The sequence below is a fragment of the Pedobacter caeni genome, from assembly GCF_900129215.1.
GTDB classification, from domain to species: Bacteria; Bacteroidota; Bacteroidia; order Sphingobacteriales; family Sphingobacteriaceae; genus Pedobacter; species Pedobacter caeni.
On the sequence record NZ_FQUQ01000004.1, the window covers coordinates 807,399 to 922,741 of the forward strand.

At 41.6% G+C, this 115,343-nt stretch carries 100 protein-coding genes and 2 tRNA genes (2 of these 102 cut by a window edge); 52 read left to right on the plus strand and 50 right to left on the minus strand.

Annotated elements, in window-relative coordinates:
• The 12 genes from BUC20_RS22870 to BUC20_RS22925 form a co-directional block, all read right to left on the minus strand.
• On the minus strand, nucleotides 1–445 hold the 5' portion of the coding sequence (locus tag BUC20_RS22870) for a RagB/SusD family nutrient uptake outer membrane protein (protein ID WP_073233448.1). 1,049 nt of this gene lie to the left of the window's left edge; the window shows 445 of its 1,494 coding nt (coding positions 1–445); its start codon is at nucleotides 443–445; its stop codon lies beyond the left edge, outside the window.
• A gap of 12 nt (nucleotides 446–457) precedes the next feature.
• Entirely contained in the window at nucleotides 458–3,937 is a 3,480-nt protein-coding gene (locus BUC20_RS22875) for a TonB-dependent receptor (protein ID WP_159441150.1), read from the minus strand.
• Between the two features lie 214 nt (nucleotides 3,938–4,151).
• Complete coding sequence (locus BUC20_RS22880) at nucleotides 4,152–5,288, minus strand: FecR family protein (RefSeq protein ID WP_073233452.1); 1,137 nt, start codon at nucleotides 5,286–5,288, stop codon at nucleotides 4,152–4,154.
• Between the two features lie 97 nt (nucleotides 5,289–5,385).
• On the minus strand, nucleotides 5,386–5,961 hold the full coding sequence (locus tag BUC20_RS22885) for an RNA polymerase sigma factor (protein ID WP_073233454.1): 576 nt from the start codon (nucleotides 5,959–5,961) through the stop codon (nucleotides 5,386–5,388).
• 126 nt (nucleotides 5,962–6,087) lie between these two features.
• A complete protein-coding gene (locus BUC20_RS22890; RefSeq protein ID WP_234994579.1) occupies nucleotides 6,088–6,552 on the minus strand; it encodes a VOC family protein in 465 nt (154 codons plus the stop codon).
• Nucleotides 6,553–6,560: 8 nt separating this feature from the next.
• Nucleotides 6,561–7,010, minus strand: a complete 450-nt coding sequence (locus BUC20_RS22895) for a GNAT family N-acetyltransferase (RefSeq protein WP_084529230.1) — start codon at nucleotides 7,008–7,010, stop codon at nucleotides 6,561–6,563.
• Nucleotides 7,011–7,031: 21 nt separating this feature from the next.
• Nucleotides 7,032–7,811: a CPBP family intramembrane glutamic endopeptidase gene (locus tag BUC20_RS22900; RefSeq protein WP_073233458.1), complete on the minus strand. Its 780-nt coding sequence runs from the start codon at nucleotides 7,809–7,811 to the stop codon at nucleotides 7,032–7,034.
• A gap of 325 nt (nucleotides 7,812–8,136) precedes the next feature.
• A complete protein-coding gene (locus tag BUC20_RS22905) occupies nucleotides 8,137–8,502 on the minus strand; it encodes a winged helix-turn-helix transcriptional regulator (protein WP_073233460.1) in 366 nt (121 codons plus the stop codon).
• Nucleotides 8,503–8,621: 119 nt separating this feature from the next.
• Nucleotides 8,622–9,899, minus strand: coding sequence for a C1 family peptidase (locus tag BUC20_RS22910; protein ID WP_143166885.1), 1,278 nt, complete (start codon nucleotides 9,897–9,899; stop codon nucleotides 8,622–8,624).
• Nucleotide 9,900: 1 nt separating this feature from the next.
• Nucleotides 9,901–10,584, minus strand: coding sequence for a hypothetical protein (locus BUC20_RS22915; protein WP_143166886.1), 684 nt, complete (start codon nucleotides 10,582–10,584; stop codon nucleotides 9,901–9,903).
• A gap of 516 nt (nucleotides 10,585–11,100) precedes the next feature.
• Nucleotides 11,101–11,922 carry an NAD(P)H-binding protein gene (locus BUC20_RS22920; protein WP_073233466.1) on the minus strand — a complete coding sequence of 274 codons (822 nt, stop codon included), beginning with the start codon at nucleotides 11,920–11,922 and terminating at the stop codon, nucleotides 11,101–11,103.
• Between the two features lie 171 nt (nucleotides 11,923–12,093).
• Nucleotides 12,094–12,540 (minus strand): KTSC domain-containing protein, encoded by a 447-nt coding sequence (locus BUC20_RS22925; RefSeq protein WP_073233468.1) that lies wholly within the window; start codon nucleotides 12,538–12,540, stop codon nucleotides 12,094–12,096.
• Nucleotides 12,541–12,747: 207 nt separating this feature from the next.
• Between BUC20_RS22925 and BUC20_RS22930 the strand changes: the two genes are divergently transcribed.
• The 5 genes from BUC20_RS22930 to BUC20_RS22950 are packed head-to-tail and all read left to right on the plus strand — an operon-like array spanning nucleotide 12,748 to nucleotide 20,413.
• Nucleotides 12,748–13,431 carry a response regulator transcription factor gene (locus BUC20_RS22930; protein WP_073233470.1) on the plus strand — a complete coding sequence of 228 codons (684 nt, stop codon included), beginning with the start codon at nucleotides 12,748–12,750 and terminating at the stop codon, nucleotides 13,429–13,431.
• A gap of 32 nt (nucleotides 13,432–13,463) precedes the next feature.
• Complete coding sequence (locus BUC20_RS22935) at nucleotides 13,464–14,822, plus strand: sensor histidine kinase (protein ID WP_073233473.1); 1,359 nt, start codon at nucleotides 13,464–13,466, stop codon at nucleotides 14,820–14,822.
• A 58-nt stretch (nucleotides 14,823–14,880) separates the two neighbouring features.
• Nucleotides 14,881–16,149 carry a TolC family protein gene (locus tag BUC20_RS22940; protein ID WP_073233475.1) on the plus strand — a complete coding sequence of 423 codons (1,269 nt, stop codon included), beginning with the start codon at nucleotides 14,881–14,883 and terminating at the stop codon, nucleotides 16,147–16,149.
• A gap of 5 nt (nucleotides 16,150–16,154) precedes the next feature.
• Nucleotides 16,155–17,249, plus strand: a complete 1,095-nt coding sequence (locus BUC20_RS22945; RefSeq protein WP_073233477.1) for an efflux RND transporter periplasmic adaptor subunit — start codon at nucleotides 16,155–16,157, stop codon at nucleotides 17,247–17,249.
• A gap of 29 nt (nucleotides 17,250–17,278) precedes the next feature.
• The gene (locus BUC20_RS22950; protein WP_073233479.1) at nucleotides 17,279–20,413 is read left to right on the plus strand and encodes an efflux RND transporter permease subunit; all 3,135 of its coding nucleotides are present in this window, start codon (nucleotides 17,279–17,281) and stop codon (nucleotides 20,411–20,413) included.
• 60 nt (nucleotides 20,414–20,473) lie between these two features.
• On the opposite strand, the gene BUC20_RS22955 is transcribed toward BUC20_RS22950, so the two are convergent.
• A complete protein-coding gene (locus tag BUC20_RS22955; protein WP_073233481.1) occupies nucleotides 20,474–21,895 on the minus strand; it encodes an alpha-L-fucosidase in 1,422 nt (473 codons plus the stop codon).
• 174 nt (nucleotides 21,896–22,069) lie between these two features.
• Between BUC20_RS22955 and BUC20_RS22960 the strand changes: the two genes are divergently transcribed.
• Entirely contained in the window at nucleotides 22,070–22,321 is a 252-nt protein-coding gene (locus BUC20_RS22960) for a hypothetical protein (RefSeq protein ID WP_073233483.1), read from the plus strand.
• On the plus strand, nucleotides 22,318–23,007 hold the full coding sequence (locus BUC20_RS22965) for an SRPBCC family protein (RefSeq protein ID WP_073233485.1): 690 nt from the start codon (nucleotides 22,318–22,320) through the stop codon (nucleotides 23,005–23,007). The genes BUC20_RS22960 and BUC20_RS22965 overlap by 4 nt, the downstream gene beginning before the upstream one ends.
• A 6-nt stretch (nucleotides 23,008–23,013) precedes the next feature.
• Here BUC20_RS22965 and BUC20_RS22970 read toward each other — a convergent pair whose 3' ends face one another.
• Nucleotides 23,014–23,745: a LytR/AlgR family response regulator transcription factor gene (locus tag BUC20_RS22970; protein WP_073233486.1), complete on the minus strand. Its 732-nt coding sequence runs from the start codon at nucleotides 23,743–23,745 to the stop codon at nucleotides 23,014–23,016.
• Between the two features lie 44 nt (nucleotides 23,746–23,789).
• Entirely contained in the window at nucleotides 23,790–24,803 is a 1,014-nt protein-coding gene (locus BUC20_RS22975) for a sensor histidine kinase (protein ID WP_073233487.1), read from the minus strand.
• A gap of 201 nt (nucleotides 24,804–25,004) precedes the next feature.
• On the opposite strand from BUC20_RS22975, the gene BUC20_RS22980 reads away from it, so the two are divergent.
• A complete protein-coding gene (locus BUC20_RS22980) occupies nucleotides 25,005–27,422 on the plus strand; it encodes an outer membrane beta-barrel family protein (protein ID WP_073233488.1) in 2,418 nt (805 codons plus the stop codon).
• Between the two features lie 73 nt (nucleotides 27,423–27,495).
• On the opposite strand, the gene BUC20_RS22985 is transcribed toward BUC20_RS22980, so the two are convergent.
• Nucleotides 27,496–28,011, minus strand: a complete 516-nt coding sequence (locus BUC20_RS22985) for a DUF5362 family protein (RefSeq protein ID WP_234994580.1) — start codon at nucleotides 28,009–28,011, stop codon at nucleotides 27,496–27,498.
• 56 nt (nucleotides 28,012–28,067) lie between these two features.
• On the opposite strand from BUC20_RS22985, the gene ychF reads away from it, so the two are divergent.
• Nucleotides 28,068–29,162, plus strand: coding sequence for a redox-regulated ATPase YchF (gene ychF / locus BUC20_RS22990; RefSeq protein WP_073233489.1), 1,095 nt, complete (start codon nucleotides 28,068–28,070; stop codon nucleotides 29,160–29,162).
• A 64-nt stretch (nucleotides 29,163–29,226) separates the two neighbouring features.
• Here the strand turns inward: ychF and mgtE are convergent, their stop codons facing one another.
• Nucleotides 29,227–30,600 carry a magnesium transporter gene (gene mgtE, locus BUC20_RS22995; protein ID WP_073233491.1) on the minus strand — a complete coding sequence of 458 codons (1,374 nt, stop codon included), beginning with the start codon at nucleotides 30,598–30,600 and terminating at the stop codon, nucleotides 29,227–29,229.
• Between the two features lie 313 nt (nucleotides 30,601–30,913).
• On the opposite strand from mgtE, the gene BUC20_RS33770 reads away from it, so the two are divergent.
• Both BUC20_RS33770 and BUC20_RS23000 read left to right on the plus strand, forming a co-directional pair.
• Complete coding sequence (locus BUC20_RS33770) at nucleotides 30,914–31,063, plus strand: helix-turn-helix domain-containing protein (RefSeq protein WP_143166887.1); 150 nt, start codon at nucleotides 30,914–30,916, stop codon at nucleotides 31,061–31,063.
• A gap of 291 nt (nucleotides 31,064–31,354) precedes the next feature.
• Nucleotides 31,355–32,962, plus strand: a complete 1,608-nt coding sequence (locus tag BUC20_RS23000; RefSeq protein ID WP_159441151.1) for a sensor histidine kinase — start codon at nucleotides 31,355–31,357, stop codon at nucleotides 32,960–32,962.
• A gap of 263 nt (nucleotides 32,963–33,225) precedes the next feature.
• On the opposite strand, the gene BUC20_RS23005 is transcribed toward BUC20_RS23000, so the two are convergent.
• A tRNA-Arg gene (locus BUC20_RS23005) sits at nucleotides 33,226–33,297 on the minus strand.
• Nucleotides 33,298–33,506: 209 nt separating this feature from the next.
• Here BUC20_RS23005 and ccsA point away from each other — a divergent pair.
• Nucleotides 33,507–36,842, plus strand: coding sequence for a cytochrome c biogenesis protein (gene ccsA, locus BUC20_RS23010; protein WP_234994581.1), 3,336 nt, complete (start codon nucleotides 33,507–33,509; stop codon nucleotides 36,840–36,842).
• A 58-nt stretch (nucleotides 36,843–36,900) separates the two neighbouring features.
• On the opposite strand, the gene BUC20_RS23015 is transcribed toward ccsA, so the two are convergent.
• The 4 genes from BUC20_RS23015 to BUC20_RS23030 all read right to left on the minus strand — a co-directional run bounded on the left by BUC20_RS23015 (nucleotide 36,901) and on the right by BUC20_RS23030 (nucleotide 39,034).
• Nucleotides 36,901–37,386 carry an anthrone oxygenase family protein gene (locus BUC20_RS23015; protein WP_073233495.1) on the minus strand — a complete coding sequence of 162 codons (486 nt, stop codon included), beginning with the start codon at nucleotides 37,384–37,386 and terminating at the stop codon, nucleotides 36,901–36,903.
• Nucleotides 37,387–37,449: 63 nt separating this feature from the next.
• Nucleotides 37,450–37,743, minus strand: a complete 294-nt coding sequence (locus BUC20_RS23020) for a hypothetical protein (protein ID WP_073233497.1) — start codon at nucleotides 37,741–37,743, stop codon at nucleotides 37,450–37,452.
• 134 nt (nucleotides 37,744–37,877) lie between these two features.
• Nucleotides 37,878–38,315 carry an SRPBCC domain-containing protein gene (locus BUC20_RS23025; protein WP_073234050.1) on the minus strand — a complete coding sequence of 146 codons (438 nt, stop codon included), beginning with the start codon at nucleotides 38,313–38,315 and terminating at the stop codon, nucleotides 37,878–37,880.
• A 155-nt stretch (nucleotides 38,316–38,470) separates the two neighbouring features.
• Complete coding sequence (locus tag BUC20_RS23030) at nucleotides 38,471–39,034, minus strand: Crp/Fnr family transcriptional regulator (protein ID WP_084529190.1); 564 nt, start codon at nucleotides 39,032–39,034, stop codon at nucleotides 38,471–38,473.
• Between the two features lie 317 nt (nucleotides 39,035–39,351).
• Here BUC20_RS23030 and BUC20_RS23035 point away from each other — a divergent pair, with 317 nt between their 5' ends.
• From BUC20_RS23035 to BUC20_RS23060, 6 genes are all read left to right on the plus strand, one after another.
• Entirely contained in the window at nucleotides 39,352–39,747 is a 396-nt protein-coding gene (locus tag BUC20_RS23035; protein WP_143166888.1) for a hypothetical protein, read from the plus strand.
• A gap of 7 nt (nucleotides 39,748–39,754) precedes the next feature.
• The gene (locus BUC20_RS23040) at nucleotides 39,755–40,855 is read left to right on the plus strand and encodes a hypothetical protein (RefSeq protein WP_073233500.1); all 1,101 of its coding nucleotides are present in this window, start codon (nucleotides 39,755–39,757) and stop codon (nucleotides 40,853–40,855) included.
• Between the two features lie 35 nt (nucleotides 40,856–40,890).
• Complete coding sequence (locus BUC20_RS23045) at nucleotides 40,891–43,362, plus strand: YfhO family protein (RefSeq protein ID WP_073233502.1); 2,472 nt, start codon at nucleotides 40,891–40,893, stop codon at nucleotides 43,360–43,362.
• 7 nt (nucleotides 43,363–43,369) lie between these two features.
• Nucleotides 43,370–43,987 (plus strand): RNA polymerase sigma factor, encoded by a 618-nt coding sequence (locus BUC20_RS23050; protein ID WP_073233504.1) that lies wholly within the window; start codon nucleotides 43,370–43,372, stop codon nucleotides 43,985–43,987.
• Between the two features lie 86 nt (nucleotides 43,988–44,073).
• Nucleotides 44,074–45,102: a FecR family protein gene (locus tag BUC20_RS23055; protein WP_073233506.1), complete on the plus strand. Its 1,029-nt coding sequence runs from the start codon at nucleotides 44,074–44,076 to the stop codon at nucleotides 45,100–45,102.
• A gap of 13 nt (nucleotides 45,103–45,115) precedes the next feature.
• Nucleotides 45,116–47,785: an outer membrane beta-barrel family protein gene (locus BUC20_RS23060; RefSeq protein WP_073233508.1), complete on the plus strand. Its 2,670-nt coding sequence runs from the start codon at nucleotides 45,116–45,118 to the stop codon at nucleotides 47,783–47,785.
• On the opposite strand, the gene BUC20_RS23065 is transcribed toward BUC20_RS23060, so the two are convergent.
• On the minus strand, nucleotides 47,782–48,192 hold the full coding sequence (locus BUC20_RS23065; protein ID WP_073233510.1) for a hypothetical protein: 411 nt from the start codon (nucleotides 48,190–48,192) through the stop codon (nucleotides 47,782–47,784). The genes BUC20_RS23060 and BUC20_RS23065 overlap by 4 nt on opposite strands.
• A complete protein-coding gene (locus BUC20_RS23070; RefSeq protein ID WP_073233512.1) occupies nucleotides 48,189–48,746 on the minus strand; it encodes an RNA polymerase sigma factor in 558 nt (185 codons plus the stop codon). Before BUC20_RS23070 ends, BUC20_RS23065 begins: the two co-directional genes overlap by 4 nt.
• A 150-nt stretch (nucleotides 48,747–48,896) precedes the next feature.
• On the opposite strand from BUC20_RS23070, the gene BUC20_RS23075 reads away from it, so the two are divergent.
• The 5 genes from BUC20_RS23075 to BUC20_RS23095 all read left to right on the plus strand — a co-directional run bounded on the left by BUC20_RS23075 (nucleotide 48,897) and on the right by BUC20_RS23095 (nucleotide 57,143).
• Nucleotides 48,897–49,229, plus strand: coding sequence for a hypothetical protein (locus BUC20_RS23075; protein ID WP_073233514.1), 333 nt, complete (start codon nucleotides 48,897–48,899; stop codon nucleotides 49,227–49,229).
• A 115-nt stretch (nucleotides 49,230–49,344) separates the two neighbouring features.
• Nucleotides 49,345–51,726: an outer membrane beta-barrel protein gene (locus BUC20_RS23080; RefSeq protein ID WP_073233515.1), complete on the plus strand. Its 2,382-nt coding sequence runs from the start codon at nucleotides 49,345–49,347 to the stop codon at nucleotides 51,724–51,726.
• 132 nt (nucleotides 51,727–51,858) lie between these two features.
• A complete protein-coding gene (locus BUC20_RS23085; RefSeq protein WP_073233516.1) occupies nucleotides 51,859–54,234 on the plus strand; it encodes an ABC transporter permease in 2,376 nt (791 codons plus the stop codon).
• 122 nt (nucleotides 54,235–54,356) lie between these two features.
• Entirely contained in the window at nucleotides 54,357–55,985 is a 1,629-nt protein-coding gene (locus BUC20_RS23090; protein ID WP_073233517.1) for a dihydroxyacetone kinase subunit DhaK, read from the plus strand.
• A 90-nt stretch (nucleotides 55,986–56,075) separates the two neighbouring features.
• Nucleotides 56,076–57,143 carry a serine hydrolase domain-containing protein gene (locus BUC20_RS23095; protein ID WP_073233518.1) on the plus strand — a complete coding sequence of 356 codons (1,068 nt, stop codon included), beginning with the start codon at nucleotides 56,076–56,078 and terminating at the stop codon, nucleotides 57,141–57,143.
• Here BUC20_RS23095 and BUC20_RS23100 read toward each other — a convergent pair.
• Nucleotides 57,140–57,691 carry an AAA family ATPase gene (locus tag BUC20_RS23100; RefSeq protein ID WP_073233519.1) on the minus strand — a complete coding sequence of 184 codons (552 nt, stop codon included), beginning with the start codon at nucleotides 57,689–57,691 and terminating at the stop codon, nucleotides 57,140–57,142. The two genes, BUC20_RS23095 and BUC20_RS23100, sit on opposite strands and share 4 nt — an antisense overlap.
• Nucleotides 57,692–57,811: 120 nt before the next feature.
• On the opposite strand from BUC20_RS23100, the gene BUC20_RS23105 reads away from it, so the two are divergent.
• Both BUC20_RS23105 and BUC20_RS23110 read left to right on the plus strand, forming a co-directional pair.
• A complete protein-coding gene (locus BUC20_RS23105) occupies nucleotides 57,812–58,243 on the plus strand; it encodes a DoxX family membrane protein (RefSeq protein WP_073233521.1) in 432 nt (143 codons plus the stop codon).
• Nucleotides 58,244–58,305: 62 nt separating this feature from the next.
• Nucleotides 58,306–59,019: a siderophore-interacting protein gene (locus BUC20_RS23110; RefSeq protein ID WP_073233523.1), complete on the plus strand. Its 714-nt coding sequence runs from the start codon at nucleotides 58,306–58,308 to the stop codon at nucleotides 59,017–59,019.
• A gap of 5 nt (nucleotides 59,020–59,024) precedes the next feature.
• Here BUC20_RS23110 and BUC20_RS23115 read toward each other — a convergent pair whose 3' ends face one another.
• On the minus strand, nucleotides 59,025–59,444 hold the full coding sequence (locus BUC20_RS23115; RefSeq protein ID WP_234994582.1) for a VOC family protein: 420 nt from the start codon (nucleotides 59,442–59,444) through the stop codon (nucleotides 59,025–59,027).
• Nucleotides 59,445–59,571: 127 nt separating this feature from the next.
• Between BUC20_RS23115 and BUC20_RS23120 the strand changes: the two genes are divergently transcribed.
• From BUC20_RS23120 to BUC20_RS23130, 3 genes are all read left to right on the plus strand, one after another.
• Nucleotides 59,572–60,552 carry a GlxA family transcriptional regulator gene (locus tag BUC20_RS23120; RefSeq protein WP_073233527.1) on the plus strand — a complete coding sequence of 327 codons (981 nt, stop codon included), beginning with the start codon at nucleotides 59,572–59,574 and terminating at the stop codon, nucleotides 60,550–60,552.
• 10 nt (nucleotides 60,553–60,562) lie between these two features.
• Nucleotides 60,563–61,351: a helix-turn-helix transcriptional regulator gene (locus BUC20_RS23125; protein ID WP_084529194.1), complete on the plus strand. Its 789-nt coding sequence runs from the start codon at nucleotides 60,563–60,565 to the stop codon at nucleotides 61,349–61,351.
• A 123-nt stretch (nucleotides 61,352–61,474) separates the two neighbouring features.
• Entirely contained in the window at nucleotides 61,475–62,428 is a 954-nt protein-coding gene (locus BUC20_RS23130) for a nitrilase family protein (RefSeq protein WP_073233531.1), read from the plus strand.
• 63 nt (nucleotides 62,429–62,491) lie between these two features.
• Here the strand turns inward: BUC20_RS23130 and BUC20_RS23135 are convergent, their stop codons facing one another.
• The 3 genes from BUC20_RS23135 to BUC20_RS23145 form a co-directional block, all read right to left on the minus strand.
• A complete protein-coding gene (locus BUC20_RS23135; protein ID WP_073233533.1) occupies nucleotides 62,492–63,565 on the minus strand; it encodes an META domain-containing protein in 1,074 nt (357 codons plus the stop codon).
• 141 nt (nucleotides 63,566–63,706) lie between these two features.
• Nucleotides 63,707–64,414, minus strand: coding sequence for a DUF4198 domain-containing protein (locus BUC20_RS23140; RefSeq protein ID WP_073233535.1), 708 nt, complete (start codon nucleotides 64,412–64,414; stop codon nucleotides 63,707–63,709).
• Between the two features lie 14 nt (nucleotides 64,415–64,428).
• Nucleotides 64,429–65,679 carry a PepSY-associated TM helix domain-containing protein gene (locus BUC20_RS23145; protein WP_073233536.1) on the minus strand — a complete coding sequence of 417 codons (1,251 nt, stop codon included), beginning with the start codon at nucleotides 65,677–65,679 and terminating at the stop codon, nucleotides 64,429–64,431.
• Nucleotides 65,680–66,026: 347 nt separating this feature from the next.
• Here BUC20_RS23145 and BUC20_RS23150 point away from each other — a divergent pair, with 347 nt between their 5' ends.
• Nucleotides 66,027–66,449, plus strand: a complete 423-nt coding sequence (locus BUC20_RS23150) for an SRPBCC family protein (RefSeq protein ID WP_073233538.1) — start codon at nucleotides 66,027–66,029, stop codon at nucleotides 66,447–66,449.
• On the opposite strand, the gene BUC20_RS23155 is transcribed toward BUC20_RS23150, so the two are convergent.
• The 3 genes from BUC20_RS23155 to BUC20_RS23165 are packed head-to-tail and all read right to left on the minus strand — an operon-like array spanning nucleotide 66,450 to nucleotide 69,660.
• The gene (locus BUC20_RS23155) at nucleotides 66,450–67,613 is read right to left on the minus strand and encodes a TIGR03364 family FAD-dependent oxidoreductase (RefSeq protein ID WP_073233540.1); all 1,164 of its coding nucleotides are present in this window, start codon (nucleotides 67,611–67,613) and stop codon (nucleotides 66,450–66,452) included.
• Between the two features lie 21 nt (nucleotides 67,614–67,634).
• Nucleotides 67,635–68,972 (minus strand): DUF5690 family protein, encoded by a 1,338-nt coding sequence (locus BUC20_RS23160; RefSeq protein ID WP_073233543.1) that lies wholly within the window; start codon nucleotides 68,970–68,972, stop codon nucleotides 67,635–67,637.
• Nucleotides 68,973–68,979: 7 nt separating this feature from the next.
• Nucleotides 68,980–69,660: an HAD hydrolase-like protein gene (locus BUC20_RS23165; RefSeq protein ID WP_073233545.1), complete on the minus strand. Its 681-nt coding sequence runs from the start codon at nucleotides 69,658–69,660 to the stop codon at nucleotides 68,980–68,982.
• Between the two features lie 161 nt (nucleotides 69,661–69,821).
• Between BUC20_RS23165 and BUC20_RS23170 the strand changes: the two genes are divergently transcribed.
• Together BUC20_RS23170 and BUC20_RS23175 are read left to right on the plus strand one after the other, a co-directional pair.
• A complete protein-coding gene (locus BUC20_RS23170) occupies nucleotides 69,822–70,298 on the plus strand; it encodes a TspO/MBR family protein (RefSeq protein ID WP_073233547.1) in 477 nt (158 codons plus the stop codon).
• An 82-nt stretch (nucleotides 70,299–70,380) separates the two neighbouring features.
• Nucleotides 70,381–70,911 (plus strand): hypothetical protein, encoded by a 531-nt coding sequence (locus tag BUC20_RS23175; protein ID WP_073233549.1) that lies wholly within the window; start codon nucleotides 70,381–70,383, stop codon nucleotides 70,909–70,911.
• Here BUC20_RS23175 and tamL read toward each other — a convergent pair.
• Nucleotides 70,908–73,316 carry a translocation and assembly module lipoprotein TamL gene (gene tamL, locus BUC20_RS23180; protein ID WP_073233551.1) on the minus strand — a complete coding sequence of 803 codons (2,409 nt, stop codon included), beginning with the start codon at nucleotides 73,314–73,316 and terminating at the stop codon, nucleotides 70,908–70,910. The genes BUC20_RS23175 and tamL overlap by 4 nt on opposite strands.
• Between tamL and BUC20_RS23185 the strand changes: the two genes are divergently transcribed.
• The 3 genes from BUC20_RS23185 (at nucleotide 73,307) to BUC20_RS23195 (ending at nucleotide 74,390) form a co-directional block, all read left to right on the plus strand.
• Nucleotides 73,307–74,056, plus strand: coding sequence for a TrmH family RNA methyltransferase (locus BUC20_RS23185; protein ID WP_073233553.1), 750 nt, complete (start codon nucleotides 73,307–73,309; stop codon nucleotides 74,054–74,056). The two genes, tamL and BUC20_RS23185, sit on opposite strands and share 10 nt — an antisense overlap.
• Nucleotides 74,057–74,104: 48 nt before the next feature.
• A tRNA-Cys gene (locus BUC20_RS23190) sits at nucleotides 74,105–74,175 on the plus strand.
• A gap of 38 nt (nucleotides 74,176–74,213) precedes the next feature.
• Nucleotides 74,214–74,390 (plus strand): spore protein, encoded by a 177-nt coding sequence (locus BUC20_RS23195; protein ID WP_069377966.1) that lies wholly within the window; start codon nucleotides 74,214–74,216, stop codon nucleotides 74,388–74,390.
• Nucleotides 74,391–74,488: 98 nt separating this feature from the next.
• Here the strand turns inward: BUC20_RS23195 and BUC20_RS23200 are convergent, their stop codons facing one another.
• A complete protein-coding gene (locus BUC20_RS23200) occupies nucleotides 74,489–75,517 on the minus strand; it encodes a quinone-dependent dihydroorotate dehydrogenase (RefSeq protein WP_073233555.1) in 1,029 nt (342 codons plus the stop codon).
• A gap of 241 nt (nucleotides 75,518–75,758) precedes the next feature.
• Between BUC20_RS23200 and BUC20_RS23205 the strand changes: the two genes are divergently transcribed.
• Together BUC20_RS23205 and BUC20_RS23210 are read left to right on the plus strand one after the other, a co-directional pair.
• Nucleotides 75,759–77,675 carry an ABC-F family ATP-binding cassette domain-containing protein gene (locus BUC20_RS23205; RefSeq protein WP_073233557.1) on the plus strand — a complete coding sequence of 639 codons (1,917 nt, stop codon included), beginning with the start codon at nucleotides 75,759–75,761 and terminating at the stop codon, nucleotides 77,673–77,675.
• A complete protein-coding gene (locus BUC20_RS23210; RefSeq protein WP_234994583.1) occupies nucleotides 77,630–78,943 on the plus strand; it encodes a type IX secretion system plug protein in 1,314 nt (437 codons plus the stop codon). Before BUC20_RS23205 ends, BUC20_RS23210 begins: the two co-directional genes overlap by 46 nt.
• A gap of 2 nt (nucleotides 78,944–78,945) precedes the next feature.
• Here BUC20_RS23210 and BUC20_RS23215 read toward each other — a convergent pair whose 3' ends face one another.
• Entirely contained in the window at nucleotides 78,946–80,436 is a 1,491-nt protein-coding gene (locus BUC20_RS23215; RefSeq protein ID WP_073233559.1) for an alpha-amylase, read from the minus strand.
• A gap of 143 nt (nucleotides 80,437–80,579) precedes the next feature.
• Between BUC20_RS23215 and BUC20_RS23220 the strand changes: the two genes are divergently transcribed.
• From BUC20_RS23220 to BUC20_RS23230, 3 genes are read left to right on the plus strand one after another with little or no spacing between them, the layout of a single operon-like run.
• Nucleotides 80,580–81,971, plus strand: a complete 1,392-nt coding sequence (locus tag BUC20_RS23220) for a phosphatase PAP2 family protein (RefSeq protein ID WP_073233561.1) — start codon at nucleotides 80,580–80,582, stop codon at nucleotides 81,969–81,971.
• Nucleotides 81,972–81,999: 28 nt separating this feature from the next.
• Nucleotides 82,000–82,521 (plus strand): acyl-CoA thioesterase, encoded by a 522-nt coding sequence (locus BUC20_RS23225; RefSeq protein ID WP_073233563.1) that lies wholly within the window; start codon nucleotides 82,000–82,002, stop codon nucleotides 82,519–82,521.
• A gap of 41 nt (nucleotides 82,522–82,562) precedes the next feature.
• Nucleotides 82,563–83,759 (plus strand): cation:proton antiporter, encoded by a 1,197-nt coding sequence (locus tag BUC20_RS23230; protein ID WP_073233565.1) that lies wholly within the window; start codon nucleotides 82,563–82,565, stop codon nucleotides 83,757–83,759.
• Here BUC20_RS23230 and BUC20_RS23235 read toward each other — a convergent pair.
• The 3 genes from BUC20_RS23235 to BUC20_RS23245 form a co-directional block, all read right to left on the minus strand.
• Nucleotides 83,756–84,163 (minus strand): EVE domain-containing protein, encoded by a 408-nt coding sequence (locus BUC20_RS23235; RefSeq protein ID WP_069377973.1) that lies wholly within the window; start codon nucleotides 84,161–84,163, stop codon nucleotides 83,756–83,758. The genes BUC20_RS23230 and BUC20_RS23235 overlap by 4 nt on opposite strands.
• A gap of 125 nt (nucleotides 84,164–84,288) precedes the next feature.
• On the minus strand, nucleotides 84,289–84,789 hold the full coding sequence (locus BUC20_RS23240) for a DUF6141 family protein (protein WP_073233567.1): 501 nt from the start codon (nucleotides 84,787–84,789) through the stop codon (nucleotides 84,289–84,291).
• Between the two features lie 28 nt (nucleotides 84,790–84,817).
• Nucleotides 84,818–85,228 carry a DUF6266 family protein gene (locus BUC20_RS23245; protein ID WP_317042810.1) on the minus strand — a complete coding sequence of 137 codons (411 nt, stop codon included), beginning with the start codon at nucleotides 85,226–85,228 and terminating at the stop codon, nucleotides 84,818–84,820.
• 225 nt (nucleotides 85,229–85,453) lie between these two features.
• Here BUC20_RS23245 and BUC20_RS23250 point away from each other — a divergent pair, with 225 nt between their 5' ends.
• From BUC20_RS23250 to BUC20_RS23270, 5 genes are all read left to right on the plus strand, one after another.
• Nucleotides 85,454–86,620, plus strand: a complete 1,167-nt coding sequence (locus BUC20_RS23250) for an MFS transporter (RefSeq protein ID WP_073233572.1) — start codon at nucleotides 85,454–85,456, stop codon at nucleotides 86,618–86,620.
• A 5-nt stretch (nucleotides 86,621–86,625) separates the two neighbouring features.
• On the plus strand, nucleotides 86,626–87,291 hold the full coding sequence (locus BUC20_RS23255; protein ID WP_073233574.1) for a DAPG hydrolase family protein: 666 nt from the start codon (nucleotides 86,626–86,628) through the stop codon (nucleotides 87,289–87,291).
• Nucleotides 87,292–87,375: 84 nt separating this feature from the next.
• Complete coding sequence (locus BUC20_RS23260; protein ID WP_073233576.1) at nucleotides 87,376–88,194, plus strand: helix-turn-helix domain-containing protein; 819 nt, start codon at nucleotides 87,376–87,378, stop codon at nucleotides 88,192–88,194.
• Nucleotides 88,195–88,279: 85 nt separating this feature from the next.
• Nucleotides 88,280–88,846, plus strand: coding sequence for a Crp/Fnr family transcriptional regulator (locus BUC20_RS23265; RefSeq protein WP_073233578.1), 567 nt, complete (start codon nucleotides 88,280–88,282; stop codon nucleotides 88,844–88,846).
• Between the two features lie 70 nt (nucleotides 88,847–88,916).
• Nucleotides 88,917–89,246: a DMT family transporter gene (locus BUC20_RS23270; protein ID WP_073233580.1), complete on the plus strand. Its 330-nt coding sequence runs from the start codon at nucleotides 88,917–88,919 to the stop codon at nucleotides 89,244–89,246.
• Nucleotides 89,247–89,289: 43 nt separating this feature from the next.
• Here the strand turns inward: BUC20_RS23270 and holA are convergent, their stop codons facing one another.
• On the minus strand, nucleotides 89,290–90,315 hold the full coding sequence (holA, locus tag BUC20_RS23275; RefSeq protein WP_073233582.1) for a DNA polymerase III subunit delta: 1,026 nt from the start codon (nucleotides 90,313–90,315) through the stop codon (nucleotides 89,290–89,292).
• 56 nt (nucleotides 90,316–90,371) lie between these two features.
• Here holA and BUC20_RS23280 point away from each other — a divergent pair, with 56 nt between their 5' ends.
• Entirely contained in the window at nucleotides 90,372–90,833 is a 462-nt protein-coding gene (locus BUC20_RS23280; RefSeq protein WP_073233584.1) for a type I restriction enzyme HsdR N-terminal domain-containing protein, read from the plus strand.
• Nucleotides 90,834–90,924: 91 nt separating this feature from the next.
• Nucleotides 90,925–91,152: a DUF6965 family protein gene (locus BUC20_RS23285; RefSeq protein WP_073233586.1), complete on the plus strand. Its 228-nt coding sequence runs from the start codon at nucleotides 90,925–90,927 to the stop codon at nucleotides 91,150–91,152.
• Nucleotides 91,153–91,265: 113 nt separating this feature from the next.
• Here BUC20_RS23285 and BUC20_RS23290 read toward each other — a convergent pair whose 3' ends face one another.
• Nucleotides 91,266–93,935: a valine--tRNA ligase gene (locus BUC20_RS23290; RefSeq protein WP_073233588.1), complete on the minus strand. Its 2,670-nt coding sequence runs from the start codon at nucleotides 93,933–93,935 to the stop codon at nucleotides 91,266–91,268.
• A 481-nt stretch (nucleotides 93,936–94,416) separates the two neighbouring features.
• On the opposite strand from BUC20_RS23290, the gene BUC20_RS23295 reads away from it, so the two are divergent.
• From BUC20_RS23295 to BUC20_RS23305, 3 genes are all read left to right on the plus strand, one after another.
• Nucleotides 94,417–95,055, plus strand: coding sequence for a hypothetical protein (locus tag BUC20_RS23295; RefSeq protein ID WP_073233590.1), 639 nt, complete (start codon nucleotides 94,417–94,419; stop codon nucleotides 95,053–95,055).
• A 30-nt stretch (nucleotides 95,056–95,085) separates the two neighbouring features.
• A complete protein-coding gene (locus tag BUC20_RS23300; protein ID WP_073233592.1) occupies nucleotides 95,086–95,604 on the plus strand; it encodes an STM3941 family protein in 519 nt (172 codons plus the stop codon).
• A gap of 73 nt (nucleotides 95,605–95,677) precedes the next feature.
• Nucleotides 95,678–96,127 carry a putative immunity protein gene (locus tag BUC20_RS23305; RefSeq protein WP_073233594.1) on the plus strand — a complete coding sequence of 150 codons (450 nt, stop codon included), beginning with the start codon at nucleotides 95,678–95,680 and terminating at the stop codon, nucleotides 96,125–96,127.
• 265 nt (nucleotides 96,128–96,392) lie between these two features.
• Here BUC20_RS23305 and BUC20_RS23310 read toward each other — a convergent pair whose 3' ends face one another.
• From BUC20_RS23310 to BUC20_RS23355, 10 genes are all read right to left on the minus strand, one after another.
• Entirely contained in the window at nucleotides 96,393–98,546 is a 2,154-nt protein-coding gene (locus tag BUC20_RS23310) for a S9 family peptidase (RefSeq protein ID WP_073233596.1), read from the minus strand.
• 72 nt (nucleotides 98,547–98,618) lie between these two features.
• The gene (locus BUC20_RS34110) at nucleotides 98,619–99,650 is read right to left on the minus strand and encodes a putative DNA binding domain-containing protein (protein WP_200800986.1); all 1,032 of its coding nucleotides are present in this window, start codon (nucleotides 99,648–99,650) and stop codon (nucleotides 98,619–98,621) included.
• A complete protein-coding gene (locus BUC20_RS34115; protein WP_200800988.1) occupies nucleotides 99,647–100,210 on the minus strand; it encodes an AlbA family DNA-binding domain-containing protein in 564 nt (187 codons plus the stop codon). The genes BUC20_RS34110 and BUC20_RS34115 overlap by 4 nt, the downstream gene beginning before the upstream one ends.
• Before the next feature lie 60 nt (nucleotides 100,211–100,270).
• On the minus strand, nucleotides 100,271–102,676 hold the full coding sequence (locus BUC20_RS23325; protein ID WP_073233602.1) for an outer membrane protein assembly factor BamB family protein: 2,406 nt from the start codon (nucleotides 102,674–102,676) through the stop codon (nucleotides 100,271–100,273).
• A 91-nt stretch (nucleotides 102,677–102,767) separates the two neighbouring features.
• Complete coding sequence (locus BUC20_RS23330) at nucleotides 102,768–104,588, minus strand: RagB/SusD family nutrient uptake outer membrane protein (protein WP_073233604.1); 1,821 nt, start codon at nucleotides 104,586–104,588, stop codon at nucleotides 102,768–102,770.
• A 16-nt stretch (nucleotides 104,589–104,604) separates the two neighbouring features.
• Nucleotides 104,605–108,075: a TonB-dependent receptor gene (locus tag BUC20_RS23335; protein WP_200800989.1), complete on the minus strand. Its 3,471-nt coding sequence runs from the start codon at nucleotides 108,073–108,075 to the stop codon at nucleotides 104,605–104,607.
• Between the two features lie 138 nt (nucleotides 108,076–108,213).
• Nucleotides 108,214–109,131, minus strand: a complete 918-nt coding sequence (locus tag BUC20_RS23340; protein WP_073233605.1) for a FecR family protein — start codon at nucleotides 109,129–109,131, stop codon at nucleotides 108,214–108,216.
• A 102-nt stretch (nucleotides 109,132–109,233) separates the two neighbouring features.
• Nucleotides 109,234–110,748, minus strand: a complete 1,515-nt coding sequence (locus tag BUC20_RS23345; RefSeq protein ID WP_073233606.1) for a glycoside hydrolase — start codon at nucleotides 110,746–110,748, stop codon at nucleotides 109,234–109,236.
• A 214-nt stretch (nucleotides 110,749–110,962) separates the two neighbouring features.
• Entirely contained in the window at nucleotides 110,963–111,505 is a 543-nt protein-coding gene (locus tag BUC20_RS23350) for an RNA polymerase sigma factor (protein ID WP_073233607.1), read from the minus strand.
• 130 nt (nucleotides 111,506–111,635) lie between these two features.
• Complete coding sequence (locus BUC20_RS23355) at nucleotides 111,636–111,992, minus strand: winged helix-turn-helix transcriptional regulator (protein WP_073233608.1); 357 nt, start codon at nucleotides 111,990–111,992, stop codon at nucleotides 111,636–111,638.
• Nucleotides 111,993–112,148: 156 nt separating this feature from the next.
• Between BUC20_RS23355 and BUC20_RS23360 the strand changes: the two genes are divergently transcribed.
• From BUC20_RS23360 to BUC20_RS23370, 3 genes are all read left to right on the plus strand, one after another.
• Nucleotides 112,149–113,030, plus strand: a complete 882-nt coding sequence (locus BUC20_RS23360) for an NAD(P)-dependent oxidoreductase (protein WP_073233609.1) — start codon at nucleotides 112,149–112,151, stop codon at nucleotides 113,028–113,030.
• A gap of 84 nt (nucleotides 113,031–113,114) precedes the next feature.
• Nucleotides 113,115–114,011 carry a DMT family transporter gene (locus BUC20_RS23365; RefSeq protein ID WP_073233610.1) on the plus strand — a complete coding sequence of 299 codons (897 nt, stop codon included), beginning with the start codon at nucleotides 113,115–113,117 and terminating at the stop codon, nucleotides 114,009–114,011.
• A 250-nt stretch (nucleotides 114,012–114,261) separates the two neighbouring features.
• Nucleotides 114,262–115,343, plus strand: the 5' portion of a protein-coding gene (locus tag BUC20_RS23370) for a M13 family metallopeptidase (protein ID WP_073233611.1). It continues 952 nt past the right edge of the window; only the first 1,082 of its 2,034 coding nucleotides appear in the window; the start codon lies at nucleotides 114,262–114,264; its stop codon lies beyond the right edge, outside the window.

Below are 115,343 nucleotides of genomic sequence, written 5' to 3' on the forward strand. Positions count from 1 at the left end.
AAGCCAGCGCCTCGCCTTTAATCAGTTTTTTATCTGCATCAGGTCCTGTCGCACCATCGATATTGTCAATAATCATATTGGCATTCTGAATGATCCTGTAATAGAAAGTATAGATAAACTCATTGTTCAGGGTATTTGCACTTCTATGGGTGATCCATTTATGAACACCGAAGGTGGTTGTACTTACCGTATTGATCAGGTCATTACCCATATAATCAATGTTCAGGTTGACAGAGCCTTGTCCGCCTTCTTCCTGTCTTGAGTACTGGATATACAGTGAACGGTGCATTCCGTTTAAAGCAGTCATCGCATTTATAGTGGTGGTAAAAACAGCACCGTTGTCTATCAGACTGGTAGGGTCAGTATTCAGATACTCCTTTTTACAAGCACTCATTGACAAAACGAGTACTACCAATGGCAAATATATTTTGTGTAGATTTTTCATAATTGTCTTCTTTTAAAATGTTGCATTTACACCTAAACTCAGCACTCTTGACGGAGTATAGACATTCGAATTCGTACCACTAAAGTTTTGTCTTGGATCAAATCCTTTACGTTTAGAGAGCAGGAACAGATTTTCGCCGGTAGCGAAGACATTGAGCTTGCTCAGTCCAATACTTTTGATCCATACCGGCGGTACCGCGTAAGACAGGTTAACAGAACGCAAATCAAGATAAGATGCATCAATAAGAAAACGGCTTGAAGTCACATTATTTACCGAAGATCTGCCAACATCAAGTCTCGGAATACCAGACGGATCCCCGATTTGTTGCCAGCTTTTTAGCGCATCCACGTGTAAAGATCCTCCATAAGAGCTATAGGCCATCAGGCTCTGATAATTGGAATCCATTGATTTTCCTCCAACACCATAATTCATCTGTACAGCAAGTGTCAGGTTCTTATACCTGAACGTATTGGTAATACTTCCATCAAATTTTGGTATTGAGGTTCCGGAATAAGCAAAAAGCGCATTATTAACGTTTGTAGTATATTCTTGTCCATTGACAGTTCTGATATCTGCAGGTACAAATGGCTTTAATGGATCGCGCAGAAATAAACCTGCACCATCACTAGGATCTACTCCTGCCCATTGACGCAACCAGAATTCATAGCGGGAATATCCCTCAGACAATTGTTTTGTGCCATCGATAAATTTTGGCGTTTCAGTTGGCATCTTGGTGATTTTATTTCGGATCATTGTCCAGTTTACATTGATATCCCAATTAAAACCAGTGCCTTTTATAATATCTCCACCAAGCTGGATCTCTATCCCCTTATTGCTCATCTTTCCGATATTCCTGTTAATACGACTTCCATAGGTATTTCCGTTTCCAATACCGATACCATTAGACAGTGGCAAAGGAACACCAAACAACAAATCTGTAGAACGTCTGTTGAACAGCTCGAATGAACCTCTTAATCTATTTCCGAACAATCCAAACTCTACAGCCACATCCACCTGGGTATTGGTTTCCCAGCTCAGTTTCGCATCTGCTACGTTGGCTAACAAGGCACCCGGTTCTCCAGCATTATTATACCCTAAACTGTAAAACGGACGATACGGATAATAGTTTTGTGCACCAGTTTCAGTAGTTGCAAAGTCATTTCCCAATGAACCGTAAGAAGACCTTACTTTCAGATAATTTACCCATTTGATGTCTTTCATGAATTCTTCCTGACTGGCAATCCAGGCACCACCTAATGCGTAGAAACTACCCCATTTATGGCCTGGTCCCCATCTTGAAGAACCATCTCGTCTATAGGATCCGGATAAAAAGTATTTTGAATCGAAATCATAATTCAACCTTATAAATGCAGCCTCCTTTTTGTATTCATCAACGTAAGAAGAAAGATTCGTGGTTGTAGCAAAATTGACCAGTTCCTCATTACCATCCAGAATTTGTGTATTTCTGGCTCCGCTGAGGTATTTATATCCGTAACTATAATTGTTATGACCTAATAAAACACCAATATTATGTTTATCGAATTTTTTCGAATAATTTAACAACTGCTCAATTGTATACGCTGTTGTGGTGGTGGAAGTATTTCTGGCTCTTCCGTTTGGAGCCCCATCTCCCACAATTTTATTCTGATAGTCGGAGAAAAAATAATTAGTTACATCAACGCCCAGATTGGTGGTGAATTTGAAATCTTTCAGAAAAGTAATTTCCCCGTAAGTTCTGGCTCCCAGTACATTTCTTTTAGTCTGAGTTTTATTCAACAAAGTTTCCTGAAGGATGTGACGTCCAACACTGGCTCCTGAAGGTCGGTTAGGAATCCCCAGGGAAGAAAACAGGTTTCCGGTATCATAGATTTTTGCACCTTTTTCATCATAAAGAAGCTCTCCTGTTGAAGGATTATGAGCATACACCGGGTAGATTGGCCCCATGCCTCTGGAAAAATTAAAAGGGTTTACAAAACTGTTACTGTCATCTGCATCAGCCTGATTGGCTCTGGTCAGATTCCCTGTAATGTTCAGTCCGGTTTTAAACCAGCTCAATGGTTTGGAATTTACGTTGATCCTACCATTAATTCTGTTAAAATCCGAGCGGATGATGTATCCTTTTTCATCCAGGTAACCAAGAGAAACATAATAATCAGATTTATCGGAACCTCCGCTAACTGCCATTGTATAGTCCCCTCTTGAGCCTACTCTTTTTACCTCATCCAACCAATTCAGGTCATCAGCGTATTTCAGTTGTGCATTGGGATTTAGCAACCCATCCGTACCTACAATCGACTTGTCGTCTACATTGAAGGGATTATTCCCTAATAAGGTTTTAATTTCGTTGCTTGCCATGGTATTCGCCGCATCTAAAGAAAGTCCCGGGGCAGTCCCGGTAGGATATACCAGACTATTTCTGAAGGCCTGCCAGGCTAAAGGATAATATTGAGCAGCATTTACAGTTTCGTATTCCCGTACACCTCTGGAAGTTACCCCCTGCATTGCTCTTATGCTCAGTTGTTCTTTATTTGCCCGACCTTTTTTAGTGGTGATCAAAATCACCCCATTTGCAGCACTGGAACCATATAAGGCAGAAGAAGCCGCATCTTTCAATACACTGATACTTTCAATATCCTCTGTATTCAGGTTTCCGATATTTCCATCGTACTGAATACCGTCAACGACATACAAAGGATCATTGGAAGCATTGATGGAACCAGTCCCGCGTAATCTGATCGTAGGACCCGCTCCTGGTTGTCCGCTTCCTGCACTTACCTGTATCCCGGGAGCCGCACCAGCAAGGGCACTAAGCAAATTTGTAACCGGTCTTTTTGCTAAATCATCCTTCCCCACACTGGCGATTGCCCCTGTATAAGCCGCTTTCGTAGAAGTTCCATAAGCAACAGTTATCAGTACATCACCAAGGACTTTCGCATCCTGTTCCAGCTGAATATCACCCAGATTTTCGGCTGCTTTTACTTCTTTTGGAAGGTAACCAATATATGAGATGACCAGAACAGCACCTTTTTCTACATCTTTAAGCAGAAAATTTCCTGCCGCATCTGTACCTACTCCTTTGCTCCCTGATTTTAGTTTGACAGAAGCACCGCCAAGAGGGTAGCCCGCCTCATCGAGTATACGGCCACGCACATCAATTGCAGCAAATACAGCTGCAGCAGACCTCAATAACTCCGCTTCTGTTTTTTTTCTGATGACCACAATATTGTTATTTACAGAATAGGTCAGGTCCTGATTGGCAAAACAAATTTGCAACACTTGTTCAATAGTAGACCCCTGAACATTGATATCAATGGGTTTAGCATTACGGATTAACCTGGTATTACCCAGAAAATCATAACCACTTTGTGTTCTTATTTTATTGATGATTTTTTCAAGTGAGGCATTCGTCTCCGTCAGCGTAATGCGCTGAGCATATCCATTAGCACTTACATGTAGCATTCCTATGGACATTAAAATTAGAATCAGCTTCATAATCCTTAAGAATTGAATAGGTATCCACGCCAAAGGCCTGCACCTAAAAAGATGGTAAATAATCATATATTTGATTGTTTGGGTTAAATTGATTGAGTTGTTTAGTCGCAATAAGAATGGGTTTTCCCGAACAAGAGATATTTAAATATCAGAGCCGTTCGTGTTGGTAGCACAGCGGCTCTTTTTTTCAGGGCACCCTACATGATATGTAGAATTATTTCATCACAATGATCCTCCTTCCTTCGATCTTGAAATGCGCCTGTTCTGTTTGTTCAATGGCATTGAGTATAGCAGATATATTTTTTGAACGGGATACTTTACCGAGCAGGGAAATTTCTGATGGTTCCATTTCATAAACGATTTCCACATCATACCATCTGGCCACTTTTCGTAAAATGCTCTCCAGGTTTTCATCGTTAAAGACAAAGTTTCCATATCTCCAATCCAGGACATCTTCCGTATTCACCCTGGTCACTTTAATATTTTTTCCACTCGCCGCACTCTGTTCTCCCGGCTTAAGTATAATTTCAGGTCCCGATCCGGAGGAGACACGTACAGATCCTTCCATTAAGGTTGTTTTTACACTGGTTTCATCTTTATACGAATTAACGTTAAAATGAGTCCCCAGGACCTCTATTTCCTGACCCGAACTCTTTACGCGAAAAGGACGGGATGCATCTCTGGCCACTTCGAAATAGGCTTCGCCAATCAATGCTACCGTCCGGTCTTTATGCACAAAAGAAACCGGATAGGTTAGTTTCGATGCTGCGTTCAGCCAAACCTTTGTACCATCAGGTAGCAAAACCTGATATTGCCCTCCCCTTGGTGTTTCAATGGTATTTACCGCGCCGGCGCTTGCCGCTGCGTCACTTTTAGTGCTTTCTATCGTATAGACAATCTGTCCCTCTGCATTTTTACTGATCTTCATTCCGGACTCCTCTGCCAACTGACCGGTAGCGACATCAGTTAAGACAATCTTTTTCCCATTGGCCAATGTTAGATAAGCTTTATTGTATCCCGGGCTGATGTCATTCTTCACAAATTTATCCTGACCATTCTCTGAGCCGGCTTTTGTGTTCCCCTTAAAATAAAACAGAATGCCGACGGATAAGCTGATCAGTACGATAGCTGCTGCAGAAATTCTGGTCCATAAACGGCGTTGGTTGAAAACAGCATCAGGCTTCAGGTTCGTCCATACTTCATCCTTTATGTTCAGAAGCCGCTGTTCAGCAATGTCACAGTCCGGATGAGTATTTTGGGCATACCAGGTTTCCAGCAACGCAAGCTCTTCAGGACTGCAATTGTCATGATGATATTTATTCAGTAAATCATCTAAATCAATTTTTCGCATGGGATTTAAAAGGCCTTTAATGGCATGATAAAAGATAGACCTTTAAGTCCCATACCATGGGGGTAAAATATTTTCAACTTTTTTTAAAAAGCTAAACTCACCAAAAGATCATCAGCATATAATAGACCAGCCGAAATTTAATTTTCAGGATTTTAAGGGCATTTTTGATATGACTACGCACAGATTGTTCCGTAATATCCATCTGTTCCGCGATCTCTTTATGCGTATAGTTGTGCTTTCTGCTCAACTCAAATACAGCTTTCATCTTTGGTGGCAGGGATTGGACTTCTTTTTCAATAATAGCAGCCAGTTGGCGCTCCCTTACCCTGTGATCTGTAAGTCCCTCATCAGGTTTAAGAAAAGCAACTTGTTTTGCTGCATAGGCGGAGACCACATTTTGATGAGCAATCACTTTTAAAACTTTATTCCGGATTGCGGTATAAAGATAATTCGACAAGTTACTTTGAATAAAGAGGCTTGCTTTCTTACTCCATAAATCTTCAAACAATTCCTGAACAATATCTTTAGCCTGTTCTTCATCACGAAGACGGTTTAATGCATGTTTGTACAACACGACAAAAAAACGTTCATACACCTCTGCAAATGCAGCGCTGTCTCCTAAACGGAGTCGCTCCGTCAGATCGCTGTCGGGAAGATCATCGTAAGAGGTCATTAATTGATTAATAAATAAGGCTAGGAAAAGTTGTTCCCAATATTAATTATTTATAATCTAATTGTATTGTTTTATTTACAAATAATGCGATAAAAACCGATCATCAAACAACAAAACAGACGTTTTTCAATGATCATCGTTTACTTCCAACCAATGTCCGTCGGGATCCTGGAAATAAATCTGTTTGATTCCATCCACCCTCAATGTGACGGTTTGAGCGGCTCCGGCCCAATTTTCATAAGGAATATCTTCAGCTTTAATCTTTTCAATAAAGGTTTCGATTGAACCTACACTGAAACACAAGTGCTCATTTTTATCGAAGCTTCCCTTACCTTTCGCTCCCTGAATCAAATGCAGCTGTCCGGCAGGACCTAAGCTAAACCAGGTATGCCGGCCATCGTGAAAAGGTTCCGGAATCTGGGTAAATTCGAAAACGTTCTTATAAAACGCTGTGGATTTCTCCAGATCAGTTACGTATACCGCAATATGATTTAACATTGCAGCTCCTTGTTTTTTCTCTGTTTGTGCCATTGTTTTATGAAAGGAGCCGAGGCTAAGCGCGGCCGTAATGAGCAGGACTATTATTTTCATGATATTTTTTAAATTAAATTGACATCACGGTCTAAACGATATAGATCAAAACCCTTATCCCAGTAATCTTTTACGACTTCTCTAAGCTCAAGACCAAATTTTGCGTAGAACTGATGGGCAAGCTGCGAGGTTCGGACCGAAACTGTCTTTATTCCTTCTATTTCTTTAATTTTTTGAATCCTGAACTTCGTCAATGCAGATCCGAGGCCTTTACCCTGGCTTTCAGGATGAAAGAAATCCCAGGATAACTTTCCGGTTTCCCCGTCTTCTGATAAGTTAAAACCGCCACAGCCAAAAATAACGCCGTCCAGTTCAACTACATAATAATTGTCGGCATGGTGATCCAGGTAATCGATCAGGTCAGCTTCTTCATTAGGAGAAAAATAATCGGGTATGTTCAGTTTCAACAATTCCACGATTCTGCTGCGATCCGCAGCTTCGTGTTTTCTTATGATCATGTCATTCATTTTAAATATGCGCTATTTATCATTACCAAGGGGCATCTTCATCAACAAAGTTCTTTTATTTATTAATAATTGTGCGCCAATTTTTTTCTTATATAATACCGTGAGCATTATAGATAATGCGATGGTCAATATCCTAAATAAATTTGAATTAACAGTTCCCAAAGCATTATCGCTTACCGTAAAAATGTACCAGGATAAATTCATCAAAGTATGTAAAAAGATAGGGACCCACAGGTTATAATTCCATTCGACATACAGCCAGGCAAAGAATACAGACCCCATAAAAGTTGTGATAAATATACCAAACAAAACACCGGCGTCCTGGCTTTGGTATAAATGACCAGATGCAAAAATTATGGAACAGAAAAATATCGCAGGCAGAAAGCCGAGTTTAGTTTTCCGGAACAGTTGTCCGAAGAAAAATCCACGGAAATAGATTTCTTCAAACAATCCTGCAAACATGGTCCTGGCAATCAGATCAGGCACACTCATATTCTTCGCTATATTGGATTGAATCGCACTTCCAATAAACATTGGCAATGAAAAAATCAGTCCAACCAAGAGTCCTTTAAGGATATTCGATTGTAATCCAAGGATGCGAAAAAAATTGAGTTCTTTGTTTACGATGCAAATTGCAATAAAAACAGGTATCCCGATAAGTATATAAGTAAGAAAATAGCTTAGCAGCTTGTAATGTATGAACTTGTTCAGGTATAACATGATAGGTTCAAAATACTCAGATCCTATATGGTAGAGCATAAATCCCGCTAAAATCAGTAATGCATTTTTCATTCAGGTTGGTTCATTAATCACCTCTAATAAAGGTAAAATTTCATCAAAATTCAAAAGAACAAATTGATTCTTTACCCTGCGAACGGTTCAGGGTTTTCATATTGATGTCTCGTATCTGGTATCCTTCCGGAAGTCAACTCTGATACATCCTTTATACAAGCCTGATTTTTGCATGAAGTATACCGGGATCAAAAACAGGGTTGAAAAGGTTATAAGCCGAAGCAGGCCCTTTCAACCCCTATCGTTAGCCTGCTCTGGTCCATGGCAATCTAAGGCTTCCGCCAGCGATGTTACCTGATCAAATAGAAAGAGATAGCAGGAAAATCTAGTGCAAATTATCAATGACTTTCTTTCTGTGTAATCCACCCCAATGGATGAGTTCCATTACCAATGGCTTAAGTGATTTTCCATGATCACTGAGCTCATATTCGGCCTGATCCGTATACCCTACCGATTTCTTTTCTACCAAAAGATTACTTTCAAGTTTTTTAAGCTCAATGGATAACATTCTGTCTGTAATATTACCCACCTGCAAAGAGATATCTTTGAATCTTTTAGGTCCATCTAACAAAACAGCGATGATCTTAATTCTCCATTTCCCATTAATGGCATCCAGCGCGTCAGCAATAGACAACAATACTTTTGAAGATTGCAAAGGGCATTCTAAGTTCTCAATTGCTTTTTGTTTCATGGGTAGTGGTATTAAAATTCATTCAACCTGTTGCTATTAACAACAATTAACAATTATTGTTGGGCTACGGTTCCTACAAGATGCAAGCCATAACTAAGATTGATCTTGTACATACGTGATCAATTATCACATTGACCAGCATTAATTTTTTCAAGTTTCACTACCGAGGCAAAACGATTCAAAATATTAAATTGACTTCCGCGCTTCGCAATTTCAACCAATGTAATTTTGTAGGTATCTTCTCCAAATGAAAAACATCGGCTTCCTCCTCCGGCATTTAAATATATATCATCTTTTATTAGCTCGCCGGTTCCAAAATCACTTACCTTAAAAACAGCTTTTTTAGTCTCCTTATTTACATACCTGCAGGAAATGATTAACTTATCTTTAACAGTCTGATATCCTGATTTGATCCAAAAAGAAAAATCGCCTTTTCTATCAATGTCGGGAGCCCCCGTTCTGGCACCTGTCCTGGGATCAAGATATTCAGTACTATGTGACACAATATATGCATCAAAAACAACGGTTGGGTTTTCAATCAAACTATAATCCATCCAGATTACGCCTTGATCGCCAGAATTTTTGCCTTGCCAATCCAGTACCTTAAATGCATTCTTTACATTATCAAATCCAACAATGAGCATAGCATGAGCAGTCTTCCCATCACCTACTCCAGGTTTCACCCATTTCCCGGCCTTATCACTGGTTGCATCTTCATAAGCAGAAGTAAGATAAACCCCTACACAAATCGCATTAAAAGGTGTGTCTACCAAAAGGGTTTTAAAGACATCGATTTTACGAAATGGTCGCTGAAAATTCCCAATCTTCATATTGAGTGCTTCCTTATAGGCGCTCAATTTAGGGTAATAAGCAACATGACAGCCAATACCAGAAGGCTCGTAAGGACAGCTGGATAAAGAAGGAATACCTAAATCTCTGACGACCAGATAGGCGTCTATATAACTAATTCCTTCTTCACAAGCACTTTTAAATGGGTCTCTGTATTTACTTTTAGCTACATTAAAAATAAACGAAGGGCTATACTGAACAAGATTTCTATCTTTCTTTAGCAACCAATTATCAATATTTCTTTGAATAGAAATGCAGTTAGCAACCGCAAAAGATGTACAAGAACCCTGAAACCCCTGAACTTTGGTATTCCAGTCTTTTGTTAGAAACTGTTCGGACAAATCCCACCTGGAATATTTAGTCAGATCAATTTTCCTGCTCTTAGTCGATCCGGTAAGCGCCAAATACATATTTATCTTATCATCGCAATCCAGCACTAAACCTCCCACACTTCCAAACTTACCTTTTGTATTACTTTTCACCGGTGTTTGAGCAAATAAATGTATACTGGTTATCACCAGTATCAGCATTAATCTTAAGACTTTCATATTAATATACTGGAATTTTATTAACGGCCTGAAGCATTCCAATTACGTAACTTTCACCTGATGACTTCATATTCAGCTTTCCATTACTTCCCAACGAAAGCTGAACCTTAGCCTGATTTTTTGTTGAATCCGTTGAGTTACCACCACCATCAAGGGTAACTCCGTTTTTTAACTTCGCCGCCAACCCAACTTCTAATTTCTTCTCGGTCTCAACCTCCAAAGAAAAATTACCAATAACCAGGATCTTTGTAATGATATAGTTTTTAGGCAGATATTTTTTATAATCCTTAATTCCAGCAAAGGTTGAAGTATCCAAAAAAGTCTGAAAATCACCCAGCAAAAGCTCGTCTACCCGCCACTTCCCACTAATCATTTTAATACTTCTTCTGTTCTGAATAGCCGCCTTCAGATCACCTTCAACATTTTTAACCGCACCATCTAAAAGTACATTTAGATATCCGTTGAGTAGCAAATCATTGTCACAATTATCTGCAGGTTTATCACTTTTTTCAATGATTTTATCAAAATCGCCTTTTCGACCTTCCAACACCCGTTGCAGGCTTTTCCAGGTTATTTGCTCATTTTTGGATAATATTGCACCCAGATATTTCACATTAGTTGGTCCAAGATAAATTATATTCCGCTTAAAAGTCTCATCCTGATAGCAGTTTTTAAAGACTTTCATAAACGCATTCCAGGTTGTACCGGCAGCAGTTGTAGTAATACCATTCTGATCTTTTGTAGTTCTTAAAAGCATATTTACAGAATCCAGCGTTTCTGGAGGTGTACTCACAAATTCGTATTTTATGGAATCTTTTATCACTGTAGATTGGTGATCAGATTTTCTTTCTGAATTACATGCGGAAATCGCAAAACAAAAAATACAGGCGAGCAGAATTAATTTAGAGTTTTTCATAATTATTTTAGATTTTAATTGCCTATTTTAAAAAGATATAAAAGTAAAACTTCATTAAATCTAGCTCAGTTCTAATTGGCAACCAATACCTAAAAGTTTGTATTTTAAGACGTTTCATCAAACCCAGAAAAACAAAAACTGCCTTCCTGCCACAAAAAAATCGTCTAAAGCGTAGCTTTACCCACTCAAGTGATCCTGACGAGAATCGAACTCATATATAAAGTTTGGTAAACAACTTGTCCATAAAGTACGTTGCTTAATGGCTTTTAATAAAGTGGGTGTACTTTAAAATTGATTTGACCTGACAAAATCAATAAATTTCTTTGGGTTTCTTCCCAAAACCTGCTGAATGCCATCCCCGATATTCGCATTTCTACCATCCAGAATCTCGGCAAATGCATGAACCATATGATCAGCTACAGCTGCAGGAAGACCAGCATTCAGGAGTAAATATTTGTATTCATCTTTGGGATAGAATTTATACTTTATGTCGCAATCAAGATGTGAACCGATCATTATAACTGCCTCCTCAAAACTGAATAACTCAGGTCCGGTTACTTCATATATCTTCCCGTTATGTTTTTCATGAATTAAAGCTTCTACAACCACATCCGTCAGGTCATCCAGATCCACGAAAGGCTCTTTTACCGGACCGGCCATAAAAGCAAGTTCTCCGGACTTTATTCCATACCCGAAATGTCCTTCACTAAAGTTCTGGTTAAACCAGGCAGACCGAACGATTGTCCATTCCTGTGGAGAATTCATTAGCATTTCCTCACACTTCTCTACAGACTCCTGCCCTCTTCCTGAAAGCAATACGACCTTTGAGATGGGTTGTTGTACCAACTGGGCTACCAGTTCTTTAAGTTGCCCCTGTGCTTCGGGCATTGAAGTATCCGGGTGGACGATATACACTTTATTGATATTCTTTAACGCCGGAGCATAAGTACTGCTGTCATTCCAGTCAAAGTAACTCTCGTTTTCTTCAAGCCTTTCTTTCGAACGGGTGGTTGAGAACACATTATACAATTTAGCTCTTAACTTAGCTACAACCCTTCGTCCATTTTTCCCTTTCCCACCAATTACCAGTATATTCTTTTCTTCCATTTTATTAATTTCTTATGTTATGAAGCTCAAATTTACCAGCCTCATTGCACATTTCGAAGGTTACTATCATCAGGTATAGCAGCATATGCCATAAAAAAAGGGGTTGCAAAGCTCAACGCCTGCAACCCCTTTTAAGGAGATTTAAATATATAATGTCGCTAAAAACTGCGCTTATGCAGTTTGTAACTTAGCTATATTTCTGTATGGGAATGAAGTAAAGATGTGACGACGTGCAAACCTGCCCGGAGAATCTGCATTTACCAGTTTCACATAGATGGCTTTAGGAACACCGAAGTATTCATAAGCACTTCCATCAAGGAAATGAACGGTCAGAACTAATCCAGCCCAGGAATAATCAGCAATTCCGCAAGTAGCAGTAGTTTGAGTATATTCCTCAATAGAAAGCTCTAAAGTTTCAGGAGCGATACTTACCAAAAAATGATAAGCTTCGATGATTTCCTTACTTTTTACTTCCGCTTCTACTTTGGCCTCTTCACTATCCTGGAATTTATCCGGATGCCAATCTTTCATCAAATTCCTGTAAATGGTCTTCAATTCTTTTAATTCGGTATCCTTTTGTACACCCAATAGCTTTCTGTAGTCAACAATCTTCTTCATAAATGTGTTTAATGGCAATTATTGTCTTTGAAAAGCAGCATAATTTTTTGCGCTACGAGTGCTCCAGGGAAACAATTTTTGCAAAGGTACACTTTTTTAAACGAAAGAAAGATTAAGATTATATTAACAAAGTAATTGATACCCTGAGAGATAAGAACAACAACTTTTAAATTACCTTTGCAGCCTCAACAATAACCATTACCAGGTATGTTTAAAATTGGATTAGCAGAAGACGACCTTAAAATTGCCGGATTGATTAAAACCGGATTGGAAGAACAGGGATACCTGGTCAGCATTGTATCAAATGGGGAACAAGCCCTTCAAACCTTTAAAGAAGAAGATTTTCATTTGGTGATCCTCGACATCATGATGCCCGGACTCAATGGAATTGAAGTCTGTAAATCCCTTCGCGCTGAAAACAAAGCGTTGCCAATTCTGATGCTCACCGCACTCGGTTCTATAGACGATAAAGTAAGTGGCCTGAACTCCGGTGCTGACGATTACCTGGTAAAACCTTTCCATTTTAAAGAATTACTGGCCAGGATTGAAGCCTTATTAAGAAGACAACATGCTGCCATAGGAACCCCAAAGACAGATCATCTGCTGAGTTTTGACGACATCAGCCTGAACACCTATAGCAAAGAAGTAAAAAGGGCGGGAACCCTTATTGAACTCACCGCTAAAGAACATACCCTGCTGGAATTGTTTCTGCGCAATCCAAACCGCCTCCTCTCCCGTCAGTATATTGCTGAAAATGCCTGGGACATCAGCTTTGATACCGGCACCAATGTGATCGATGTATATGTCAACTTCCTGAGAAATAAAATCGAAAAGGGATTTGCAAGAAAACTGATCCATACTAAAATCGGTATGGGTTATATTTTGAAATAGCCATATCCGGAGATCAGTAGCCCTATCCAGAGATGAAACTTAAAGACCGCCTTTCCTTATACTTTACGCTAATCAGTACCTTAACCCTGCTTGGGGTATTGTGTGCCGTATACTTTACCTTTATCAAGTTTCTGGAAGCAGACTTTTTTGACCGCCTCACCGACCGGACAATGGTAACGGCCAAACTTTATCTGGAAGCAGATGAGATCTCGGCAGACTCCCTCAATACGGTGAGGGATCAATACCTGGAAACGCTAAACGGCGAAGTGATCAGGATTTACAACGCAAAGAACAGCGCCACCTTTATTGGTGATGATCAGCAATACTGGAGCAGTGAAACCATCAATAAAGTAAGAAAGCAGAAAAAAATCCAGTTTATTGATGGCGAGCGGCAAGTAGTCGGTATCTTCTATAAAGACAATCAGGGGGATTTCGTGATCCTGGCCTCAGCCATAGACCAGAGTACCTATTCCAGAATAGACAAATTAAGGAAAGTGATGGTGATGATTTTCGTTGTCATCTTTATCGGGCTGTTGCTTTCCGGCAGATGGATTGCTAAAAGAATTTTAAAACCCCTGGACCTTTTCATTGAAGAAGTAAAACAGATCAAATCCAACAACCTTCATTTCAGGGTTCAGGAGGGAAAAAACAAAGATGAAATCAATTTGCTTGCCCAGAACTTCAATAACCTGATGGAGCATCTTGAACAGGCTTTTGTATTGCAAAAAACATTTATTGCCAATGCCTCTCATGAGCTGAGAACGCCGATCACCAGAATGATGATTGGGGCAGAAATCGCTTTATCTCAGGAAAGGCAGGTCTCAGATTATCAGAAAGCCCTGACTTCAGTAATGGAAGATTCGGAAAAGATGGACAAGATCATCACCGGATTACTGAACCTTGCCCAGGCAGACCTTGAATTCGGTGCACCACAGTTACAGGACATCAGGATAGATGAAAGCCTTTGGCTCCTGTCTGAGGAATGGAACCTGAAACCTGCAGGTAAACTCATTGTAGACATCCGTAACATGCCTGAAGATCCTGCTCAACTGACCATACAGGCCAACCCTACCCTACTCAGCATCGCGCTGAACAATATCATTTCCAATGCCTTTAAGTTTTCGGATGATCAGGATGTACATTGTTTACTGGACATTCAGACACAAGCGATCGAAATCACCATTACGGATAAAGGCCCGGGCATCCCGAAAGCAGAACAGGAGCACATCTTCAAACCCTTTTACAGCTCGGCCATCGAAAGCAGACATCAGGGCAATGGAATGGGCCTGTATATGGCCAATAAAATCATCGCTCTTTTTAAGGGAACGCTCAGCGTAACGTCGAAAAAAGGAGAAGGAAGTATCTTCAAAATCAGCTTTCCTAAATTTTAATCCCATTTTAATTCCCCTTTAATTTGGGTTTAATTCCCTCCGGATAGCTTTGCCGGGGATGAAAAGACAATTAATTCTGACCAGCTTTCTTTTACTTTGCTTTATCTTAAAGGGTAAAGCTCAGGACAGCCTCAAACTCAGTCTCCCGGAAGCAGAGAAAATGTTTATAGCCGGGAACTATGAGCTGATCGCTCAGCAATACCAAACGGAACAAGCAAAAGCAGACATCATTACCGCAAAACTTTTCGACAATCCGGAGATCAGTTATGAAAATCAGCTTTACAACCGGGAAACTAAAAAATTCTTTCAGCGGTCATTGCCTTCAGGACAATACAACGTACAGATTTCCCAACTGATCAAATTAGCGGGCAAGAGAAACAAGAACATAAAACTAGCCACTACAGGCGTGAAACTTGCGGAATATGCCTATTTCGACCTCATGAGAACCTTGCGCTATAACCTGAGGAGCAATTTTTATAAAGCTTATTATTCACAGCAATCTGCCATTGTTTATCAGCAACAGATCAAATCTCTGGAGCAACTGCTGGCGGCCTCAGAACAACAACTCAAAATGGGCAATGTTGCGCTAAAAGACATCATCAGAATTAAATCACTGGTCTACAATCTAAAAGGAGAATACACCACGCTGCTCAATGAAATTGAGGATGTGCAAACAACCCTGAAGATGATGACCAATATAAAAGCAAACACGCCCTTGTCTTTAGTTGCCCCTACTGAAGAGGAACAGGATTATTCCCTGCAAAAACAGCCTTTGATCCAGTTACTGGAAAGTGCAAGGGCCAACCGCGCGGATCTTCAACTCGCACAGACCGGCATTACTCAAGCCGAAAACAACCTTAGCCTGCAAAAAGCAATGGCCATTCCAGACGTGGAGCTTTCCCTCGTGTATGACCTTCAGGGTAGTGCCCCAAATCATTATACCGGCTTAGGCATCAAAGTCCCTCTTCCCCTTTTTAACAGAAACCAGGGAGAGATCAAAAAAGCAAAAATTGCGATAACTGCAGGAAACATGAACCTTAAACAACAGGAAGCCACACTGGAAAATGAAGTCTATAACAGTTATAAGTCAGCCTTGAGAACCGAAACCCTTTACCAGGGCATGGACCGGAATTTTGGTTCAGATTTCAGCAAGCTCATTGGCGAGGTGACCAAAAATTTCCGCAGCAGGAACATCAGTCTCGTTGAGTTTATTGATTTCTACGATTCCTATAAGGAAAGTACCCTGCAACTCAATCAGCTGAAATATGAGCGGATGAATGCCAAAGAAGAAATCAATTACGTAACCGGTTCCAACATTTTTAAATAAGCCATATGCAAACCCTTCTAAAAAATATCTATGCACTCTCCCTGATCGGGCTTGTGATCACCAGCCAAAGCTGCACCAGTTCAAAGGAAGCACCAGTGGCGGATAAATTTGCCGTTACCGATTCCCTGATCAACAGGCTATTAATTGATACCGTGCAACAGGCCAATAACAGAACAGACCTTAGCTTCTCCGCAAAAATTACCGCAGATGAAGAACGGAAGGCAGAGATCTTCCCTATGGTAAGCGGTACCGTCCGCAATGTTCCGGTAAAACTTGGAGATAAAGTAAGTGCCGGACAGGTGCTCGCCACCATGGGTAGCGCAGAAATGGCCGGATTTGATAAAGAAGTGATCAGCTCCGGAGCAGAACTCCGGAATGCGCAACGCCATGTGACACAACTTCAGGAATTGTACAAAAGTGGCCTTTCCTCTGCCAGGGAGCTGGAAGAAGCAAAGAACGACCTCCTGATCAAACAGGCGGAAGATAAACGTGCCAGGGCCACTTTAAAACTGAATGGTGGAAACAACAACGGCAATTATACCATCAAATCCCCACTGACCGGTTTTATTATTGAAAAGAATGTGACCTCCAATATGCAACTCCGTCCGGACAACAATAAAAACGTGTTTACAGTCGCTGATCTTTCTTCAGTATGGGCGATGATCAACATCTATGAATCAGACATTTCCAGGATAAAAGAAGGTGATGAAGTCAATATTTCTATCCTCTCTTACCCGGAAAAAACCTTTAAAGGAAAGATCGATAAGATGTACAATATGATCGATAGTGAAAGCAAAGTGATGAATGCGAGGGTAACGATTGCTAACCCCGGTTACCTGTTGAAGCCTGGAATGATGGCTACTGTATTGGTCTCAGCCACCTCAGGCATGAATCTCCCTATCGTAAAATCCAGAGGCATCATCTTCGATGAAAACAAGAACTATGCACTGGTGGTAGATGCTGCAAAAAAAGTCCGCATTCAGGAAATTGAGGTTGCCCGTAAAACAGGCGACAAAGCCTATATCAGCAAAGGACTAAATGCCGGCGACCGTATTGTGGCTTCCAAACAGGTATTCTTATATGAAAGCCTTAAAAATTAACCTGTTCATTTTCACAAAAAACAGCTGTAATGAATAAATTCATTAAGACCGTCATCGGCTTTGCGCTAAAAAATAAATACTTCATTTTCTTTGCCACTTTTATTTTGATTCTGGCAGGATACCTCAGTTTCAAGCATACCACTATCGAGGCTTTTCCGGATGTCACGAACACCAATATTACCATCATTACTCAATGGCCGGGAAGAAGTGCCGAGGAAGTAGAGAAGTTTGTGAGCCGGCCATTGGAAATTGCCATGAACCCTACCGAGAAAAGGACCAGCATCCGTTCTTCCTCTTTATTTGGGCTATCTATTGTAAAGATCACTTTTGAGGACGATGTCGACTATGCAACGGCAAGGGTCCAGGTGAACAACCATATTGACGAAGCAGATTTACCTGAGGGCCTAAAGCCGGAGGTACAGCCACCCTATGGGCCCACAGGGGAAATCTTCCGTTATACCTTGAGCAGCGACAAGAAGTCGGTAAGGGAGTTGAAAACCCTGCAGGACTGGGTGATCCAGCGGGAATTGCTCTCTGTACCCGGCATTGCCGATGTGGTGAGTTTCGGCGGAGAGGTGAAAACTTATCAGATTACTGTAGACCCGCAGAAAGCCATACAATATGGCGTAAGTGCAGCCGAATTATTTGAGGCAGTTTCAAAAAGCAATATCAATGTTGGAGGAGATGTAATCGTACAAAGCGGACAGGCCTATGTGGTCCGTGGAATCGGGATACTGAACAATATTGATGAAATCAGAAATGTGGTAGTGGATAACTTTAACGGCACGCCGGTATACGTTAAAACCATTGCAGATGTCGCAGAATCGGCGTTACCCAGGTTAGGACAGGTAGGCCGTGATCACGATCCCGACGTGGTGGAAGGGATCGTGGTCATGCGAAAAGGAGGAAATCCAAGCGAGGTGATCAGTAAGTTAAAGGAGAAGATAAAGGAGGTAAATGAGACGATTTTACCACCGGATGTAAAGATCAATCCTTTTTACGACCGGGAAGATCTGGTCAATTACGCAACCCATACCGTAATGGGCAATATGATGGAAGGGATCATCTTTGTGACCCTGATCGTCTTTCTTTTTATGGCCGATTGGCGCACGACATTAATAGTATCCATCATTATTCCATTGGCATTGCTCTTTGCCTTCATCTGCCTAAAACTGAAGGGCATGTCAGCCAATCTGCTTTCCATGGGGGCGATTGATTTTGGAATTATCATCGATGGGGCGGTGGTCATGGTCGAGGGTATCTTTGTCGCCCTTGACCATAAAGCCAAAAAGATCGGCATGGAGAAATTCAATGGGCTCAGTAAGCTGGGCATGATCAAGAAAGCCTGTTTGGAAAATGGGAAGGGAATATTCTTTGCAAAACTGATCATCATCACCGGATTGCTACCTATTTTTACTTTCGAAAAGGTAGAAGGAAAGATGTTTTCTCCCCTTGCATGGACCTTAAGTTTTGCCTTATTAGGCGCGCTCCTCCTCACCTTTACACTGGTACCCGCCATGGCAAGCGTCTTGCTAAGGAAAAATGTAAAAGAGAAACACAATATTTTCCTGGAATTCCTGACCAAACATGTGACACGTTTCTTCGATGCCTGTTTCAAATTCAGAAAAATGGCTTTTGGTATCTCGATGGTGGTTCTTGTGACCGGTCTTTTCAGCTTTAAATTTCTGGGAACGGAGTTCCTCCCTACCCTGGACGAAGGATCCATCTATGTACGTGCAACCGGCCCTTTGAGCATCTCTCTGGATGAAACAAAAAAGCTTTCCAATGAGATCAGAAAGATCTTTTTAAGCTTTGAAGAAGTAAAACAGGTCATGTCACAAACCGGAAGGCCCAATGATGGAACCGATGCCACTGGTTTTTATAATATGGAATTCCATGTAGACATCTATCCGAAAAAAGAATGGAAAAGGAAAGAGAGCAAAGAACAGCTCATTGAACGCATGCAGGAAAAACTGAAGAGTTTCCCCGGCATCAGTCTGAACTTCTCTCAGCCCATTTCTGATAACGTAGAAGAAGCGGTTTCCGGAGTGAAGGGCTCGATTGTCGTAAAGCTATTCGGGAACGATTTTAACTTCATAGAACAGCAGGAAGAAAAGATAGAGAAAATCCTGAAAACAGTAGAAGGTATAGAAGATTTAGGGATCCTGAGAAACATGGGGCAACCCGAACTACAGATCAACCTGGATCAGAAAAAAATGGCACTATATGGGGTCAGTACTGCAGATGCCAATGCCGTGATTGAAATGGCCATTGGTGGAAAAGCAGCAACACAGATCTATGAAGGAGAGCGGAAGTTCGACCTCATCATCCGTTATCCTGAAGATTTCAGAAAGGACGAACGTACCATTGCCAAGCTTCGGATCCCAACCCTTGCCGGCTCAAAAGTTCCATTGGGAGAGATTGCCACGATCAGAAAAATTACTGGTCCGAGTATGATTTACCGGGACAAACACAAGAGATATGGCGCAATAAAATTCTCCATCAGGGGAAGAGATATGGGAAGTGTGATTGCGGAGGCCCAGGCCAAGGTGAAAGCGGAGATCAAGCTGCCCCAGGAATATAAAATGGAATGGGCAGGAGATTTCGAAAATCAGCAAAGGGCAACCAGCAGGTTATCACAAGCCGTTCCAATCAGCTTATTGCTCATCTTTTTCATCTTGTTTGTATTGTTTGGAAACATTAAAGATTCCTTACTGGTATTGAACAATGTACCTTTTGCAATGGTTGGTGGAATTTTAGCTATCCTGGCCACAGGGATCAATTTCAATATTTCTGCAGGGATTGGATTCATTGCTTTATTTGGGATCTGCGTACAGAATGGGGTGATTCTGATTACGAAATTTAAAAGCAATATTACGGAGTTAAAACACCGGCCGGACTGGTCTTTTGCCGACGCCATAAAAGATGGTGTAGTGAGTAGAATGCGTCCGGTGATCATGACGGCATTAATGGCTGCAATTGGTCTGATGCCTGCCGCTTTATCTACAGGGATCGGGTCTGAAGCTTCAAAACCGCTGGCAATTGTCGTGATCGGAGGATTGATTACCAATACACTGTTTAACCTTTTTGTTTATCCGATTGTGTTCTATTGGGCTTACCAGAAGAAAGTAAACCATTTACAGGCAGCGATACCAGAAGCCTAAAGATGTTTTGATACATAGATACATCAACATCTTGATATATCTATGTATTTGTTCCAATGCCTATAAGTCCGGTGCTTTATATACCGCTATTTCCGACAGCACCGGACAGGCATTTGCCTCCAGTACATTGATTCTGATCTTAGTCGTTTTTATCGTGGCAAAAGAAAGGATTCTTTTATGGCCTATAGTGCTTTGCTGTAATAAAGGTTTAAACTCTTTTCCATCCAGGTATTCCACAGAGAAGGATTTGATACGTTGCCCAAGAGCAATATATTCCTGAAGAACGATACGGTTGAGTTCAGTAGCTTTTCCGAGATCGATCGTTAAGGTAGCTGTTTTTACCTGATCATTTGTTGCCCAGTACGTCTTGTTGTTCCCATCTGTAAGATTTTGCGCAAGGAACTGTTTTCCTGTTCTGCTATTGCTGGCCAACACTTTCGTTCCTTTTGCCAGATTTGTTTTAAAGCTCGCATCAATGGCTCTCCTAAGCTCCATTAAGCGCGTTGAATCGGTTGGATGAATCAAGCCTTCCCTGTTTACCGGAACATTGAGCAATAAATTACCGTTGCGGCCAACAGAACTTTCATAAATAGACATCAGCTCTTCCAGGGTTTTCACTTTATTGTCTGTGGAAGCACTGTAAAACCATCCCGGTCTGATGGATACGTCGACCTCTGCAGGAATCCAGTATTTGCCATTTTCATCGCCTGTATTTAAGACTGCTGCTGCTGGTGCCGCAGCGCCAACACCAAAGCCATCTGTGTTCAGGGTAGCCCAGTTTGTTTCTCCTGCAATTCCTCTCTCATTTCCCATCCATCTTACATCAGGACCAATATCACTAAAAATTACCGCTTGTGGGTTATGGGTACGAACCACACTGTTGAACAATTTAAAATCATAATCCTGGTTCTTTTCATTGGCTCCTTTTGCGCCATCAAACCATTGTTCGAAGACAGGACCGTATTGGGTATGAACCTCTTTTAACGTATTCGCAAAAATCTGATTGTATTCAGGAGTACCATATTTAGGGTGATTGCGGTCCCATGGCGATAAATACACGCCAAACTTCAACCCATACTCTTTACAGGCTGCGGAAAGCTCTTTCAACACATCCCCTTTCCCATCCTTCCAGGCACTCTCTCTTACTGTATGTGTACTGTATTTACTTGGGAACAGGCAAAAACCATCGTGATGTTTTGCAGTAATGATGATCGCTTTCATCCCCGCAGCTTTAGCCGTTCTCGCCCACTGACGGGCATCCAGCTTTGTCGGGTTAAAAATCTTAGGGTCCTCATCCCCATGTCCCCATTCCTTATCCGTAAAAGTATTGGGCCCGAAATGGATAAACATATAGTACTCCATGTCCTGCCAGGCCAACTGGTTTTTATTTGGAATTGCTCCATAAGGTACAGGAGCCTTTTGTGCAAAGCCATTTGTGGCCAGCAAAAAGGAAAACAATAAAGGCATTGATAACTTCTTCATACAATATCAGGTTCGTTTGTGGTTAGCATTTGAGCTTTAAAATTGCAATATATTAGCGGTTGTAAATTCATCTTTTTTGTCATTAAGCTAAATGATTTTGGCCTGATACTGATTTAAACACAAACACAATAGGATTTAGTTTGTTATACTACCTGCAAACTAAACCAGCCAAAGATGAAACGTCAAAATCCACATCCGGAAGAATTTGAAATACTGGTCAATTTAGATGGAACAGATACCACCATTACGGTACAACCAGATGAAACCAGCGATGGTTCCCCTTATTTTATTTGCGATGTATCGGGAAATACCATCACCCAGCTGAGAGAGGAAGCAGATGGTAGCTGGGAACAGCTCTGGGGAAAATTAGACCATCATGCGGTCACGCTGATTGGGAAAGCAATTAAATACAACCTAACGATATGAGCACACATCTGAAACTACGATCTGGCAGGTTCTCTATTGAGAAGCACCAGTATGAAAACATTGGATGGTCGGAACGGATGGTCTCCATGTTTTTGAGTGGGGCATTAATTAGCTGGGGATTGCGAAGGCCCTCCAAAGTTAAATTTTTATATGGTGCCTATATGGCCTACCGCGCAGCAACAGGAAGGTGCCTGCTGTACGAACAACTGGGCATAGATGCCAAAAGACCGCGTGCAGTAAACATAAGAGGTGAGTTTGTGATCGAGAAACCCGCATCAGAAGTATATACTTACTGGCGAAACCTGAATAACCTTCCGGGCAGCATCAAACATTTGCTGGATGTGAAAGTGATCGATGAAAATCTTTCTCACTGGAAGAGTAATGTGATGGGAAACTTATTCTCTGTTGATTGGGATGCAGAAATTGTAAAGGATGAACCGGGGCATTTAATTGGCTGGCAATCCTCAGCAGGCGCATTGATCCATCATGTAGGGAAGGTAGAATTTGCACCTAGTGTTGATGGACAATCCACGATTTTAAAGGTGATTTTATCCTATCGTCCTCCGGCAGGTGGTGTAGGGATCGGTCTTGCAAAGCTGATGAATCCTTATCTGGAAGGTTTGTTAAAAAAAGAAATCAGGAACTTTAAGCATACCATCGAAAACAGGACGCCGGTATATACCTAACAGTCCTTACTTTGTTTCACGGATAATTTTAAAGAATTCTTCTCTATAGGTTTCTCCTACAGGAATGACATTTTCATTGATAAAGATGGAATTGCCATCGATCATCCTGATTTTATCTATGGCCACAATGTAAGATTTATGCACACGAAGGAACCTGTTTTTGGGCAGATATAGTTCCATTTCTCTCAACGTCAGGTAGGTGATGATCCTTTCTTTTGCTGTAAAAACGGAAATATAATTCTTCAATCCTTCAACATACAGAATATCATCATAGTTGACTTTGATAAACTTATTTTTACTTTCCCCTTTGATAAACATATAGTCTGTTCCGGGAGCCGGAAGGGCTATCGTTTCTATCGTTTCGTTTACCACCGGAGCCGGAGGATGGAATAAAAGCTCTGCTTTCTGAACAGCTTTATAAAAACGTTCAAAAGATATTGGTTTCAGGAGGTAATCAATCACATCATGTTCAAATCCTTCAAGGGCATATTCCGGATAGGCAGTGGTCAGGATGACTTTACATTTCTGCCCGCAAATCTTCAGAAACTGAATCCCTGTAAGCTCTGGCATTTGTATGTCCAGAAAAACCAGGTCCACCTTTCCCTCCTGCACCATAGCCAATGCTTCAAAGGCATTGGTCGTTGTACCTACCAATTCCAAAGATGGTAGTTTACGGATATGTGTGGCTAATATTTCTGAAGCATATGCTTCATCGTCAACGGCAATACAACGGATCATTGGTTATTTTTTTGTAATATTAAATATCAATCGTTAAATATAAATTAAAGTTCAATCCTCAGACTAACCTGATAAGATTTTCCATCATTTTCTATTTCCAGATTGTGCTTATCGGGATAAATCAGCTGGAGTCTTCTTTGTACATTGACTAAGCCTACCCCACTGGAATGGTCTTTCTGGCTTTGGTTTATATGGTTCCGAAGGGTCACATTCAGCTGATTCCTTAGTACCTTAACCTCCATCTTTACGGGACGCTGTGGATCATTCAGCACTCCATGCTTAAAGGCATTCTCTAAAAAAGGAATGAGTAGCAATGGGGCCACCCGCTGCTGATCATTCACTCCTTCAACTTCAAAATTAACATAAAACTCAGGCTCAAACCGCATTCGAAATAACTCCACATAACTTTCAAGGTAACCAACTTCTTTAAGCAGACTAACTTTTCCGTCCACACTTTCACTCAGGGTATAACGCATCAGGTCGGAAAGCCTGAGCACTGCCTGTGCCATCTTATCGGAAACGGGAAGTGCCAGGGAGTAGATATAATTCAGGGTATTGTATAGAAAATGAGGATTGATTTGTGATTTGAGAAATGACAACTCTGCCTTTTCGGCTTCTACCCTAAGCTGATGATTCACTTTCTCATTTTTCAAGATATTTGAAGTACTCCAAATGGCCGCAGCAATGAGTATATAAGGACTACCGAAATAGAGGTTATCCCGGATATAGTATCCGAGGGTTGTACTTTTAGAATAATTGCCAAATCCAAAAAAATATGGATTGAGCACTTCTTCCAGCAGGTAACGTGAGGAAATAAAAACAGCCATGATCAGTATTACACCACCGATGAGCTGCAACACTTTTCTTTTTTTAACAAACCGGGGATATACCCAAAGGTAACACATGTAAAATTCTACAATATGTAAAAAGTTCATGGTGATGTCAAAATGCCACATCTTATCCTGCCAATCACCCCGGATCAGATTGCCGATGTAGAAATAACCAAACAATAGGATCCAGCACGATACATGGATGAGTATTTCCTTTTTAGTTGTCATGGCATAAAACTAATAAAAGTTGCCCCTTCTTTTCTTTTTCTTATCCCAAACCCATCCTTAATTACGCGAACGCCTCCTTTTGGCAGATGATTACCTGTTTAGCGATTTCCCCGGCTTCGCATAATATTTCAAAGGGTTGAGATCATTTAATTTAAGAATCAGGATGGATTGATTCCATTTGGAGAAACAATCTAAACCACCATGCATACTTATTTTAAAGTGTTTACTCCCCTCCTGTTTTTGTCACTGATTACCATCAGTGCATTTAGTCAATCCACGAAATTAAGCGGCAGCATTCTCGATTTAAAAGATGGTAAAGCGATAGAATTTGCTTCTGTAGCCCTGATCCATTTACCCGATTCCGTAAAGGCGGGACTGGGCATGACTAATGACAAAGGTCTGTTTGCTTTCGAAAACATCAAAGCGGGCAGTTATCTGATCAAAGTGATTGCTGTAGGTTATGAAAGAGCAGAGAGCCCGGGATTTGAACTTGGCCAGACCGCTTTTGTGGTACCTGCACTAAAATTAAAAAGTCTGACGAAGACTTTAAAAGAAGTAAATATCATTTCCAAAACACCACTCATTCAGCAGCAGGCAGACCGTACCGTGTTGGATGTGGAACAGATGAATACCGCAGGAGACAATGCGCTTGATGTATTGAAAAGAGCACCGGGAATTAAACTCGACAAAGACGAGAACATTATCATGAAGGGTAAAACCGGGGTAAATGTCATGATAGACGGAAAAATGAGTTATATGTCTGGTCTGGAACTCAGCACCTATCTGAAATCTTTACCTGGCGCTGTGATGAGCAAGGTCGAATTCATTTCTAACCCACCTTCTTCTTTTGATGCTGCCGGTTCCGCAGGCATCATCAATATCAAGTTAAAAAGAAACAAACTCCAGGGTTTTAACGGGAATGCCAGTATTGGTGGTGGATATGGTGAATATGCGAAAGGATATGGCAGCACGAATTTAAATTATAATATCGGAAAGATAAGCACCTATGCAAGGCTCAGTTACGGTTATTACAATTCATTTAACCGGCTAACCATGAACCGTAATATTGGCGGGGAGCTGTTTAACCAGCTCAATTTCTGGCATCCGATTACCAAAGCCAGCAACTATGCTGTAGGAGCAGATTATTTTATCGACGACAAACATACGATCGGTATTTTGTGGAAAGGGTCTTCCGCTCCATATACGACCAATAGCGAAAGCAATTCTGTCAATTACAATGTTGCTCAGCAAAAGATGGGAAGTGTAAACTCTAAGAACCCACAGGACAATACCTCCGGAAACAATGCTTATAACCTGAATTACCGTTTTAAAATCGACACTAATGGCAGAGAACTGGGTATTGACCTCGACAAAGTCGGGTACGACAATTCTAAAACGGAACAATATTTAAACAGTTATTTTGATGCTGCGGACAACAGAATCGGAGATGTGATCAACCTGAGAAATAAAGGATTTGGCGATGTTTCTATCTATGCGGTTAAGGTGGATTATGTGCAGCCATTTTCAAAAACGCTTAAAGCAGAAGCCGGCTATAAGAGCAGTTGGGTAAACACCAGCAGTGATGTCAGGTTTGATTCTTTAAAAACAGCCGGATGGATCAATGATCCTAAGCGTACCAACCGTTTCAACTATAAGGAAAACATCAATGCGCTTTACCTTTCTTTTAGTCAATCTTTCAAGCAACTGGAGTTAAAAGCAGGCTTGAGAGCAGAACAGACGCTGGGAAATGGATTTTCTTCTGGTACTGAGGAAAAGATAAACCGCAAATACTGGCAGCTTTTCCCTACCTTTTTCGCCTCCTGGAAGGTCAGCGAAAACCATCAGATTCAGGGGAGTTACGCGCGTCGTATCAACAGGCCATCCTATACCAGTCTGAATCCTTTTGCTTTCTACTCAGATCCTTATACCGCATTAAAAGGAAACCCTTTATTACTTCCTTCTTTCTCCAATAATTTCGAAATCAATTACAACATTAAGAATTTCAGAGTGCTCAGCCTGAGTTATGCCAAAAGCACCGATGAGATCTCCGAAGTCATCTATCAAAATGACCAGAGCAAGGAAAGCATTAGTGTGGAAGAAAACCTTGGCCGTGCGCAAAATATATACATCGCTACCGGAAGTCCTTTCGATATCACTAAATGGTGGAACAACAATACGGAACTTTCCGTTGCCTATGATGAGGTAAAATCGCCCCTGCAAGGTGGAAACTATAATAGCCATAAATTTAGCTGGTCGGTAAATTCCGTACAGACTTTTAACCTTCCTAAAGACTTTCAGCTGGCCTATACCTTTTACTACAGCTCCCCTTCTGTATCCGGATTGTTCAGGTCACTGGAAGCTTATGGAATGAATTTTTCGGCCAGAAAAACTTTCATGAATAAGAAAGCAACCATCAGTTTAAAGCTGGATGATATTTTTGACACGAATAAGTTCCGGGCAAATCTGGTTTATAACAATGTAAATACTTATTGGCAAAACCAGTGGGAAAGCCGTAAGATTAACCTGAGCCTGAATTATAAATTTGGCAACATGAAGGTTAAGAATGCGAGGTCAAGAAAAACAGGTACTGCTGATGAGGAAAAAAGGGTAAAGAATTAGGCCTTACTATTGTTAAAACAAAACAGCCGGTCAATGACCGGCTGTTTTGTTTGATCTGAACCATAAATGATCTTTAGCTCACACCGATACTCGCCACTACAGCAAATAGAATTCCGACCGCATAAAAGCCAATGATGATCACCGTTAATACTCCCCAGAATTTGAAGAAGGATTTCATTTTGCTCATTGCTTCTCCTAAACTCTGCTGGTCAAGGAACAAAGTTGCCTTTTGTGCAGCTGTCGCATATTTAAATAACATTAAACTTGGATAAAAATACAAGAGACCAATCAGCAGGTAAATAATGGTAATTGCTGCAGAACCGACCCCCGCTAAAGGATTTGGCCTTCCCATTGAGGCCATTGAGGAAAGAACGGCTGGCACAAAAAATGCACATATAACAATCAAAACGCAAAAAACAAACCCAACAATGGACAGAAATTTGGCCCATTTAGCAGTTTCATAAATATAACTGCGGATATCCTCAGTAATTACAAGGGTTTCATTTTCCGGTTGTTCGGTTTCTTTTTCTTCAAAATCTTCCATATTGATCGTGTTAATCTTTAAATCCTTTTTAGATACCCTAAACATAAAGATTATTTTTAAAAAATTGGTAGCTTTGCGCCAAAACTATAAAAATATCATTCATGGCATTACAATGTGGTATAGTTGGTTTACCAAATGTTGGAAAATCCACCTTATTTAACTGTTTATCGAACGCAAAAGCTCAAGCGGCTAACTTCCCTTTCTGTACAATCGAACCTAATATCGGCGTAATTACTGTACCTGATGACAGGTTGACTAAATTGGCGGAACTGGTACAACCAAACCGTATTGTTCCCAATACTATTGAGATTGTGGACATTGCAGGATTGGTAAAAGGCGCTTCCAAAGGTGAAGGCTTAGGAAACCAGTTTTTGGGTAATATCAGGGCTACAAATGCCGTTATCCATGTATTGCGTTGTTTTGACGATGGAAATGTGATCCATGTTGATGGTTCAGTTGATCCGATCCGCGATAAAGAAATTATTGATACAGAATTACAGCTTAAAGATCTGGATACGGTTACAAAACGCATTCAGAAGGTAGAGAAAATGGCAAAGACCGATAAGGATGCCAAGAGAACTTTTGATATCTTAAGCGTAATCAAAACACATATTGAAGAAGGTAAATCCGTTCGCTCTGCAGCTGTTGCAGCGGAAGATTTCGAATTCATTCAGGACCTGGGCCTGTTGACTCAAAAACCGGTAATGTATGTATGTAACGTAGATGAAAATTCTGTCATCAACGGAAACGCCTATGTAGACCGCGTTAAAGAAGCAGTAAAAGACGAAAATGCGGAAGTATTGGTGATCTCAGCGAAAATCGAATCAGAGATTGCAGAACTGGAAAGTTATGAAGAACGTCAGGAGTTTTTAGCTGACCTTGGTCTTACTGAATCTGGTGTAAACAAACTGATCGTAGCTGCTTACCGTTTATTAGACCTTTACACGTACTTTACTGCAGGTGTTCAGGAAGTAAGGGCATGGACAATTACCAAAGGATTCACAGCTCCACAAGCTGCGGGTGTGATCCATACTGACTTCGAGAAAGGATTTATCCGTGCTGAAGTGATTAAATACAATGACTTTGTAACCCTTGGTTCAGAGGCTGCCTGTAAAGATGCCGGTAAATTAGGTGTTGAAGGTAAAACATATGTAGTAGAAGATGGAGACATCATGCATTTCCGTTTCAACGTATAATTGCATTAACTTATAAAAAAGAAAGGCCGGATGAATCATCCGGCCTTTCTTTTTTATGTTTTTTTTAGAGCAGTACTCCTGTCAGGAACATGACTGCAACAGAGAAGTAAATGATCAGCCCGGTTACGTCAACCAGTGTTGCCACAAAAGGTGCAGATGAGGTTGCAGGGTCGGCTCCTAGTTTTTTTAAGATTAAAGGAAGCATAGAACCTGCCAGTGAGCCCCATAGAACTACACCAACCAATGCAATGCCAACGGTAACACCAATCAGTGCCCAATGCGGTCCATACATATCTGTAAAGAAGGTCCAGACAAAGATTCTAAGGAAGCCAATAGACCCCAATACAATTCCGAGCATTAATCCTGAAATGAGCTCCCTGCGCATGACTCTCCACCAATCGTTCACCGTAATTTCTCCTAAAGCCATCGCCTGAATAATCAGGGTGGAAGCCTGGGAACCACTGTTTCCTCCACTGGAAATAATCAGTGGAACAAACATGGCCAATATCACTGCTTTGGCAATGTCGGCCTCAAAATGCCCCATGGCAGTGGCCGTTAACATTTCTCCAAGAAAGAGCACCACCAGCCAGCCTATTCTTCGTTTAAACAGGCCAAAAATCGGCATATCCAAATAGGGCTCATCCAGGGCCTGGGTACCCCCTATCTTGTGCATATCTTCTGTATATTCTTCGTTTGCAATCCATAGGATATCATCTACAGTTACAATCCCAAGCAATACATTATAATCATCTACTACGGGCAATGCCACGCGGTTATTCATTCTGAAAATATTGATGGCCTCTTCCTGATGGTCGTTCGCTTTTAAGGCAATTAAACGCTGATCAGTAAGGTCTCCTATTTTAGCTTCCGGATCCGCCAGGAGAATTTCCCTGATCCTGATGTCATCCAGCAATACGCCATCTTTGTCGATCACATAAATGACATCAATTGTTTCGGAGTTTTTCCCGTAGCGCCTGATGTGCGCCAATACCCTGGATACCGTCCAGTCTTTTTTAACGGCAACGTAATCCGGCGTCATCAGCCTTCCCACACTGTCCTCTTCATAACCCAATAAAGAAAGGGCTTCTACCCTGTCTTTAGCAGGTAACAAAATGATCAGTTTCTTTACAGCATCACCTTTCAGCTCGCTGAATAAGGAAGTACGGTCATCGGGAGGCAGGAGGTTGATCAGCTCTGCCAGTTTATTTCCGGGAAGTTTTTTGATGATTCTTTCCTGAGTAGGAAAGTCTAGAATTCTAAAAACATTTACTGCCCTTTTGATAGACAGCGTATCAATAAATGTAACTGCGTATTGGGGAAGTTCGTCAATTAAATGCTCAACATCAGAAATATTCAGGTCATCCAAATAGATCTTCAATTGTGCATTGTCTTCCTGCTCTAAGAGCTTTACGATTTCTTCAACAATCATTTCTTCCATATACGCCTTTTCTTTACATGATTTTCATCACCATTACAATTGTTATTTACCCTTATGAAGCCATTTGTCTGCTATGGTTTCATTTTTGCAAAAGTGCTTTTTTATTTTTGAAAAACGGCCTGAATAAGGGAATATAATTGCCTTTAATAAAAGTAACAACATTACCCTTCTTTAATACCATGGCTTATAGAAAACCAGGTCTACTCATTTATTCCTTAAAACACAGAAATGAAAATTACAGACAAACAGGGCGACTTGCCCGATAATCAGCAAATTTGTTGCAAATACAAATCAGATAAGTAAAATACCATTTATGGCTGGAGAACTGGAAATTTTGCATTATTTTGCAAAAGGATTATCCATTACCTACAGTGCTGAGCAGGTGCACATTAGCAAACATACGATTGTGGCGCATTGGTGCAAAATGACGGGGAAGCCAGATGTAAATCCGATTACGGAATGATTAGTGTATGCGCGTGTAAAGGAATTAATCTAACCATAATTTGCAAAAAGATAAGTTTTTATATCCATTATGTATCGCCTCAAATCCACCCACTGCTTGCTCCTAATTTTATTATTTTGCCTTTGTAATAACTTTGCACAGGGCCAAATCCGCCAGATTGGTCAGGAGCTACAGAGACTTCCCCTTATCAAGGATAGTGTTAGCATGGTCAACAGTTTAAACCGATTGGGAACACTTTACCGAAGTAGAAATGCAGACAGCTGCTTTTATTATGGTATGAAGGCAAAGCGTATGGCTATTAACATAGATTATAAGAAGGGGCAGACAGAGGCAGACCATGTGATTGCTTTTGCTTTATTTAAGAAAGGATTATACGCGCAATCGCTGGAGCTGCTCGGCAAAATATTACCGGAGTATCAGCAGTACAATGATATAGAAAAGATTGTCCGGGTATATTTAGATATGGTCGAAGTGGAGAACAAGGGTATCTCCAACATGACAAAGATTAAATCGTTATTGCAAAAAGCCATTCAAACTGGGAAAAAGCTACAAAAGGACAGTATCATGTCCGATGTATATGCGGCCTATTACAATCGGAACTCGAGTCTTTCAAAGGACTCTGATAGTTACTACCTGGGCAAATCCAGAGAAATCGCAAGCCGCTATAATGATGAACGTATGCTGGTTTTTATTCGGCTGGGGCAGGCACGTGTATTAGATTTAAGTGGTCAATTGCAGAGAGGATTGCCCCTTGCAAGACAGTTATTGTCAGATGCGCAGCGTATTGGTAACACAAATTTGCAGACCAATGCATTCTTCCTAATGACTAGTATTTGTGAAAACAACCCTAAAATGGCACTTAAACACCTTTATCAGGCCTATGCAGTGGCACAGAAAAGTGGAGACAAGAGCTTAGAAATCTATATTTTAAATAATGCTTTAGAAGTTGCTAACAAACTGAATGACAAAGACGAAATCATTAAAATCTATCTTAAATTGGAAAAGGCTATTACGGCAGATTGGGAAAACTCAAAAAAATTTTTCGGAGATTACGTCAGGTATAATGATATCCAGAATGACAACAAGCTATTAAGTGAGAAAAGTGCACAACGAACCCTATGGTTACTAGTCATTTCAATTTCCTCAGCCCTTATTGTCTTAACCACCTATTTGTTCATGCTCCGCCTGAGCAGGAAAGCAAAAGCCCGAATAGAAAGCCTCAACACCGTGACCAATTTGCAGATCATCGCCATGGAGGAAGCTAAACATCAAGCAGTAAGGGAAGAACAACAACGACTTGGCCAAGACCTTCATGATGGTCTTTCCTCGTCCATTGCCGCAATCAAACACCAATTGGAGGCACTATTTATGGACACCAATGATGTTGCCTTAAAAAACAAATTAAGTGGGCTACAAGCAGACACAGAGAATGCTTACGCGGCGGCCCGAAACAAAAGCCATGAATGGTTCAGTGCTGCTGACAACCAACAAGAACAGTCTTTTGAAAAGCAGATCAAACTACTTACTGACAGTTCCCTTCCTGATAGCCGCTACGATAAGGATATTCACATTGACAATAGCTCATTAATAGGTGTCGACATGGATACGCGAATCGCATTACTCCGTATCATCCAGGAGGCGATCACCAATATTATCAAACATGCCAGGGCTAAAAATGTAGGTATCTTAATTTATGAGGAAGAAGATAGCCTTATATTGACTATCAATGATGACGGAATAGGCTTAGATGAAAAGAGATCCGGCAATGGAAAATCAACTATGGGCCTGCAATCCATCAGACGCCGGGTTCAATCCCTAAACGGTCAGACTAAAATACATTCAGACTCGAAAGGCACCGAAATAACCGTATCCATCCCGTTAGCGTTATCCTTATCGTAATCAGCTGTTTTTTGTGCCTTCCTAATTTCTTATTGTAAAATCCATATAACGCCATCGCTCTTGTCTTGACCATTGTACTGCCTGTCAGGAGCAACTTTAAGCTTTTCAGGATGGATATACATTTATATCCATTCAGGATGATTTAGCAATAAACTTAAGGGTTCTTACACTACTAAACATCAATCTTTCCCCGACATCAATCGTCAGGAACTGTAAAAAATTCAAAACAAAAAAACCTTAGATTTCTCTAAGGTTTCTCTCTGTGCACTCGAAGGGATTCGAACCCCCATCATCAGAACCGGAATCTGACATTCTATCCATTGAACTACGAATGCATGGATTTTCAAGATTGCAAATCTAAGAAACTATTTCGGATTACAAAATGAGTATTCTCACCTCAGTTTCGTCTTATTTTTGCCATAAATTCAGTTCTTCTTATTTTTCTGGCCGATCAAGACCATCTTTGCCGAAGTTTAGAAAAAATGCACCGCTTTGCAAATGATGCCTGTCCGCCAAGCGCTGAAAATGAATAAGAAAAATAAGAATGATTAAAAGTTTAGGAAAAATACTCTTTTCTACCCGTACGATGGGTGCCATGCTCTTGTTATATGCTTTTTCCATGGCCATGGCCACATTTGTGGAAAACGATTATGGAACGGCCGTAGCCAAAGCATTGATTTATAACTGCTGGTGGTTTGAACTGGTGATGGTGATCCTGGTGCTGAACTTCATTGGCAATATAGGAAGGTATCAACTTACTCAACGCAAAAAATGGCCGTTATTGGTATTTCACCTTGCCTTTATTGTCATTTTTATTGGCGGATACATCACCCGGTATATCAGCTTTGAAGGCTCGATGCACATTCGTGAAGGTGAAGCCAGCAAAGAAATCATTTCAGATGCGACCTTTTTTAAGGTACAGATTGGAAAAGACGATCAGGCATTGGCCTATGACGATGTTCCGGCGATCTTAATTTCCAACAACATCCCTACCTATCTGAAACCATTTAAAAAAACTTTTAAAGCCGAATACGACTATAACGGAGAACGGGTAAAAATGAAAGTCATCGACTTTTATGCAAGGGCTCAGGATTCACTGGTTCGTGAAGCTTCCGGCAGGCCTACCCTACACCTGGTGGTGTTGGAAAATGGAAAAAGAGTGAATAAATATGTTCCCTCAGGAAGTGTGCAGCTGATGCAGAACATGTTGGTCAGTTATAATAAACCAACTCCGGGCACCATCAATATTGAAGATGCCAATGGCGGCTTGCAAATCACTTCTCCTTATCCGGGAAATTACATGGTGATGGCCACACAGGAAAAGAAAAACGTAGAAGGAAACACAACTCCACAACCCTTTAATTTAAGAAGTTTATACACCATTGGTGCTTTATCTTTTGTTGTTCCTGAAGGGCCTATCCCCGGACGTATCACTTATTTTGAAGGCGATAAAAAGAACCATGAACATGATCCTGATCTTGTAAAACTGGAAATTACCACTTCAAATGCGAAGGATACCGTATCCTTTTATGGTGGAAAAGGAATGACCAATTTCCAGCATCAAAGTGAAATCGGAGGACTAAGAATCTCTTTGGCTTACGGATCAAAAATATACAATGCTCCATTTGCGCTTAAGCTGGTCGACTTCAAAATGGAAAAATATCCGGGAAGTAACAGCCCTGCAGCTTACTCTTCGGATGTCATGATTCAGGAAGAAGGAGGCGACCGCCCTTATAAAATCTTTATGAACCATGTGTTAGATCACTCCGGATACCGCTTCTTTCAGGCGAGTTTTGATGATGATGAAAAGGGAACTGTGCTTTCTGTAAATCATGATTATTGGGGCACAAACGTTACTTACATTGGTTATACTTTACTTTTCCTTGGCATGTTTGTTACTTTATTCTGGAAGGGAACACATTTCTCTAAATTAAATGAGCAGTTGAAAGGGATTTCTAAATCCAAGACCCTGGTGCTCCTGCTTTTATTTTTACCCTTAGGTGCAGCTTTTAGTCAGAAGACAGATCAGAAGATCGACATGCACGGTACCAACGGAAAAACAAGTATGCCGGCGGCCGGAATGCCACAGGCAGAACATGACCATGTACATACCGAAGGTGATGGCCATAATCATGACCAGCCCGGCCCTGCTGATCCCGCTGCAAAACATGTGCACGATCAGGATTACATGGCAGATGTTCAAAAACTTTTAAACGCTAAAAACGCAAATGCACAGGAATTTGCTGCTTCCATTAAAATTGACAAAGCCCATGCAGATAGTTTCGGATACCTGCTGGTACAAAATATAGATGGACGAATTGAGCCCATCAATACCATGGCATTGGAAATCCTGAGAAAACTACACCGCAAAGATCATTTATACAACCTGACGGCAAACCAGTTCTTTCTTTCAGCTTCCAGTTCGCCATTTATCTGGATGAATGTTCCTTTCATTAAAGTAGGTTCCAAAGGCGGTCCTGAATTGCTGAAAGCAGTGAAGGCGAATGCCGAAGGGTATACCTCCATGATCAACTTATTGACCATTAGTCCTGAAGGTGCGTTACAGTTTGTTCTAAAAGATCAGTACCTGAAATCTTTTGCCAAGAAACCAGCTGAGCAAGGGAGTTATGATAAGGATGTCATCGATCTTAACGATAAATTGCAGGCCATGCAACAACTGATTGACGGTCAGTACCTGCGCATTTTCCCTATCGCTGGCGATACCAATAATACCTGGATTGCCATGCCCCCATCAGACCCCTCGAACAAATCAATCGTATCCAGTGCCCTGGATCCTTATGTGAAAAGCATTAAAACTGCAGAACAATCAGGAAACTGGGATGGCGCAGATATCGCCTTAAATGTCATCAAAGATATCCAGCTTAAATTCGGTAAAGATGTCGTACCATCTCAGTCGAAAATTAACTGGGAAGTGAGCTACAATTCATGGAACATCTTCCTGAACCTTATGATTACTTATGCCTTGTTAGGCACGGTAATTCTGACACTGGCATTTTTTAAACTCTTCAAATCCTCCAAAATGCTGGACAGGCTGGTTACCTTTACCCTGATCCTGATCAGCATTGCAGCGATACTTCAGGCCGTTGGTCTTGGTGCACGCTGGTATATTTCCGGACATGAACCCTGGAGTAATGGTTATGAAGCCGTATTGTTTATCAGCTGGATCGGTGTCTTATCAGGTTTGTTGATGTACAGAAACAGCAATGCATTCATTCCTGCTGCAGGCTGTCTTATCGCCGTTATTCTAATGGGATTCGCCCATGGAGGATCGCAAATGAATCCTCAGATTACCCCATTGGTTCCTGTACTTAAATCTTACTGGCTGATGATCCATGTGGCCATCATCACTTCAAGCTATGGTTTCTTTGGCCTCAGCGCCCTGCTGGGAACAGTGGTATTGGTGTTATATATTATTGACAGTAAAAAGATCAGTGCCAAAGTAAAAGCTTCGGTAACTGAACTCAGCATCGTAAATGAAATGTCCTTAACAGTGGGATTGTTCCTTTTGACTGTGGGAACCTTTTTAGGAGGTATATGGGCAAATGAAAGCTGGGGACGCTACTGGAGCTGGGATCCAAAGGAAACCTGGGCCTTCATTTCGGTCATCATCTATGCTTTTGTACTGCATGTCCGTTTGATTCCTAAGTTAAAGAGCAAATACCTGTTTAACCTGTTGTCATTGCTGAGCTTCTCGACCATCATCATGACCTATTTCGGGGTAAATTATTACCTGACCGGTTTACATTCTTATGCACAGGGTGATCCTGTTCCCATCCCATCGTGGGTATACATTACTGTTGGGGTAGTTTTCCTTTTGGCCTTCGTTTCTTATAAACGATACCAGGTTCGAACCAAATAAATTTAACACGCCTATGCAGCCCCTGCATAGGCGTTGCTTTTACCAGCTGATCTTAGCCTTACCACAAACAGGCCGCAAGGACAAGAACCACCGCTAAAACTGAAGCAATTGTACGAATCCGGTGGAATCTGTTCCAGGGAATTTCAAATTGTTTTCTTTGCATCGCCATTTGTTCAGGAGATGCCAGCGATAGATTAAACCGATCCAGGGACTGATTTAAGGGAACATTTCCAAACATGGTGAGCCCGAATACACCAATCGCATAAACGAAAGTTCCACTGAGCAATAGCCAAAAGCGCTCCATTGAACCTGCTTCATAAGCAAACCAGCTTGATATCGGCAAGAGCAAAAGCGTTCCCATAAAACTGGCAAGGAAGAACATATTCAAAATCTCCCGGTTAATGGATTGCATGGCCGCCAGGTATTTTTCGTCGGATAGTTTTCCCAGGCCGGGATTTACTGCGCAGGAAAAAGCGTAGAAAAGCCCACCGATAAGGGCCGTTAATGTTGCCGTTAACAGGAGGATTAAATCTGATGTAGCCATTTCATTTTATCTTTAATTGAAGTTAACCATCTTCAGCAAGATAAAATAGAATAAAACCGACATTTAGTTTTTGGCTTTTTCGTATTTGTAAGCAAACATTCTACCGCTTGCCTTGTAAATGCTATCCTGTTGTACGTTCTTTTGGCGCTCCGTTAGAAAAACATAATCTGTACTTACATAGACTGCATTATTGCCAATTACCACTTCCGAAGAGCCCACCAATGCAGGCCCGTCCTTTGTAAGAGCTCCTCTGTAGAGTTCTCTTTTCCAATTGTAAACCGTAGTGTCATCACCTTTGTCCTTTTTGCAACCTAGTGCAAAAACGGCCAATAATACCAATAAAAAATTCCGTTTCATGTTGTGTGTGTTTCCCAAAAATATCCAGAGAGAACCAAACAAACAACTTTCAGCCGCTGATTTAACATAACTTAACTTACTTTAACACAACAGGCCTATGTGAAATCCTGATTAGCCTATCACATTTAAAGACATCAGTTCTTTTCTGCCAAAGCTTTCAGCTGTTCATTCATCTCTATAAATCCCCGTTTGGTATTGTTGTCCAGCTGTTTCGCAAAAAGTGAAACCAGGATCCCTTTAAAGTTTTCGCTTTGAATAAAAGTGGTTGTGCCATTTCCATGGTCAATGAGTTCGAATTTATGCTCCCCATCAAAAAGTCCGGAGAACAACAAATGGCCGATCCACCTGAATTCCTTATTGGGCTCAAAAGCAAGAACCGTTGGTTTAAAAGTCATACCATTCGCTTCCGGTGGTGCGATCCTTACCATTAGCCGCTGACCAACAATAGCTGCTCCGCTGATTGATTTTATGAATGGGTTCCAATCCGGATACTGGTCAAATGTGGTCAATATCGACCAGATCTTTTCTGGTCTTGCATGGATTAAAATTTCTGTCTTGATTTCCTTTTTCATCAGAATATAATTGTTTTTCAGCGGGTATGAAGCGATCATAAGCATCTTATTGCTGTTTGTAAGCGGTATGCTTATGATGGTTTCATCTCTCTGATTAAATAATGGTAAAGGTCAGGAGCTAGTCCCCGATTCTACTTGACAAAAATCAAGAACATTTATTTTTTTCTGATCCGGCTGAGTGTTTCCGGTGTCATGCCCAGCATAGACGCGATGTATTGCAAAGGGACTTGATTGAAAAGGCTTTTATTATGCTCAAAAAAAAGTGTGTACCGTTCTTCTGCCGACATCGAAAGATGGCTAAAGATCCGATCCTCCAGTGTGGTGAAGCACCTTGCGATGAATAACTTTTCCAGTTCATGCCATTTGGACATTAAGGTTCCTATCTTTTTATAATCTTCTCTTTTGATGGTAAACAGTTCAGTGTCTGCTAATGCCTGAATCGTCCAGCGGGCGGGTTGTTCAAAAATGAAACCGGAGAGATCGGTTACAAAATATCCTTTCGTAGAGATCCACTGTGTGACCTCCTTATTTTCTGTCGCCAGAAAGACCCTTAAAAGTCCTGTTTGTATAAAACTTAATTTATCAGCAGCTTTACCCGTCAACAGAAAGTAATCACCTTTTTTTATCGTTTCAGGCTTAAAGAAAGAACTGATGATCTCTAATTCTTCAGGTTCTGCGACTCCGAAATAAGAGGTTACATATTGTTCGAGCTCTGTCATAGTTGTCGTCTGCCAGGGGATTAAAACCGGGAGTTACTAAAATACAACATTCTGGCAAGATCCCTTGGAATTCTGACAAGGTCCCTGTGGCAAATGGCCATTTCTATGCAAATGTTGCAAACTTATCCTTATAAGAATGATATATATTTTAAAACAGGTTGGCAAAATTGGAGTTCCCTCTTTTTTTCTTAACTTTTGAGGATATTTATTTATTAAAACAACAAACCATGAAACCCTCAATGCTATTCATATGTGTTTTGGCACTCTTATTCACTAATTGTAAAAAGCGCGATTCGGATAATGATTCTTCCTCGTTAATGAATGTAAGAAAAAACGGAGTACAGTGGTCTGAAAGCAAAGCAACAGGTACGTTTAACACCAGAGATAGTGTAATTTCGATTGTCGGGGTTGAAGATAAGGAAACCTTTACCATACGGTTTAAAAAACCGGTTTCCGGTTCCAGAATTGAAAAGTTCGAGGCTGCTTCCATACTTGCACCTGCCCGCGGATCTGCTGTTATTTCTGACAGGTATCAATTGGACACCACTAAATCGAACAAACTTCAAATACTGGTGATCGAAAACACAAAAAAGCGCATTTTGGGAGACTTTTATCTGCATTTAAAAAGAAAAGAAGAAGCTGGTGGTAAAGCTGCTGAAACCTATATCTACCAGGGTCGGTTTGATGTATATTATGAAGAAATATCTCTCTAGAACTAAAATGAGATTTTTATACTTTCTTACGATCCTTGCCTTGGCTCAGATCCAATCCAAAGCCCAGCTGTATGTTCCCGTTAAAATAGATACCAGTCAGGCGAAGATAAAGAGCCTCTATTTATTCATCAATGATTATATGAAAAAGGATACCATCAGCAATGAAATGTGGCATCCTAAATATAAACACAAAAAGCTTCCGGACAACAACATGGACTGGATCTGGGGCCAGTATACGCCAAAAAAAATTGCCCGTACATTTAATCTCGAGCTCGCCGAATTACAAAAAGTGAATGATACCCTTTCTTATTTCAAAATCTCGGCCAAGAGTAAACCCGACAAGGAAAACTACAGCTATACCAATATCTATAAATACTATATCGTAGAAAAAGAAGGCAAATATTACATGGATAACTGTAAGCCATACGACACTGACAGATTCAGAAAACATGAAACAAAAAACATTCACTTTTATGTTTCCCCTTTTTATACTATCGACAAGAGAAAAATGGAGGATGCTAGCAAAACCCTGGATGCCCTCTATCTCAAATTTAAAAAACCACATTTAAAAAAGCCGATAGACTATTTTATGTGCGCAACCGAGGAAGAGTTGAATAACCTTTCGAACATTGTCATCTGGGATGGCGGACTGGCAGGCTTTACTAATATTCCTGAAGCTTACATTGTTGGCATAAACAAAAATCCAGAATACAAGCATGAATTTATTCATGCCATTCTGGGCCTGGGTGCGAACTGTTTTTTCCTACAGGAAGGAATAGCCAGCTTATATGGAGGAATAGACGCAGGGAAAACCAGTAATGAAGAAGCACTAAAGGAGCTCCGGGCATGTTATCAGGCAGGGAAATGTAATTTTGACAATTTATACCTCAGACAGGTTCAGCAACAATATAGCAGCAGTCTGACCTATACTTTTGCCGCAGTATTTTGCAAATACCTGATTGATAATTATGGCATGGACTATTTTTATGAATTGTATTACGATAAAGAAATCACCAGTGATAATTTCCTGGAAACCCTGATCAAAAAAACAGGAAAAAGTAAAGCAGAAATCAAAAAAGAAATAGAAAAACTAATCGGACTTCCATGATGAAACCATCATAACCGATAAAAAAACATATACTAATGAAAAACTGGCTACAAAAAAATTATCTGCACCTGATCATCATGGCATTCTTTCTTACCATCAGCCTGATTTACCTCAGTCCGGTTTTACAGCATAAGGTCCTTTATCAGGGAGATGTAGTAGAGGCCCAGGCCATGTCAAAAGAAATCATGGAGGTGAAAGCAGAGACTGGTAAAGGTCCATTATGGACAAACTCCATGTTCGGGGGAATGCCTGCTTTCCAGATTTGGGTTCAATACCCATCAAATGTCAGCAGTTATGTCGTTTCCTTTTTTAAAACCGTTTTCCCGAATCCGGTAGATACCGTCTTTTTGTATTTAGCCGGTGCTTATCTCCTGTTTTCTGTTTTAGGGCTAAGGCCATGGCTGGCAGCAGGGGCTGCAATCGCCTTTTCGTTCTCTTCCTTTAACTTTATTTTGATACAGGCCGGACACAGCAACCAGGCATTTGCCATTGCATTCTTTGCCCCTATCCTTGCAGGAATCATCCTCACGTTAAGAGGAAAACACCTCTTAGGCGCATCGCTGACGGCCCTTTTCCTGGCTGTAGAAATCCGGGCAAACCATATCCAGATGACCTATTACCTCTTCATCGCCATATTGATTCTGGTGGGTTTCGAACTGTACCATGCCATTCAGTCGAAAACCACTCAAAGTTTTTTCAAGTCCATTTCTTATTTAGCGGCAGCAGCAATCGTAGCGATTGGGGTAAATGCCGGAACCTTGTGGACCACCTACGAATATGGTAAAGAATCCATCCGCGGAAAAGCCAACCTCAGCAAAGCCAATCAACCGGTACAGGATGGCCTTGATAAAGAATATGCTTATTACTGGAGCCAGGGCGTAGGTGAAATGATCACCTTTTTAATTCCTGATGCTTATGGAGGTTCTACCTCCACACAGATTCCTGTTAAAGGTTCTGAAGTGGTGAAAACATTGGTAGAAAACGGACAACCACAGGATCGGGCAGAAGATTTTGTAAAACAAATGCCGAGCTACTGGGGGGAGAAATCGACAACATCCGGACCATGGTATATTGGTGCCATTGTCTGTTTTCTTGCTGTCTTTGGATTGTTTATGATTGACGATAAAATAAAATGGTGGGTACTTTCTGCGTCATTCCTCTTTATGTTTTTATCATTCGGAAAACACTTCCCACTCATTTCAGACCTCTTCTTTGACTATTTCCCCTTATACAATAAGTTCCGGTCAGTAGAATTCACCTTGATTATTCCTTGCCTGCTCCTTCCGATCCTGGGATTTCTGGCCTTGAAGAAAGCCACAGATGGAGCCGAAGATGTACAGAAAACACAGAAGAAACTATTGAACTCGCTATATATTACAGGAGGCTTTTTAGTGTTGTTCCTGGCCCTTCCTACTTTATTCTATAGTTTTACCGCCTCTTCCCATCCTCAGCTGATCCAGAAGCTGAATGAGGTTACCGGAAATGCCACTTTTGCAGAGCAAATTGGAAACGCACTTGTCAAAGACCGTATTTCGGTGGCCCGGGCAGATGCTTTCCGTTCTCTTGCTTTCGTGTTGATTGCTGCAGGGTTAATCTGGCTGATCCTCAAAAAGAAAATCGGCCAGACCATCGGTTTTATGGTGCTCAGTCTGGTGATCCTGATTGATGTCTGGGGGATTGATAAACGATACCTGAACGACAACAGTTTTGTCGATGCAGAACTGATCGCTACGCAGTTTAGCCCGAGAGCTGCAGACAAACTGATCAAAGCCGATAAAAGTTTAGATTACCGGGTGCTTGACCTTTCCCGGGATAATCCATTGGGTGATGCAAGCCCTTCCATTTTTCATAAATCTATAGGAGGTCGTCATTCTGCCCGACTTCAGCGCTACCAGGAAATGCTGGACAGACAGTTCAATAAGACCATTAACGAGCCCATCCTGGATATGCTCAACACCAAATACCTGATCGTCCCTGACACTGCCCAGGGCATCTCGGAAAAAGTTGTTCAGAGGCCAACTGCCAATGGAAATGCCTGGTTTGTTCCCCAGATAAATTTCGTTAGAAATGCGGAAGAGGAAATGAATGCAATTACCAGCTTCGACCCTAAAAAGGATGCTTTTATTCATCAGGATTTCCAGTCCCGGGTGAATCAGCAAAAGCCTGGTTTTGACCCTCAATCGGAAATTAAACTGATCAGCTACCACCCGGACAATTTGGTGTACCGTTATCAAACTGACAAGGCAGCGATGGCTGTATTTGCAGAAATATGGTATAGTAAAGGTTGGAAAGCTTATGTGGATCAGCAGGAAATACCCTACTTTAGGGCGAACTATATTTTAAGGGCAGCTGTTTTGCCTGCAGGAAAACATGAGCTCGTCTTTAAATTCGAACCAAACTCTTACTATTGGGGAGAACGTATTTCGCTTATTGCCTCCATCCTGCTAATCGGTTCCTTAATTGCGGCACTCGTTTTAAGTATCAAAAAAACAACACCAACAGCCTAAAAAATCTATGACCCCAATACGATCTAATACTGAAACGATACCGCTACACTGGTCATTATTAAAACAAGGAGAGGCATCTGCTTTGGAATCACTATACAGACTATATGCTAATGCTTTGTATAATTATGGATCCAAATTCTCTGCAGATCAGGATTTAATTAAAGAATGTATTCAGGAAGTATTCGTTGCAATATGGACGAGAAGAGCTCAGCTTGGAGATCCTCAAAACGTAAAAAACTACCTCTTTAAGGCTTTCCGCCTTTCCGTTTTTAAAAAAGCTAATCTTTTGCAGAAGCAGGTCAGTTATGAAGAAACTGAACATTACCCATTCCAGGCCAGTTTAAACATAGAAGAAGAAATGATCACGGCTGAAAATAATGCCGCATTAAAAGAGCGCCTGGAAATCACCCTGAATAAATTGAGTGCCAGACAGCGTGAAGCGATCTTTCTTAAATTCTATGAGGCACAGAGCTATGAAGAAATTGCAGAAATCATGAATATCACCGTAAAAGGAGCTTACAAAGTAATGGGCAGGGCAATAGATGCCTTACGCGATTTGCTGAGCAAAGAAGATTTCTTCCTGATTTTAATGCTTTTTTCTATAAAAACAGATCATTTTTCCTAGCTCCTGAAAAATAATTAAAAAATAAATGAGCAGCGATGGGGTAAAAAATGAATTTGCCGGATAATAGGAATTGAAAAAGAACAATTATGAAAAAACATGATACTGATTTCAATTCCTACAGCCTTCTCGATTTTTTGGACGATCCGGATTTTATGGCATGGGTATTAACGCCAACATTAGAGACAGACCTCCATTGGGAAACTGTCCTGAACAATTATCCAGCCTCAGCTGAAAACATTTCCGCAGCTAAAAAACTGATCCTTTCCTTAAGCTTTTCTGTCGATGAAATGGATGCGAAAGAGTTGGAGGAGGTATGGGAGAACATTACAGAAGAAACCAGAGTAAATAAACCCAAAACAAGGATTTTACCTTTATGGCTCAAGGCAGCTTCGGCCGCTGTGCTTGCCGGAATATTATTAACTGCAGGGCTTTATTTTTATACCCACAGACAAATTGAGGTGAGTACCCAATATGGACAGGTAAAAACCATACAGTTGCCAGATGGTTCTGAGGTTACTTTGAATGCCAATAGTACGCTGCAATACGCCGGAAACTGGGATAAGAAAGAGATCAGGGAAGTATGGATCAAAGGGGAAGCACAATTTAATGTAAATCACCTGCACCTAAGGGGTCCGGTTAAAACCGGCGACCGCTTCGTTGTGCATTCTCAGAAAGTCAACATCGAAGTATTGGGCACCAGTTTTAACGTAAATAACCGAAGGGGATTAGAGCAGGTATCCTTGCTGAGCGGAAAAATCAGCCTGACTGGTACTTCCGGGAACAAACCAGTCATCATCATGAAACCCGGAGAGATCGTACAATACATGAACAATGAAATCACGCTGTTCAAAGCCGCAGATCAAGTCTCCGAGTACATTTCATGGAGTAAAGGCAAGCTTTTTTTCCAAAATACAACACTCAGCAAAGTATTTCAATACCTGGAAGATGTCCATGGTTATCAGGTGATCCTTAAAGATCCTGAGATAGGGAATAAAAAGATAAGTGGTGCTTTCGACAGCAATAACATAAGAATTATGTTTAGTGCACTCTCGATGGCATTGAATATCAACATTAAGGAAGATACGTCCTTACATCAGTTAACCGTAAGCTATTAATCTCCCTTATCACATGAAAAAAATCATCAGCTTTTTAGCACTATTGCTATTCTTTAGCTCCGGAATTTACGCTTTCTCCCTAAAAAAAACCAGTCCTGTTCCACTGGCTGAAGCCTTAAAGAAGATCAGTGAGCATTATAAAATCAACTTTTTATACGAAGAGATTAATGTCAGCAAAAAAACAGTGGAGTTTAACCCTCAACTGTTAAAAGAAGAGAAATTAACCAAAGTTCTGGAGCAGTTGTTAGGTCCTCTATCCCTCTCCTGGTATGCAATTGATGCCAGGAATTACGCCATCTATCCTACAAAAATCGGGAAAGCTGTCGCAACTCCTTTTAAGCCGGACTCCCTCACAACCGGAAAAATAAAAGGAAGGGTACAGGATCAACAATACCTGCCACTTCAATTCTCGACGATCAGTTTGCTTCATGCAAAAGATTCAACAGTTTCCGCAAGCACTTTAACGGATACTGCGGGAGTATATGTATTTCCGGCAATAGAAGCAGGCCGTTATCTTGTCAGAACAGATTTAATGGGCTATCGTCCTGCCTATTCTAAATCATTTCAATTGAATAAAAATGAAGAAGCAATTGTCGAAACCCTCTTGATGGGAACTTATTCCCAGACCTTAAAAGAAGTAAAGATCACTGCCGGCAAGGCACTGATAGAAATGAAAACTGATCGTCTGGTCATGAATGTAGAGAACAGCGCATTGGCTTCAGGGAATTCGGTGCAGTTACTCAGATCCGCCCCATTTGTACGGGTAGGCTCTGATAACAGCGTTAGCCTGCAAGGGAAGAAAACAATGATCATGATCGACAACAGACCTGTTCCGGAAAACACGGTCACTTTTATCCTTCAATCTCTTCCGGCAGGAAACATTTCCAAAGTAGAGCTCATCACCAGTCCTTCCGCAAAATATGATGCCGCTTATGGTGCAGTCATCAACATTACCACCAAAAAGAGTGAGGTGGAAGGACTAACCGGCAATATTAATCTGGATGGATCTACCGGAAAGTATAGTCAGGCTGTAACGAATGGCATGCTCACTTATAAAAACAAAGGTTTAACTGTGTATGGAGCTGCCGGCGAAACTATTGAACAAAATTTCTTCTCGAATAACGCAGAGCGAATCCTCAGGGCAAACGAAACTCCTGAAGTACTGGGCTACAACTGGCATAGAATCTCCAACAATAAAATCACTACATTTCAGGGAGGGACAGAACTGGCAATAGGTAAAGATCAAACCATTGGCGCATTGGCAGAAGGAATCATCTACGACTCCAAAGGCCCATGGCCAACGATCAATACATTTAAAAAACTTGGCGGGCCAGTAGATTCTATCCTGTATACCAATGCCAACTTTAACTTAGACCTTTCTACTTACAATTATCATCTCAATTATCATTTGCTTGCAGACTCGGGTAAAAATGAATTGAGCATACTGGGTACTTATACCCCATTTCAACGGAAGCTGTTTCAATCCTTTCCTTCTCAATTAAACAGACCTGACGGAACGGCAATAAACACTCCTCAGACCTATGAAATGACCAATACTACAGCACTCAATTTTTACCTGGGGCAAGTCGACTACACCCATACTTTCGATAAACAACTAAAGCTGGAAACCGGGATAAAATACCAGCATGTAAATTCCAGAAGTACCATTGACTACCAGCTGGAAACAAACGGACAAATGCACAACGTTCCTGAATATTCCAGTAAGAACAAGCTTAAGGAGTCCATAGCCGGAGCTTATGGAATTTTATCGAAAGACTGGGAAAAGGATAAACTGCAATTGGGCATTCGGGTAGAAAACACACAAGCAACCTTTGCAGATAACGTTTCACAGGAATACTTCAATATCTTTCCAACTTTACTTTACCAGCATACGATCAATACACAGCATAATTTCTCTTTGTCTTATAAGAGAACCATCAGCAGGGCACCTTATAACGAACTCGTTCCTTATACCGTTTATTTAAACAAGTACACCATTGAACAGGGGAACCCGGCATTAAAACCCGAATTTGATGACATTTATACCCTGAGTACAAATATCAAAAAACTGAACATTGCACTCAGTTATACCTCTGCAAAGAACATGTCGGCGTTATTACCCACAAAGCAGGACTATATCACTAAAGTTAACTATGCCTCCCGTCAAAACCTGGATCCTTCATACGATCTGTCGATGTATGTTTATTTTCCTTTACGCATCAATTCCTGGTGGGAGATCCAGAACAGCGGAACCCCTATCGGCTATAATAAAGTCCACGGCAAGGTATTCAATGAACCTTATCACCTTTCCGCTTTTCATTCTGACTTTAAATCTTCTCATATTTTTAAATTATCAGAAATTATAAAGCTACAGGTAGATGCTTATTACTGGACCCCTTATGTACAGGTTCTCGCTAATTTCAGTGGATACAAAAATGTGGATGCCGCGCTGATGCTGGATTTGTTCGGAGGGAAGGGACAATTGCGGATTGCCGGAAATCAACTGATCTTCAAGAGAAATGATTTTCGCCAACGCAGTGATTTCGGGAATTACAGTCAGCGGGACATGATCAACACCGATAGCAAAAGAGTCAGTATCGGATTTAACTATAAATTCGGGAAAACAAAAATCAAATCTCCCGACAAAAAGCTGGGTAATGACGAAAGCATGAGGAGACTTTAAACGCCTTTCTTTACCAGCTTCTGGTCAAAATGCTGAATGGCCAGTAAACAAGCCAGCCCAAAAACAAAAGCCCATTTATAGCTCCATAACACCATAAAAAGCCCGCTATGGTACCGCTGATCGATGAGTACCATAGCGAGGCAAATGGCCGCCATACTTCCCAGCGTAACCAACGCTACAGACCAGTAAAAGGGGAAACTTCTTTCCTTACTCATAGAAATCCGCCGGCTTAACTTTGCAGAAAACTGATAGGACAAGCCGGCCTCCGGTTCTTCCCCAAGCACAGCAAACAACTGCTTGTAGGTATCAAAATCCTTTTGATCACTGATGGTCATGTTCATTTCAGGTTCAGAGATCCCCTCTTCCAGCATTTTCTGAAGGTATTCGTCTTTATGATCTTGTTTCATGATATTTCATTTTTAAGGTAAAGTTCCAGCTTCTCTTTCAATAGTTTCCTGGCCCTGAAAAGGTGGCTCTTTACAGTTCCTTCAGGCATTCCCGTAATGTCTTCGATCTCCTGATAAGAGAATTCATTGAGATGATAGAGTGTCAATACCGTTCTGTAATGGTCGGGCATTAAGGAAATCAAATGATTGACATATCTGGCCACATCTTTTTCAACAAGTACATTTTCAGGGTTCTTATCTGTAAAATGATAATTCTCTAAATCATCAACAGCCATTGTTAAAGATGCCCTTTTATTCTTTTTAAGATGATTAACAGCACTGAGGTAAGCAATCCTGGCAATCCAGGTGGACAATTTCGATTGAAAAGCAAAGCTTTTCAGGCTTTTATAAATTTTGATAAACACTTCCTGACAAATGTCTTCGGCATCCTCTTTTTCGTTCACAAGCCGGTAAACGACATGAAATACCAGCTTTTCATATTGTTTCACCAATCTGTCAAAAGCTTTTAAATCACCATGAAGTACCTTAGGAATTTCTTCCTTCTCATCGAACATACCACAATAGACAAGACTCAACCGATAAAAGTTGCAGCAACCTGATCATATTTTTGCATTTTTCAAAAAATTAAAAAATATATGCTTAATGCTGCAACATTCTAAATGCAATGCTTGTCTACTGGGCAAAATCATTAAATAATTGAAAACATGAAAGACATCATATTTCTTACGCCAATAGTTCTTGCAGTCATGATCTCGGTCCTTGTGATTGCTTTATATAATTACAGACTTAAAAAAAGAATTATAGATTCCGGCCCGATAGATGAGAACGCATTGAAGTTCTTAAACAGTCTTTCAGGCACTGGATCGGAAGGATTAAAATGGGGCTTTATCCTCTTATTTGGTGGTGTTGGCCTGGTCATTCTGGAATTCATTCCCTTTAAGGCCAATTCCTCTCCTCTACCCTATGGAATTGAAGCCATCTTCCTTGCTCTGGGATTTTTATGCTATTACTACTTCGTAAAAAAAGAGAAATCTTAGATTTCGTCTGATCCGGAAGCCTTCTTTTCTATTTCATGAGTTCATTTTTTTTTAAGCGCGATGCGCCCAGGGGAGAACTCATGCCCTTTTCAAAAACATTAAGCCCGAAACCAACATGAAAACCATACCCATTTACCTATGTCTGTCGCTCTTCTGCTTCCTTTTTAACCAAACCGGAACTAAAGCACAAATAAAAGAAAAGACCCTTGCAATCAGAGGAAACTTAACAGACTCGATCAGTGGAAAACCACTCTCCTCTTTTAGTGTCCATCTAAGTTCCAAAACAGCAGTACTCCTAAAAACGAGCTTAACCGATACGAATGGCAGGTTTATGTTTTCAGAGCTTCCACTTTCCGAATACTTCATTTCGGCGGTTTCCATTGGGTATCAATCCAGGAGAATTGCAGTTCCGCTTCAAAAAGAGCAAAATGCCGATCTGGACATGGGCAACATACGGATGCTTCCTGCTACTCAACACCTGGCAGAAGTCCGGATCAATAGCACAAAGCCTTTAATTAAACAGGAGATAGATAGGATCAGTTATGATTTACAGGCCGATCCGGATAGTAAAGCCTATAGTGTGTTAGAGATGATGCGGAAAGTGCCACTCCTTTCGCTGGATGCTGAGGATCACATCCAGCTCAAAGGCAGTTCCAATTACAAGATATTGATCAACGGAAAACCTTCCGGTATGGTAGATAGAAGTCCGAGGGAAATCTTACGCAGCATGCCTGCTTCCAGCATCCAGAAAATAGAAGTCATTACTATTCCTCCGGCAAAATACGATGCAGAAGGGCTGGCAGGGATCATCAATATCATTACCAATAGAAAAACGGATAATGGTTACAATGGTAACCTGAATATAAATGAAAGCGGCCCAAGGGGAGGTCCCGGGTTTGGAGGTTCATTTGGAATTAAACAAGGGAAGATAGGGCTTTCCGCATTTTTTGGAGGCAGCATTTATGATACTCCTGAAACAGAGAGCTTTAATGAAAGAACCTCCTTTGGCAGCAGTGCCGGAAACCTCCGCCAACAAAACAAAGAGCTATCCAATAGCCGGAACGGATACCTCGGACTGGAACTGAGTTATGAGATAGACAGCCTTCAATTGATTTCTGCTCAATTCAACAGAAATTTAAACCGGTCAGATCTTCATAATCAGCAATTGATCATCCTCAATGGTGAGCAAAAAAATTCAAGAGCTTATGATCTGACCAATGATAACAAAGGAAAAGGACTCGATTTATCACTCAATTATCAGTTGGGTTTTAAAAGAGATAAAAGCAGATTGCTAACCTTTTCCTACCGGTATTCCGGTTCCGATGAGGAGCAGCAAAGTAAAACCAGCTCTTCCCCTGATGAAGGTTACCTACAGCAAAATGGAAAACAATTTTCTGAAAACACCCTCCAGCTTGATTATATACAGCGCATCTCTAAAATCGATATGGAAGCCGGGATAAAAAGTATATTCCGTAGTCCTGAAAGCGATTTTCAATACCATTCTTTTGACAACAACAATGGTAATTTTGAACTGAAGCCTTTGCTTAGCGATCATTTCCAGCAATCACAAAAAATATTTGCTGCATACAATACCTGGCAGTTCCGGCTAAAAGACTGGGGTTTTAAGGCAGGAATCCGGCTCGAGCAAACCCGCTCAGCGCAGAACCACTTCTTCCTGGCGCCTGCCCTTGCCATCAGTAAAAAAGTAAAAATAAATGGGAGTCTGAATTTCGGATTTACCCAACGGATACAAAGACCGGGAATCTATCAGTTAAACCCTTTTGTTGACCGCTCCAATCCTAATTTCGAATCCACAGGAAATCCAGACCTGAAGCCCATTATCGGGAATGTCTTCCAGCTCAGTTACAGCATCCAGGGGAAAGCATTTTTAAACTTCGGACTGGACTATAATTACTTCAGCAGCCTGATCAATCAGGTTTCGGTTTTTGATCCGCTCAGCAATATTACACGCGCAACCTATCAAAATACAGGGCATGCCAGTTTATCCGGAGCCAACTTTAGCGTCAACTACCCCATCAGTCCGCGCTGGAACATCAGCAGCAATAGCAAACTTGCTTATGCCATTGTAGAAGGGATGAGCAATGGAGGCTTGCTCCGGACAGAGGGCCTCATGTATGTGGTTTCAGGCTCCACAGGTTACAGCCTGGAAACAGGCTGGCGTTTTCAGGGAAATTTTAGCATGAATGGAGGGAAAATCTCTTTGCAAAGAAAGACAAATGCCTATTTTAACTCTTCATTCAGCATCAGCAAAGACCTCATCAAAAAGAAGCTCTCTTTCTCTGCAGTTTGCAGCAATCCATTTCAAAAATACAGAAATAACCGATCTGAAATCTCAGGTCCGGACTTCCTGCAAATTACCGAAACAGAAACTTACTTCAGAAATTATAGCTTGCGCTTAAACTATACTTTTGGGAAATTGAAAGAAGTATTGAAAAAGAACAAACGAGGAATTAAAAATGATGACATTTCCAATTAAGATGTGCGTTTATGCACAACTGCTGTTCATTTCCGAACACAAAAAACCGCACCAAATGCGATAACGACTAATAAAACAAATCAATATAAAGATGGCATACTATTCGCCAATTCTGAAAAAAATTGGAATAACATGTTCAGGACAAACTTAAAGATTGCATTGAGAAACCTTTGGAGAAGCAAAGGTTTTACATTAATTAATGTTGGTGGCCTCGCGATTGGGCTGGCCTGTACGCTGATGTTACTCCTGTTTGTAAATTATGAATGGAGCTATAATAAACAGTTTGCGGATGTAGACAGAACCTATTTCGCAATGATCAATTTAAAGATTAACGGGGAGCTGGTGACCACAATGGCAAGTCCCAATAAACTGGGGCCATCAGCATTACAGTCTATTCCAGGAGTTGAAAATGCAACAAGAATTGCGATGGGTACTCCCGACAAACTCTTTAGTTACCGCGATAACAACTTCAAATTAAAAGGACTTACTGTTGATCCCTCTTTTCTGAAGATATTTGATTACCGCTACATTTATGGAGATGCAAACACCGCTTTAAAAGACCCCAATTCCATTCTTTTAACCGCTTCAATGGCAAAGAAGCTCTTTGGAAATGAAAATCCTGTAGGGAAAATTATCAAATGGGATAACCGTAAGTTCCTGAACGTTGCAGCCGTGATTGAGGACCTTCCTAAAAATCAAAGTATTCAGTTTGATGCCTTGCAAACCTGGGCGCTTTTCGAACAGGAAAATCCTTCAGAAAAAGAAAATGGATGGGGAGCAATCACCTGTATGACCATTATCAAACTAAAGGACAAACAGACTTACGCGGCTACAGATCTGGCGATCAGAAAGTTGATCCCTTCAAAAGACAAAGAAACGAGTCTGGAAGCTTTTTTATTCCCCTATTCCGAACTCCATCTTTATAATGAATTTAAAGATGGAAAATCTATTGGCGGAAGGATAAAACAAGTTAAACTCTTTGTTTTTCTTGCTTTTTGTGTATTGTTAATTGCCAGTATCAATTATATGAACCTATCCACTGCACGTTCTGAAAAACGGGCCAGGGAAGTTGGAATCCGCAAAGCAATGGGGTCCTCCAGGATTAGCCTGATGGGACAATTTATTCTGGAATCTCTCTTGTTGTCTTTCATCGCTACATCGATTGCATTTGTTCTTCTCGAAATATCACTTCCCTATTTTAATCATCTGCTCGACATTGAAGTCCAGGTCAATTACCAATCCTATCTCTTCTGGACCACACTCGTTGCCCTTGTTTGCATTACCGGATTCCTGGCAGGGAGTTATCCTGCTTTTTATTTATCCTCTTTTAGTCCGATAAGGGTTTTAAAAGGTTTTAAAGGAAATAATAGTTCTTCCTTGTCCATCCGAAAAGTCCTGGTCGTGGTACAGTTTAGCCTATCTGTTGGCATGATCATTTGCGCAATTATAATTTATTCCCAGATTCAATTTATGAAAAATAAACCTCTTGGCTTTGAACGCGACGGTCTGGTACAACTTGACATTGAGGGCGAATGGATCAAACCAGGAAAACTGGAACTTTTTAAAACAGAATTAAAGAAAGCTGGTGCAGTTGTATATGCAACCGAATTTGCCTCCACTTTTACTCAGGGAGGAACCATCACGGGAGGAATCAGCTGGCCAGGAAAAGCTGCAAATGACAATTCTGTCATCGATTATAGAAGCATAGGTTATGATTTTATAAAGACGATAGGTGCAAAGCTTGTTGCCGGCCGGGACCTCAATCCTAAATTTTCGGCAGATACCTCAACCTCTGTACTTATAAATGAGCAGTCCGTAAAAACGATGGGGCTAAAAAATCCTGTCGGGACAACAATTACCTGGGGAGACAACCCGCCTCTAACTATAATCGGAGTGGTAAAAGATTACTCCAATGAAGCTATCGGACGGAAAACCAAGCCAACCCTATTTTATTTCAACCCTGCAAAAAGCCGGATATTACTGTTGAGGCTGAACCCTTCGCAGCCTTTGAATAAATCTGCAGAGCTCATCAACATGATCAGCAAGCGTCTGAATCCGGAATACCCGGCAGCACTAAGGTTCGTGAATCAGGGCATGGAAGAACAACTCCGGAATGAAAAACTACTCAGTACCTTATCTAATCTTTTCGGGGGCTTTGCGATTCTGATCTCCTGCCTTGGCTTGCTCGGTCTTGCCTTATATATGGCTGAACAACGAAATAAAGAAATCAGCATCAGAAAGGTGTTGGGAGCAGACCTGAGAAACATCCTGATCCTGTTGAATAAAGATTTTATAAAACTCGTTTTGTTCTCCAATATGATCGCTTTTCCCATTGCCTATATGTTAGCAAAAAACTGGCTCAGCAAATATGATTATAAGATAGACATTGCCCTGTGGCCCTTCCTCATTGCAGGCCTCATCTCTCTATTTATCTCGGTACTCACGGTGAGCTTACAAACCTTCAAAGTGGCAAAAGCAAATGCAGTGGATGCTTTAAAATATGAATAGTCCCGATACTTGACAAGGCACTAACTATAAAAAATCATTTGTTTTTCACAAAACAGGAGAATGCTTTAATCTTTATCGTAATCGGCTCTTGAATTCCTATCTTGAGAAAAAAAAATTAAAGCATGAAATTCTTCATAAATGAAACCGATCAGATTGTAAACGAAGCGATAGAAGGATTATTAACCAATCCTAAATTAGCCAGACTGGACTCCTTTCCTGAAGTAAGGGTGGTGATCCGTAAAGATTGGGATAAGTCAAAAGTGGCCATCATCTCTGGTGGTGGTTCAGGGCACGAGCCTGCCCATGCAGGTTTTGTAGGGAAAGGCATGTTAACCGCAGCGGTATGTGGAGATATCTTTGCCTCCCCAACAGTGGATGCCGTATTGTCGGCTATCCTCGCTGCTACCGGACCAAAGGGCTGCTTATTAATTATAAAGAACTATACCGGTGACCGCCTAAATTTCGGTCTGGCAGCAGAACAGGCACGTGCCCTGGGATATGAAGTCAGGACCGTTACCGTAGATGATGATATTGCTCTGGGCAAAGACGTAAAAAAAAGAGGACTGGCAGGAACATTGTTTGTACATAAGATCGCCGGACAGCTTGCTGAAGAAGGAAAATCACTGGAAGAAATCGCTGCGGTTGCGCAACAGGTGATTGACCAGACCGCTTCTATTGGTCTTTCTTTAACAGAATGTCAGCATTTAGGACAGGAAACCAGTTCCCGATTAAATGACGAACAGGTAGAACTTGGATTGGGGATTCATGGAGAACCAGGCATAGAAGTGATTCCTTATGCCAAGGCAGATCATCTGATGGCGCTGGCCATTGAAAAACTCGAAGCAAATCTATCCAATGAAAATGGCCGGTATGCCATGATCTTTAACAATATGGGAAGTGTCAGCCCAATTGAAATGAGCCTATTGGTCAATTCTTTCCGCAAAACAAAACTCGCTTCCAAAATAGCGTATATGGTTGGCCCGGCAGCACTGATGTCTTCTATCAATATGAGTGGATTCTCTGTCTCCGTACTATTGCTTAACGAAGCAATAGAAAAAGCTTTACTGGCTGAAGCGGAGCCCACTGCATGGCAGTTACAACCTTTTGAAAAACCAGTGGAAATCAGCAGTCCAAAACTTCCGGACACCATTCCCTATGATGCTTCGGCGAATGAAAAGGTTTATCAATTGATCAATGAAATCGCACAGTTGCTCGTGTCCATCGAAAAGGAAATCAACAGTCTGGATGCTAAAGTTGGGGATGGTGATGCAGGATCAACCTTTGCCCTGACCGGCAGGAGATTATTAACCGTTATAGACCGTCTTCCTTTGAATGATACCGGAAAATTACTACTCAGCATTGGCCGGATTCTGGCCAGAGAAGCCGGTGGATCAAGTGGGGTCTTGCTATCGATCTTATTTACCGCAGCAGGAACTGCTTATACCAAATCTCCTGAACTGGGAAAAGCATTATTGGAGGGGCTACAAAGAGTAAAAGATTATGGTGGTGCACAAATTGGAGACCGCACCATGATCGATGCCTTACAACCTGCTTTTGAATCGCTTGCAAATGGGGAAACAACAAGCCTTGTTGCTCAGCATGCCCGTAAAGGAGCAGAACATACCAAGACCATTATCAATACCAAATTTGGCCGTTCCTCTTACCTTTCAGAAGAGGTGTTGAGAAATGTTCCTGATCCTGGAGCCGAAGTCATTGCCAGGGTCTTTGAAAAGATTGCCACACTAAATTAAATAAGAGACCATCATGATCTTGCAGATCACAGTCAATGAATAATACCAAGATCATGATGGATTCATCTCCTCTAAAAAACATACTCTTCAATGAAAATTAAACTGATCGTTTTCGCCTTATTGATATCAGGCAGTTTCAAATCTGTTGCTCAGGTAAAACATAAGGAGCTTTTATCGCAACTGACAGATTCTGTTAAGCACCCGGCTTTTAACGGCCTGCACAGCATCCTGATTGCCAAAGGCAACGATCTGCTTTATGAGCAATATTTCAACGGATATGGCAAAGATTCACTCCACGACACCCGTTCCTCTTTTAAATCTATCGCCAGTTTACTGGTCGGCATTGCGATAGACAAGGGCATGATCAAATCCACGCAACAGAAAATGCTGGATTTTTTTCCTGAATACCCTGCCTTGAAAGATGATCCCTTAAAAAGAGAAATCACGATTCAGCAATTGTTGGATATGCAGGCTGGCTTTGATTGTGAAGAATTTAATGGTACAAAAGATTGCGAAGAACAGATGGAGCAAACGAAGAATTGGGTAAAATACTCACTGGAACTTCCAATGAAAGATGCCCCTGGAACAGTATGGTCTTACACCTCTATTGAACCGGTGATTATAGGTGGAATTATCCGTAAAGCGGCTAATATGCCGGTAATGGACTTCGCAAAAAAATATCTTTTTGACCCGCTGCAGATCAGCAATTACAGGTGGACCCTTGATGCTACCGGAAATCCAAACACAGCCGGTTCCTTTTTTATCCGCCCGATTGATATGATAAAGATCGGACAAATGGTTCGTGACCAGGGTAAGTGGAAAGGCAAACAGATCATTTCTAAAGAATGGATCAAAAAGTCCACCGTCTGCAACATTCCTATTCCTGATTTTTCTAATATGAAATTTAGTAAAAGTAAAACGGGTATTCCGCAGCCTACCTTTTATGGTAGTTACTGGTACCGGGAAAAGCTTAAAACAAAAAATCTGGAGGAAGAAGTCCTGTTTGCCTCTGGTAATGGCGGACAATTTATGTTCATCTTAAAAAAGCTGGATCTCGTCGTCATGTTTAACCAGGGCTATTATGGCAATGCTAAAGCAAAAAGAGCATTCGACCTCATGGTGCAATACATCATACCTGCTTTTACGGATAAAAATTAAATCATCTTTAATAAAGACAATTGATCTAAAATCAAATCCATCCGCGCTGCCGTACTCAGGTCAGTGCGGATTTCCAAAATCGGGTATTCCATCTTCTTCATCCATTGCTCATGAACATTTAAGGTCCTGGAGGCAATTCCGGTATTCGCATCATAGTCTGAAGCCCAGCGGATAAATGCATCAGATTGCATTTTTCTTTCCGGATCCGACAGGATTTGCTCCCCATACCTTTCCATTTCTCTTTTTCTGATCCTTTCCATTCTTATCTCCGGTGGGATCCATAAAAACACCACCAGATCAAAGTAAGGATATACACCTTCTCCCCAATTGTACATCGAACCTCCCAGAATCCAGTCATCCTGCCTGTTCAATGCCATACGCATGTGATCATTCCGCTCCTGCGGATCTCTTTTTAGTGTATATGGAGGGTCTGATGGCACCCAAAAGTATTCATCACTATCGAAATAAGGAATGTTCAATCGCTTTGACAATGCGGCTCCCAGAGTGGTGACACCAGAACCCGAAGCACCAAAAATATGAAGTTTCATTTCGTATGTATTATTTTTTTAAAACCGCATAAACTCCTGATTTAGTAAAAATAAATCCTGAATTGATAAACACCGGCGGCCCTGTCTCCTGTACTTTTACAAAAATCGCATAATGAATTCATGGAAACAAGAACCCGTATCATTACCATCTTCACTTATATCGTAAGGGCCTTACTGGCTTATGTTTATATTCCCCATGGACTGGAAAAGCTCTATACCAAAATCAATGTTCAGGAGTACATTGATTTCAAGCTTGGCCAGGACTTCATCGACTTTTATTTAATCTGGGAAAAAAGCGGTTACATCTGGGTGATTGGGATTGCGCAATTTCTTGGCGGATTGCTCCTGCTATTCAAAAGGACCTATCTTTTCGGAGCGGTCTGTCTACTTCCCGTTTCCATTGGTATGTTTTTCTGCCATATATTTATCTCTCATGCCCAGGACTTCCTGATCTTCGACGCCCTGGTCCTTATCCTTAATCTTTATCTCATTTTACTGCATTTCAAATCCTTAAAAAGCACCTTCTTTAAACCACAAAACAGCTGGATATAAGACCCCCCGGATTAGAAAACACCTTTGTTTAACCTTATAAAATACATTTAGACATGCCCCGAATGCCCAAATGGTTAGCTGATTTTTCAGAGCAGGCTTTTAAAGGTGCTTACAAGCAAACAGTAATCACTGAGATTGAATATTATGCTCCTAAATTAAAAAGGGTAAGGTACCAGGGCGACGCACTCAGGACCGTCCAATGGAAACCGGCACAGGAAGTCGAATTCCGGGTCAGTGACACGGAATACCGGCATTATACCCCCATGTACTGGAATCAGGAAGCTGGTTATACCGACGTATTGTTTTACCTGCATGGCAAAGGTCCCGGAAGCGACTGGGCGTCACAATTACAGATAAACGACGAACTGCTGCTGATTGGCCCGGGAGGAAAATTTATCATTCCCGAGGGCAGCTCTAAAATTGTCATGATGGGTGATGAAACAACATTAAGCACCTTTTATGGCATGCAGCAACAGCTGCCTAAAGGAGCGGCAGATGTCCATTGCCTCATCGAATGTGAGCCTGAGGCCATGGACTGGCCGGAAAAGATCGGCATGAAGGCAGTGCCACTGCAAAGAATTCCTTCCTTCACTGGCCGCGTACAGGAAGAATGGCTTCGGCAGCACCTGAAAACCGCTGCTACAGCCACGGCTTACTTCTTAAGCGGAAATGCAGATACCATAAAAAACCTGCGCAGGTTACTAGTATCCACCGGGGTTCCCGGAGCACAAATCAAGATGAAACCTTATTGGCTGGAAGGAAAAAAGGGATTGTAACTACGCTACTTCTGGTTTTCATCAAAATGTAACAACCAGTAGTTTCCGTATTTATCCTTCAGGTCACCAAACAAGGCACCCCAGAAACTATTCTCCAAAGGATGGGTTGCCGTACCACCTTCCACAAGCCGGTTGTAACAAGTCCTCGCCTCTTCTTCCGAGCTGCAATTGAGCATCAGGGAAACCGCATTCCCTCTCAGCAGACCTTCGTTTCCTACCATATCAGAGGCCATGATCCTCAGCATTCCTTTACAAAGTGTGGCATGTAAAATATAATTCTTCATCTGCGCCGGCATTTTTTCGGATAAGGGGGATTCTCCAATCGTTTGAAAATTCAGATCCCCGCCAAGACAGTGCTGATAGAATGTCATTGCCTCGCGGCAATTGCCGGCAAAAGTTAAATAAGAGTGGATAGATGTCATCATGACGATAATAAATTACAAGGTAAACTTAGCAGGAAGTCCCTAAAAAAATCTTGTGTAAAAGCGACAATTAAAGGGGTTGTTTGCGACAATAAAACACGATATATTTGATATCAAATTGAATCCACAGATGAAACACATTTCCATCTTAGTTCCTGAAACAGCAGTAATTGAAGCCATTGCTGATCCTGGCTACCTCTTCAGAATGGTCAACGAGTTCCTGGAATCTTCAGGAAAACCTGCCTTATTTCAGGTCCAGCTTGTTGGCTTATCAAAAGAAGTCCGGTTAAACAACAGCCTGTTTTCAGTCCATACAGATCAACTGATTCATGAAGTCAAAAAAACAGACCTGATCTTTATTCCTGCAATTAGTGGTCATATCAAAACGGCACTGGAGCTAAACAAGGAATTCCTTCCCTGGATCATTGACCATTATCATAAAGGTGCTGAGGTTGCTTCCTTATGTATCGGAGCGTTCCTGCTGGCCTCTACAGGCCTGCTCAAGGGAAAACAATGCTCCACACACTGGCTGCACGCCACAGAGTTCCGTGAAATGTTTCCGGATGTGGAACTTGTGGATGGCAGCATCATCACTGAAGAACAACGGCTCTACTCCAGTGGGGGTGCCAATTCCTATTGGAATTTACTGCTTTACCTGGTGGAGAAATATACAGACAGGGATACTGCAATCCTTGCTTCCAAATTTTTCGCGATTGATATCGACAGGGAAAGTCAGGCTGCCTTTATGATGTTTCAAGGTCAGAAAGATCATGAAGATCTGGAGATCAGAAAAGTTCAGGAATTTATAGAGAACAACTACCAGGATAAAATTACGGTAGATCAGCTTGCTGCCATGTCTTCCCTTGGCAGGAGGAGCTTTGAACGCCGGTTTAGGAAAGCCACCAATAATACCGTAATTGAATACACCCAAAGGGTGAAAATTGAAGCCGCAAAGAGGAGTTTTGAAAGCAGCAGAAAGAACATCACCGAAGTGATGTTTGATGTCGGTTATACCGATACCAAAGCCTTCCGTGATGTGTTTAAAAAGATTACAGGTTTAACACCTATAGAATATCGGAATAAGTACAATAAACAGGCGGTAATGGCTTAATCGGAAACACATGCAGGTCTTACCATCTCCCCATCTGTCGCATCTCATCAGGCACTTTCTCGTTCTTGAAAGTGACCATGTGGAATTGATGGACCATCATTTTTTTCCAGATGGAAATTCGGGAATGGTTTTTCATTATGGAAGCCCTTTTAAGCAACATCCCGACAGCTTTATTTATGGTCAGGTCAGTAAGTTCCGCCACATTCAGTCTACAGGTAAAATAGGAATGCTGATTGTCGTATTCCAGCCTTACGGAAGCCACCTGCTGCTCGGAATTCCCGCACATGAGCTCAGTGATGAGCTGATTCCTTTGTCTGAACTCTGGAAGACAGCAGCCAGGGATCTGGAAGAACAGGTCATCAGCGCTCCGGACAATGGCAAACGGATCCAAATTCTGGAAAACTTCCTCAGTAAAAAATCAGGACTCTGTTTAGAGGCAGATCCAATCATTACGCAAAGTCTGTCTATGATCTATGCCGATCATGGGCTCAGTCCCATCCATGAACTGAATAAAACACTTCAGGTCAGTGAAAGGCAACTGGAAAGAAAGTTCAAAGCACACATTGGGGTTTCTCCTAAAAACTTTTCCAATATCATCCGCTTACAATTCTTTCTAAAGCTGTTCCGCACTACCTCATCTGAAAAAAACCTGACCGAAATTGCCTATGAAAGTGGCTATTATGACCAGGCTCACCTGATCCGGGAATTCCGGAAAAACGTAGGGCTCAGTCCCGGCCAGTATATCTTTAAAACAAACCGGCTGGCAGTTAACCTTGTTCAGCTCCCCCCTCTTTTATAAGCCATTTGGAAATAGCTGCTGCATGTCGGCTTTGTACAATTTTCTCCTTATATTTTCTGATAGGTTTGCTTCCACATCTTTTCCTGTCCGCAGTGCAGGCAAAGCAACATAAAAATTGAAACCATGAAAGCACTAAAAATCGCAACCGCACAATTTGAAAACCGCAGTGGAGACAAAGACTATAACCTCAGCCGCATCAATGAGCTTTCTGCCCAGGCAGCAGCTTCAGGTGCAGAAGTCATCGCTTTTCACGAATGCAGCATTACCGGATATACCTTTGCAAGAGGCCTGACCGAAGCACAAATGCTGGAGATTGCAGAATATATCCCTGATGGTTCTTCCATTCAGAAACTCCAGGAAATCGCGAGGGCACACAACATCGTAGTGCTGGCAGGTTTATTTGAAAAAGACCGCAATGATGATCTGTTTAAGGCTTATGTAGCCGTAGACAAGAATGGCTTAATTGCCAAATACAGGAAACTTCATCCCTTCATTAATCCGCACTTAAAGCCCGGAAATGAATACGTCATCTTTGACTTGTACGGATGGAAATGCAGCATATTGATCTGTTATGACAACAACATCATTGAAAATGTAAGGGCAACGACTTTGCTTGGTGCACAAATTATTTTCATGCCACATGTCACGATGTGTACCCCATCTACCCGTCCTGGAGCAGGATTTGTAGCCCCTGAATTGTGGGAAAACAAAGAAAAGGATCCAACCAGCCTACGCGCAGAATTTGACGGATTGAAAGGAAGGGCCTGGCTAATGAAATGGCTTCCTGCCAGGGCTTACGACAATGCCGTTTATGCCGTATTCTCTAACCCCATAGGAATGGATGATGATCAGCTCAAGAACGGTTGTTCCATGATTGTTGATCCATATGGGGATATTATTGCGGAATGCCGTAAACTGGATGATGACATTGCCATTGCCCTCATCAGTCCGGAGAAACTGGAAAAAGCCGGAGGATCGCGATATATAAATGCCCGCAGACCCGATCTTTACCGGGACATCATCGGACAGGCACATGAATCCAGACAGCAGGTCGTCTGGCTAAACGAGCAGAAATAACCGTTAAACAAAAAATGGGCCGGATGAGGAATCATCCAGCCCATTTTCGCTATAAAAATTGCTTTATTTAGTGAGCCCGAACATCAATACCAGACGATCATTCTGATACAGGTTCAGCGTCTGATCAGCCACATCAAAACGGAATTCTTTAGTTCCAAGCATGCCCAAAAATTTACTTTCCAATGCACTTAAATTCTGATCCAGACAAGCACGTCGTGTACTTGCTGCAGGACCAAAAGTAATGGTTTCTTTTCCGGACTGGTAAGTACCAAAATAGTTGTTGCATCCGGAATTACCACTGAAGCGCTGCTCAGCAGGACTGAAATTGATCGTTACAGGTGATTCTGTTTGTGTTTCTCCGTTCATCTGGATCAGTCTCCATTTGTAACTTGCAATAAATTTCCAGATGTCATTACCACCTTCCTCAGTTCCTCCTTTTCCATTGGAAAATTCTAATACGCTTTCATCTCCTTTATAAAAGGTCATGGTGTTGGCTGTGTGCGCTACCCTGAATCTTTTATCGTTTAATGCCTGGGTATATTCGTATTCCAGTTTCATGACTTTATCATCAGAACAAGCCATTAATGTAGAAGCTACATTTCCCATTTTAATCTCTCTGTTTTTCTGATCATAACTGAAACCACCAAAGATGGTGTTACAACCTGCTGAACCTGAAAACTTGTTGCCTTTTGCATCTAAAGTCAAATGAATTTTACTGATGCCAACCTCTTTTCCATTCATTCTTACCAGGCTCCATTTTTGTCCTGCTACAGCAGTCAGGTCGCTTTTTGATAAGTTAGCCACCGCAATTTTCTCCTTTTTGATGACCTTTTTCAGTTTGTACGTATAAATAGACGCATCAGCAGGAACATTCTTTCTTTTAGTACGGATCACAGAAAGGGTATAACGGTAACCTTCCTGGTGTTTAAAGCCCTGAATTTCGCTATAAAAAAACTCCCAGTTTTTACTATTCTTATATTTTACCTGCAGACAATTCATTGGACCCACTCCGGTACAGGCTGCCCTGTCTTCCTTTACTATCAGCCTGATAACTTCAGCAGCCATAGTACTTGAAATACTTCCCAGAACGATTAACAGGGACAAAATTCCCTTTTTTGTAATGATACTTTTTAACATTGTGTGTGTATTTATAATGTGTTTTAACCTTTGTCTGTTTAAGCAGACGTTATTATACATACAATTCTCACACCAAGTTCAAAAAACAAAACGGCGGCCACCCAGGGTGACCGCCGTTTTTAAAACCATCTCATGGACGAATTAATTCACTGCAATATTCAATGTAGCGATGCGCTCAATACTTTCAAATTCAGCTCCGCTTACTTTTTCATTGTGGCCAGCTTCGAGGATATAACTTCCAGTCCATTCAGGAACAAAAACAGTTTTTCCATCAGCGCCTGTTTTTACCTGTTTCATCCATCCTGCAGGAGAAAATACGGATACATAAACATCGGCTGCCGGTACTGCTTTAAAATGACTGCTTAAGCTAATTTCTTTTCCTTTTTTCAGGGCTGCCAATGCATCTACAAAAACACCAAGCTCAGCTTTGTTGGCCAATGCGGTATTACCTGTATTTGCTTTACCTACGCTTACCAATGCCGCAGCATTGAACTGATATTGTTTTTTACCAGCGATCTGTTTTACCGTATGGCTGATGCTCAGGGTATACACCCCATCTGCTGCCGGAGTAAAGCTCGTTACAAAATGATCCTCTTTTGGTGTCACTTTCAATTGTTCTTTTTCTCCCTGAGGATTGATCAGCCAAAGGCTGAATTCTTTGGTATCCGACCACCAGTCGGCCAGTTTCTCCGGATGATTCTCGCCAGGTTCACCATAGAAGATTTTTACTTCCTGAGCTGTTCCTTTTTTGCCATTTGCTACAGTTTTAATGTACAGGGCATGCGCAAATAATTGGTTTACGCTGAACATCAGGATCAGCGATAGGGCAAGTGTCTTTAATTTATTCATGGTTATTTTTGTAATTAGGTAATACTTTCTTCAACTACAGCAGTCTTTTTAACGATAGGTTTAGCCTTGGCCACCTTGGTATTTTTTGGTTTCTTTTTCCGTTTACCCCACCAGATGATAAATCCGGTAATGGGTAACGAAGCACCGATCAGTGAGGCAAAAAAAGCAAGGAATTTACCCGGCAAACCCAATATGGAACCCACATGAATATCGTAATTCATTTTTCGGAGCTTTGTTGGAAAAGAGGCTTCAGAGAACTTTACATCATACACCGGATGTGCGGGAAATTCTTTTAAAGTATGACGGTCAAAACTAAAGCTCATGTTGTCATAATACCGGCCTGCAGTAGGATAGATATAAATGTTGATTGCAGATTTCGCATCTGCAGTATCGGGATAACCATAATAGAAACCCTGTGCTTCGGGCACCTGTGTGATGACCTTTTTCCAGGCGAGGTCCATCGCTGTGCGGGAAGTATAAAACTTGTTCGCCTGCAAAGAATCAGATTTTACATCCTTGTAGTCAGGTAGCGTCTGTCCGGCTGAAGTTACCCAATACAGACCTTTGCTGTACCATTCAATCCCATATACCATCCCTGTCAGTCCTATTGCCAGGACAATGAACAAAGAATAAAATCCGAGCACATTATGAAAATCATAGTTTACCCTTTTAAATGAAGCACCCCATTTGATCTGGAAGCTCCGTTCCCGGGTACTTTTGGTCCATTTCTTTGGCCACCACAAAACAATTCCGGTAATTAACGTGATCACAAAGATCAGGGTGCTATAATTAACGATAGGCCTTCCGATCTTGTAAGGCAACCATAAAAAACGATGTCCGCTAAGCACAAAACTAAAGAAATCTGTTTGTCCTTTTTCTTTCACTTCCTTCTTAACGAGTGCTCCGGTATAAGGATTGAGGTAAAGGGAAATGTTCCCTCTTCTTCCTTCTCCCAGCCCGACGGTAACCACTTTACCTTGTTGATAAGTCGCATAGCTCACCTTTTTATCCGGAAAGATTTTAGCAGCTGCATCTGATAACTGGGAAGGTGTCAGGACAGGTTTATCCTGTCTGGCAATATTAAATTCAGGGTTTACGAAAGATTTGATCTCGTCTATAAATACGTAAAGGCATCCCGTTACGCAAACGATCACCATGATGATTCCTGTAACCAGACCGAGCCAAAGGTGAAGCCAGGCAGAGATCCGGTAAAATAAGGAACGTGGGTGTTTTTTCTTCTTAGGGCTTGTCGTGTTGCTTGTCATCGGGCTCAGGCTAAAAATGTATCTGCAATAAAATAATTGCACGCTTGCCCCTCAACAAAAAATCTCTAAATTGCATTACTTTTAATTGTTCAAGGTTAAGAGTTCTTCACCCTCAGGTGATTCGCCGTACAGTTAGCGCTGTACGGCTATTTTTTTTCGCCATGTAATTGGCATGGGCAAATATAACCTTATTTAGAATAGTTACAAATAAACCTGAGCTTTTTTATTTTAAAACTTTATGGCCAAAAAATTAAGGGAACTGATAATTGTCCTGAATGCCCCTTAAATAATTCTCTTTTGCCCTTTGTTGACGTTCAGATTAGGCTTACCTTGAACAGAAAAAAGAGATGGCTAACATAGAACATATCAACGTAATAAAGGCTCCTATAGCTAAAGTATACGAAGCACTGACCACAGAAGAAGGCCTTGCTGCAGTATGGACCAGTGAATTGAAAGTAAAACAAGAAGTCGGTTTTATCAATGAGTTCAGCTTTGGTGCTGAAACGGATTATTTTGAGATTAAGGCACTTGTTCCTAACCAGGGAGTGTTGTGGTATTGCATAAATTCCGATCCCCAATGGATAGGAACAAGTGTTTCTTTTGATCTGGAAGAAAAGAGAGGAAAAACGCATGTGACCCTGAAACAGACGGACTGGGCAGAGGTAACCGAGTTTTACCGGCATTGCAACTATAACTGGGCTTTTTTCCTCTATAGTCTTCAGCAGTATTGTGAAAACGGAAAAGGCATCAATTATCAGCAGCGCTACTGATTAAATTCCCAGGATCTTCTTCATGCTGGCTTCGGTATAACCTGCACTTGCGGTCATACCTTTACCACCGATACAGGTACGGATATGGATACAATCCTCGATATCATACTCCAGAATATGCTCGGTAGGATGTTGCGGATAAAATCCCGCCCAGGTAGTAGCCATATCACGGAGGTTGAAATTCACAATCCGTTCCCCTTCTTTCATCATGAGCTCATTGATGTGTTGTTTCACATTAAAACCAAGCTCATCAAAATGATTCACATCAGCATATTCATGGGAATCACCGATGATAAAACTGCCGTCTTCTGCTTTTTTAAACAGGAGGTGAATTCCCCATTCTTTCAATTCCCTGTAATGTTCCGGGATGCTTAAATTCTTAAAGGAAGGACAATATTCTTCGAAACTCTCATACCTTCTGATGGTTAAACCAGTTAAAATATTGCCTTCAAGTTCCACTTTCGGCATAGGAACAGTACGCATCATCTGAAGTTTACTGATCACTTGCCCACTCTTTTCAAATAAGACAGGAAACAACAGTTTAAATTCATAGCCATTGCAAAGCACCGCTTTATCTGCACTATAAATATCTCCTCTGCTTAAACGAACTTCTGCTCCCTTTCCATTAGCTACGCAATCCACAACCGGCGAATTGCACAGCAAGGTATACCCTTCAAATTTCCCGCGCATGAACTCCTGCAAGCGATAAATCATCGCAGTAGGGTCTACACTGATCTCCTGATCAAAAAGTAAAGCTTCTTTTGCATAGCTGCTTCTTATAGCAGGGTATCTAGTCAGAACCTGTTCTTTTCCCAGCAGTTGCTGAGTATAACCCAAAGTATCATAATGTGCTTTAAGTTCATGAATCAGATTTTGTTCTTCCTCATCTGAGGCAATGTATACACTTCCGTTTTTTCTTACAGAGATGTCAAATTCCTGTTGAATTTCCTGATAGATCTCCAGACCACGAACCCCATAATCAAACCATACACCCGTCATTCCGGAAGGAATCACCTGACCAAAATTCCTTACCGTAGCACCTACCGGATAGTTGTCCTTTTCCAGTTGTAAAACTTTCTTTCCGTTTTTTAAGGCATGGTAAGCATGAAAAGTGCCTAATATTCCACCTCCAATTACAATCAGGTCATAATGTTTTGTATTCATTTTTAAAATTTTAATGGTGATTTATTCTGCGCCCCTTTTCACCTCCAGGCTCAATCCGGAGAGGGTAATATTACTTTCTTTTTTTTTATTCTTTAAACTTTTCTGGCGGAAATACAGCAGAGAGAACATGCTGCAGGTTACCCCTACCACAGCCGCGATGACCGCACTCTGTCTGAAAAAATGACCCCAGCTGATTTCCGCATCTCCAAACTCTTTGAACAACAGAATGCTCACACTACCCAGGTATCCGATAGAATCCGCCACATACATCACGAAACCAATATTGCTTTTGTAATGGAAAGCAGCAATCATCCGCTCAAAGAAGATGGCATTGTAAGGAATATAAGCCATGTATAAGCCCATCCCCACCATGACCATCCATACCACCGGGCTGATGTAATGTGCATCAAAAAGTAAGGTTCCGATTCCGGTTAAGGCGCATCCGGCGATGATCATTCCGTGAATGATGATGAAGGCTTTCATGTTGTTCTTTACCAGGATCAGCATGCTCACCAGGAACAAGACTACCAGGGCAATGAAACCATCTATTTTGGTATAGATATGGTTGTCTGTTACGCCCAAGTCATGCCAGATCTCGACTTCAAAATTATCCCTCAGGTCGCGGATTACGGTCAGCACCACATAGATGATCACCGTGAGGATAATCCCCGGCAGGAAGTTCAGGAGGAACTTTTTGCGTTGTGCCGCATCCATCGGTGCCCTTTTGGTTCTTAACAACTGATCTTCCTTCGTGGGTGGCGGCATGAGTTCCAGAAAGCCTACAAACAGCAATAATGGAATCACAAACAACAAACCGGTACAAAAAGGCATCCAGTATTCATTTACGGGAAAAATATCCATGATTGTCCTTGCTACTGTTTTAATAAATCCCGAAGCAAAGATCAGGCTGACCGACAGAATGGCGCCCATGAACTCTGTATTGCGCCTTCCTTCCAGGTAGCTGAACACCAGCCCCCAGATCATTCCTAAAGGAAAACCATTGATCAACAGGAAAGCAATGTTCCAGGGAGCAGGAACCAGGGCAAAACCGAGCAGGGCTAACCAGGAGATCCCAATCAGCTTAAGGATACTTCTTCCCCTGTTCTTTCCTGAAGATTCTGCGATAAAACGAATGCCATAAAATTTGCTGAACGTATAACCCAATACCTGGGCAATCACCAGCCATACTTTATAATCAATCCCCAGATAGCTATGCTCATCAAAGGTGCCCGCCGTAAATGCTTTACGAAAAGCATACATACTCGTATAACAACCAAAGGCTGCTAAGCCAGCCAATATCGAGATATGACTATACGACCATCCGGCAACTTTGTTCCGGCAATGCTGTAAGAGGCTCATCCTGAAATTATTGACTAATGATTGCTAACACTTCAGAGATATCATCAATGATATGTGTAGGATGATATGGCAGCAATTCATCATGGGTAAATGCCCCGGTGGTAATGCCGATGGTATATTTACAACCTGAATTTAAGCCCTCATTTACATCCACCTCGGTGTCTCCTACTTTGGCCACTTCCATTGGGTCTGTGATGTTTAACTCTGCCATGATCTTTCTGATCATATCAGGATATGGTCTTCCATTGGCTACCTCATCACTTGCAACCATATAATCTACAGTATCCTCCCATTTCAGGCGGGAAATGATGATGTCGGCGATATCTCTTGAAAACCCGGTATCCAGGCCTATTTTAATGCCTAGTTTTTTCAATTGAATAAAAGTGTTTTCTACGTTAGGAAGGGGAACCACATCGGCAGAGGTCTGGTAGAAGTTGATCATGAAGGCCACAAAATCAGTATGGATATCAGCAATCAGTTCTGCAGTAATCTTCGTTTGATCTGGTTCTTCTTTCTGAAGGATCATTTCTATGGCAATAGGTTTCTCATAACCCATTATTGGATTGATCACCTCAATATTTACTTCATAACCATGAGCTTTCATGGCTTGCTGGAAAGCCAGACCTACGTAATTTTTATCTTTTACGGTGGTACCGGCCATGTCGAACACTACTAATTTTATAGACATCTTAGAACATTTATTTGTTCTGCAATACTAAACTTTGTTTATTAAAACTAAACAAAGTTAAAGTTAAGGAATTGTTAGTTTTCTTTATCTTCGCCCAGTGACCTGGCAAACATCTTTGCTCTTGCCTTGTTAAGCAGATTAGAAATTAAAAAAAGAAACAGATGAAGTTCAATCCTATTGCCTTTGTTGTGAACCTGGCCATTCCTTTAGCTGCCGGTGCTTTGGGCAGCATATTAACCCTTACCTCCGTAAAAACATGGTATCCGACTTTAGCGAAACCTTCTTTTAATCCGCCCGACTGGCTTTTCCCTCCGGTATGGACTTCTCTATTTATCCTGATGGGATTTTCGGCTTATCTGGTATGGCAAAAGAGGGCACAGGTAGCTCATTTCCCAAGAACCATTGCGGTTTATTTTATACAGATTGTCTTAAATATATTGTGGTCTTTCCTGTTTTTCTATGCCCATTCTATCGGTGCAGCTTTGTTTGAAATCTTTGCTTTACTGATCGCCATTGTGATCAATGCCAGGGTATTTTATAAGATCGACAAAACCGCAGGCCTGCTTTTCATTCCTTACTTTCTTTGGGTATGTTTTGCAACACTGCTGACTTACAACATTTTCAGCCTGAACGGATAATTTATTGGACAAGACCTAAAAACATAAGTGCTTTTGTTACATTTGGGATATTTTTTAATCATCTTAAATGATTTGTAGCATAATGAAACCAGTATCCTTATTGTTTTTTCTATTCCTGGCCTATACATCTGTCTTTGCACAAAATGCAGACATCAATAATTTTATCGTTAAGGAAAGCCTGCTTAAAAACAGTAAACTGGCCATTATCGCTGCAGATTCACTGGACCATCCCATAGAAAAGATCAATGGGGTATATACCTTTACGGTAAGTGGATTTACGCAGTCCATTACTTTCAATGATGGAGTTGCCGTATTGCCTTTACAATTAGAAAGGTCTGCATTTGTCTACCTGAAACATCAAAATGATAAGGGTACACACAGCAAGCTCCTGTATGTCTACAAAAAGGATGGCACCTTAAATCCATACACGATCAACAGCATGTGGCTGATCCTGTTTCCGGTGATCCTGGTATTTCTGGCCTTTGCCTTCAGAAAGTTCATCATCATCGCTGTGATCCTGTTACTGATTTTCTTTTACTTCAACCATAGCAACGGACTAAATGTATCAACTTTCTTTGAGACGGTCTTTGACGGCCTGAAGAAAATGTTCTAGAAAGGCATCCCTATCCCGAAATTGTATTGTACAAACCGATAGCCATCAGGGGCATTTTTCAGCCTATAGGCATCTTTAAAGGCCTTGCCTCCGCTAAAGAATTTGCTGATGACCCATTGGTCAGATCCTGTAAATTGTGGGTCTTTAAGTTTTAGTCCGATGTCAAAACGGAATACAAAATATTGTACATCATAACGGAAGCCCATACCGGTACCGATGGCGATCTGTTTACCCAGATTTTTAAGTTCAAAACGGGTTTCCGGCTTACCTTTAGACGCACTATCTGAAATATTCCACACATTACCAAAATCCAGAAACACCGCACCTTTTAGTTTACCGCCAAAAAATTTATCCAATAGTTTATACCGGTATTCCAGGTTCGCTTCCAGGTGCATCTCTCCCAACTGGTCAATTCCATAAAGTGCTTTACGTTCTTCTTGACTAGTGAGGGTCTCTCCTCTGTTGTAATTACCAGGACCCAGTGTTCTGGCCTGCCAGGCTCTCACCCCTGCGGAACCTCCGGCAAAGAAAGATTTCTCAAAGGGCATCTGTACAGAGTTCCCATAGGCATAACCTATTCCCGCATTCAGCCTGCTCACAAACTGTCGCTCTCCTCCTAAACTTTTATACCAGCGGATGTCAATTTCCGGCCGGATATACTGATTAAATGGCAATCCAAGAATTTCTGCAGGATTATCGTTTTTAGCATCACTTTTGCTTCCGGTAAGCTTAGATATTCCCTGCAACAAGTTACCGGCAACATCGAGGTTTCCACGGAAATAAATAAAACTTTTATTGCTCAAAAGCTTGTCCGCATTTAAAGAGTAGGTATATTTTATTCCTAAGGTGATGTCTTTTCTGGCCAGTAGTCTTAATGAATAAAGATTGTTTAAGATCAGGTGTTCAAAGTTCCCTGTCGAGTCATTGGCGTTGAAAAGTAAACTACCAAACCTATATTCGAAATTTAAAGGAGTGAGCGAGTGTAACTTCGATTTTGTCTCAATAAATTCATAGGTAAGAGAGGCCAGGTATACCCTTCTGGTGAAGAGGTCCTTTTGTAAGGAATAAACATAACTGGTAGAAAACACGGTATGTGGCATCCCCCCTTTTCCTGTCACATATTTTGAGAAAAACGGGGCCATCAGGCGGGGAACAGATAAACTGGCGCTGACCGAAAAGTCGCGTTGGTAGATGTCGCCAAAAAGGCCTCCACCCTGTCCTACTCTGGATTGCAATCCACCCTTTATCTGAAATTCAAATCGTTCAGCACCCCGCAGAAAATTATTATTGGTATAGGTATTACTCAAGTTAAACCCAACTGTTCCACCATTAAAAGGCACCTCCCCCTCCACTCTGTTGCTCATAATTTTCTGAGGGATCAACTGGATAAAAGGGTTCACTTTATTGGAGCTGTCTTTCGCTTTCTGGTATTCAATTTTTACATTCTTAAACACATTCAGCTCATACAAACGGTCAAAAGTGGTGGTCTCGTTACGAACATCATATTCTTCGCCCTGACGTAGGAAATTATACCTGACTATCGGGTTTCTTCTAAACTTTTTTGAAAGGTCGGTATACCTCAACCCTTTAAAAATCCTTTTGTTTAAGACCACTGTATCCGGATATCCCTCTGAGTTGGGGGCAATCAATACATTGGCTTCTCCGATGGTGTATTTCACATGATGAGGTTTATCCAATGGGTTATCAATCTGCAGTGTTACTTTTGCCTTACTGGCATTGCTGTTGGAATCGACCAGATATTTCACATAAGGTTTTGAAAAATCATAATATCCGTTCTCTCTCATCAGCTGGTAAATCTGATCCCGCTCATGTCCAAGTGAATCATCATCGTAACGCATTCCTTTTTTAAGGTGGGAAAACAGCTCTTTCTTTGACAGGTACAAGCTTTTAACCGCGGAATCCGGGATTTCATATTTGATGTCACTAATCGAGAACTCAGGGCCCATTTTTGTAGAAAAAAGAACTTCTGCTTTTTGATTTTTAACCTTAATATCTGATTTCACCTTTGCCATAAAATAGCCTTTGGAAACCAGGTATTTTTCAATCTGGTTGCGGGAGATTTCTACCAGGGCGCTATCCAGAATCGGAGGCGGACTTCCAATAGACTTGATGTTGCTCGTCTTATAGCGGCCGTTTTTGGTATTGAAAATATTATATAGAAATACATTCACCCCGATTGTTGAAGTGGGACGGATGTCTTTTTGAATATAGTTGTAAGCTTCTTCTTCGAAAGTTTTGCTGAGGCTGTCGATTTTTACCTTTTTAACAACAGATTGATAGTCTTCAATGTATTTTGTTGAGGAACATCCTGTGACAAAAACAATAATAAGTAGTAATATTGCACGAAACCCGACATTCTTTTTATAATTATAGTATGCTTTCAAAATCTCAAATAAGTTTTATTAAATCGTTACATCAAAAAAAGTACCGTAAAGAAAATGGGATATTTATTATTGAAGGTATAAAATCTATTGCAGAGTTTATTCAATCTTCATACCAGATTCACAGCATCTATTATCTGGCTCAATATCAGCCGCTACTTCCAGCTTTACCGGCAAATATAAAGTTATTTGAAGTAAACAACGCGGAACTCGATAAGATTAGTACATTGCAGACTCCACAAGGGATTCTTGCCCTTGTTCGTATCCCTGAAAATCCGGTATTGGACGTTAAACAACTAAGAGATGCCTTTTCCTTAGTACTGGATGATGTACAGGATCCGGGAAATCTGGGCACGATTATCCGCACTGCAGATTGGTTTGGCTTTAAACAGATCATTTGCTCCAATCATACAGTAGAAGTCTATAACCCGAAAACGGTACAGGCAACCATGGGTTCCTTAAGCAGGGTAAATATTTTCTATCAGGACCTGGCTCCTCTTTTATCGGCAAAGACAGTTCCGGTATTTGGGGCAGTATTTAATGGCAAAAGTATGTATGATATGGACTGGGGAAAGGAAGGATTGGTTGTTTTGGGGAATGAAGGGCAGGGAATTTCCCCGGAAATCCTCGAATTGATTAGCGATCCGGTGACCATTCCGAGGATTGGAGGAGCAGAATCTTTAAACGTAGCTGTTTGTGCTGCAATACTATGCGCAGATATTAGCAGAAATTTTCAGAAATAAATTGCATACTAAGTTATAATTACTATTTTTGCATCCTGAATTTCAACAGGTCGAGTGGCCGAGTGGCTAGGCAGAGGTCTGCAAAACCTCCTACAGCGGTTCGAATCCGCTCTCGACCTCAGATTTATAATAAATTAAAAAATTAAAGGTTCACACCATGGCAGTAACGAGATTAAAAAGAAAAGACAGAAGAAATAAGACTTTCGCTAAATTAGACGTGAAAAACTTAAAGTTAGCTACGAACATCGAATTGGGTAGCCGTTCTAAACAATCTACTAAAGACCAATTGGCTAAAAACAATGCGGTTCTTGATAAACTTACTGCAAAAGCATAAGTTTCTGTTTTAACAACACAAAAAAGACCTTAGGATATCCTAAGGTCTTTTTTTATGCCTGTTATTTTCCTTGAAGGCCTTCAACTGAAAGAACCCGCCTAAACGAGTTCTTTACAAATTCTTTTCACTATTCCAGGTCCTTCATAAATGAAGCCTGTATAAAGCTGTACCAGAGCTGCACCAGCCTCCAGCTTATCTTTAGCATCCTGCGGAGAATGAATTCCTCCCACCCCTATGATCGGGAATGCTTTATTTGATTTGTCGGACAGGTACCTGATCACCTCTGTAGACCGAAGGGTCAATGGCTTTCCACTTAATCCTCCCGCTTCATTCAGCACTTTCTCCGTCGTACGTAAACCAGACCTGTCAATGGTCGTATTGGTGGCAATCACACCTGCGATTCCGGTCTCCATTACAATTTCCACGATATCGTCCAGTTGCTCATTAGTCAGGTCAGGAGCGATCTTTAACAAAATCGGCCTGCAAACCTCATGCGTCTGATTTCTTTGCTGCAGCGTATTCAACAAGTGCATCAGCGGTTCTTTCTCTTGCAGCTCCCTTAATCCTGGTGTATTCGGGGAACTGACATTGACCACAAAGTAATCCACCACATCAAACAGGCGGTCAAAACATTTGATATAATCATTTACCGCATCCTCATTGGGGGTGCTTTTATTTTTACCGATGTTTCCACCGATCACAATGCTCTTATCTTTATCTTTCAGCAGTCTTAAACGTTCTGCCAGCGTATCTACTCCTTTATTGTTGAAGCCCATCCTGTTGATGATCGCCCCATCTTCCGGCAGGCGGAACATACGCGGCTTATCATTTCCCGGCTGAGGCAATGGTGTAACCGTGCCCACTTCTATAAATCCAAAACCGAGATTGCTCAGCGCCTCTATGTATTCTCCGTTTTTATCAAATCCTGCGGCAAGTCCTACGGGATTTCTAAACTTTATTCCAAAAACTTCCCTTTCCAGCCCTTTAATGTTCACATCAAAGCTGCTGCGTAAAATTGTTCTCCCAAGTGGGAAATGATTATGGAACCAATTCAGCTGTTTCACCACAAAATGGTGCACTTTTTCTGGATCAAACTGGAAAAACAGGGGTTTAATTAGACGATACATTTAACGAATATAGAAAGGGTTTAGACAAGGCGCAAAAATACGCAGTAATGTTAAGAAAACATCAACACTACGCATAAAATTACTGCCAGTGCAGAGCCGAAGCCAGGTTCAGCCTTCATGATAAACGCAGAAACACGCAAAAAACAGGGATTTAAAGGTCGTAAAAGGGATAAAATAAATTACAAAACGATCAGAATAATATACTGATGAAAAGCAAACAAAGTTGTATTTTTGCAGCCAAATGATTTCAATAAACGACTTAACATTCCTGATAGGCTCCAGAGCTTTATACGACGAGGCAAACTGGCACATTAAACCAGGCGAGAGAATTGGATTAATCGGAGCCAACGGAACCGGTAAATCTACCCTTCTAAAAATAATCGTTGGAGAGTATGGCCCCTCAGCAGGTACTATTTCTATGTCGAAAGACCTGAAAATAGGTTACCTGAACCAGGATTTACTTTCTTACGACTCACACCATAGCATTTTACACGTAGCGATGGAGGCCTTTGAGCGCCAAAATCAACTTCATGATGAAATTGATGTCCTCCTAAAAAAGATTGAAACTGATTATTCTGAGGAAGTTTTAAATAAACTGAGCGATAAGCAACAGGAGTTTGAAGCTTTAGATGGATATAGCATAGAATACCGGGCAAATGAGATCCTTGCAGGTCTTGGTTTTAGCACTGCAGATCAGCACAGGCCGTTAAACACTTTCTCCGGAGGATGGAGGATGAGGGTAATGCTTGCAAAAATCCTTTTGCAAACGCCGGATATCCTGTTACTGGATGAGCCTACCAACCACATGGATTTACCTTCCATCAAATGGCTGGAAACTTACTTATTGAGCTTCGAAGGGGCGATTGTGATTGTTTCTCACGATAGGTACTTCTTAGACAAAGTGGTGAACCGTATTGTAGAGTCCCGTAAAGGAAAACTAACACCTTATGCAGGTAACTATACCTTCTATCTGGAAGAAAAATCCCTTCGCGGAGAGATCCAGAAAGGAGAATTTAAAAACCAGCAGGCGAAGATCAAACAGGAAGAAAGATTGATCGAGCGTTTCCGTGCCAAAGCTTCCAAAGCGAAAATGGCACAGTCCAGAATGAAAGCCCTGGATAAAATGGAGCGTGTGGAAGATGTGGATGATGACAATCCAACAGTAAACTTCCAGTTCAAATTCTCTAAACCATCCGGCCGTCACGTGATCCGCGTAGAGGAAGCTTACAAAAGCTACCCTAATGTAGAGATCCTTGAAAATGCGGAAGGCTTAATCGAAAAAGGAGATAAAATCGCTTTAATCGGTGCCAACGGTAAGGGTAAATCCACTTTATTGCGGATCATCGCAGGTGCAGAAACGTTTGATGGTAAATGCGAAACCGGTCATAATGTAACGACCACCTTCTTTGCACAGCATCAGCTGGAGTCTTTACACCTGGACAACACCATTCTGGAGGAACTTCAGGCCTTTGCGCCTAAGCATACCGATACGGAACTGCGTGGCATCCTGGGCTGTTTCCTTTTCACAGGCGACGATGTGTTCAAAAAGATCCGCGTCCTGTCAGGAGGAGAAAAATCAAGGGTAGCATTGGCGAAATCATTAACTACAGATTCAAACTTCCTGATTCTGGATGAGCCTACGAATCACCTGGACATCCAATCGGTAAACATCCTGATTCAGGCATTGACACAATATGAAGGAACCTTTATCGCAGTATCTCACGATAGGTATTTCCTGGATAATGTTGCCAATAAAATCTGGTTCATCGAAGACAAAGACATTAAAGAGTATCCTGGCACTTATGCAGAATACGAAGAATGGAATGCCAAAAGACCACCTGCAGCACCTTCCAGCGTTCCGGTAAGACCAGATAAAGAGGTAAAACCAAAGGTAGCAGAACAGAAAGCGGCCCCAAGCAATCAGCAGCAGTTAAAAAAGCTGAATGAGCAATTGAAAAAGATTGAAACTGAGATTGCCGGGTTCGAACAAAATGTAAAAAGTATTGAGGCAGAAATCGCAGATGAAGCGGTCTATTCAAATAGCGCTAAATTAGCAGAAGCCAACAAAAATTATATCAATGCGAAGCACCAGCTGGACAATGCCCAGAACAAATGGGAAGAGCTGGCATCGGACATTATGGAAATGGAAGAAAAATGATAAAATCAGGCGGATTCTTTTTCCTGCTGTTATTAAGTATGCAAATTGCTGTGGCTCAGGACCGGCAATTTGTATACGACAATAAGGTTTACCTGCCCGAAATCCGGACGGTACAATGTTACAACATGCAGAAAGAGCAGTCCTTACCTGTTATCGCGCTCAATTCCAATGAACAACTCTATTTCTCTTTCGACGACCTGAGCGGCGGAAGTAAGCTCTTTTCTTATACCATAGAGCAATGTACTTCAGACTGGAAACCTTCCCGTCTTTCACCTCTGGACTATCTCGAAGGGCTTTCGGAAGACCGGATTACGGAATATAAATATTCTTTCAGCACTTTACAGAAATACACCAATTACTCGCTGATCTTACCCAATTCCCAGATTAAACCGAAAATCTCCGGCAATTACTTATTGAAAGTATACGAGGAAGGAAATCCTCAGCAGGCGGTACTTTCTCAAAGATTTTATGTGGTCAATAAACAGGTAGATGCAGGCGTCAACATTACGGCAAGTCAGCAGGTCTCGCTACGTCAGACGAACCAAAAGATCGACCTGACCATTGCACACCGCACACCGATTCAGAATCCGTCCCTTGACTTAAAAGCGGTGATCATGCAAAATGGCATTCCTCAGACGGCCATCCTGAATACCAACCCTACTTTTATCCGGCCAGGCGCACTTGTATACAACGACCTGAATGGCAATGATTTTCAGGCAGGAAATGAGTTCAGAAAATTTGACATCCGCAGCTTCCGTTATAAAGCAGAAAATGTACAGGAAATCATCAGGGAAGATACGGCCATCAATGTGACACTATTTACCGATATCAATGGCAATGCCACAAAATTTACCAACAGGTTTGATGAGAATGGCAACTTCTTTATCAGGAATAGCGAAGGCCGTGATCCGAATACAGACAGTGATTATGCCAATGTTCAGTTTAGTTTAAACGCAACCCCACCAAATGCAGGAGGAGAAGCTTATGTAGTTGGCCGCTTCAACAATTATGTATTGAACGAAGCCAGCAAACTAAGTTACGAACCCAGCCGTCGGCGGTTTTACAAAAACATCAAACTAAAACAAGGTTTATACGATTACAAATACGTATGGCTGGATAAAAAAACCGGAAAGACAGATGAGTCTGTTTTTGAAGGCTCTTTCTTTGAAACGGAAAATACCTACCAGGTTTTCGTTTATTACCGCAGACCAGGTTCCCGCTGGGAAGAACTCATCGGTTTTTCAAATGTGAATACCACCAAGCGATAAGCCTATCCGGGCTTAAACACCCACACTGAAAGGCTTTCTGCGTTGCAGAAAAATTCTGCCCAACCATTTTCATCCACCTTTACCTCTTCTTCTCTAACCCCTATTGCGTCGATCATCAGCTTGCCTTGATGTTCGCTTCCCATTTCCATCGCTTTAAAGCCTTCTGTTCCATTGCTCATCAGGACCGCCAGGCCAGAATCCGGCTGATCCGGTATGCCCGCTCTTGTCCAGCCGATGCAATTGTGAAAATCCAGATAATCACGCTGTAAACCATAAGCAAGGGTTTTCCTTATGTTGATTAGCCCCGCTAAAGGAGACAATATGGGGAGTTCTATTGCAACTTCCACCCCTGCTTTATCCTTATCTGTATATTTTGCCCCGTAAAGGTCAGGATAGAAGACACAGGGAATGCCCTGCTCCCTGAGCAGAATCAAAGCATAAGCAAGCGGACGGAACCAGAATTCCACATAAGATTCCAGGGCCTGTAAAGGCTGAGAATCATGGTTATCTACAAAAGTGACCGTCAATAAAGGATGACTTTGAACAAGACTCCCCTCAAATATTTTAGTTAGATCGTAATTTTCTTTTTCTACGGCTGCACGGTGAAAATTCCGGTGAAGCAGAGAATCAAACAGCTGCATTCTTCCCTCTGTGATTTCCAGGTAATGCTGCAGCTCTTCCAGGCTTTCAATGTTCCAGTTTTCGGCCACCACAAAAAAACCTTCCGCAAAGGTATTTTTCATATGGTCCAGCCAGTCGATAAGAAAATCGGTAGAAATGTGTTTCACGGCATCCAGACGAAAGCCTCTCATTCCACAGGTATTTACATACCATTCTCCCCATTGTTTCAGGTCTGCACGGACTTCAGGATTCCTGAATTCGACATCATTGTACATCAGGTAGTCATAATTCCCCAATTCCGTTGAAGGCACTTCTTCCCAGCCTTCCCCATATTGGTTTTGAATAGAATAGATTCCCGTTTCTTTACGGTCCTCCGCCCAGTCGATTCCGCTAAAGCAGTCTTTATTCCATATAAATCCGGAGTACTGTCCTGCCCTTCCGGGAAAGTTAAATATGGTCCATGCTTCAATCTCATAAGCTTCAGAGGTAAATTCGTCCCTGTTTTCAGGATTCACCTCCCTTACCATTATCTTTTCAAGCTCATCACCACCTGCTTTATGGTTAAAAACCAGATCCGCGATTACAGCAATTCCTTTTCCCTGCAGGACTTTTATCGCTTCCTGGTATTCCTGTTTAGTACCATACCTCGTTGCTACCGTATTCTTCTGATCAAATTCACCGAGATCGTAAAGGTCGTAGGGATCATAACCTACAGAAGTATTTCCCGAATTGGCTTTATAGGCCGGAGGGAACCAAAGTCCCGTAATCCCTGTTTCTGCAAGCGCGACAGCGTCTTTCCTGGCTTTATTCCATAATTTTTCTTCTTCATTATAATACCAGTGAAAGTACTGCAACAGCGTTTGATTGTCCATGTTAAACAACAACAGCAATACCTATAATTTTGTTTATCAGGCTTTAGAGAATTCCGCTATCTTTGAAGAATTTTATTTTTACTTGTTAATGACAACAATTTAAGGCTTCATTAATTCGTTAAAGTTTTTTTTTACATATACAAATGCAGTTCAAATCTTCTTTTTATCCGCTCTTACTTACCACAGCAATCAGTTTCATTAGTTTTATTGGAAAGGCGCAATATGCAGACAGCACTTTAAAAAAAGCGCCGGTCAATAATTTTTGGAAAAGTTCTTTTGTAAAGAAAACCAGTGTCCCCCTGCTCATGTTTGGGGCTACCGCACTCACCTGGCCACACCGCAAAGAGATCAGGGAAATCAGGAACCGGTTCATCCCGACATTCAGGTATAAATACGATGATTACCTCCAATATGCACCCGCAGCAGCAGTAGTTGCATTAAATATGGCTGGTATAAAGGGCAAGCACAGTCCGAAAAGGGCATTGGTATCCTATGCCTTCTCTCTTGGAATTATGGGAGCTGTAGTAAACGGGGTAAAACATACTGCCAACATTCAGCGTCCGGATGCCAGTGCCAGGAATTCCTTTCCTTCAGGGCATACCGCAATGGCTTTTATGAACGCAGCAGTGCTGGATAAGGAATACGGAGAATACAGACATCCGCTATATGGTGTGGCAGGGTATGCGATGGCTACAGCAACAGCTTTGGGTCGAGGCTTAAACAACAGACATTGGGTGACTGATGTACTTGCCGGTGCAGGTGTAGGAATTCTCTCCACAGAGGTGGGTTATCTCATTACCGATCAGATTTTCAAAAACAGAGGCATGAATGAACCTGTAAAAAGAAATCCGGTTCCGATTCAAGCCAGGCCAAGTTTCCTGGAGATGCACCTTGGCTATGCTACCGCTACGAGCAGAGACCTGAAGGCAGTACCTGGAGAGGAAGGTATTTACAGCAAGGGTGGCTTTAATTATGGACTGGAAGGTGCCTGGTTTCTGAGCAGGAACTTTGGTATAGGTGGAGAATTTGCCTTTACCAGCTTCCCTTTAAACTCAGACCGGGTAGATCTTGGACCAGACATTAACGAGGTCAGCAACGGCTTATATACACAGGCATTAGGCGTCCGGTATTTAAATATCGGTCCTTATTTCAGCCTGCCTTTGGCGAACAACTGGTTTGTCACCGCAAAACTGAATGCTGGTGTTTCTACCGGAAGTGCAGGAAACTTTATCCTGAACATCAAAAAGGAATTTCAGGAAGAGTATGGCACAGCAGAACTCCCTTACCTGAAGTATAAACCTAAACCAGCGGCCAGCTGGTCTGCCGGTGTTGGTATTCAAAAAAGAATTGGCAGGAACACAGCTATCAAGGCTTACACCACCTATTTCGGATCTGCACACGAGTTTGACATGCAGGTGCTTCAGGATATTGATGCAGACGGACATTACGTTTATGAACGCCAGCCTGATGACCATGAAAAAACCCGGTTTAACCACCTGACTTTCGGCATAGGCATCACGGCTTTTCTCTGGTAACTCATTTTTACTTACTTTTGCAGCAGCTATGAGCACAAAAATAAAAAGCCCGAAAGAATCTTTCACCATCATGAATGAATTGGTATTGCCAAATGATACCAATACACTTAACAATTTAATGGGAGGCAGGTTGCTTCACTGGATGGACATTGCCGCTGCTATTTCAGCTCAGAAACATTGCAACAGAATTGTAGTTACTGCATCTGTTGACAACGTGTCGTTTAAACAACCGATCAAACTGGGTGATGTGATCACGATTGAAGCAAAGGTAACCCGTGCCTTCAATACTTCTGTAGAAGTAAGGCTTGATGTATGGGCAGAAAATATCCCATCGGGAAGCCGCGTGAAATCCAATGAGGCTTATTATACTTTTGTGGCTGTAGACCAAAGCGGAAGAACCATTCCGGTTCCGGAATTAAGCCCTGAAACTGCAGAAGAAACTGAACTATTTGCAGGTGCACTGAGGAGGAGACAACTTCGTTTGATCCTGGGCGGAAAAATGAAAGCCAATGATGCTAAAGAACTTAAGGCCCTGTTTTTCGAAGATTAAAACCATATTCCCTATAATCCGTTATTAAATAAAAAGGAAATATGACGACATACACTACACTGATTATTTTAAGCGGACTTGTCATCTTTTCCTATTTATTTGATCTTGTTGCCAGTAAGACCAAACTACCTTCTGTACTGCTGCTCCTGCTTTTGGGCATTGGCTTACGTGTACTGGTAGACAATCTTCAGCTGCATACCTTTAATTTTCTGACGATCCTGCCTACCTTAGGCACTGTGGGACTGATCCTGATCGTTTTTGAAGGCTCCCTGGAACTCAAATATGAACGGGAGAAAAACAAACTGATCAAAGGAGCGTTCCTGTCGGCTTTTTTTATTTTAATAGCCACAGTATCGATCATTACCTTTATCATCTATCAGATCACCGGAAAAGAGCTGTACGTATGTTTTACCAACGCCATCCCTTTCAGTGTGATCAGTTCGGCAATTGCCATCCCTTCTGCCGCAGCTTTAAGCAATAAAGGGAAGGAATTTATCATTTACGAATCTTCCTTTTCCGATATATTAGGGATTATCCTTTTCAATTTCGCCATTTCCAACCCGCATATCTCCGTTTCTTCATTTGCAGGATTAGGCCTGAATACAATATTAATCCTCATTCTTTCTGCCGTTTCCGGGATTACCTTGTTGTACCTGATGGGCAGGATTTCTCACCATATCAAATTCTTCCTGATCATTTCGATCCTGATCCTGGTGTATGCCATCGGACAATCTTACCATTTATCGTCATTGGTACTCATCCTCTCATTTGGCCTTTTCCTGAACAATGCAGATACCATCAAACATGCTTATTTCAGGAGCGTATTTATCTATAAGAATTTATCAAATGACCTGACGCAATTGTATCAGCTATCCGCAGAAAGTGCTTTTATTATCCGCACGTTTTTCTTCGTGATCTTCGGATTCACTATGAATATCTACGCGCTGAATGATGGAATTGTGATTGCAAACGGACTGATTATCCTGGCTACGATCTTTGTCATCCGCTTTGTTTACCTGAAACTTTTCAGAAAGGAAAACAGTGGTACAGAATCTTTTATTGCCCCCAGAGGGCTGATCAGTATCTTATTGTATTTTAACCTGCCTCCGGCATTAAAAATACCAGAGGTAGGCACGGCTTTTCTCTTCATGGTGGTACTGGGATCAAGCCTGATTATGAGTATTGGTTTGCTATCTGCAAAGAAAACAGTGCAAACGGCAGCACCTGCAGAACATTAAACGGAGCCCATTTCCAGGATCTTATCAAATTCCTCTGCTTTAAGCTGCATGACAGACAAACGTCCCTGTCTAACCAGGGAAATATCTTTTAAGCTTTCTTCTGCTTTGATTTGCTCTAAGCTAACCGGAGTTTTTAAAGCTTCCAGCGGGGCAAGATCAACCACTACCCAGTTGGCATCTTCTGTAGTCGGATCCTGATAGAACTCTTTTACCACTTTGGCAATTCCAACCACATTTTTACCTTCATTACTATGGTAAAATAAAACAAGGTCCCCTTCTTTCATCAATTTCAGGTTATTGCGTGCCTGATAATTTCTTACACCATCCCAGAAGGTCCTTCCATCCTGGTTAAACTTTTCCCAACTGTATTTAAAGGGTTCACTTTTTACGAGCCAATGATTCATGGTATTCTTTAGTTAAATGTATCCGGAGATTTCAGCTATTTCTCCGGTTGTATGATTCAGACGTCAAAACTAACAAATCAGAACGGAATAGAAAACAGATAGACAAGAAAGGCGGTATTCAGGTATTATTTACCTCGGATTTCATCTAAAACTGCCGCGAGTTCTTTGGCCTTATTTGTCCCGATAAGCAATCTGTCGTGGTTGTTAAATTCCAATTGTAGCCCCTGATTCCCTGAAATATTCAATGCGTTTCCTTTATTTCCTGTCCTGATTCCCCAGCCCCCATACTCCCCTATTGGACGATAGCTCCGGAGATAGCACCGATCAATCACCTCCCAGGAATAATACTTAAAAGACCTGTGAAAAGGAAAAAATCTCACATAAACCCCATCAGTTTGAACGCGGGTTTCCAGTCGGAAGTTGAAGAACAGGATACTCAGTAAAAAAACAAATCCGGTAATGAATAAAAGTGTCGTATCCGTTGCCGGTTGATCTCCAAACTTTTCTCCACCTATTACCTGCTTAGAAACACCAAAAATAAGCAGTCCGTTTAAGCCGATCAAGATCAACCACAACCACCATTGTTTAAACTTTTGCGTTTCAGAAAATACAATCTTATCGGTCATTTTTTTCTATAGGCAACAAGATATCTAATTATTCTTTCAATATCTCCTTATCATACAAAGGATTTGCAAATGCCCGGATATTCACAGTTACATCGTCCTTTTCTGTTGGTCTTTTCATCTCATCTCTATAGATACTATGGAACTCATCCACTGCCCGTTCAGGAATTGCCTCAGCTGTTGCTGCTGCTTCTTTTAATACCGGCTCCAACCCCAGCAATTTCAACCTTCCCAAATACTGGCTCTCCGATTGGCTACATCTGTCTTTAGCCACTACAGCAACATAAATATCGACTTCCTTTCCTATCAAATTTTCTGATAGCGTCAACACATCTGTTCCGGCACTTCTGAAATTACCCGTGCTTTGATAAGAAGCTGATCTACCCTGCATATCTATAGCCAGTGTCAGCCTAAAACTTGTTACCTGCAAGATACAAAGCAAATTCCTTGCTTTGTGTTGGACAGGATTTGCTAATTGATAGTGGACACCTGCCCAGTTGAGCCGAAGTCGTCATGCTAATGTAATTTCCAGGAAGAGGTTGCTTCAAAACTATTTTTTTCTATAAAAACCGCTGGTTCCAAAAAGTACAATACCATTAGCCAATAGTACAAGATTCCGACTTCGTCATTCCAGACTTTTGTCCTGTTGATCCTAAATATCTCAGCAATGAAAAGTTTATCAAACACAGGAATATTTGCCTTATTACTTTGCAGTAGCCTTACCATTATGGTGGGTACCGTAATTGCCCCGTCTTTAACAGAAGTTTCCATGCAGCTGGGCTTTACCCGCAATCCGGGCTGGTTAATTACCTTACCCGCACTTGGCGTGGTACTGTTCGCTCCTATTGCAGGAAAACTGATGGACCGAAAAGGACCATATACTCTGATGTGCTGGGGATTGATACCATATGCTTTATTTGGCGTCATCGGAATATGGTTGAGCCATCCCATCCTCTTAATTGCAGACCGCATTCTTTTAGGAGCTGCAACCGCCGCAATCCAGACATCCGGAACGGGACTAATCGCTCATTTTTTTGAAAATGAATCCCGTATAAAAATGATCGCCTGGCAGGGAATGGCCATTGAATCAGGCGGTGTACTGTTCCTAAGCCTCGGAGGAATTCTGGCGGAGCTCAACTGGCAATATCCTTTTTTTATTTACCTGATTGCCATCTTATGCCTGTTCCTTGTTCGGCTCAGTATTCCTAAAGTTAAGGCCATGCCCAATTCCGAACAGCAGTTACCATCCCCTATGATCCCCAAAAGCATGATCCAAATTGTAAGCCATGTGGTCATGGCCATGATCCTGTTCTTCATCGTTGTGGTTGGCCTGCCTCAATACCTTCCTCATTCTTTTGGGTTCAGCACTTCCTCAACAGGCTATTTCATGGCATTCATTTCCATCATTGCCGTATGCACAGCAAGTATCATCCCGATGCTCATCAGGCAGATCGGTTCAAAATACACATTGGCTACAGGTTTTGGATTTTTTGCAGCAGCACACCTGCTATACTTCTTTTCCGGTCATATCAGTTATCTGATCCTCGCTGCAATCGCTACCGGAACCGGCTTTGGGTTCACGATTCCCTTATTAAACCACCTGACGCTCGAAGAAAGCACCATCCATAACCGGGGGAGAAACCTGGGATATTATTCGATAGGAATTTTTGGAGGACAGTTTCTTTCCTCTTTCATGGAACTTTTATCACTGGACATGAAAACTACCTTTCTAGTTGCTGCAACCATCGGCACGCTGGTAGCTTCGAGCCTCTTTTACCAGGCAAGAAAAACTGCCGCCAGCATTGTAAACAATAATTTTAACCTTAATAAATAAATATCATGAGAATTGAAGAAGCAAATGATCTGCTAAAACCTGGTTACCTTCCTTTTGAAGCCGGTTACAAACGTTATGAAGACGGCCTATTGGTGATTGCCGCACGTTCCAGCCTGATGAACATTACCAAAGAAATGATAGAATGGTGGGTAGGTTATGTACACAACTCTGAGCAATATTCGTGGTGGCATAAAGAAGACCATGTATTCAGCGACTGGATCGGAGAACGTGGTACAGGGAAATACATTGGCGGCACCCACATTGCACATGAACGCCTGGGAGGAAAGGAAATCCACAAACTAAGGATCAACTTCCTGGATCCCTCTGTCATTATGGATACTGATAAATTTGAGGCTGCCGGAGTAACCGCCATTCATGCCCGTCTTGCGCTCGACGGAGAGCCTGGTTATGTGGCTAAACTCCTTCATTTCGTTCGCGATACCCCTTACGGTTGTGAAATGCGAAGCCGGTTCTGGATGGGTTATTTCGAGGGTAATGACCTGAAGAACGATTTTGAAACCCGCAGCAGGATCTATCCGGATGAAATGGGTGCCGGATTACTCAAACATTGTCATGAAGAGATGAGTAACCTCGGTATTTTCCTTCCTGAGCTTTATGAACGTGAAACAGGGATTAAAGTTAAGATTGGTTCAATGGCCGATGTCCTTTAACCCAATACTAATAAAAGCCACCTGTAGCATTACAATGCTACAGGTGGCTTTTCTCTGAGCCTCATCAAAATACTATCTTTGCGCATGAAGTTTACCCATCAGATAGATCCCGAAAAGTTTTTGATCTATAACCTGAAGGATTGTCCGGAAAGTTATCTCCAGAGTGTTCACCGGGAGGAATACTTTGAAATGATCTGGTTCAGGTACAAGGACAACATCAATCCTGAATCCCCTGAACAGGGTCAATACGTTTACCTCATTCCTCCTTACCGGGCGAGCCCGGTTGCAATAAAAGACAAAGAAGGTTACTTGCTTGCGTTTAAACGCGATTACCTCGATGAGGACGATAAAGAATATGCCCTTGATGTCTTTAACCTCTTCAATATACAGGGCCAATATTCGCTCATTCCATTGGATATGGCTACGGTAGCCCGGTTCATACACCTTCATGCACTGATGGAAGAGGAGTACCAACATCCTTTTGGCACCTACCTTGTATTAAAATCGCTGCTTAAGGTTTTTCTGCTGAACCTGATCAGGATCAATCAGAATGCTTTCTTAGACCAGGATGTCAATCAAAAGCGTGTATATCAATTTATTCTCCTGATGGACGCACATTATGAAACACAAAGAAAAGCTTCATTTTATGCCGGTAAATTAGGTATTAGTATCAAAAGGCTCAACCAGATCCTGGTAGAGAAAATGCATAAAACCCTGACCCAGCTGCTCCATAACCGTGTGATTCTGGAAGCAAAAAGAAGATTGATCAGCAGCGATTTTACCATCAAGGAAATCGCCTATCAGCTTAATTTTGAAGATCCCGGATATTTCTCCAGGTTCTTTAAAAAGCAAACCGGGTTAAGTCCGGAGCAATTCAAAGCCTCAACGGCAGGAAAATATTGATCTGTTATGGGATTGATTCCTCACATTTCAAACTCTATATTTGTGCGGATTGCGATACCAGGCCTGAAAAACATTAGCCAAACCCATGGAAACCCTCAAAAAGATGATTACCAATATTGCTGCCATTTCTGATGCTTCAACCGAGAAGTTGTGCAGTCTTTTTGAGGAAGTTCATTACCCAAAATCTCATCTCCTCTTTCGTCAGCATGAGATGGATCCAACGATTTATTTTATAAAATCGGGCATTGCCCGCGCCTATAACCGAACGGAAGACTGTGATGTAACTTTTTGGTTTGGGACGGAGGGTAATGCAGTAGCTTCTTATAATAGTTATATCAATCAGACTCCCGGATATGAGAGTGTCGAACTGCTGGAGGATACGGTGCTTTATCGTCTTGAACATCAACACCTGGCCTTGCTATACGATACAGATATAGAAATTGCCAACTGGGGAAGAAAACTGATGGAGAAAGAAATCATTCTTGTAGAAGAAAGGCTGATCTCCAGGTTATTACTCAATGCCACAGACCGCTATAAAAACCTGATGCGTGATCATCCTGAATTGTTGCAACGGGTGCAGCTGAATTATCTCGCTTCTTACCTTGGAATCACTCCGGTTTCTTTGAGCAGAATCCGCGCAGAAATCAGGTAATTTCTTATCATTTGTTTAGTCTTCGTTTAAATGGAATTGCAGACCTTTGCAGGGAAAAAACACATCTATTATGAGCTGGATATTTTTAATTTTAGGAGGCCTTTTTGAAATAGCTTTCGCCTCTTGTCTTGGAAAAATGAAAGAGACAACAGGAAACACCATGATCATGTGGGGAGTAGGTTTCGTTGTTTGCCTGACCATCAGTATGGGCTTATTAATTAAAGCCACTCAGGTTTTGCCTATAGGAACTGCTTATGCAGTGTGGACAGGTATCGGAGCAGTAGGAACAGTTCTGGTTGGGATCTTTGTATTCCAGGAGCCGGCAACCTTCTGGCGCATCGTTTTCATTACCACATTGATTTGCTCTATCATCGGATTGAAAGCCGTTTCTTCTCATTAGAAAAAGCAAAGCATATAGGGCATTCGGACCCCCGGATGCTCTTTTAATGAATCATTTTAAAGAGTAATTCTTTTAGCAACTCTCCATCGGTAATATTTCCCGTACTGTCTACCCCTTTGCTTTTCAGGTCATACTCCCTTAAAAGGCTGATGATGTCAAAGGTTTTAGGCAAACTGTAACTCCTTGCTGCCGTTTCAAAATCCTTTACAAAGTAAGGGTTTACCCCCAGTTCCTTTGCTGCATCCCCCTTGTTCTGTAAATAATGATATTTAAGGATCTTGGAAAAATAAGCATTCAGGTTAGCCATTACCATCACCATTGGGTTGGCTTTAGGATTATCGGCAAAATAGTTGATGATCTGATTGCATTTCAATACGTTCTTTACTGCAAGTGCTTTCTGCAATTCAAAGACGTTATATTCTTTACTGATCCCAATATTCCTCTGGATCAGATCGGTGTCAATGGTTACTTCTTTACCAATATTCAGCAATAGCTTTTCTACCTCATTGGCAATTTTGGAAAGATCAGCCCCCAGGTATTCAGCCATCAGCGCTGAGGCTTGCGGAGCGATTTTATATCCCTTCTCTTTAACGAAATCGTCGATCCAGGCAGCAAGTTTATAATCACGTACCAATTCCGACTGGAATACCAACCCGTTTTTATCGATCGATTTATAGATCTTTTTACGTTTATCAAAATTGGCATATTTATACCCCAGAACCAGAATCGTACTCGGCAGCGGTTTCTCAAAATAGCTTTGGACAAATTCCGCTTCTTTACTGCTTCCTTCTGTTTCCTTTGCCCATTTTAAGTCTTGTGCTTCCTTTACCACAATCAGCTGGTAATCCGACATCATGGGATAGCGCTTTGCCGCATTCATGACCATCGCCATATCTGTATCTTTCCCATACAGAACGGTTTGATTAAAACCTTTTTCCATATCAGTCAGAATATGCTCTTCCATATAATGAATAATCTGGTCTATATAATAGGGCTCTTCACCATGTAACAGGTAAACAGGTTTAAACTTTCTGGCTTTAATGTCTTTGATTATGTCGGCAGCACTCATATATTTATCCAAATGTAACGGCTAAAAACTAAATATTAAAGGTTATTTTTGCACAAATGGCATTTACCCCTACAGCACTGAACCTTCCGCCCTATCCTTTTAAGATTACACTGAAGGATAACAGACATTTTATCTTTGATGAAATCCGTAAAAAGCACCTGGTGCTGACCCCCGAAGAATGGGTTCGTCAACATTTCATTCAGTTTCTTATTCTTGAAAAAAAGTTCCCGAAAACGCTGATTCAGATTGAAGGCGGACTGAATCTGAACCAGCTGCAAAAGAGAAGTGATATTGTCATTTTTAACACCTCCGGAGAACGCCTCATGGTGATTGAATGCAAAGCTCCATCGGTAAACATTACCCAGGCCGTGTTCGATCAGGCCTCACGTTACAACTCCGTTTATAAAGCTAAATGGCTGGTAGTCACGAATGGATTAAAACATTGTTATGCCCGGATTGACCATATTGAAGAGAAATTTCAGTTTAGCCCTGAATTACCACAATACTTAGAACTCTGATCTCCGTTTAAAAAACCAGCTCCTTTTTAATCACCAGTTCCTTTTTAATAAAATTATCCAGGGAGCTTCATTTTAGTATTACCTTTGTCCCATGACAGTTCCCGAATTAGAAGATTATTTTTCCGGCATCAACTTACCACAAACCCTGGAGCTTTATCCGGGAACAAAATTAAATGATGTGGCACAATGTGTAGATACCCACCTTACCGTATTGAAAATTTATGGCAATATCAGACCTTACGAATGTTTCTACGACAGGCTCCTTAAAATTAAGGAAATGGTAGAAAAGGAACAGGAAAACGAAGAAGAGCAGAAATAAAATAAGAACAGAAAGCAGAAGAATAGAAAGAAACAAAAAAGAATAATATAGAAAAAGACAACCCTCGGGTTGTCTTTTTCATTTGATACTATGTTAAAAAGAATCCTGCGCAGTTAAGCCAGGGATTCGATCTGTCCTACAATAATGCCAATCTTAGATTCAGCATCCGCTTTTTTATTGCGTTCGTTCTGAATGATCTCCGGCTTCGCATTCTGAACAAAACGTTCATTGCTTAACTTTGCATCAACAGACTTAAGGAACCCTTGCAGGTACGCTAATTCTGCGTTTAAGCGTTCTTTCTCTGCTTCTACATCAATCGTCTCATTTAACTGAATGAAGAACTCATCGTTACCTACCATAAAGCTGGCAGCTCCGGCAATCTTATCATTCACAAATTCAACCTCACTGATATTTGCCAGTTTGAAAATGATGTTCATCCATTTCTCATAATCCAGTCCGGAGTTCACCTTAATGTTCAAAGGCAATGCCTCTTTAGGAGAAATCTGTTTGGTGTTACGAACGTTCCTGATCTCTGCAACAAGGCCTTTAACCACCTCTACTTCTTTCAGCAAGGGGGCATCAGCGGTTCCTACAACAGGATAAGCAGCAACAATACAGCAATCCATCTCTCCTTTTTCACCGAACAACTCATCATGCCATAACTCTTCTGTCAGGAATGGCATATATGGATGTAACAAGGTCAAAATCTTCTCAAAGAAACCAATGGTTACTTTCAACGTTTCCGCATCAATCGGATGCTGATAAGCAGGTTTCACCATCTCCAGGTACCATGCGCAGAAATCATCCCATACCAGTTTGTAAGAAGCCATCAATGCCTCAGATAAACGGTATTGGTTGAAGTTATCTTCGATCTCTGCAAGCGCTTCATTAAAGCGGTTCTCAAACCATAAAATGGCCTGCTGATTAGGGTTCGCCAGATTTTCGTCTACTTCCCATCCTTTAACCAGACGGAAGGCATTCCAGATCTTATTGGCGAAATTCCTTCCCTGCTCGCAATAGCTCTCGTCAAACATCAGGTCATTTCCGGCAGGAGAACACAACAACATCCCTACCCTAACCCCATCAGCACCATACTTTTCAATCAGGCCGATCGGATCAGGTGAATTGCCCAGAGATTTAGACATCTTACGTCCTTGTTTATCTCTTACAATACCAGTCAGGTATACATTGTTAAATGGTTTCTTTCCACGGAACTCATGTCCCGCCATGATCATTCTCGCTACCCAGAAGAATAAAATCTCCGGAGCAGTAACCAGATCGTTGGTAGGATAATAATAATTGATCTCTGCATTGTCAGGATTTCTGATCCCATCAAATACCGAGATCGGCCACAACCAGGCAGAGAACCAGGTATCCATTACATCCGGATCCTGTTTTACAAATGGCGCCAACTGGTGTTTAAAGCCAATCGCTTCAGTCTCAGTAAATGCCCCGTCAATATCTTTAAGCTTTAAAAATTCATTTAAAGCTTCCTCTTTCGTTTTTGCAACTACCCAATTTCCCTGGTCGTCATACCATACCGGAATCTGGTGTCCCCACCATAACTGCCGGCTGATATTCCAGTCGCGGACATTTTCCATCCAATGACGGTAAGTATTACCAAATTTCTCAGGAATCAACTTTATGTCACCGTTTAATACATCTTCCAAAGCTGGCTTAGCCATTTCATCCATCTTACAGAACCATTGTAAAGACAACTTTGGCTCAATTGCCACATCTGTACGCTCCGAATAACCAATCTGAGATTTATAATCTTCAACCTTTTCCAAATGTCCGGCCTCATCCAATAGAACTGCGATCTTCTTTCTCGCAATAAAACGGTCTTCACCGACAAGGATTACAGCAAGTTCGTTTAAAGTACCATCGTCATTTAAAATGTCAATTACCGGAAGTTTATGTTTAACCCCCAGTTCGTAGTCATTCAAATCATGTGCAGGCGTAACTTTCAAACATCCCGTTCCGAAATCCATCGTTACATATTCATCCTCAATTACAGGAATCTCCCTGTTGATCAAAGGAACAAATACCTTTTTCCCCTTCAAGTGAGTATAACGCTCATCATTCGGATTGATGCATATGGCAGCATCCGCCATGATCGTCTCCGGACGCGTCGTAGCTATCGTCAGAAACTCCTGATCATTTGTACCGGCAACAGTGTATTTAATATAATATAATTTCTGATTTACCTCTTTACGGATTACTTCCTCATCAGAAACGGCAGTCTTACCCGCAGGATCCCAGTTCACCATCCGTATACCACGGTAAATTCTTCCTTGCTTGTGTAAATGAATGAAACAATCAATCACCGCCTCAGACATCCCTTCGTCCATCGTAAAACGAGTCCGCTCCCAATCACAGGAAGCACCCAGCTTTTTCAATTGCTCCAGGATGATACCTCCGTATTTTTCCTTCCACTCCCATGCATACTTCAGGAACTCTTCCCTGCTCAGGTCTTTCTTCTCAATCCCCCTCTCCTTTAACATCGCAACCACCTTTGCCTCTGTAGCAATAGAAGCATGGTCAGTACCAGGTACCCAACATGCATTCTTTCCCTGCATCCTCGCCCTGCGGACCAATACATCCTGAATCGTATTGTTCAACATGTGTCCCATATGTAAAACACCCGTCACATTGGGTGGTGGAATTACAATGGTATAAGGCTCACGCTCATCAGGCTCAGAATGGAAAAAGTTCTTGGACATCCAGTAGCTGTACCATTTATCTTCGGTTGCCGCCGGGTCGTATTTTGTAGAAATGCTCATTTTAAAAAGAAAAGTATCAGTTGAGCTGCAAAAATAAGAAAAAAAATAGGGATACTATTCGCTGGCTCAAATCTTTTGCTGAAGGGCAAAATATTTGGAAGGCCAGCTCATAGTACCCAATTTTTTACTGGGCGGCAAGGCATGGTGGACAGACAGGTGGATCGGCAGGGTGCATTGACATGGTGGACGGGCAGGTGGATAGGCTGGGTGTATTGGTATGGTGGACAGACACAGGGTGATCGGCGTGGGCGACAAACAGACTGAAATCAGTAATCAAATAAAGGGTAAAACACTACAGATATCAGCCGGGAACTTACAAATTTTGATTGACCTTTTTATGCTAAAGATAATAAGCCTAAATTAATACACTGAAAGTAGTGTTCCGTTTAATCAAATGATGAACAAGCAGAACAATGAATAAAAAGAAGGATTAAATTTTAACAAAGAAATACGGCTATAGCATTCTTAAAACATAGTAAAGATGACAGAACAGAATAAAACACAAAGTGTATTGGAGAAAATAAAATCATTTGCCATCGGGTATATTGGAGCGGCCATTTTTGCTATGGGAACCACTTACTTTGAGGCACAATCGTCTTATCATGTCCCAAGAATTTTATCACCCATATATGATGTCTTTGGAAATATCGGTTTAGCAATAGGCATGGTCCTTCTGGGGGCTGGATTAATGTACTGGGCAGCTAAGCGTTTTCTGAAAGTGCAGCAGGGAAAGGCAGGCTTGATGATCGGAATACTGGCATTTTTTATCATCGCAAATTATGGACTGATATGGCTTAACAACAGAGACAAACCTGAAACGCCGGGCACTATAGCAAAAAAAACAGAAGCAGCTGTTCAGGGTGCTGAGCGGCCCGAACTCGATAGCCCTGAAGCGAACGCGTATTTGGATAAAATGGAAAACCTGCTGATAACCATGCAGACCGCAAAAAAATCGAATGATGCAACAGCCATTGAAAAAACAGAGCAGCAATATGGAGCCTTAATCGAGGAACTAAGTACAATTATTCCCGTTCTTTCCAAAACATCAACCTATCGGGATTTCATCCTTTACAATGCCAATATCACAGGAAAGATCAATCAGTTAAGAGGCATCAAATAAGCAATTTCAAACAAAAAAACGCCTATCCAAATGAACGAAACCATTATAGAATTCAACAACAAAAAACGCCTGATACACCTTTTTTTGGGGGTCATAATCACTCTTGTCTGCCTCTTTAGCGCTTACTACATGATCGCAATAGCTACAAAAATCAGGCTTTTCCCTGCAGCAATGATGCTCATGCTTGGCGGAATGGGAATTTACTTTTCGGTGATCGCGGTAAAAGACATGCTGAAAAAAGAGCATGCAGGGCTGATACTAAATTCAGAAGGGATCCTTTTTAAAGGAACATCAGCCGCCCGCGAAATTGGCCTGGTAAAGTGGTCCGCTATTCAATCCGTATCTTTAGGTAAAGCATATGGTGCCTCCTTTATTTTTTTGAAGCTTCAAAGACCTGATGATTACATCCAAAACCTTCCAGCACAGGTACAAAATATGATCAGAACCAATGGAATGGCAGTCTCAGCCGGTGAACTGTCCACCGACTTAAATAAACTCAAAGACCATATAGATCAATATTACCGTCAGTTTGGACAGCTAAACCAATAAAGTTCAGCTGCAATAAACACCAAAAATACAGACTGATTTTATATCTTCATTGATCAGGTTTAAAGAGAAAACAATGAGGGATAAACGATTTGTAGCCATTCATCGCGGTGGCTCCTTAACAAAGGAACAACACCAACAATTGATCAACTGGGCCCATGATTGCGCAGTCCACATATTGCCACTCTTTGTCGGAGACATTGATGAGCAGCTAAATGATGTACTAAGTATAGCTAAAGCCTGGGAAAATGGGCAATCATCGGTCGCTGAGGCAAGGAATTCATCTTTACAAGCAATAGCGGTTGCAAATGAGCTTTCCAACCCGGTTTCAATTGCCATTGCACGTGCCGTTGGTCATGCAGTTGCCACAGCTCATATGGCAGATCACTCCCTAAGGACAGCAGAATATGCCTTGAAAGCAGTAAAGGCTTCAAAAGGATCAATCGAGAAAGAAAGAGCATGGCAAGATGAACATATCCCTGCTGGCGTTAAAGAACTTGTAATGTCTAGCCGAAAGGATAGATAGATAGATAGATAGATAGATAGATAAGTAGAAAGGTAGATTAGTGAATTGAAAGGTCAGCATCATGCTATTGAATCCTGCTGAAGGAACTTAATTTTACATAAAAAAAGCCTGTGTGCTTTGAGGACCTGTAAAATCTTTCCTTCAAAAGATTTTGAGACCGAAAAGTACACAAGCTTTTTTTTAAGCAGGATTACTTTAAATCAAATAAAGCCGAACTGCTTCAAACCAAATAAAGCAGCACTACTTTTAAATTAAGCAACGCAACTTACTTCAAGTGCAACATAAAATAATCCGTTACCTTCTGATAAAGATGTGCACGGTCTTTACCGGTCACATTGTGCTCATGTCCCGGATAAATCATATAATCTACCTGAACATTTTTATCCACAGCATGCTTTACAAAATCAACCGTATTCTGTTGCAAAACCACCGGATCCTGTATCCCATGGATCAATAACAACTTACCTTTGAGGTTACCTGCTTTATCAGATAAGTTTGTAGCCGCAAAGCCTTCCGGGTTCTCCTGAGGAGTATCCATATAACGTTCTGTATACATCACTTCGTAGAATTTCCAGTTGATCACTGCACCACCTGCAACTGCAGCTTTAAAAACTCCCGGATGGTTTACCATAAAATCAACGGTGTTAAAACCACCAAAACTCCAGCCAAATAAGCCCATATTGCTGCTATCAACATAAGGTAACCCTTTTAAGTGGTCAACGGCTTTCACCATGTCTTCCATTTGAACATCGCCAACTTTTCTAAACATAGATTGTTCGAAAGCTTTACCTCTGTTGTCACTGCCACGGGTATCGATCGTAAGCACAACATATCCTTGCTGTGCCATATACCTGAACCAGTAATCGCCAGCACCTGCATTCCAGCTATTGGTAATTAGCTGTGCATGAGAGCCACCATACCAGTAAACAATTACCGGATATTTTTTAGCATTGTCAAAGTTTGTTGGCTTATATAAACTGCAATAGATGTCATCACCAGTATTGCTCTTAATCGTAAAGATCGAAGATTTCTCCCCGGCATAAGCAGCAAGTGGATTAGCTGCGGTAAGTAATACTTTGGTCCTGGCTGAAGCCGTTTCAAGGAGTTGAATTACCCTTGGCTGATCGGGGCTGCTATAGCTGTCGATCACCGTATTTCCTGAACTGCTTACCTGTGCGTTATGAACGGCAAATCCCAGGGTAATCCTTTTCGATTTTCCTGATTTGACGTCCAATACATATAGATTTCTGGTAATTGGTGATTCTTCAGTAGACACATAGAACAACTGATCACCTTTAGGGTTAAACCCTTTCACTTCGATCACTTCCCATTTGCCTTTAGTCAGTTGTTTTAAAACTTTACCTTTAAGGTCATACAGGTATAAATGGTTCCAGCCATCACGGTTGCTTTGCCAGATAAATTTAGAAGGATCATTTTTAAGGAATAACATTGGCACCAACGGTTCCACATACTTTTCATCTTTTTCTTCAAAAATTGTTTTTATAAAATCACCTGTTGTCGCATCATATTGATTGAGCTTCATGTGGTTCTGACCACGGTTTAAGACCGCAATAAATACATATTTATCGTCAGGACTCCATGCAATGTTAGTCAGGTATTGCTCTGCAGGCTGACCGGTTTTCAGATATACCAAAGCTTTTGTCTCTGCATTGTAAACACCAACAGTTACCTCATGGCTCTTATCTCCTGCCATTGGGTATTTGATATTTACGTTTTTTGCCGGGCGGGAAGTCCAGTCGATGATCGGATAATCGGAAACCATTTGCTGATCCATTCTGTAGAAGGCAAGCTGTTTGCCATTATTGCTCCAGAATGTTCCTTTAGAGATTCCAAATTCATCCCTGTGAACAGAAGAAGCATAAACGATATCCTTAGTCCCATCGGTTGTCACTTGTTTTGCCGCTGTTCCATCAGACACAAACAGGTTGAAGTTGTCCAGGTAAGCGATGTAACCGGCTTCACTTTCTTCCGCATTTGTTTTGCCTGCAATGTCTGCGTTAACTACGGTTTTATAGCTTTTTTTTGATGGATTAAAGGCTACTTTAGAACCATTCAGGTATAGGATCCAATCTGCTCCCTGATTGAACTGGATAAAAGGCATTGTTGCCAAGGTATCCTTTTGAGCAGATTTTAATTGTTGATTCAACTGGCTAAGGGTAAGAAAAGGCTGTTCTTCTTTAGATTTGAAATTGCCGGTTATCCATACCGGTCCGCTGGCCAGGCGCTTTGCATATACATAATCTTCAGTTCCATAAATAAACTGGACCTGCGACAGGTTTTCAGGGGCAAGAGTGGTGCGGGCATTGCTCATTGCATCCTGCATTGTCAGCGTTTTAGTTTGGGCGATTCCATAAAAAGCAACCGATACCAACTGACATACTAAGATAAGTTTCTTCATTGTTTTATAATTGATGCGCCAAATGTAATGATTAACCTATAAGTCTATTTACTTAATCTAAAAATGACCTTATCATTGATCAGGTAATAGTTCATCTGAAAACTTACCAAACAAAGCCTCTCCCTTTTTCGTCAGCATATATTTTCCGCTTTTATTTGAACCAACAAAACTAAGATATCCTGTTTCTTTAAGTATCTTCATATCCCTTTGCCCGGTTGCCCTTTTAATATCAAAAGCTGTGATAAGACTCTTTAAGGTTAACCCATTCTTTTCATAAATAAATCTGATTTCATCTGCCAACCTAACCCGGACCTGAATGTTTATAGCCTCATTTATAGCATCATTTATAGCCTCATTTATAGCATCATCTCCGTTTATAGCATCATTTGTAGCCTCATCTCCGTTTATAGCCTCATTTATGGCATCATTTATAGCATCATCTCTGTTTATAGCATCATCGGTGATATCGATTGTTACTTCGTTTTTTACATGAAGTATTTCACCAATTGGAATAATGGTCTTAAACAATTTATCTTCTATAAATTGAGGTGCTCTTCCCGGACTATAATCTTTTAGATATCGGTAAACGTTCAATATCCCTGAGCCCAATTCGTCAACCCTTCCTAATTGAATAAAAAACTTAGCGATTAAAGGGTTCTTAGGGAAAGGGACAAAGTGATCAGGCAACAACAACCCATTACCATGTGGATTATTAGCATTAATAATCTCTACATAATCTTTATAGATAATAAAAGTACTTGGATGAGCATCAATGTATTCACGATGAACAATCAGATTGGCAATCACCTCTCTAAAAATATGGGACCTCAGACTGATTCTCTGGTCCTCCTGCAAATAGAATTTATCCGGCAAATGTTTTTCAACAAATGAATTCAGCTGATCGTATGCTTCAATCAAATTGGTTTGGATATAAAACCTGTCGTCATAACGAAATAAATCATTCTTACGAACCATTGCATCGATCTTAAAATGAGATAGGACATTAACGATCGTTTCGTCCTTACCAAATAGCAGAACTGCCGCAAGATTATATCCTTCAAGATTCGAAATCGGATCTCTGCCGTACAATCCTGCAATTTTCAATAATTGTTCATCACCGAAACCCAACCATGGATGGTTGGCATTATTATTCCGGATAGATTTCTGGCTATGGTAAATAACTCGGGTTTAAAATCTGACAGTGTCAATGCAGGGTAGATAATTGCCTCAGAATAATAATTACGTTTCCGATTATAAAGAAGCGCAATATGCGAGAGTTGTGTGACCTTATAATCCCCCTGATGTCCTCTGTCGTAAATGTTTTTCCCACATTTATGAACTTCCGAACTTTGAGGGACAGCAATATGAAGAATTGACTTCCCTTCAAACTCGTAGACTTTGGGATGCAAAATAAAAGGAGGGTCCAGCTTACTTGGATTATTCGACAAGTTAACAAGATCTGAAGTAATGCGGTCGATGTATTCAGGTCTGATTCCGCTTAATGTTCCATCATCCTTAACCCCAAGAAAGATATCTCCCCCTTCCCGGTTAAGCATTGCACAAATACTTTCAAATAAATTATCAGGAAGGAACTCCGTTGATGCCAGTTTAAATTCAAGCCGGAGTCCCTCCTTCTGTTCCAGTATTTTTCTGATTCGATGCATACCCATATGTCTAATCTATTCATTACAGACTATTCAGTGGTAGTGCATCTTAACAATAAGTTAATTAATTTTTACAGTGTACACATTTCCGGCAAAGTCAGCCACAAAAACCTCATTGCCAACCACTACAGGATCTGCAAAAACCGGAGCACCGAGGTTCAGCTTTTGTAAGACCATACCTGAATCTTCGTTAACCATGTAGAAATAACCATCAGAAGCACCAAACAACAATTGATTTCCGTGTTTCACAACAGTGCTTTCCACCGTTCCTGACTCCGGCCCGGTATAAGGTGCAGAATAAACCAATGCATTACCTGTTGGCCTGTTCCATACCTCTTTTAACGTTTTAAGGTCGTAAGCCACTACCCCATTTTTTGCAGTAGGCATCACCACATATTTATCTGTAATTAAGGGAGTCGCCATAACTTTGAATTCATAAGCTGCTTCAACCTTATCGATATTTTTTCCGGTCAATGGATCTATAATCAATAGCGTATTTAATCCGGTGATGTAAAGCTTTCCATTTTGATACACTCCTGTACTGCTTCTGAATCGGAGTCCGTCATCCTTCCTCTCCCACAATAGCTTTCCTGTTTTGCGGTCATGTCCGAACAGACTTTGCCAGTTGCTTCCGGTAATGATCACCTCTCCGGCAATCGTCATCTTTTCCGGAGTTCCTTCTCCACCCTTCCATTCTTTATTTATCCATAGGGTCTTGCCTGTTGCGACCTCCAGGGCCTGAAAATAAGCTCCTGAACCAGTATAATAGATTCCTTTTTCTGCAATACCACCTGAAACATATCCTGGAAGGGATTTCATTCCCAGGTCTTTTTTCCAGATCAATGTTCCGGTGCTTGCTTTCAGTGCATAAGTAAATCCTTCCATATCTGTACACAGGATCGTTCCCCCATCATAAGAAATGGCATGTTTCACAGAGTTTCTGGTTTTATAATGCCAGGCAATTTTTCCTGTTTTTGCATCCAGGGCCGTTACTCCGCACAACAGGTTATTCGCATCGTCTATCGTTGCGGTAAACACTTTGCCATCTGCAACCAAAGGGTTGGCTTTCCAGACACTCCCTTTTACATTATTTGTCCAGTTTAAGGATAGATGAGTAGAATTACTTTCTTTTGATTTCAGGGGAGCAGGGTTTAAAGGCAGAACAAACTCTTGTTTTTGGATGTGCTGCTGCCCGTCATTGAAGGTTACTTCTGTCTGGATGGTCAGTGACTTTCCTTTGGAAAGTTTCGTTACCGGAACCTGTCCCGACCAGTTCCAGTCTGTATTTGCAGCTAGAGAAGCTGCGGCCACCTGATTTCCTTTTTCATCATAGATGATACTCTTTGCAGATTTCACCGTAGTCTCACTGTCGTAGATATTGGCATTGATCTGTAATGCGCCATCTTTTATCACGACCATATCTCTTCCTGAAGGAGTGTTTACCACCAGATGTTTGTGCAGATAGGTATAATGTGGTTTGATCTCTTTCACCCCATGCTTATCAATTTCTATCGATAGGAACTGACCTGCAGAATTGTCTATTCCACCCATACCCGGTGAGGCAGAAGAAATGTACTGTATACCGGTCTTGTCACTCTTTCTGACAAAGTTATTGTGCCAATGGCCATATACCCATGCCTTCAAATTGTTCTCGTTCAGATTGATCGAATCTTTCTCTCCTTTAAGTACAAACTGATCACTATAGGTCAGGAGGTCATGGTTAAATATGATGACCGGCTTGTTTCTATCTGTTGCTGCCAGGTCATTCTTCATCCAGCGGATCACCTCATCTACGGTATACGAAGGCTGAAAATCTCCGGAACGCATTGGCGTCACAATAAAATGTGCAGGACCAGCATCAAATGAATAATACACCGGACCAAACAGGTTCTCAAATAATTCCTCCCCATAGGCCCCTTTTACCAGGTCGTGGTTTCCGATACAATAAAACACCTGCTTGCCCAGGGTTTCTGCCGTCACCTGACTGGCATGAAAATTAAGTCCTTTTTCATAACAGATATCTCCGGTATGCACGATGAAGCTGATGTCTTGTTTTTTGGAGAAGTTCCTGAGGTTGCTGATCCAGTCGTTGTATTTATCGGTTTCGGTATCCGTGATCTGCAACATTTTCACAGAAGTGCCTGCACTTGCAGGATCAGGCAGAAGGCCGAAGTTGTACGCCTTCAGCTTTTCTTCTGTCCTGATATAATGTTTGTCGGCCAGTTTGTATCCGGCAGGGACAGTCACAAATATAAACCTTGTTTTTGCATGTCCCGGCAGGTTAAAATTTCCGTCCTGATCTGTTCGGACTACATGCTGCCCATCAGAAACCGCTACACCCGGCATTCCCTTTTCCTGTGCCTCAGCGGTTTTATTTCTATTGTTGTCGACAAAGACCTTGCCTTTGTACTGTGCGCCTGCAACTGAACTCAGCAGTGCCAGTGTTACCGTTAAAATTAACCTCATTAATTTCTATTTGTGTGTGTTTGAAAATATAAAAAAAGCAGCAGGCCTTTCAACCTGCTGCTGGATTATGGTGTTAGTAGTTCATTGTTCACTACCAGCCAAATACTTGTTTCAATTGTGGATTTACCACCGCCTCACTGATAGGAATTGGCCGGTAATAATATTTTGGACTGATAAAGGTTCTTGGCTGATCTCTATCGCGGATAAAGGCAATGAAGCCGGAACTTCCTTTAGTCAGATAAAAATTCTGATCCTTTCCGTCTTTGTCTTTCAGGTAATATTTAGATAAGTCCTTCCTTACTGCTTCCGGCAGATTGGCAATAGGGGATTCATCGTTCGGTGAGTTAAGAATGGCAATATCCGGTTTTCCATCACCCGTCACATCCATTGCACCCAATGCAGGAACATACATTCCCTGCTGACTATCCTGCAACAAATTACCCGACTTCCAGCGCATCAGGTCGTCAAAACGAAAACCTTCGCAAGCAAGCTCTACCCTTCTCTCCCTGCGGATTTCCAGCAATAAAGGCCTGTTTGCTGCCGTCGCATTCGGATAAGTGGCCGACAATACAGGGTCCATTACAGGTCCCATAGTGATCGGTGGCATCAATACACGTGCACGCAGCAGATTCACCGTCTGGTCCAGGTCAGCCTGAGTGATTGCTCCGGACTCGGCTTTCGCCTCTGCATTAATCAACAGCACTTCTGCATACCTGAAAATAGGTAAATCAGTATAGTTCATCTCCCATCCTTTTCTCAGGTCAGCAGAACGTGGATAGAACTTGATCTGATTATAGCCACCTAATGTTGGCTTAATGCGGTAAGGCTCATCCAATGTTGTTGCTCCCCTGAATGCAGGATTGATGATCGTTTCCTCCATTCTTGGATCACGATCTGCGAAAACCTCAGTATATACTTTGGTATCATATCCCGGACTGGAAGTAAAAGGGGTACCATCTTTTTTAAGGTAGGTATCCGCAAGGCTTCTGCTCAAAGACCAGGTATAATCAAGAACGGTATGGGTGTTGTTTCCTACAGCCAGTTCACTGCTATAGTCGGCCATCATGATCATTTCTTTATTGGCGGATAAGTTGGCGCTCGCAAACAGTGCCCTGTAATCTTCTCCCGCCTTTCCGGTTTTATAGATCTCAAACCCACCATCTTTCATGATTTTAGCGGAAGCGGTAACCGCAATATCCAGGAAGCGCTGATAATCATTGGTCAGTTGAATCTCATCATGATATTTTCTGAAAGTTCCTTCATGTAAAGCGAAGCGCGACAATAGTGCCAATGCAGTCCATTTATTGACCCTGGTGCTATTTGTTCCTTTCTCAGGTGAAATATTCTCTACCGCATAATTCAGGTCACTCAACACAGAATCCGCAACCAATGCTCTGGGGTCCTGAGTTTTATACAACGCCTGATCTTCAGGATCCATCGCAGTATTGTACCATGGAACATTATGGTATCTTTTGATTTTCTCAAAGTAAAAGTTTGCACGAAAAAAACGGGCAATTCCTACAAAATGCCTGATCCTTACCGGATCTCCTTTTACTTGTGGGACGTTATCGAGCATATAGTTAATTCTGCGTAATTTTTCCCAATCTCTCTTTGTCCAGAGATCCTTATCAAAGTTGGCCATATTGGCAGAGGAGAGCCCTCCCCTCACCATCAGGTCGACCTCCCCATTGGCATTATAATTTGCGATGTTATCCGAATTCAGGTCCGAATAGTTCGGGCTAAGGTACCGGTAAAAACCATTGGTATAGGTCTCCAAATCTGTTGGTGTCTGGAAAAACTGGTCTTTCGTAATTTCCGACTTCGGGTCTCTCTGCAGGAAATTTTTCTTGCAGGCAGTCATCCCTATAGTGATTAATCCTAATGTGAGGATATAAGTTATTCTTAGTTTCATGATGATTCTTCTTGCGTTAAAAATTAAGGTTTAAACCAAAAGAGAATGTTTTTTGGAATGGGTAGATTTTTCCATCCAATCCTTCAGGGTCCAATCTCGCTTTGATATGTGAAACATCAAATACATTCTCTGCGCTAAAGTATACGCGGAGTTTATCCATCTTCATTTTAGTCGTTAAAGACTTAGGAATTGTATAACCTATAGTCAGGTTCTTCAGACGCAGGTAAGAAGCATCCTGAAGGTACTTTGTCTGAGGGTTGCCCAATTCAGATTCATCCTCAGCGATATAAGCTTTTAACCTTGGGAAATAGCCATTTGGTGTTTCCGGTGTCCATCGATCCAGGTTATGCTCCTGAACATTCGTCCATGGTTGTGCATATACACCCCAGAAATAATGGTTGCTGGCATTAGGATACCAATCGCGCTTTCCGACACCCTGGAAAAATAAGCGGATATCAAAGCCTTTCCATCCTGCTCCCAGATCAATTCCGTATTGATAACGGGCACGGTCATTTCCGATGATCTTCTGATCGCCGGGATTGCTCAGTGTATTATTTCCTTTATCAATCTTTCCATCACCATTCAGGTCTTTAAATTTTAAATCCCCAACATCAAACAGGTATCCGGTATCATCAGCACCTACGGCAGTCTGATTTGGAGAACTGGCAATTTCTTCTTTCGACTGGAAGAATCCATCGGTCTCCAGGCCCCAGATTTCTCCGATTTCCTTACCTACATAATAACGTTTAGGACCGATCGTTCCATCAGGATTATCAAATTTGGTAATGAAGGTCCGGCTATCTCCCATATTAAATCCTACGTTATAATAGAACTGACTGTTGTCCAATTGAAAACCATCTTTCCAGCCGATTCTGAACTCCCATCCTGTGGTTTTCAGATTCGCTGCGTTTACCCTTGGCTCTACTGCACCAAATGGTCCCGGAAGGGTCTTACCTTCAGTAAGCATTCCTTTTGTATAACGGGTATAGGCATCAAAATTGAGATCTAATTTATTCTTAAACATGCTGATGTCCCCACCGAAATTAACAGTAGACACCCTTTCCCAGGTCAGGCTTCTCGCCACAACTCCCGGAGGCTTTACTTCGATAGGTTTTTTACCATCCAGAATCTGACCAATCTGACCTGAAGCCATTGTTGGAATATAATAATAAGCGCCCACATCCTGGTTCCCCAGTGCCCCGTAAGAAGCGCGTAATTTCAACAGGTTAATCCCCAGGTTTTCTGCAAGTGGTTTAAAGAAGTTTTCCCTGCTCAACACCCAAGCTACAGATGCAGAAGGAAAAGCTCCCCAGCGGTCGTTCGTAGGAAAACGGGAAGTCCCATCGTAACGGCCATTCAATTCTAAGATATACTTGTCATCGTAAATATAATTCATTCGATAAAACCAGCCTCTTACCACCCATTCTTCAATGGATTCTCCCGTGGTCACTTCTCCTGTTGCCAGGTTGTTGGAAGGCAAGGCATTACTGATGATGCCTAAATGTTTTATGTAATTTCTGTCACGGTTTCTATGCTCCTGATTAAAACCGGCAAGTACCTGCAGAAAATGTTTAGTGCCAAATGTTTTATGAAAGTCAGTATAGACGTTATAAATTTCATGTCTGACTTGCCTGTACTCATTTCTTGTAAAGCCAGGGTTCGAGCCGCTGTAAGAAACAGCAGAATTAGGTCCGGTCTTATAAGGAATCGGCAGGTCAAACAATTTCCCTGCACTGTCAATTCTCCTGATCGTTGCATCTGCTTTCAGGTCCCAGACATCTTTAACAAGTGCTGCCTTAGCAGTAATGGTCGTCTGGAAACTGTTATTTCTGGCCACATCGCGCCCGCCATCCTGTAGTTTTCCTAATAGTGCCGCTCCGGTAGAAGTCCAGCTTCCATCTGGATTTTTCGGTACATCTAAGGAGTTCTGTCTATTCACATTATGAAAAAAAGCTTCTCCCTGGGTACTATAAGATGAACCATCATAGACGCTCGAGGTGTAAGTTGTATTGTTTCCTATTGTTAACCATTTTGAAAGGTTGAAATCAGCTTTTGCACGGAGGTTAAGGCGCTCGTATTTATCATTACCGTAACGGAACATTCCATCATTACGGAAATACTCTGATGATAAATAATAACTCAGCTTCTCGTCTTTCTTTGCTATGTTCACATTCGCGCTATAGGTGGGTGCACTTGGCTTGTATACTTCATCCATCCAGTTTGTCGTTCCATAATACATCCATGCATTTTTATCTGCTGGAGAAACAATCACGGCAGGTAATGATGGATCCATAGAGCGTTGCCGTGCATATTCCCTTACATTTTCAGGATAAAGATTATATAAAGGGTAGGCCGCATCATGCTTGAACTCCATCACCTTCAGGGGATCAGTTACAATTTCCGGTACTTTACCCAATTTTCTTGTTGCATAATACGTATTTGCTGATACTTTCAGGTCCGGGCTTTTCGCTGATTTTGTGGTGATCAACACCACTCCAAAAGCACCTCTTGCACCGTAAATCGCCGCTGAAGCAGCATCTTTCAAGGTCGTAACACTTTCTATATCCGCTGGATTTAAAGCCATCAGCTCTTCTCCGCTATAAGGTACGTTATCAACCAGGATATAAGGTCCGCCACCGTTTACTGAGGTAAATCCACGAATATTAAACGTTGGTGCTTTATTCACCTGGCCACCGGAAACCGTGATGTTCAGGTTGGGAATCAAGCCCTGTAAACCGGCTCCCAAACTGGAAATAGGTCTGTTTTCGATGTCTTTACTTGTTACCCCGTCTACTGCCCCGCTGAGGTTCACTTTCTTTTGTACCCCATAACCGACTACCACTACTTCATTTAATGAAGCCTTATCATCTTTCAAAACCACATTGATCAGCTTTCTTGTTCCGATGACGATCTTTTGTTCGGTCAAGCCGACATAAGAGAATACCAACACATCAGCCGGGGAACCTGCTTCTATCTGGTAAGCACCATTCGTATCTGTTGTGGCTGTTTTTTGTGTTCCCTGAATGCGAACAGAAACTCCGGGAATTGGTCCCCCCTGCTCATCAGTAACTACCCCTTTAATCAAAATTGCTTCATTGATCCAGGACAACACAGGAAGTGCGTCCTGCTCCCTTTTACGGAAGATCACTACATTTCTATCTACTTCCCGGTACGAAAAGGGTGTACCCTTTAACAACTGGATCAAGACCTCGTTTAAAGGCATCCGGTTTACATCGAGCACTATTCCTTTTACTTTTCTCAGCTCATTATTGTTGTAAGAAAAGTCCATCTTACTGGTCTTACTGATTTTTTCTATTGCCCTTTCTAAAGATTCCCCCTTAAGATTGATACTTACCTTAACATCTTTTAGATTCTGACTGAATACTGTTTCTGCGATTAAGGTCCCTGCAGAGGTCAGTAAAGTGGCAAACACTATTAATCCTACCTTCATTATCTTAAGAATTAGTGTAGTAATGTTTTTTTTCATATTTTTAATCGTTTTAAAATTCTTTGAAACAAAGCACAGCCATCCGGAAAATTTTTCGAAGAGTTGCCCGCATGCTGTACATTCAGATCAGTATCTGCTCCAACAGGTACTGATCATTTTTTTTATAATAATGATCGATTAGTTACATCCGTTACCCGCTATAAGCACCTCCTTTTCTTTAATTTGGTAAGTTATTCCTTGTATATCCTGAATGATGTTCATGACATCTGTTAAGCTTTGTTTAGTGTCAAAGCTGAGGGTGCTGTTGCAGTTTTTAAACCGCTCTTTATCGTAATTTATTTTTACCTGGTAGGCATTTTCTACGGCCAGGATCAGCTCTTCAAAGTTGGCCGAATTCAGGATCACCTTACCACTATTCCATTCTGTCTTTTCCTGTGCTTTTACTTTTAATACACTCGGCTTCCGGTGATCTTTATGATAAACCACTTCCTGATCTTTCACCAATACACTCAGCTGTTTATGTTCATCGCTGACAGCAACTTTTCCTGTCACCACCGAGACACTCATAGTGGATAGGCTTTTATAAGACTTGACCACGAACGATGTGCCCAGCACATTGGTGATCATTCCTGAAGCATCGACCACAAAGGGCACTTCTTTATTGTGAACCACCTTAAAGAAACCTTCCCCATCCAGCAGATAAACCATGCGTTTCTTACCAAATTTCCTCGGGTATTTTAAGGTACTTGCTGCATTTAGCCAAACTGTGGAACCATCCGGCAACACCACCTCCCTGGTTTGTCCTTTTGGAACCACCACGGTAATGTAATTGCTGTTAAATGCTGCATTATTGTAATAAAACATCAGTGCTGCTGAGACCAGGATCAATGCCAGTACAGCGGCCATGCTCATTAGATTTTTCCTTCTTCTTATCGTTAAGAAGCGTTCTTGTCCGGACTGAATCTCTTTCGTAGCCTGCAGCCGTCCCAGAATTTCCTGACGGATCGATTCCCGTTCGTTTTCCCCTTCGAAAAACTCATTAGGGTCGTTGATGCCAAATTCTTTATAAAGGTCGTTTTTGTCTTTTTCGTTCATATACTAAGTACATAACGAACGGGGATCAAAGTGGTACTATGAGAAAATAATATTTTTAAATATCTCCCGGAGCATTGATTTCTCCGGGAGATTTATCATTCCTTAATTTTTCAGACCGGTAAAGGTAGTTACACTTTGAGCAGGGACATTCAAAGTAAAGCTACCATCGGCGCCAACATTTACAGGGCTTCCCTGTTGCCAGTGTGCAGTATTGTTTCCTGTTGTTTGGTAACCTGTCAGCGTACCTGCAGAAAAGCCTTGTAAGCGCAAGCTGCAAGTCAGCTCCTGATTGCCGGGATTAATCGCCACAATGCTAAACTTTCCTGTAGCCGGATCTTTGTAAGCTGATACTTTCAGATCTGAATTGTTTTGAACACTTGCCCCAAAGCGGAAGTATCCTGCCCGTACATAACGGGAGAACTGCCCCATTACATCATAGGTTTTAGGGAAGTCCAGAGAACCATCTGCATTGGTACAGATCAGCGATTCGTTATTTCTGATGGCCAGCATTCCAAGCCAATACACAAAAGCATTGACATTACACTCTGCCATGAATTTATGCATGCTCGTAGCCAGCTTCAAGCCACCGGTAATGGTGTTATCATAAGTACCCCCATCGTCGGAAGTTTCGGTCATCCATACCGGTTTATTTCCTGTTGCAAAATTCCAGGTTGCCGGACTCTGGTTTAATCCCCTGTTTCCAACAATCAGGTCTCCGATCTCTACATAGCCATGACCGGCAAGAATATCCACATTGCTTTTATCCATTCCTGCAAGGAAACTATTTGCCGTTCCCCATGCCGCATTTTCAGACGATAAGATTTTGGTGCTGCTCAGGCCCTGCTGGTTTAAGGCAGGCCTTAAATTATTGCTGATAAATTCTCCGAGATGTGCGGAGTTCCAGTAAGAGGCATCCCAGTCGGAAAATACATTCTCCGGTTCATTGGAAGGCGATATTGCATAAAAGTTAATCCCTTCATTTTGATAAGCTTTGGCAAAACCGGCAAGATATTTTGCAAAGGCCGTGGAACTGGTACTGAAGTTTAATCCATTAAACCATTTTGCACTTTCACTGCTGGGATTGGTTTTCATAGAAAGTGGCGGAGTCCAGGTACTGGCAAAAGTGATCGGAACCTGATACCGTTCTTTTATTTTTTTTAAGATCCACAACTGGCCTAAATGCTCTTTCTGAACAGCTGTAAGGGCCTGGTAAGCACTACTATTTACATCAACATCAATATCTACCCCTGCCGGCCTGATGGTCACTACACCCGTTTGCTGGTTAAACCCATAGGTATGAAGTACTTTTCCACGAACCATGTTCAGGTGTAAGCCGTTCTCGCCCCAGAGATAGGACAGAATACTATCGCGTTTCTGCGATTCAAAAAAAGGAACAATCCTTCCGCCGAAGGCACCAAAGCCATCGATGCGCTGAAAGGTTTGATCCCAGTTTACAGTGATTGCAGCAGTTCCGGCCGCTGCAGCAGCGGCCATTTCTTTTGTTTTCAGACGGCTTACATCCGACAGCAGGTCTTCTGTAGACTGCTGCTTGCAACTTCCCGCAACGACAATGGTTGCCATCACTAAAAAGTTAATTTTCAGGTTCTTGTAATTCATGGGGATATTTAATTTTAGTTTTTCGTATACCTAAATATATTTCAACCATCAGCGCTTTTTAAATGGTTTTCAAGCATAAGCCGATGATTTTTTTGCATAAAGCATCAGCAGCCTTAAACAGGTTCAACGCATCAGGGACCTACGAAATACTTAACGGACAGGAACCACAGGAGTACTATGGCAAAAAGAGCATTTTTAGAAACTTAACAGGAATTTAATGGAAGGGATATATCGACTTCAGTCTTTTTAAGGCACTGCTGATTTGGTTCTTAACCGTTTGTGAGGAAATGGAGAGCCGGCCGGCAATTTCATTTATGGAAAGGTCTTCTTCCCTGCTCATTAAAAAGACCTTCCGCATTCCTGCCGGCATATTTTGTATTTCCAGTTGCAGGTATTGTGCGGTATCCTTGGAAGCAAATTGCTCAAAAAGTGAATGGTCAACCTCATCACTCACTTTCACAAATTCTACATCGTGTTTAATGCGGAGGGACTGGCGGCGGTTCAGGTCGGTCAGTTTATTTTTTAAGATGATGTAAATATATCCGATAAAAGTAGTGGTGATCTTAAGGGTATGCCGCTTCATCCAGATCACCATAAAGAGGTCATGAACCACGTCCTTTGCCTCTTCCCGGTTATTGAGCTTCTTACAGGCAATCGCATATACCACATCCCAATAGCGCGCATAAATTTCATTAAATGCATCGTCATTGTCTTGTTTCAGTAAGGCCAGCAATGCCGGATCTGTAAGCGATTTCAATAAAGTTTGGTCTTAAGTGGTTGTATTTGGTGATACAATATATAAATTTATTGCAAAAGTAAAGGAATAGAAAAATACCTTCCTTACCCGCACCATTAAGTTTTCATTAAATCTTAACCACCTTTAGCCCTTATTCCTGAAGCTGTAAGACAATTTTCCGGACGTGTTCCCGGTTTTCATTCCCCCATTGGTCTAATGCCTGGATGATAGGTAATGTACTTTCTCCCAGCTCAGTAAGGTAATATTCTACTCTTAGGGGAAGTCCTGGATAAATCTTTTTACAGATAAGCCCATACGCTTCCAGTTCGCGGAGTTGCATATTGATGACTCTTGGTGCTGCCACATCAATAGCAGCATGCAGCTCACTGGGCCTTCTGATTCCTTTGTTTATACCATCTATGATACATGGCTTCCATTTTCCACTCAATACTTTCATGGAAATATTAATTCCACATTCCAGGTCTTCCGGTATTTTTCGCTCGTACATATGCACAGATTTTATCCTCCAATGTATAAAATATTTATTTCTGGTGCTCCTTTAGCAGGGAATAATTATTCCCCCACTGAATCCATTTTCCCTTATTTTATCGCAATAGAATTCTGTTGAATTTTGTCTGCATCAAATCTGATTAAAATTAAAAAGATGAAAACAGAAAACAACAAAGTGACCGTTATAGGACTGGGTTCAATGGGAATAACCTTAGCCCGTTTATTGTTACAAAAAGGATATCAGGTAAGGGTATGGAACCGTACTCCTGAAAAAGCAGCAGAATTAGTTAAGGAGGGGGCCATTCTGACCAGAGATATTGCCGAAGCGATTACGGCAAGTCCGGTAATTGTAATTTGCGTTTATAACCATGAGGCTACTCAAAACATACTCCGCACCAAAACAGTTGAAACACTGCTTGATGGAAAATTACTCCTGCAACTGAGTACCATCAGCCCTAAAGAAGCCATCGAAAGTGAATCATGGGCAGCAGAACATGGCGCCAGTTATATCAACGGAGGCATTCAGGCAGCACCAACACAAATGGGACAACCCGATACGCCCATCCTGATTTCCGGAAAAGAAAGGACTTATCTTGCGGTTGAACCTGTACTGAAAGTTTTTGGTGGGGCCATTAGTTATCTGGGAGAAAAAATTGCCGCATCACCCACAGTAGACCTCGCTACCCTCTCCTATATATATGGAGCATCTATCGGTTTCTTCCATGGAGCCAGAATTATAGAGTCACAAGGAATTTCGGTGGCAGATTACGCAAACATTGTGGCAGGAATCAGTCCTTCTTTTGGTGCATTTTTAAAACATGAAGGGCATATGATTCATACAGAAAATTATGCCATTACCGAAAGTCCGCTACGGATCTCCGTAGAAGCGACAGCCAGGCTGGAGCAAACAGCCCTTGAAGCAGGCATCAATTCTGAATTTCCTGCTTTTGCTGCAGCACTGTTTAAAAAAGCACATGTTGCAGGTTATGGAGATCAGGAAGTTGCCGCCATCATTAAGGTCCTTCGGGAACAGTAACGAATGGATAATCTCATTTTACAGGTATAGAATCTCATTTTAAATGACCGGATAAATCCCCAATTTTGTTAGGTTTAAAAACAAATGACAAAAAGCAGCCTAAAGAACATCGGAACCGGCATATTATTTTCTATGCTCTGGGCTTCTGCATCTGTAGCTACCAAATTTGGGGTGCAGTCTGCATCTCCGTTAATCCTGGCAAACATCCGCTTTTTCCTGGCCGGCCTGGTCTTGCTGGGCTTTTGCTATGGATGGGGAGGCCGGAAGGTATACCGCCTCCCAAATGCATTGGAATGGAAGCAACTGGCCATCTTTGGGCTATTAAATACAACGCTTTATCTGGGCTTATATGTATATGCGATGAAATATACGGCTGCGGGAATCGGAAGCCTCGCCGTATCGACCAATCCATTACTGATTGTCCTGTTCTCTTCCTGGCTCATCGGCCGTAAACCATCAATCGCCGAGATATTCAGCATCATTCTGGGAATGACCGGGATTGCCTTTGCCACCTATCCTTTACTCCATGATCACAGTACCAGCTTAATCGGGATCTCGCTGCTGATGCTCAGTATGGTGATCGTTTCTTTTGCCAGTGTTTACTACGCCCGGATCAAATGGACCCTCCCAAACCTGTTAATCAATGGCTGGCAGGTGACCTTAGGAGGATTATTCCTCTTCCCTTTCACCTGTGCTTTCGGAAATCTCCAGTCTTTTCGCCCTGACCATACCTTCTGGTATTCCGTCCTCTGGCTCAGCCTTGCCGTTTCCGTGATTGGCCTGATCTGCTGGTTTTATCTGCTCAAATTAGATACGGTAAAAGCTTCTTTATGGCTGTTTCTATGCCCGTTATTTGGTTTCTTTTATGCCTGGTGGCTCATGGATGAACCCATCACCTGGTATACCGTTTGTGGCACTTTGCTGGTCATTCTTGGTCTTTATATCGGACAACGCCAGCGACAACGAAAACAAATATTATAACAACTATTTTACTGCCTGCACAATAAAATATGTTAAAATATGTTAAATAGATATAAATACCCAGGATTATGAAAGCGATAAAGTTAGTTTTATTCACAGGGCTGATCATCAGAAAACTCGGGCTAACCAAAATCTATTACTGGTTCAATAAGTAATATTTTCATTAAGAATATTATTTGTTAAACAGGATTTCCTAAATTGATCCCATTGATGGATTAATACCCCCTCATACTATTAACTTATTATACTTATGAACATAAAACTGAAAAGCTATTTTGCAGCTTTGGGGATTTTGGCTGCGAGCTATTCTGCACAGGCACAAGCTCCCACCAAATTTATAGATCCTGCAAATATGGATCTATCTGTAAAACCAGGAGACGATTTCTATAAATATGCCAGTGGTACCTGGATCAAAAATAATCCTGTTCCTGCCAAAGAAACCCGTTGGGGAAGCTTTAACGCCCTTCGTGATTTTAACATCAATGCCGTTAAAGGCCTGGTTGAAGATGCAGCAGCAGATCAATCTGCTCCTGCAGGTTCGGTTAAAAAACGTGTTGGTGATTTCTACACTGCGGCAATGGACAGCCTTACCATTGAAAAACTGGGTTATACACCCATCAAAGCAGACCTTGCAAAAATTAAACTGATCAAAGACATTCCGGGAGTTTTAGACCATGTGGCTTATCTGCGTACCACAGGGCTTGCGGCACCTATGTTCAGCTTCTTCATCGGACAGGACAGAAAGAATGTAAACAAATACCTGGCCCAACTCGGACAAGGAGGAACAACCCTACCCGACCGCGATTATTACCTGAAAGACGACAGCAGGAGTGTAAAGATCAGGGAAGCTTACCAAACTTACATGACCACCCTGTTTACCTTAACGGGAAGTTCAGCAGCCGAAGCAAGCAAGAAAGCATCGGCCGTCATGGCCATTGAAAAACAACTTGCTGAAGCACAAATGGCAAGAGTAGAAATGCGCGATCCGCATAAAACATACAACAAATTTACAGTTACCGAATTCAGCAAAACTACTCCGGGGTTAAACTGGAATACCATGCTTCCTAAATTTAAGGTAACCGGACAGGATACCATTTTAGTTTCTTCCCCTAAGTTTTTTGCCGGTCTGAACGGAATGCTGAAAAGCGTTTCCCTGGCAGACTGGAAAACTTACCTGGAATGGAACATTTTAAAATCGGCAGCGCCTAACCTGAGCTCCCCTTTTGTAAATGCAACCTTTGCCTTTACTCAGGCACAAAGCGGACAAAAGGTACAAACACCAAGGTGGCAAAGGATGTCTCAGCTTACAGACGGGACGATAGGAGAACTTTT

Coding starts and splice junctions, on each gene's coding strand:
- mgtE (WP_073233491.1), bottom strand. CDS start 30,600: ATGGAAGAAATGATTGTTGAAGAAATCGTAAAGCTCTTAGAGCAGGAA.
- BUC20_RS23260 (WP_073233576.1), top strand. CDS start 87,376: ATGAAGTTTACCCATCAGATAGATCCCGAAAAGTTTTTGATCTATAAC.
- BUC20_RS23300 (WP_073233592.1), top strand. CDS start 95,086: ATGAACGAAACCATTATAGAATTCAACAACAAAAAACGCCTGATACAC.
- BUC20_RS23115 (WP_234994582.1), bottom strand. CDS start 59,444: ATGATGACATCTATCCACTCTTATTTAACTTTTGCCGGCAATTGCCGC.
- BUC20_RS23365 (WP_073233610.1), top strand. CDS start 113,115: ATGACAAAAAGCAGCCTAAAGAACATCGGAACCGGCATATTATTTTCT.
- BUC20_RS23020 (WP_073233497.1), bottom strand. CDS start 37,743: ATGAAACGGAATTTTTTATTGGTATTATTGGCCGTTTTTGCACTAGGT.
- BUC20_RS23040 (WP_073233500.1), top strand. CDS start 39,755: ATGAGATTTTTATACTTTCTTACGATCCTTGCCTTGGCTCAGATCCAA.
- BUC20_RS22980 (WP_073233488.1), top strand. CDS start 25,005: ATGCATACTTATTTTAAAGTGTTTACTCCCCTCCTGTTTTTGTCACTG.
- BUC20_RS22875 (WP_159441150.1), bottom strand. CDS start 3,937: ATGAAGCTGATTCTAATTTTAATGTCCATAGGAATGCTACATGTAAGT.
- BUC20_RS23335 (WP_200800989.1), bottom strand. CDS start 108,075: ATGAAAAAAAACATTACTACACTAATTCTTAAGATAATGAAGGTAGGA.
- BUC20_RS22915 (WP_143166886.1), bottom strand. CDS start 10,584: ATGAAAGTCTTTAAAAACTGCTATCAGGATGAGACTTTTAAGCGGAAT.
- BUC20_RS23095 (WP_073233518.1), top strand. CDS start 56,076: ATGAAAATTAAACTGATCGTTTTCGCCTTATTGATATCAGGCAGTTTC.
- BUC20_RS23290 (WP_073233588.1), bottom strand. CDS start 93,935: ATGAGCATTTCTACAAAATACGACCCGGCGGCAACCGAAGATAAATGG.
- ccsA (WP_234994581.1), top strand. CDS start 33,507: ATGATTAAAAGTTTAGGAAAAATACTCTTTTCTACCCGTACGATGGGT.
- BUC20_RS23090 (WP_073233517.1), top strand. CDS start 54,357: ATGAAATTCTTCATAAATGAAACCGATCAGATTGTAAACGAAGCGATA.
- BUC20_RS22880 (WP_073233452.1), bottom strand. CDS start 5,288: ATGCGAAAAATTGATTTAGATGATTTACTGAATAAATATCATCATGAC.
- BUC20_RS22940 (WP_073233475.1), top strand. CDS start 14,881: ATGAAAAGACAATTAATTCTGACCAGCTTTCTTTTACTTTGCTTTATC.
- BUC20_RS23000 (WP_159441151.1), top strand. CDS start 31,355: ATGGCTATTAACATAGATTATAAGAAGGGGCAGACAGAGGCAGACCAT.
- BUC20_RS23100 (WP_073233519.1), bottom strand. CDS start 57,691: ATGAAACTTCATATTTTTGGTGCTTCGGGTTCTGGTGTCACCACTCTG.
- BUC20_RS23080 (WP_073233515.1), top strand. CDS start 49,345: ATGAAAACCATACCCATTTACCTATGTCTGTCGCTCTTCTGCTTCCTT.
- BUC20_RS23155 (WP_073233540.1), bottom strand. CDS start 67,613: ATGAATACAAAACATTATGACCTGATTGTAATTGGAGGTGGAATATTA.
- BUC20_RS22955 (WP_073233481.1), bottom strand. CDS start 21,895: ATGAAGAAGTTATCAATGCCTTTATTGTTTTCCTTTTTGCTGGCCACA.
- BUC20_RS23310 (WP_073233596.1), bottom strand. CDS start 98,546: ATGAAGAAACTTATCTTAGTATGTCAGTTGGTATCGGTTGCTTTTTAT.
- BUC20_RS23185 (WP_073233553.1), top strand. CDS start 73,307: ATGCTTTCAAAATCTCAAATAAGTTTTATTAAATCGTTACATCAAAAA.
- BUC20_RS23025 (WP_073234050.1), bottom strand. CDS start 38,315: ATGAAAAAGGAAATCAAGACAGAAATTTTAATCCATGCAAGACCAGAA.
- holA (WP_073233582.1), bottom strand. CDS start 90,315: ATGAGTGCTGCCGACATAATCAAAGACATTAAAGCCAGAAAGTTTAAA.
- BUC20_RS22945 (WP_073233477.1), top strand. CDS start 16,155: ATGCAAACCCTTCTAAAAAATATCTATGCACTCTCCCTGATCGGGCTT.
- BUC20_RS23305 (WP_073233594.1), top strand. CDS start 95,678: ATGAGGGATAAACGATTTGTAGCCATTCATCGCGGTGGCTCCTTAACA.
- BUC20_RS23225 (WP_073233563.1), top strand. CDS start 82,000: ATGAGCACAAAAATAAAAAGCCCGAAAGAATCTTTCACCATCATGAAT.
- BUC20_RS22910 (WP_143166885.1), bottom strand. CDS start 9,899: ATGAAAGTCTTAAGATTAATGCTGATACTGGTGATAACCAGTATACAT.
- BUC20_RS23205 (WP_073233557.1), top strand. CDS start 75,759: ATGATTTCAATAAACGACTTAACATTCCTGATAGGCTCCAGAGCTTTA.
- BUC20_RS23055 (WP_073233506.1), top strand. CDS start 44,074: ATGAAAAAACATGATACTGATTTCAATTCCTACAGCCTTCTCGATTTT.
- BUC20_RS23250 (WP_073233572.1), top strand. CDS start 85,454: ATGAAAAGTTTATCAAACACAGGAATATTTGCCTTATTACTTTGCAGT.
- BUC20_RS22930 (WP_073233470.1), top strand. CDS start 12,748: ATGTTTAAAATTGGATTAGCAGAAGACGACCTTAAAATTGCCGGATTG.
- BUC20_RS23345 (WP_073233606.1), bottom strand. CDS start 110,748: ATGAATTACAAGAACCTGAAAATTAACTTTTTAGTGATGGCAACCATT.
- BUC20_RS23235 (WP_069377973.1), bottom strand. CDS start 84,163: ATGAATCATTGGCTCGTAAAAAGTGAACCCTTTAAATACAGTTGGGAA.
- BUC20_RS34115 (WP_200800988.1), bottom strand. CDS start 100,210: ATGCATCGAATCAGAAAAATACTGGAACAGAAGGAGGGACTCCGGCTT.
- BUC20_RS23360 (WP_073233609.1), top strand. CDS start 112,149: ATGAAAACAGAAAACAACAAAGTGACCGTTATAGGACTGGGTTCAATG.
- BUC20_RS23195 (WP_069377966.1), top strand. CDS start 74,214: ATGGCAGTAACGAGATTAAAAAGAAAAGACAGAAGAAATAAGACTTTC.
- BUC20_RS23325 (WP_073233602.1), bottom strand. CDS start 102,676: ATGAGGTTAATTTTAACGGTAACACTGGCACTGCTGAGTTCAGTTGCA.
- BUC20_RS23060 (WP_073233508.1), top strand. CDS start 45,116: ATGAAAAAAATCATCAGCTTTTTAGCACTATTGCTATTCTTTAGCTCC.
- BUC20_RS23330 (WP_073233604.1), bottom strand. CDS start 104,588: ATGAAACTAAGAATAACTTATATCCTCACATTAGGATTAATCACTATA.
- BUC20_RS23355 (WP_073233608.1), bottom strand. CDS start 111,992: ATGTACGAGCGAAAAATACCGGAAGACCTGGAATGTGGAATTAATATT.
- BUC20_RS23285 (WP_073233586.1), top strand. CDS start 90,925: ATGACAGTTCCCGAATTAGAAGATTATTTTTCCGGCATCAACTTACCA.
- BUC20_RS23280 (WP_073233584.1), top strand. CDS start 90,372: ATGGCATTTACCCCTACAGCACTGAACCTTCCGCCCTATCCTTTTAAG.
- BUC20_RS22925 (WP_073233468.1), bottom strand. CDS start 12,540: ATGAAGAAGATTGTTGACTACAGAAAGCTATTGGGTGTACAAAAGGAT.
- BUC20_RS23270 (WP_073233580.1), top strand. CDS start 88,917: ATGAGCTGGATATTTTTAATTTTAGGAGGCCTTTTTGAAATAGCTTTC.
- BUC20_RS23295 (WP_073233590.1), top strand. CDS start 94,417: ATGACAGAACAGAATAAAACACAAAGTGTATTGGAGAAAATAAAATCA.
- BUC20_RS23135 (WP_073233533.1), bottom strand. CDS start 63,565: ATGTTAAAAAGTATCATTACAAAAAAGGGAATTTTGTCCCTGTTAATC.
- BUC20_RS23070 (WP_073233512.1), bottom strand. CDS start 48,746: ATGTTCGATGAGAAGGAAGAAATTCCTAAGGTACTTCATGGTGATTTA.
- BUC20_RS23065 (WP_073233510.1), bottom strand. CDS start 48,192: ATGAAACAAGATCATAAAGACGAATACCTTCAGAAAATGCTGGAAGAG.
- BUC20_RS23255 (WP_073233574.1), top strand. CDS start 86,626: ATGAGAATTGAAGAAGCAAATGATCTGCTAAAACCTGGTTACCTTCCT.
- BUC20_RS23105 (WP_073233521.1), top strand. CDS start 57,812: ATGGAAACAAGAACCCGTATCATTACCATCTTCACTTATATCGTAAGG.
- BUC20_RS22985 (WP_234994580.1), bottom strand. CDS start 28,011: ATGTTTAGGGTATCTAAAAAGGATTTAAAGATTAACACGATCAATATG.
- BUC20_RS23200 (WP_073233555.1), bottom strand. CDS start 75,517: ATGTATCGTCTAATTAAACCCCTGTTTTTCCAGTTTGATCCAGAAAAA.
- BUC20_RS23210 (WP_234994583.1), top strand. CDS start 77,630: ATGGGAAGAGCTGGCATCGGACATTATGGAAATGGAAGAAAAATGATA.
- BUC20_RS23220 (WP_073233561.1), top strand. CDS start 80,580: ATGCAGTTCAAATCTTCTTTTTATCCGCTCTTACTTACCACAGCAATC.
- BUC20_RS23265 (WP_073233578.1), top strand. CDS start 88,280: ATGGAAACCCTCAAAAAGATGATTACCAATATTGCTGCCATTTCTGAT.
- BUC20_RS23145 (WP_073233536.1), bottom strand. CDS start 65,679: ATGACAAGCAACACGACAAGCCCTAAGAAGAAAAAACACCCACGTTCC.
- BUC20_RS23130 (WP_073233531.1), top strand. CDS start 61,475: ATGAAAGCACTAAAAATCGCAACCGCACAATTTGAAAACCGCAGTGGA.
- BUC20_RS22900 (WP_073233458.1), bottom strand. CDS start 7,811: ATGAAAAATGCATTACTGATTTTAGCGGGATTTATGCTCTACCATATA.
- BUC20_RS23170 (WP_073233547.1), top strand. CDS start 69,822: ATGAAGTTCAATCCTATTGCCTTTGTTGTGAACCTGGCCATTCCTTTA.
- BUC20_RS22905 (WP_073233460.1), bottom strand. CDS start 8,502: ATGAAACAAAAAGCAATTGAGAACTTAGAATGCCCTTTGCAATCTTCA.
- BUC20_RS23240 (WP_073233567.1), bottom strand. CDS start 84,789: ATGACCGATAAGATTGTATTTTCTGAAACGCAAAAGTTTAAACAATGG.
- BUC20_RS22885 (WP_073233454.1), bottom strand. CDS start 5,961: ATGACCTCTTACGATGATCTTCCCGACAGCGATCTGACGGAGCGACTC.
- BUC20_RS23030 (WP_084529190.1), bottom strand. CDS start 39,034: ATGACAGAGCTCGAACAATATGTAACCTCTTATTTCGGAGTCGCAGAA.
- BUC20_RS22975 (WP_073233487.1), bottom strand. CDS start 24,803: ATGACAACTAAAAAGGAAATACTCATCCATGTATCGTGCTGGATCCTA.
- BUC20_RS22920 (WP_073233466.1), bottom strand. CDS start 11,922: ATGGAAGAAAAGAATATACTGGTAATTGGTGGGAAAGGGAAAAATGGA.
- BUC20_RS23165 (WP_073233545.1), bottom strand. CDS start 69,660: ATGTCTATAAAATTAGTAGTGTTCGACATGGCCGGTACCACCGTAAAA.
- BUC20_RS22960 (WP_073233483.1), top strand. CDS start 22,070: ATGAAACGTCAAAATCCACATCCGGAAGAATTTGAAATACTGGTCAAT.
- BUC20_RS23015 (WP_073233495.1), bottom strand. CDS start 37,386: ATGGCTACATCAGATTTAATCCTCCTGTTAACGGCAACATTAACGGCC.
- ychF (WP_073233489.1), top strand. CDS start 28,068: ATGGCATTACAATGTGGTATAGTTGGTTTACCAAATGTTGGAAAATCC.
- BUC20_RS23140 (WP_073233535.1), bottom strand. CDS start 64,414: ATGAATAAATTAAAGACACTTGCCCTATCGCTGATCCTGATGTTCAGC.
- BUC20_RS22965 (WP_073233485.1), top strand. CDS start 22,318: ATGAGCACACATCTGAAACTACGATCTGGCAGGTTCTCTATTGAGAAG.
- BUC20_RS22950 (WP_073233479.1), top strand. CDS start 17,279: ATGAATAAATTCATTAAGACCGTCATCGGCTTTGCGCTAAAAAATAAA.
- BUC20_RS23075 (WP_073233514.1), top strand. CDS start 48,897: ATGAAAGACATCATATTTCTTACGCCAATAGTTCTTGCAGTCATGATC.
- BUC20_RS23215 (WP_073233559.1), bottom strand. CDS start 80,436: ATGGACAATCAAACGCTGTTGCAGTACTTTCACTGGTATTATAATGAA.
- BUC20_RS22935 (WP_073233473.1), top strand. CDS start 13,464: ATGAAACTTAAAGACCGCCTTTCCTTATACTTTACGCTAATCAGTACC.
- BUC20_RS23045 (WP_073233502.1), top strand. CDS start 40,891: ATGAAAAACTGGCTACAAAAAAATTATCTGCACCTGATCATCATGGCA.
- BUC20_RS23150 (WP_073233538.1), top strand. CDS start 66,027: ATGGCTAACATAGAACATATCAACGTAATAAAGGCTCCTATAGCTAAA.
- BUC20_RS23085 (WP_073233516.1), top strand. CDS start 51,859: ATGTTCAGGACAAACTTAAAGATTGCATTGAGAAACCTTTGGAGAAGC.
- BUC20_RS23175 (WP_073233549.1), top strand. CDS start 70,381: ATGAAACCAGTATCCTTATTGTTTTTTCTATTCCTGGCCTATACATCT.
- BUC20_RS22970 (WP_073233486.1), bottom strand. CDS start 23,745: ATGATCCGTTGTATTGCCGTTGACGATGAAGCATATGCTTCAGAAATA.
- BUC20_RS23050 (WP_073233504.1), top strand. CDS start 43,370: ATGACCCCAATACGATCTAATACTGAAACGATACCGCTACACTGGTCA.
- BUC20_RS23110 (WP_073233523.1), top strand. CDS start 58,306: ATGCCCAAATGGTTAGCTGATTTTTCAGAGCAGGCTTTTAAAGGTGCT.
- BUC20_RS23120 (WP_073233527.1), top strand. CDS start 59,572: ATGAAACACATTTCCATCTTAGTTCCTGAAACAGCAGTAATTGAAGCC.
- BUC20_RS23230 (WP_073233565.1), top strand. CDS start 82,563: ATGACGACATACACTACACTGATTATTTTAAGCGGACTTGTCATCTTT.
- BUC20_RS23160 (WP_073233543.1), bottom strand. CDS start 68,972: ATGAGCCTCTTACAGCATTGCCGGAACAAAGTTGCCGGATGGTCGTAT.
- BUC20_RS23340 (WP_073233605.1), bottom strand. CDS start 109,131: ATGAACGAAAAAGACAAAAACGACCTTTATAAAGAATTTGGCATCAAC.
- BUC20_RS23125 (WP_084529194.1), top strand. CDS start 60,563: ATGCAGGTCTTACCATCTCCCCATCTGTCGCATCTCATCAGGCACTTT.
- BUC20_RS22895 (WP_084529230.1), bottom strand. CDS start 7,010: ATGATCATAAGAAAACACGAAGCTGCGGATCGCAGCAGAATCGTGGAA.
- BUC20_RS22890 (WP_234994579.1), bottom strand. CDS start 6,552: ATGAAAATAATAGTCCTGCTCATTACGGCCGCGCTTAGCCTCGGCTCC.
- BUC20_RS33770 (WP_143166887.1), top strand. CDS start 30,914: ATGGCTGGAGAACTGGAAATTTTGCATTATTTTGCAAAAGGATTATCC.
- BUC20_RS23035 (WP_143166888.1), top strand. CDS start 39,352: ATGAATGTAAGAAAAAACGGAGTACAGTGGTCTGAAAGCAAAGCAACA.